This is a genomic window from Pseudomonas lundensis, from assembly GCF_001042985.1.
In the GTDB taxonomy this organism is placed as follows: Bacteria; Pseudomonadota; Gammaproteobacteria; order Pseudomonadales; family Pseudomonadaceae; genus Aquipseudomonas; species Aquipseudomonas lundensis.
In genome coordinates this window covers 1-92,489 of record NZ_JYKY01000022.1, presented here as the reverse complement: position 1 = coordinate 92,489, position 92,489 = coordinate 1, and the positions used below count along the sequence as shown (strand labels likewise).

General features: G+C 57.1%; 96 protein-coding genes, 4 tRNA genes and 1 rRNA gene. 86 read left to right on the top strand and 15 right to left on the bottom strand.

Annotation, left to right across the window (positions count from 1 at the left end; translation table 11 throughout):
• The 50 genes from rrf to bfr all read left to right on the top strand — a co-directional run.
• Nucleotides 1-93, top strand: a 5S ribosomal RNA gene (rrf, locus tag TU74_RS17055); the annotation flags it as partial.
• A 178-nt stretch (nt 94-271) separates the two neighbouring features.
• Nucleotides 272-1,219, top strand: a complete 948-nt coding sequence (gene birA, locus TU74_RS17050; RefSeq protein ID WP_047295795.1) for a bifunctional biotin--[acetyl-CoA-carboxylase] ligase/biotin operon repressor BirA — start codon at nt 272-274, stop codon at nt 1,217-1,219.
• Nucleotides 1,209-1,952, top strand: a complete 744-nt coding sequence (locus TU74_RS17045; RefSeq protein ID WP_047295794.1) for a pantothenate kinase — start codon at nt 1,209-1,211, stop codon at nt 1,950-1,952. Before birA ends, TU74_RS17045 begins: the two co-directional genes overlap by 11 nt.
• A 7-nt stretch (nt 1,953-1,959) precedes the next feature.
• Complete coding sequence (locus tag TU74_RS17040) at nt 1,960-2,337, top strand: hypothetical protein (RefSeq protein ID WP_047295792.1); 378 nt, start codon at nt 1,960-1,962, stop codon at nt 2,335-2,337.
• A 159-nt stretch (nt 2,338-2,496) separates the two neighbouring features.
• Nucleotides 2,497-2,581: transfer RNA gene (locus tag TU74_RS17035), tRNA-Tyr, on the top strand.
• Between the two features lie 24 nt (nt 2,582-2,605).
• Nucleotides 2,606-2,679, top strand: a tRNA-Gly gene (locus TU74_RS17030).
• A 24-nt stretch (nt 2,680-2,703) separates the two neighbouring features.
• Nucleotides 2,704-2,779 (top strand) — tRNA-Thr (locus tag TU74_RS17025).
• 245 nt (nt 2,780-3,024) lie between these two features.
• A tRNA-Trp gene (locus TU74_RS17020) sits at nt 3,025-3,100 on the top strand.
• Between the two features lie 46 nt (nt 3,101-3,146).
• The gene (gene secE, locus TU74_RS17015) at nt 3,147-3,515 is read left to right on the top strand and encodes a preprotein translocase subunit SecE (RefSeq protein ID WP_047277911.1); all 369 of its coding nucleotides are present in this window, start codon (nt 3,147-3,149) and stop codon (nt 3,513-3,515) included.
• Nucleotides 3,516-3,524: 9 nt separating this feature from the next.
• Nucleotides 3,525-4,058, top strand: coding sequence for a transcription termination/antitermination protein NusG (gene nusG, locus TU74_RS17010; RefSeq protein WP_047277909.1), 534 nt, complete (start codon nt 3,525-3,527; stop codon nt 4,056-4,058).
• A gap of 116 nt (nt 4,059-4,174) precedes the next feature.
• Entirely contained in the window at nt 4,175-4,606 is a 432-nt protein-coding gene (rplK, locus tag TU74_RS17005) for a 50S ribosomal protein L11 (RefSeq protein ID WP_008008888.1), read from the top strand.
• On the top strand, nt 4,606-5,301 hold the full coding sequence (gene rplA / locus TU74_RS17000; protein ID WP_016779167.1) for a 50S ribosomal protein L1: 696 nt from the start codon (nt 4,606-4,608) through the stop codon (nt 5,299-5,301). The genes rplK and rplA overlap by 1 nt, the downstream gene beginning before the upstream one ends.
• Nucleotides 5,302-5,497: 196 nt before the next feature.
• Entirely contained in the window at nt 5,498-5,998 is a 501-nt protein-coding gene (gene rplJ / locus TU74_RS16995) for a 50S ribosomal protein L10 (protein WP_003444392.1), read from the top strand.
• An 80-nt stretch (nt 5,999-6,078) separates the two neighbouring features.
• Nucleotides 6,079-6,444 carry a 50S ribosomal protein L7/L12 gene (gene rplL / locus TU74_RS16990; RefSeq protein WP_047277905.1) on the top strand — a complete coding sequence of 122 codons (366 nt, stop codon included), beginning with the start codon at nt 6,079-6,081 and terminating at the stop codon, nt 6,442-6,444.
• A 219-nt stretch (nt 6,445-6,663) separates the two neighbouring features.
• A complete protein-coding gene (rpoB, locus tag TU74_RS16985) occupies nt 6,664-10,737 on the top strand; it encodes a DNA-directed RNA polymerase subunit beta (RefSeq protein ID WP_047277902.1) in 4,074 nt (1,357 codons plus the stop codon).
• Nucleotides 10,738-10,801: 64 nt separating this feature from the next.
• A complete protein-coding gene (gene rpoC / locus TU74_RS16980) occupies nt 10,802-15,001 on the top strand; it encodes a DNA-directed RNA polymerase subunit beta' (protein ID WP_047277900.1) in 4,200 nt (1,399 codons plus the stop codon).
• A 216-nt stretch (nt 15,002-15,217) separates the two neighbouring features.
• Nucleotides 15,218-15,589, top strand: a complete 372-nt coding sequence (gene rpsL / locus TU74_RS16975; RefSeq protein ID WP_002555494.1) for a 30S ribosomal protein S12 — start codon at nt 15,218-15,220, stop codon at nt 15,587-15,589.
• Nucleotides 15,590-15,712: 123 nt separating this feature from the next.
• Nucleotides 15,713-16,183, top strand: coding sequence for a 30S ribosomal protein S7 (rpsG, locus tag TU74_RS16970; RefSeq protein ID WP_016779172.1), 471 nt, complete (start codon nt 15,713-15,715; stop codon nt 16,181-16,183).
• A 30-nt stretch (nt 16,184-16,213) separates the two neighbouring features.
• Nucleotides 16,214-18,316: an elongation factor G gene (fusA, locus tag TU74_RS16965; RefSeq protein ID WP_047279217.1), complete on the top strand. Its 2,103-nt coding sequence runs from the start codon at nt 16,214-16,216 to the stop codon at nt 18,314-18,316.
• A 35-nt stretch (nt 18,317-18,351) separates the two neighbouring features.
• On the top strand, nt 18,352-19,545 hold the full coding sequence (tuf, locus tag TU74_RS16960) for an elongation factor Tu (RefSeq protein ID WP_005791980.1): 1,194 nt from the start codon (nt 18,352-18,354) through the stop codon (nt 19,543-19,545).
• A gap of 143 nt (nt 19,546-19,688) precedes the next feature.
• Nucleotides 19,689-20,000, top strand: coding sequence for a 30S ribosomal protein S10 (gene rpsJ, locus TU74_RS16955; RefSeq protein WP_003186070.1), 312 nt, complete (start codon nt 19,689-19,691; stop codon nt 19,998-20,000).
• A gap of 81 nt (nt 20,001-20,081) precedes the next feature.
• The gene (gene rplC, locus TU74_RS16950) at nt 20,082-20,717 is read left to right on the top strand and encodes a 50S ribosomal protein L3 (protein WP_003444377.1); all 636 of its coding nucleotides are present in this window, start codon (nt 20,082-20,084) and stop codon (nt 20,715-20,717) included.
• A 12-nt stretch (nt 20,718-20,729) separates the two neighbouring features.
• Entirely contained in the window at nt 20,730-21,332 is a 603-nt protein-coding gene (gene rplD, locus TU74_RS16945) for a 50S ribosomal protein L4 (protein ID WP_047277894.1), read from the top strand.
• Nucleotides 21,329-21,628: a 50S ribosomal protein L23 gene (gene rplW / locus TU74_RS16940; protein ID WP_003444375.1), complete on the top strand. Its 300-nt coding sequence runs from the start codon at nt 21,329-21,331 to the stop codon at nt 21,626-21,628. The genes rplD and rplW overlap by 4 nt, the downstream gene beginning before the upstream one ends.
• Before the next feature lie 14 nt (nt 21,629-21,642).
• Nucleotides 21,643-22,467 carry a 50S ribosomal protein L2 gene (gene rplB, locus TU74_RS16935; RefSeq protein WP_047277892.1) on the top strand — a complete coding sequence of 275 codons (825 nt, stop codon included), beginning with the start codon at nt 21,643-21,645 and terminating at the stop codon, nt 22,465-22,467.
• 16 nt (nt 22,468-22,483) lie between these two features.
• Entirely contained in the window at nt 22,484-22,759 is a 276-nt protein-coding gene (gene rpsS, locus TU74_RS16930) for a 30S ribosomal protein S19 (RefSeq protein ID WP_003232420.1), read from the top strand.
• Nucleotides 22,760-22,772: 13 nt separating this feature from the next.
• On the top strand, nt 22,773-23,105 hold the full coding sequence (rplV, locus tag TU74_RS16925; protein WP_003444373.1) for a 50S ribosomal protein L22: 333 nt from the start codon (nt 22,773-22,775) through the stop codon (nt 23,103-23,105).
• Nucleotides 23,106-23,118: 13 nt separating this feature from the next.
• Nucleotides 23,119-23,805: a 30S ribosomal protein S3 gene (rpsC, locus tag TU74_RS16920; RefSeq protein ID WP_003176422.1), complete on the top strand. Its 687-nt coding sequence runs from the start codon at nt 23,119-23,121 to the stop codon at nt 23,803-23,805.
• Nucleotides 23,806-23,817: 12 nt separating this feature from the next.
• Nucleotides 23,818-24,231: a 50S ribosomal protein L16 gene (gene rplP / locus TU74_RS16915; protein ID WP_003186052.1), complete on the top strand. Its 414-nt coding sequence runs from the start codon at nt 23,818-23,820 to the stop codon at nt 24,229-24,231.
• On the top strand, nt 24,231-24,422 hold the full coding sequence (gene rpmC, locus TU74_RS16910; protein WP_003444371.1) for a 50S ribosomal protein L29: 192 nt from the start codon (nt 24,231-24,233) through the stop codon (nt 24,420-24,422). Before rplP ends, rpmC begins: the two co-directional genes overlap by 1 nt.
• Before the next feature lie 2 nt (nt 24,423-24,424).
• Nucleotides 24,425-24,691 carry a 30S ribosomal protein S17 gene (rpsQ, locus tag TU74_RS16905; RefSeq protein WP_003194644.1) on the top strand — a complete coding sequence of 89 codons (267 nt, stop codon included), beginning with the start codon at nt 24,425-24,427 and terminating at the stop codon, nt 24,689-24,691.
• 23 nt (nt 24,692-24,714) lie between these two features.
• Nucleotides 24,715-25,083, top strand: a complete 369-nt coding sequence (rplN, locus tag TU74_RS16900; protein WP_002555479.1) for a 50S ribosomal protein L14 — start codon at nt 24,715-24,717, stop codon at nt 25,081-25,083.
• An 11-nt stretch (nt 25,084-25,094) separates the two neighbouring features.
• A complete protein-coding gene (gene rplX / locus TU74_RS16895; protein WP_042561341.1) occupies nt 25,095-25,409 on the top strand; it encodes a 50S ribosomal protein L24 in 315 nt (104 codons plus the stop codon).
• A gap of 22 nt (nt 25,410-25,431) precedes the next feature.
• On the top strand, nt 25,432-25,971 hold the full coding sequence (gene rplE, locus TU74_RS16890; protein WP_003186044.1) for a 50S ribosomal protein L5: 540 nt from the start codon (nt 25,432-25,434) through the stop codon (nt 25,969-25,971).
• A gap of 13 nt (nt 25,972-25,984) precedes the next feature.
• Nucleotides 25,985-26,290, top strand: coding sequence for a 30S ribosomal protein S14 (gene rpsN / locus TU74_RS16885; RefSeq protein WP_047277885.1), 306 nt, complete (start codon nt 25,985-25,987; stop codon nt 26,288-26,290).
• Nucleotides 26,291-26,502: 212 nt separating this feature from the next.
• Nucleotides 26,503-26,895 carry a 30S ribosomal protein S8 gene (gene rpsH, locus TU74_RS16880; protein WP_047277884.1) on the top strand — a complete coding sequence of 131 codons (393 nt, stop codon included), beginning with the start codon at nt 26,503-26,505 and terminating at the stop codon, nt 26,893-26,895.
• A 12-nt stretch (nt 26,896-26,907) separates the two neighbouring features.
• Complete coding sequence (rplF, locus tag TU74_RS16875; RefSeq protein WP_003176412.1) at nt 26,908-27,441, top strand: 50S ribosomal protein L6; 534 nt, start codon at nt 26,908-26,910, stop codon at nt 27,439-27,441.
• Nucleotides 27,442-27,451: 10 nt separating this feature from the next.
• On the top strand, nt 27,452-27,802 hold the full coding sequence (rplR, locus tag TU74_RS16870; RefSeq protein ID WP_003444364.1) for a 50S ribosomal protein L18: 351 nt from the start codon (nt 27,452-27,454) through the stop codon (nt 27,800-27,802).
• Nucleotides 27,803-27,805: 3 nt separating this feature from the next.
• The gene (gene rpsE, locus TU74_RS16865) at nt 27,806-28,306 is read left to right on the top strand and encodes a 30S ribosomal protein S5 (protein WP_003186035.1); all 501 of its coding nucleotides are present in this window, start codon (nt 27,806-27,808) and stop codon (nt 28,304-28,306) included.
• A 2-nt stretch (nt 28,307-28,308) separates the two neighbouring features.
• A complete protein-coding gene (rpmD, locus tag TU74_RS16860) occupies nt 28,309-28,485 on the top strand; it encodes a 50S ribosomal protein L30 (protein WP_003186033.1) in 177 nt (58 codons plus the stop codon).
• A 3-nt stretch (nt 28,486-28,488) separates the two neighbouring features.
• Nucleotides 28,489-28,923, top strand: a complete 435-nt coding sequence (gene rplO / locus TU74_RS16855) for a 50S ribosomal protein L15 (RefSeq protein WP_047277881.1) — start codon at nt 28,489-28,491, stop codon at nt 28,921-28,923.
• Nucleotides 28,924-30,252, top strand: coding sequence for a preprotein translocase subunit SecY (gene secY / locus TU74_RS16850; RefSeq protein ID WP_003444361.1), 1,329 nt, complete (start codon nt 28,924-28,926; stop codon nt 30,250-30,252).
• A 28-nt stretch (nt 30,253-30,280) separates the two neighbouring features.
• Complete coding sequence (gene rpmJ, locus TU74_RS16845; RefSeq protein WP_002555468.1) at nt 30,281-30,397, top strand: 50S ribosomal protein L36; 117 nt, start codon at nt 30,281-30,283, stop codon at nt 30,395-30,397.
• Between the two features lie 129 nt (nt 30,398-30,526).
• Complete coding sequence (rpsM, locus tag TU74_RS16840; RefSeq protein ID WP_047295790.1) at nt 30,527-30,883, top strand: 30S ribosomal protein S13; 357 nt, start codon at nt 30,527-30,529, stop codon at nt 30,881-30,883.
• 30 nt (nt 30,884-30,913) lie between these two features.
• Entirely contained in the window at nt 30,914-31,303 is a 390-nt protein-coding gene (gene rpsK / locus TU74_RS16835; protein WP_007924177.1) for a 30S ribosomal protein S11, read from the top strand.
• Nucleotides 31,304-31,321: 18 nt separating this feature from the next.
• Nucleotides 31,322-31,942, top strand: coding sequence for a 30S ribosomal protein S4 (rpsD, locus tag TU74_RS16830; RefSeq protein WP_003444359.1), 621 nt, complete (start codon nt 31,322-31,324; stop codon nt 31,940-31,942).
• A gap of 22 nt (nt 31,943-31,964) precedes the next feature.
• Nucleotides 31,965-32,966, top strand: a complete 1,002-nt coding sequence (locus TU74_RS16825; protein WP_003176403.1) for a DNA-directed RNA polymerase subunit alpha — start codon at nt 31,965-31,967, stop codon at nt 32,964-32,966.
• A gap of 42 nt (nt 32,967-33,008) precedes the next feature.
• Nucleotides 33,009-33,395, top strand: a complete 387-nt coding sequence (gene rplQ, locus TU74_RS16820) for a 50S ribosomal protein L17 (RefSeq protein WP_047277870.1) — start codon at nt 33,009-33,011, stop codon at nt 33,393-33,395.
• A 173-nt stretch (nt 33,396-33,568) separates the two neighbouring features.
• The gene (locus TU74_RS16815) at nt 33,569-35,017 is read left to right on the top strand and encodes a catalase (RefSeq protein ID WP_048377145.1); all 1,449 of its coding nucleotides are present in this window, start codon (nt 33,569-33,571) and stop codon (nt 35,015-35,017) included.
• A gap of 155 nt (nt 35,018-35,172) precedes the next feature.
• Nucleotides 35,173-35,637 (top strand): bacterioferritin, encoded by a 465-nt coding sequence (bfr, locus tag TU74_RS16810; protein ID WP_047277866.1) that lies wholly within the window; start codon nt 35,173-35,175, stop codon nt 35,635-35,637.
• A gap of 94 nt (nt 35,638-35,731) precedes the next feature.
• On the opposite strand, the gene uvrA is transcribed toward bfr, so the two are convergent.
• Nucleotides 35,732-38,566 carry an excinuclease ABC subunit UvrA gene (gene uvrA, locus TU74_RS16805; protein ID WP_047277864.1) on the bottom strand — a complete coding sequence of 945 codons (2,835 nt, stop codon included), beginning with the start codon at nt 38,564-38,566 and terminating at the stop codon, nt 35,732-35,734.
• 196 nt (nt 38,567-38,762) lie between these two features.
• On the opposite strand from uvrA, the gene TU74_RS16800 reads away from it, so the two are divergent.
• Together TU74_RS16800 and TU74_RS16795 are read left to right on the top strand one after the other, a co-directional pair.
• The gene (locus tag TU74_RS16800; protein ID WP_047277862.1) at nt 38,763-40,154 is read left to right on the top strand and encodes an MFS transporter; all 1,392 of its coding nucleotides are present in this window, start codon (nt 38,763-38,765) and stop codon (nt 40,152-40,154) included.
• A gap of 9 nt (nt 40,155-40,163) precedes the next feature.
• Nucleotides 40,164-40,688: a single-stranded DNA-binding protein gene (locus TU74_RS16795; protein WP_047277860.1), complete on the top strand. Its 525-nt coding sequence runs from the start codon at nt 40,164-40,166 to the stop codon at nt 40,686-40,688.
• Between the two features lie 190 nt (nt 40,689-40,878).
• Here the strand turns inward: TU74_RS16795 and TU74_RS16790 are convergent, their stop codons facing one another.
• Nucleotides 40,879-41,769, bottom strand: a complete 891-nt coding sequence (locus TU74_RS16790; protein ID WP_047277858.1) for a LysR family transcriptional regulator — start codon at nt 41,767-41,769, stop codon at nt 40,879-40,881.
• 166 nt (nt 41,770-41,935) lie between these two features.
• On the opposite strand from TU74_RS16790, the gene TU74_RS16785 reads away from it, so the two are divergent.
• From TU74_RS16785 to TU74_RS16775, 3 genes are all read left to right on the top strand, one after another.
• Complete coding sequence (locus TU74_RS16785) at nt 41,936-43,021, top strand: 4-oxalomesaconate tautomerase (RefSeq protein ID WP_048377144.1); 1,086 nt, start codon at nt 41,936-41,938, stop codon at nt 43,019-43,021.
• 228 nt (nt 43,022-43,249) lie between these two features.
• The gene (locus TU74_RS16780; RefSeq protein ID WP_047295782.1) at nt 43,250-44,554 is read left to right on the top strand and encodes a CitMHS family transporter; all 1,305 of its coding nucleotides are present in this window, start codon (nt 43,250-43,252) and stop codon (nt 44,552-44,554) included.
• A gap of 68 nt (nt 44,555-44,622) precedes the next feature.
• The gene (locus TU74_RS16775; RefSeq protein WP_048377143.1) at nt 44,623-45,876 is read left to right on the top strand and encodes an OprD family porin; all 1,254 of its coding nucleotides are present in this window, start codon (nt 44,623-44,625) and stop codon (nt 45,874-45,876) included.
• A gap of 83 nt (nt 45,877-45,959) precedes the next feature.
• On the opposite strand, the gene TU74_RS16770 is transcribed toward TU74_RS16775, so the two are convergent.
• Entirely contained in the window at nt 45,960-47,150 is a 1,191-nt protein-coding gene (locus TU74_RS16770; protein ID WP_048377142.1) for an MFS transporter, read from the bottom strand.
• Between the two features lie 109 nt (nt 47,151-47,259).
• Here TU74_RS16770 and TU74_RS16765 point away from each other — a divergent pair, with 109 nt between their 5' ends.
• The 4 genes from TU74_RS16765 (at nt 47,260) to TU74_RS16750 (ending at nt 52,406) form a co-directional block, all read left to right on the top strand.
• The gene (locus tag TU74_RS16765) at nt 47,260-48,165 is read left to right on the top strand and encodes a LysR family transcriptional regulator (RefSeq protein WP_048377141.1); all 906 of its coding nucleotides are present in this window, start codon (nt 47,260-47,262) and stop codon (nt 48,163-48,165) included.
• Nucleotides 48,166-48,339: 174 nt separating this feature from the next.
• Nucleotides 48,340-50,454 carry a mechanosensitive ion channel family protein gene (locus TU74_RS16760; protein ID WP_047295775.1) on the top strand — a complete coding sequence of 705 codons (2,115 nt, stop codon included), beginning with the start codon at nt 48,340-48,342 and terminating at the stop codon, nt 50,452-50,454.
• A 145-nt stretch (nt 50,455-50,599) separates the two neighbouring features.
• Nucleotides 50,600-51,484, top strand: a complete 885-nt coding sequence (locus tag TU74_RS16755; RefSeq protein WP_162199720.1) for a sugar nucleotide-binding protein — start codon at nt 50,600-50,602, stop codon at nt 51,482-51,484.
• Nucleotides 51,477-52,406: an NAD-dependent epimerase/dehydratase family protein gene (locus tag TU74_RS16750; protein ID WP_047295772.1), complete on the top strand. Its 930-nt coding sequence runs from the start codon at nt 51,477-51,479 to the stop codon at nt 52,404-52,406. Before TU74_RS16755 ends, TU74_RS16750 begins: the two co-directional genes overlap by 8 nt.
• A gap of 58 nt (nt 52,407-52,464) precedes the next feature.
• Here TU74_RS16750 and TU74_RS16745 read toward each other — a convergent pair whose 3' ends face one another.
• From TU74_RS16745 to TU74_RS16725, 5 genes are all read right to left on the bottom strand, one after another.
• Nucleotides 52,465-53,163 carry an OmpW/AlkL family protein gene (locus TU74_RS16745; protein WP_047295770.1) on the bottom strand — a complete coding sequence of 233 codons (699 nt, stop codon included), beginning with the start codon at nt 53,161-53,163 and terminating at the stop codon, nt 52,465-52,467.
• Between the two features lie 204 nt (nt 53,164-53,367).
• A complete protein-coding gene (locus TU74_RS16740; protein WP_169838008.1) occupies nt 53,368-53,883 on the bottom strand; it encodes a DUF3299 domain-containing protein in 516 nt (171 codons plus the stop codon).
• A 23-nt stretch (nt 53,884-53,906) separates the two neighbouring features.
• Nucleotides 53,907-55,172: an ABC transporter permease gene (locus tag TU74_RS16735; RefSeq protein ID WP_048377139.1), complete on the bottom strand. Its 1,266-nt coding sequence runs from the start codon at nt 55,170-55,172 to the stop codon at nt 53,907-53,909.
• 1 nt (nt 55,173) lies between these two features.
• Nucleotides 55,174-55,884 carry an ABC transporter ATP-binding protein gene (locus TU74_RS16730; protein WP_048377138.1) on the bottom strand — a complete coding sequence of 237 codons (711 nt, stop codon included), beginning with the start codon at nt 55,882-55,884 and terminating at the stop codon, nt 55,174-55,176.
• A gap of 88 nt (nt 55,885-55,972) precedes the next feature.
• Entirely contained in the window at nt 55,973-56,536 is a 564-nt protein-coding gene (locus TU74_RS16725) for a DUF2796 domain-containing protein (RefSeq protein WP_047295768.1), read from the bottom strand.
• Between the two features lie 135 nt (nt 56,537-56,671).
• Between TU74_RS16725 and TU74_RS16720 the strand changes: the two genes are divergently transcribed.
• The gene (locus TU74_RS16720) at nt 56,672-57,013 is read left to right on the top strand and encodes a hypothetical protein (RefSeq protein WP_047279189.1); all 342 of its coding nucleotides are present in this window, start codon (nt 56,672-56,674) and stop codon (nt 57,011-57,013) included.
• 32 nt (nt 57,014-57,045) lie between these two features.
• Here TU74_RS16720 and trxA read toward each other — a convergent pair whose 3' ends face one another.
• The 3 genes from trxA to TU74_RS16705 all read right to left on the bottom strand — a co-directional run bounded on the left by trxA (nt 57,046) and on the right by TU74_RS16705 (nt 59,088).
• On the bottom strand, nt 57,046-57,921 hold the full coding sequence (gene trxA / locus TU74_RS16715; RefSeq protein WP_048377137.1) for a thioredoxin: 876 nt from the start codon (nt 57,919-57,921) through the stop codon (nt 57,046-57,048).
• Between the two features lie 67 nt (nt 57,922-57,988).
• Entirely contained in the window at nt 57,989-58,642 is a 654-nt protein-coding gene (locus tag TU74_RS16710) for a class I SAM-dependent methyltransferase (protein ID WP_047279185.1), read from the bottom strand.
• Nucleotides 58,639-59,088, bottom strand: coding sequence for a YbaY family lipoprotein (locus TU74_RS16705; RefSeq protein WP_048377136.1), 450 nt, complete (start codon nt 59,086-59,088; stop codon nt 58,639-58,641). Before TU74_RS16705 ends, TU74_RS16710 begins: the two co-directional genes overlap by 4 nt.
• A 140-nt stretch (nt 59,089-59,228) precedes the next feature.
• Between TU74_RS16705 and nrdR the strand changes: the two genes are divergently transcribed.
• From nrdR to TU74_RS16655, 10 genes are all read left to right on the top strand, one after another.
• The gene (gene nrdR / locus TU74_RS16700) at nt 59,229-59,693 is read left to right on the top strand and encodes a transcriptional regulator NrdR (RefSeq protein WP_162199719.1); all 465 of its coding nucleotides are present in this window, start codon (nt 59,229-59,231) and stop codon (nt 59,691-59,693) included.
• Between the two features lie 38 nt (nt 59,694-59,731).
• Entirely contained in the window at nt 59,732-60,823 is a 1,092-nt protein-coding gene (ribD, locus tag TU74_RS16695; RefSeq protein ID WP_047277935.1) for a bifunctional diaminohydroxyphosphoribosylaminopyrimidine deaminase/5-amino-6-(5-phosphoribosylamino)uracil reductase RibD, read from the top strand.
• A 46-nt stretch (nt 60,824-60,869) separates the two neighbouring features.
• A complete protein-coding gene (locus tag TU74_RS16690; RefSeq protein ID WP_047277823.1) occupies nt 60,870-61,535 on the top strand; it encodes a riboflavin synthase in 666 nt (221 codons plus the stop codon).
• Between the two features lie 16 nt (nt 61,536-61,551).
• Nucleotides 61,552-62,643 carry a bifunctional 3,4-dihydroxy-2-butanone-4-phosphate synthase/GTP cyclohydrolase II gene (gene ribBA / locus TU74_RS16685; protein ID WP_047279183.1) on the top strand — a complete coding sequence of 364 codons (1,092 nt, stop codon included), beginning with the start codon at nt 61,552-61,554 and terminating at the stop codon, nt 62,641-62,643.
• Nucleotides 62,644-62,735: 92 nt separating this feature from the next.
• Nucleotides 62,736-63,212, top strand: coding sequence for a 6,7-dimethyl-8-ribityllumazine synthase (gene ribH, locus TU74_RS16680; protein ID WP_047277819.1), 477 nt, complete (start codon nt 62,736-62,738; stop codon nt 63,210-63,212).
• The gene (gene nusB / locus TU74_RS16675; RefSeq protein ID WP_047277816.1) at nt 63,209-63,709 is read left to right on the top strand and encodes a transcription antitermination factor NusB; all 501 of its coding nucleotides are present in this window, start codon (nt 63,209-63,211) and stop codon (nt 63,707-63,709) included. Before ribH ends, nusB begins: the two co-directional genes overlap by 4 nt.
• 15 nt (nt 63,710-63,724) lie before the next feature.
• Complete coding sequence (gene thiL, locus TU74_RS16670) at nt 63,725-64,678, top strand: thiamine-phosphate kinase (RefSeq protein ID WP_048377135.1); 954 nt, start codon at nt 63,725-63,727, stop codon at nt 64,676-64,678.
• Nucleotides 64,679-64,831: 153 nt separating this feature from the next.
• Nucleotides 64,832-65,449: a GTP cyclohydrolase II gene (gene ribA, locus TU74_RS16665; protein WP_047277934.1), complete on the top strand. Its 618-nt coding sequence runs from the start codon at nt 64,832-64,834 to the stop codon at nt 65,447-65,449.
• Nucleotides 65,446-65,865, top strand: a complete 420-nt coding sequence (locus TU74_RS16660) for a hypothetical protein (RefSeq protein WP_047277812.1) — start codon at nt 65,446-65,448, stop codon at nt 65,863-65,865. The genes ribA and TU74_RS16660 overlap by 4 nt, the downstream gene beginning before the upstream one ends.
• Complete coding sequence (locus TU74_RS16655; RefSeq protein ID WP_048377134.1) at nt 65,865-66,665, top strand: cobalamin-binding protein; 801 nt, start codon at nt 65,865-65,867, stop codon at nt 66,663-66,665. The genes TU74_RS16660 and TU74_RS16655 overlap by 1 nt, the downstream gene beginning before the upstream one ends.
• A 34-nt stretch (nt 66,666-66,699) precedes the next feature.
• On the opposite strand, the gene TU74_RS16650 is transcribed toward TU74_RS16655, so the two are convergent.
• From TU74_RS16650 to TU74_RS16635, 4 genes are all read right to left on the bottom strand, one after another.
• Nucleotides 66,700-68,562, bottom strand: coding sequence for a TonB-dependent receptor plug domain-containing protein (locus TU74_RS16650; protein ID WP_048377133.1), 1,863 nt, complete (start codon nt 68,560-68,562; stop codon nt 66,700-66,702).
• A 98-nt stretch (nt 68,563-68,660) separates the two neighbouring features.
• On the bottom strand, nt 68,661-70,559 hold the full coding sequence (dxs, locus tag TU74_RS16645) for a 1-deoxy-D-xylulose-5-phosphate synthase (RefSeq protein ID WP_047295762.1): 1,899 nt from the start codon (nt 70,557-70,559) through the stop codon (nt 68,661-68,663).
• Between the two features lie 133 nt (nt 70,560-70,692).
• Nucleotides 70,693-71,580, bottom strand: coding sequence for a (2E,6E)-farnesyl diphosphate synthase (ispA, locus tag TU74_RS16640; RefSeq protein WP_047277803.1), 888 nt, complete (start codon nt 71,578-71,580; stop codon nt 70,693-70,695).
• Nucleotides 71,577-71,819, bottom strand: coding sequence for an exodeoxyribonuclease VII small subunit (locus tag TU74_RS16635; protein WP_047295759.1), 243 nt, complete (start codon nt 71,817-71,819; stop codon nt 71,577-71,579). The genes ispA and TU74_RS16635 overlap by 4 nt, the downstream gene beginning before the upstream one ends.
• A 413-nt stretch (nt 71,820-72,232) precedes the next feature.
• Here TU74_RS16635 and tssA point away from each other — a divergent pair, with 413 nt between their 5' ends.
• The 16 genes from tssA to TU74_RS16555 are packed head-to-tail and all read left to right on the top strand — an operon-like array spanning nt 72,233 to nt 92,377.
• Nucleotides 72,233-73,786: a type VI secretion system protein TssA gene (gene tssA / locus TU74_RS16630; protein ID WP_048377148.1), complete on the top strand. Its 1,554-nt coding sequence runs from the start codon at nt 72,233-72,235 to the stop codon at nt 73,784-73,786.
• Nucleotides 73,787-73,818: 32 nt separating this feature from the next.
• Nucleotides 73,819-74,325, top strand: coding sequence for a type VI secretion system contractile sheath small subunit (tssB, locus tag TU74_RS16625; RefSeq protein ID WP_047295757.1), 507 nt, complete (start codon nt 73,819-73,821; stop codon nt 74,323-74,325).
• Nucleotides 74,326-74,353: 28 nt separating this feature from the next.
• Complete coding sequence (gene tssC, locus TU74_RS16620) at nt 74,354-75,829, top strand: type VI secretion system contractile sheath large subunit (protein ID WP_048377132.1); 1,476 nt, start codon at nt 74,354-74,356, stop codon at nt 75,827-75,829.
• Nucleotides 75,830-75,842: 13 nt separating this feature from the next.
• Nucleotides 75,843-76,259 (top strand): type VI secretion system baseplate subunit TssE, encoded by a 417-nt coding sequence (gene tssE / locus TU74_RS16615; RefSeq protein WP_047295753.1) that lies wholly within the window; start codon nt 75,843-75,845, stop codon nt 76,257-76,259.
• Between the two features lie 46 nt (nt 76,260-76,305).
• Nucleotides 76,306-78,072: a type VI secretion system baseplate subunit TssF gene (gene tssF / locus TU74_RS16610; protein ID WP_048377131.1), complete on the top strand. Its 1,767-nt coding sequence runs from the start codon at nt 76,306-76,308 to the stop codon at nt 78,070-78,072.
• Nucleotides 78,036-79,043, top strand: coding sequence for a type VI secretion system baseplate subunit TssG (gene tssG, locus TU74_RS16605; RefSeq protein WP_048377130.1), 1,008 nt, complete (start codon nt 78,036-78,038; stop codon nt 79,041-79,043). The genes tssF and tssG overlap by 37 nt, the downstream gene beginning before the upstream one ends.
• A gap of 11 nt (nt 79,044-79,054) precedes the next feature.
• Entirely contained in the window at nt 79,055-81,643 is a 2,589-nt protein-coding gene (tssH, locus tag TU74_RS16600) for a type VI secretion system ATPase TssH (RefSeq protein ID WP_047295747.1), read from the top strand.
• Between the two features lie 10 nt (nt 81,644-81,653).
• On the top strand, nt 81,654-83,162 hold the full coding sequence (locus TU74_RS16595; RefSeq protein ID WP_048377129.1) for a sigma-54-dependent Fis family transcriptional regulator: 1,509 nt from the start codon (nt 81,654-81,656) through the stop codon (nt 83,160-83,162).
• Between the two features lie 52 nt (nt 83,163-83,214).
• Nucleotides 83,215-83,355, top strand: coding sequence for a hypothetical protein (locus TU74_RS16590; protein WP_047277780.1), 141 nt, complete (start codon nt 83,215-83,217; stop codon nt 83,353-83,355).
• A gap of 20 nt (nt 83,356-83,375) precedes the next feature.
• Nucleotides 83,376-84,554, top strand: coding sequence for a type VI secretion system-associated FHA domain protein TagH (tagH, locus tag TU74_RS16585; protein ID WP_048377147.1), 1,179 nt, complete (start codon nt 83,376-83,378; stop codon nt 84,552-84,554).
• A gap of 5 nt (nt 84,555-84,559) precedes the next feature.
• On the top strand, nt 84,560-85,063 hold the full coding sequence (tssJ, locus tag TU74_RS16580; RefSeq protein WP_047279156.1) for a type VI secretion system lipoprotein TssJ: 504 nt from the start codon (nt 84,560-84,562) through the stop codon (nt 85,061-85,063).
• Nucleotides 85,060-86,391, top strand: coding sequence for a type VI secretion system baseplate subunit TssK (tssK, locus tag TU74_RS16575; protein WP_048377128.1), 1,332 nt, complete (start codon nt 85,060-85,062; stop codon nt 86,389-86,391). The genes tssJ and tssK overlap by 4 nt, the downstream gene beginning before the upstream one ends.
• Before the next feature lie 5 nt (nt 86,392-86,396).
• The gene (gene icmH / locus TU74_RS16570; RefSeq protein ID WP_047295739.1) at nt 86,397-87,278 is read left to right on the top strand and encodes a type IVB secretion system protein IcmH/DotU; all 882 of its coding nucleotides are present in this window, start codon (nt 86,397-86,399) and stop codon (nt 87,276-87,278) included.
• A complete protein-coding gene (gene tssM, locus TU74_RS16565) occupies nt 87,278-90,775 on the top strand; it encodes a type VI secretion system membrane subunit TssM (RefSeq protein WP_048377127.1) in 3,498 nt (1,165 codons plus the stop codon). The genes icmH and tssM overlap by 1 nt, the downstream gene beginning before the upstream one ends.
• Before the next feature lie 11 nt (nt 90,776-90,786).
• Nucleotides 90,787-91,485, top strand: a complete 699-nt coding sequence (locus TU74_RS16560) for a PP2C family protein-serine/threonine phosphatase (RefSeq protein WP_048377146.1) — start codon at nt 90,787-90,789, stop codon at nt 91,483-91,485.
• 22 nt (nt 91,486-91,507) lie between these two features.
• The gene (locus TU74_RS16555) at nt 91,508-92,377 is read left to right on the top strand and encodes a serine/threonine-protein kinase (RefSeq protein WP_241485581.1); all 870 of its coding nucleotides are present in this window, start codon (nt 91,508-91,510) and stop codon (nt 92,375-92,377) included.
• The last annotated feature ends 112 nt before the right edge of the window (nt 92,378-92,489 follow it).

The window sequence follows — 92,489 nt, the reverse complement described above, 5'->3', positions numbered from 1 at the left end:
ACCACCTGATCCCATCCCGAACTCAGCAGTGAAACGATGCATCGCCGATGGTAGTGTGGGGTTTCCCCATGTGAGAGTAGGTCATCGTCAAGATTAAATTCCAAAATCCCTGTCTGCTCACGCAGACAGGGATTTTGTTTTTGTGCCTGAAAAAGAGCCTTCAGGTATTTCTGCTAGACACCCTTATCCCCAACTCCATGTGCTTTCTGGCTCCTATGCAATCCGTGAGCCCATCGTTATGATGCGTGCTTGATTGTGAGGCGATACTTGCATGCTGACGTTGTTGAAACTCCTTAAAGATGGTCGCTTCCACTCGGGGCAAGCCTTAGGTGCTCAATTGGGCATTAGTCGCAGTGCGGTTTGGAAGCAGTTGCAAAAACTGCAGGCAGAATTAAATCTGCCTATCCATAAGGTTCCTGGTCGGGGCTACAAATTAGCATCACCTGTTGATCTTCTCGATCAAGAGGTGCTCTCTGAAAGCTGCTATCCAGTCCATATCTACGAGATAGTAGATTCAACCAATGCAGAGGCATTTCGTCAGATCAATAAAGGAGTTTCGGCGCCTTTTGTAATTTCGGCTGAGCAGCAAAGTGCCGGGCGAGGGCGTAGAGGACGGCATTGGATAAGTCCATTTGGGCAAAATGTTTACTACAGCTTAGTGTTGCGGGTCGATGGTGGTCTACGCCAACTTGAGGCATTAAGTCTTGTGGTCGGTCTAGCGGTATTGAATACGCTAAAAGGTTTTGGCGTAATGACTGCGGGCCTGAAATGGCCAAACGACATATTGGTTTGTGATAAGAAAATTGCTGGAATATTGCTTGAGTTGATAGGTGACCCTGCAGATGTTTGTCATGTGGTAGTAGGTATTGGTATCAATGTAAACATGACAACGGCTGCGGATGTGGGGCAGCCTTGGACGTCGATGAGTCTGGAAACAGGCAAGATGTTTGCGCGTAATGAGGTTATAACTGCGCTGAGTATGCGGCTAAAGGAGTATTTGAAATCTCACGCTATCACCGGTTTCTCTTCGTTTCATGATGAATGGGAAAAGAATCACGTGTGGCAAGGTCGAGAGGTTTCATTGATGGCTGGGCTGCACCAAGTAGATGGAGTTGTCATAGGTGTTGATCAGCAAGGGGCATTGCGTTTGAGCGTCAATGATGAGTTAAAAACATACAGTGGTGGCGAGCTGAGTTTGAGATTGCGCCATGATTCTTGAGCTCGATTGCGGAAATAGTTTCATCAAATGGCGAGTTCTGGATGCTGAAGGGCCGGTAAGTGGTGGAGTGGCGGATTCCCCAGAAAGATTGATCGTTGAAATTCTGGCTTCTCCAGAATTGAGTATCACGCGCTGCCGTATGGTGAGTGTGCGCAGTGATGTCGAAACATCGAATCTGGTTGCTGCAATTGCCTCTGAGTTTTCCGTTGAGGTCGACTGTGTTGCCCCTGCATCAATGCTTGCGGGTGTAACAAATGGTTATAAAGACTTTGAGCGTTTAGGGTTGGATCGATGGCTTGCGATGGTGGGTGGGTACAAATTGTCCGGAGGGCCGTGCTTGGTTCTCGATTTAGGAACGGCGGTTACTGCGGATTTTGTGGATTCTGATGGGCAGCATAAGGGCGGATTTATATGCCCAGGTCTGTCACTTATGCGCAATCAATTGCAAACTCACACACGACGTATCAGGTATGACGCTGGATCGGCGAAAGGTGCATTGCAGTGTTTGGAGCCAGCTAATACGACAATTGAGGCGGTGGAACGGGGGTGCCTGCTAATGTTGCGAGGTTTTGTATCCGCCCAGGTTCAATTGGCACGCGAGTATTGGGGGGACGATTATATGGTTTTCCTTACCGGTGGCGATGCAGATCTGGTTGCAGATGTGGTCGCTGATGCCAGGGTAATTAAAGATCTGGTGTTCGTTGGTTTGGCAGTTGCTTGTCCATTTTCTTGAGGTGGCTATGCGTTGGCTGTTTCTATTGTTGGTGGTGCTAAATGCATTTTATTTTATCTGGCATCACCAAGCGGCGCCTCTGAGGGTCAAGGAGGTGGCCTCTTTGTCTGCATATAAAGGGAGCAAGCAAGGGATACAGCTTATCAATGAGGTCGTTACAGAAAAGCTGTCAGTGGATGATGAGTGCATTTATCTGAGTGGCCCAGAGGCAGAGGGTGTGGACAAGGAGACAGTTTTGAAATTGATGGAGAAGGAATTGCAGGTTGAGCAGGTAGGGGGGGGCTTTAAAATCATGGGGGCGCCCGCCGCGATGAAGGGTGAGCAAAAATTATTAAATCTTATGAATGAATTCAAGCACTTAAGATTTGAAAAAAAACCATGTTAGGGGTTGCGGCAGGCCGTTCGTTTGAATAGAATGGCGCCCGCTCCGCAGTGATAATCAGATTTGATTTTGTTGTGAAGTGAGTCAAAACGCTAAGCTTATGATTTTATTAAGAAAGTGGTTGACATAGAGTTGGGATGATGTATAATCCCGCTCAGCTCAGGAGGGGTTCCCGAGCGGCCAAAGGGATCAGACTGTAAATCTGACGTCTACGACTTCGAAGGTTCGAATCCTTCCCCCTCCACCATATTTATGTGAATCAGCATGATTTGCGGGTGTAGTTTAGTGGTAGAACCTCAGCCTTCCAAGCTGATGATGCGGGTTCGATTCCCGCCACCCGCTCCATACATGCTGGTTTAATGCGGTTTTGCTCTTGTAGCTCAGTTGGTAGAGCACACCCTTGGTAAGGGTGAGGTCAGCGGTTCAAATCCGCTCAAGAGCTCCATATTACGAAGGCAGATATGAAAGTATCTGCCTTTGTTTTAACAGGCTAGAAAGCCTGTTCGGAGTGTTTGCTGGTTGTGTGTTGGTTGCATGGCTGCTCCGATTTGCAATTGCTGTTTTGGGTGGCTCGCATTCTGCTGCTCGTGCTGTCACTAGGTGCTTAGGTAGCTTTTTGGCAAAGGCGGTTGCATTGGTTGTTGAAAAGTCTCTCTCGAGTCTGCATAATTAGCGGCTCGATAATGTTATAGGTCAGTAGCTCAATTGGCAGAGCGACGGTCTCCAAAACCGTAGGTTGGGGGTTCGATTCCCTCCTGACCTGCCAGATTCGCTCAATGCATCTGGCTTTCTTTTCACAGGATCCTTCTTTGATGACTCCCAAGGCTGAAGTTCAAGGCTCTCGCTTCGATCTCCTCAAGTGGCTGGCTGTGGTTGCCCTTGTCGTGGTTGGCGTTGTTGGGAATCAGTATTATTCTGGTTCGCCGATTCTGTATCGTGTCATTGCGCTTCTTGTTCTTGCTGCGGTCGCCGCCTATGTTGGGTTGCAGACAGCAAAAGGTAAGTCGTTCGCTGTCCTGGTAAAGGAAGCTCGCACTGAGATTCGTAAAGTCGTATGGCCAACCCGCCAAGAAACTACGCAGACCACTTTAATTGTTGTGGCTGTTGTTCTTGTTATGGCGTTGCTGTTGTGGGGGCTAGATTCCCTGCTCGGTTGGCTCGTTTCCTTGATTGTTGGCTAAGGGTGTCCCGTGGCTAAGCGTTGGTACGTTGTGCATGCTTATTCGGGTTACGAAAAGCATGTTATGCGCTCTTTGATTGAGCGCATCAAGCTGGCAGGCATGGAAGATGGCTTCGGCGAAATTCTGGTTCCCACTGAAGAAGTGGTTGAAATGCGTAATGGCCAGAAGCGCAAAAGTGAACGCAAATTCTTTCCAGGCTATGTCCTTGTCCAGATGGACATGAACGAAGGTACTTGGCATTTGGTCAAGGATACTCCTCGTGTCATGGGCTTTATTGGTGGCACTGCTGATAAGCCAGCACCGATCACTGATAAAGAGGCAGAATCCATTCTGCGTCGCGTTGCTGATGGCAGTGATAAGCCCAAGCCAAAGACTCTGTTTGAGCCGGGTGAGGTCGTTCGTGTTACTGACGGTCCTTTCGCTGATTTCAACGGCACAGTTGAAGAAGTTAACTACGAAAAGAGCCGCATCCAAGTCGCTGTGCTCATTTTCGGTCGCTCTACTCCGGTAGAGCTTGAATTCAGCCAGGTCGAAAAGGTCTAGCTGAATACGTATCCCAACCCCATGGCTTCGGCTGTGGGGTTTTGTCGTCACTGGGATAAACACGCAAGTAACCGGGGAGCCTTTATAGGCGTCTGAACCCGTAATTGGAGTGCCTCATGGCCAAGAAGATTACCGCTTACATCAAGCTGCAAGTAAAGGCCGCTCAGGCCAACCCAAGCCCACCTGTTGGTCCAGCTTTGGGTCAGCACGGCGTGAACATCATGGAGTTCTGCAAAGCTTTCAACGCCCGTACTCAGGGTATTGAGCCAGGCTTGCCGACCCCTGTGATCATCACCGTTTACAGCGACCGTAGCTTCACGTTCGAAACCAAATCGACTCCTGCTTCGGTTCTGCTGAAGAAAGCTGCCGGTTTGACTAGCGGTTCCGCTCGTCCAAACACCGTTAAGGTTGGCACCGTTACTCGTGCTCAGCTGGAAGAAATCGCGAAAACCAAAAACGCGGATCTGACTGCAGCTGATATGGAAGCAGCCGTGCGTACCATCGCCGGTTCTGCTCGTAGCATGGGCCTTAACGTGGAGGGTGTGTAATGGCTAAGCTGACTAAGCGTCAAAAGGCAATCGCCGGTAAAATTGAAGCTGGCAAGTCTTACAACTTTGTAGACGCTGCTGCTTTGCTGGCTGAGCTGTCGACTGTAAAATTCAGCGAGTCCTTTGATATCGCCGTAAACTTGGGCGTAGACCCGCGCAAATCTGACCAGGTTGTTCGTAGCGCAACTGTGTTGCCACACGGCACTGGCAAGACTGTACGCGTAGCTGTCTTTACTCAGGGCCCAGCTGCTGAAGCTGCTCTGGCTGCAGGTGCTGATCGCGTAGGCATGGACGATCTGGCTGCTGAAATGAAAGGCGGCGATCTGAACTATGACGTAGTTATTGCTTCTCCGGATGCAATGCGTGTTGTAGGTCAGTTGGGTCAAATCCTCGGTCCTCGTGGTCTGATGCCTAACCCTAAGGTTGGTACAGTAACTCCAGACGTAGCGACAGCAGTTAAAAACGCTAAAGCTGGTCAGGTTCGTTATCGCACTGACAAAAACGGTATCATCCACACTTCCGTTGGCAAGATCGGTTTTGACGCCGTTCAGCTGAAGGAAAACGTTGAGGCCCTGATCGCTGATCTGAAGCGTATCAAGCCAGCTTCTTCTAAAGGCATTTACGTCAAGCGCGTTACCCTGAGCACCACTATGGGCCCAGGCTTGGTCATCGACCAAGGTTCTCTGGACGCGTAAGACAAATCCGGTGCTTTAAATGCATTGGTTGAAAGATTGGGGTCCCTGCCTGGCGGGGGCTATCCAAGACCGTAGGCGACGCAAGTCTTAAACCTAAAGCCTACGCAGATGGTGCTCCCGGTTCCTTACCGAATCAGACACCAAAACGACATCCGGCTTCGGTTGGATGAAACGGTAACAAGCAGGAGTTAAACCCGTGGCAATTAAACTCGAAGACAAGAAGGCCATCGTCGCTGAAGTCAACGAGGCTGCCAAAGTTGCCCTGTCTGCTGTTGTGGCTGATGCCCGCGGCGTGACAGTTGGCGCTATGACCGGACTCCGTAAAGAGGCTCGTGAAGCTGGTGTTTACGTACGTGTTGTACGTAACACACTGCTGAAGCGCGCTGTTGCTGACACTGAATACAGTGTCCTCAACGACGTGTTCACTGGCCCGACCTTGATTGCATTCTCGAATGAACATCCTGGCGCTGCTGCCCGTTTGTTCAAAGAGTTCGCGAAAGGTCAGGATAAGTTCGAGATCAAGGCAGCTGCGTTCGAGGGCAAGTTCCTCGCAGCTAATCAGATCGACGTACTGGCAAGCCTGCCGACCCGTGACGAAGCAATTTCTCAGCTGATGAGCGTGATTCAAGGCGCAACCAGCAAATTGGCTCGTACACTGGCAGCACTTCGCGACCAGAAAGAAGCCGCTGCAGCTTAAAGCTAAGCGATTTCTTTCAGCGTTTATTGTTTATTTCGATGGCCACCTAGGCTGTCACCCCAATACAGGAATTTATAGTCATGTCTCTGACTAACGAGCAAATCATCGAAGCAATCGGCGAAAAATCCGTTCTGGAAATCGTTGAGCTGATCAAGGCAATGGAAGAGAAGTTCGGCGTTTCCGCTGCTGCTGCTTCTGCTGGTCCTGCTGCTGCCGCTGCTGTTGTTGAAGAGCAAACTGAATTCAACGTTATGCTGACTGAAGCTGGCGAGAAGAAAGTTAACGTGATCAAGGCTGTACGTGAGCTGACCGGTCTGGGCTTGAAAGAAGCCAAGGCAGTAGTTGACGGCGCTCCAGCTATGGTTCTGGAAGCTGTTGCTAAAGACGCAGCTGACAAAGCCAAGGCTACCTTGGAAGAAGCAGGCGCTAAAGTCGAGCTGAAGTAAGCATCGACCTTGCGTCTCCAGCCCAAGCGTTAAGCTGAGGCTGATGGCTGGTGGCTCTTGCCACCGGCCTTTTTCCGTTATTGGCTTCCGACTGGGTCGGTGCTTTTAACGTGCTGTAACCACCCTGTGCGGTGGAGCAAACCAAGGGGTTTGCACGATTTTCTGGCTGCTCCCGTCGGGAGGGGCCAAACAAGCAGGTGACCAAGCTGGGGAACGCTGATGGCTTACTCATATACTGAGAAAAAACGTATCCGCAAGGACTTTAGCAAGTTGCCGGACGTCATGGATGTGCCGTATCTCTTGGCAATCCAGCTGGATTCGTATCGTGAATTCTTGCAGGCGGGAGCGACTAAAGATCAGTTCCGCGACGTGGGCCTGCATGCGGCCTTCAAATCCGTTTTCCCGATCATCAGCTACTCCGGCAATGCTGCGCTGGAGTATGTGGGTTATCGTTTGGGTGAACCGGCATTTGATGTCAAAGAATGCGTGTTGCGCGGTGTAACTTACGCCGTACCTTTGCGGGTTAAAGTTCGCTTGATCATTTTCGACAAAGAATCGTCGAACAAAGCGATCAAGGACATCAAAGAGCAAGAAGTCTACATGGGCGAAATCCCATTGATGACTGAAAACGGTACCTTCGTTATTAACGGTACCGAGCGTGTAATTGTTTCCCAGCTGCACCGTTCCCCGGGCGTGTTCTTCGACCACGACCGCGGCAAGACGCACAGCTCCGGTAAGCTGCTGTATTCCGCGCGTATCATTCCTTACCGTGGTTCGTGGTTGGATTTCGAGTTCGACCCGAAAGACTGCGTATTCGTACGTATCGACCGTCGTCGCAAATTGCCTGCGTCCGTGCTTCTGCGCGCATTGGGTTACACCACTGAACAGGTGCTTGAAGCGTTCTACACCACGAACGTATTCCACGTTCAAGGTGAGAGCATCAGCCTGGAGCTGGTACCACAGCGCCTGCGCGGTGAAATCGCGGTCATCGATATTATGGATGACAAGGGCAAAGTGATTGTCGAGCAAGGCCGTCGTATTACTGCTCGCCATATCAACCAGCTGGAAAAAGCCGGTGTCAAAGAGCTCGTAATGCCTCTTGACTATGTCCTGGGTCGCACAACGGCCAAGGCAATCGTGCATCCGGCTACTGGCGAAATCATTGCTGAGTGCAACACAGAACTGACCACTGAAATTCTGGCAAAAGTTGCCAAGAGCCAGGTTGTCCGTATCGAAACGTTGTACACCAACGACATCGACTGTGGTCCGTTCGTTTCTGACACGCTGAAAATTGATTCCACCAGCAACCAATTGGAAGCGCTGGTCGAAATCTATCGCATGATGCGTCCAGGCGAGCCGCCAACCAAAGACGCTGCCGAGACCCTGTTCAACAACCTGTTCTTCAGCCCTGAGCGTTATGACCTGTCTGCGGTCGGCCGAATGAAGTTCAACCGTCGTATCGGTCGTACCGAAATCGAAGGTTCGGGTGTGCTGTGCAAGGAAGACATCGTTGCCGTGTTGAAGACTCTGGTCGACATCCGTAACGGTAAAGGCATCGTCGATGACATCGACCACTTGGGTAACCGTCGTGTTCGCTGCGTTGGCGAGATGGCTGAAAACCAGTTCCGTGTTGGTCTGGTGCGTGTTGAGCGTGCAGTTAAAGAGCGTCTGTCGATGGCAGAAAGCGAAGGCCTGATGCCGCAAGACCTCATCAACGCCAAGCCAGTTGCTGCGGCGGTGAAAGAGTTCTTTGGCTCCAGCCAGCTTTCGCAGTTCATGGACCAAAACAACCCGCTTTCCGAAATCACCCACAAGCGCCGTGTCTCTGCACTGGGCCCGGGTGGTTTGACACGTGAGCGTGCTGGCTTTGAAGTTCGTGACGTACACCCGACTCACTACGGTCGTGTATGCCCGATTGAAACACCGGAAGGTCCGAACATCGGTCTGATCAACTCATTGGCTGCTTACGCCCGCACCAACCAGTATGGTTTCCTTGAGAGCCCGTACCGTGTTGTGAAAGAAGGCGTAGTAACCGACGAGATCGTGTTCCTGTCTGCCATTGAAGAAGCAGATCACGTTATTGCTCAGGCTTCGGCCACCATGAACGATCAGAAAGTCCTGATCGATGAGCTGGTAGCTGTTCGTCACTTGAACGAATTCACCGTTAAGGCGCCGGAAGACGTCACCTTGATGGACGTGTCGCCGAAGCAGGTAGTTTCGGTTGCTGCGTCGCTGATTCCGTTCCTTGAGCATGACGATGCCAACCGTGCATTGATGGGTTCGAACATGCAGCGTCAAGCTGTACCGACACTGCGTGCTGACAAGCCGCTGGTGGGTACGGGCATGGAGCGCAACGTAGCGCGAGACTCGGGGGTTTGTGTTGTAGCCCGTCGTGGTGGCGTTATTGACTCCGTGGATGCAAGTCGTATCGTTGTTCGCGTTGCAGATGATGAAGTTGAAACCGGTGAAGCCGGTGTCGACATCTACAACCTGACCAAGTACACGCGCTCCAACCAGAACACCTGCATCAACCAGCGTCCGCTGGTTCGCAAAGGTGATCGGGTCCAGCGTAGTGACATCATGGCCGACGGTCCGTCCACCGACATGGGTGAACTGGCTCTGGGTCAGAACATGCGTATTGCCTTCATGGCATGGAACGGCTTCAACTTCGAAGACTCCATCTGCCTGTCGGAACGTGTCGTTCAGGAAGACCGTTTCACCACGATCCACATTCAGGAACTGACCTGTGTGGCTCGTGACACCAAGCTTGGTCCAGAGGAAATCACTGCAGACATCCCGAACGTCGGTGAAGCTGCTCTGAATAAACTGGATGAGGCCGGTATCGTTTATGTGGGTGCTGAAGTCGGCCCGGGCGACATTCTGGTTGGTAAAGTGACACCGAAAGGTGAGACGCAGCTAACGCCAGAAGAGAAGCTGTTGCGCGCAATCTTCGGTGAAAAAGCCAGTGACGTAAAAGACACTTCTCTGCGTGTGCCGACCGGCACCAAAGGTACTGTCATTGACGTTCAGGTTTTCACCCGTGACGGCGTTGAGCGTGACGCTCGTGCACTGTCGATCGAAAAAACCCAGCTGGACGAAATCCGCAAGGATCTGAACGAAGAGTTCCGTATCGTTGAAGGTGCAACTTTCGAACGTCTGCGCTCTGCATTGGTGGGTAACATTGCCGAAGGTGGTGCTGGTCTCAAGAAAGGCCAGGAAATCACTAATGAAGTCCTGGATGGTCTTGAGCATGGTCAGTGGTTCAAGCTGCGCATGGCTGAAGATGCTCTGAACGAGCAACTTGAAAAGGCTCAGGCTTACATCATCGACCGTCGTCGTCTGCTGGATGACAAGTTCGAAGATAAGAAACGCAAGCTGCAGCAAGGCGATGACCTGGCTCCAGGCGTGTTGAAAATCGTCAAGGTTTACCTGGCAATTCGCCGTCGCATCCAGCCGGGTGACAAGATGGCTGGTCGTCACGGTAACAAAGGTGTGGTCTCCGTGATCATGCCGGTTGAAGACATGCCGTACGATGCCAATGGTACCCCGGTTGATGTTGTCCTCAACCCGTTGGGCGTACCATCGCGTATGAACGTTGGTCAGATTCTTGAAACTCACTTGGGCCTCGCAGCCAAAGGGTTGGGCGAGAAGATCAACCTCATGATCGAGGAGCAGCGCAAGGTTGCAGACCTGCGTAAGTTCCTGCACGAGATCTACAACGAAATTGGCGGTCGTCAAGAAAGCCTGGATGACTTCTCTGATCAGGAAATTCTTGATCTGGCGAAGAACCTTCGCGGCGGTGTTCCTATGGCTACCCCGGTATTTGACGGTGCCAAGGAAAGCGAAATCAAGGCCATGCTGCGCTTGGCAGATCTGCCTGACAGCGGCCAGATGCAGCTGACTGACGGTCGTACCGGCAACAAGTTTGAGCGTCCGGTTACCGTTGGCTACATGTACATGCTGAAACTGAACCACTTGGTAGACGACAAGATGCATGCTCGTTCTACCGGTTCTTACAGCCTGGTTACTCAACAGCCGTTGGGTGGTAAGGCGCAGTTCGGTGGTCAGCGTTTCGGGGAGATGGAGGTCTGGGCGCTGGAAGCCTATGGCGCGGCATACACTCTGCAAGAAATGCTCACAGTGAAGTCGGACGATGTGAACGGTCGTACCAAGATGTACAAAAACATCGTGGACGGCGATCACCGTATGGAGCCGGGCATGCCCGAGTCTTTCAACGTGTTGATCAAAGAAATTCGTTCCCTCGGCATCGATATCGATCTGGAAACCGAATAACACGTGACGCGAATCGAGAGCGGGGCTGTACTGCCCGCTCTCTGCTCCGCCAGGAGGAAAGGCCTTGAAAGACCTACTGAATTTGCTGAAAAACCAGGGTCAAGTCGAAGAGTTCGACGCCATCCGTATTGGATTGGCATCGCCTGAGATGATCCGTTCGTGGTCGTTCGGTGAAGTTAAAAAGCCGGAAACCATTAACTACCGTACGTTCAAGCCTGAGCGTGACGGCCTGTTCTGCGCCAAAATCTTTGGCCCGGTAAAGGATTACGAGTGCCTGTGCGGTAAGTACAAGCGCTTGAAGCACCGCGGTGTGATCTGTGAGAAGTGCGGCGTTGAAGTTGCGCTGGCCAAGGTCCGTCGTGAGCGCATGGCCCACATTGAACTGGCTTCGCCAGTAGCCCACATCTGGTTCCTGAAGTCGCTACCGTCCCGTATCGGTTTGCTGATGGACATGACCCTGCGTGATATCGAGCGCGTTCTCTATTTCGAGAGCTACGTTGTTATCGATCCGGGCATGACCACGTTGGAAAAAGGTCAGCTGCTGAACGATGAGCAGTATTTCGAAGCGCTGGAAGAGTTTGGTGACGATTTCGATGCCCGTATGGGTGCCGAAGCTGTTCGCGAACTGTTGCACGCTATCGATCTGGAGCATGAGATTGGTCGTCTGCGCGAAGAGATTCCGCAAACCAACTCTGAAACCAAGATCAAAAAACTGTCCAAGCGTCTGAAGTTGATGGAAGCCTTCCAAGGCTCCGGCAACTTGCCAGAGTGGATGGTTCTGACTGTTTTGCCAGTTCTGCCGCCAGATCTGCGTCCTCTGGTTCCGTTGGATGGCGGTCGTTTTGCGACTTCCGACCTCAACGACCTGTATCGTCGCGTGATCAACCGTAACAACCGTTTGAAGCGCCTGCTTGATCTGTCCGCACCGGACATCATCGTGCGTAACGAAAAACGTATGTTGCAGGAAGCTGTCGATGCCCTGCTCGACAACGGTCGTCGCGGCCGTGCAATTACCGGTTCTAACAAGCGTCCTCTGAAATCCCTGGCTGACATGATCAAGGGTAAGCAAGGTCGTTTCCGTCAGAACTTGCTCGGTAAGCGCGTTGACTATTCGGGTCGTTCTGTAATTACCGTAGGTCCGACCTTGCGTCTGCACCAGTGCGGTCTGCCGAAGAAAATGGCACTTGAGCTGTTCAAACCGTTCATTTTTGGCAAGCTTGAAATGCGTGGTCTCGCTACCACTATTAAAGCCGCCAAGAAAATGGTTGAGCGCGAGCTGCCTGAAGTTTGGGACGTTCTTGCCGAAGTCATTCGCGAACACCCGGTACTTCTTAACCGTGCGCCAACCTTGCACCGTTTGGGTATCCAGGCATTTGAACCAGTACTGATCGAAGGTAAGGCTATTCAGCTTCACCCTCTGGTTTGTGCTGCGTACAACGCCGACTTCGACGGCGACCAAATGGCCGTGCACGTACCGCTGACGCTGGAAGCCCAGCTGGAAGCGCGTGCCTTGATGATGTCGACCAACAACATTCTGTCGCCAGCCAACGGTGAGCCAATCATCGTTCCGTCGCAGGACGTTGTACTGGGTCTGTACTACATGACCCGCGAAGCGATCAACGCCAAGGGCGAAGGTCGTGTATTCGCCGACTTGCAGGAAGTTGACCGTGTGTTCCGCGCCGGCGAAGCTGCGCTGCACGCTAAGGTCAAGGTGCGGATCAACGAAACCGTCAATGATCGTGATGGCGGCAGCGTGACCAACACCCGTATCGTCGACACGACTGTCGGCCGTGCGTTGTTGTTCCAGGTTGTTCCAAAAGGTCTTTCTTACGACGTCGTCAACCTGCCAATGAAGAAAAAGGCAATCTCCAAACTGATCAACCAGTGCTACCGCGTGGTTGGTTTGAAAGAGACTGTGATCTTTGCTGACCAGTTGATGTACACAGGTTTTGCTTACTCGACTATTTCCGGCGTTTCCATCGGTGTTAACGACTTCGTTATCCCGGATGAAAAAGCCCGCATCATCGGTGCTGCTACCGATGAAGTGAAAGAAATCGAAAGTCAGTACGCCTCCGGCCTGGTGACTCAGGGCGAGAAGTACAACAAGGTAATCGACCTTTGGTCGAAAGCTAACGATGAAGTTTCCAAGGCGATGATGTCGAACCTCTCGAAAGAGAAGGTTATCGATCGTCACGGCAATGAAGTTGAGCAAGAGTCGTTCAACTCGATGTACATGATGGCTGACTCCGGTGCTCGTGGTTCTGCTGCGCAGATCCGTCAGTTGGCCGGTATGCGTGGTCTGATGGCCAAGCCGGACGGCTCGATCATCGAAACGCCGATCACTGCGAACTTCCGTGAAGGTTTGAGCGTACTTCAGTACTTCATCTCGACTCACGGTGCTCGTAAGGGTCTCGCGGATACGGCCTTGAAAACGGCTAACTCCGGTTACCTGACTCGTCGTCTCGTGGACGTTGCACAAGACCTGGTTGTAACTGAAGTTGATTGCGGTACCGAGCACGGTCTGCTGATGACGCCGCACATTGAAGGTGGTGACGTTGTAGAGCCGTTGGGTGAGCGCGTATTGGGCCGAGTGATCGCCCGCGACGTATTCAAGCCGGGTACTGAGGAAGTTATCGTTCCTGCTGGCACTCTGGTTGACGAGAAATGGGTTGAGTTCATCGAGCTGAACAGCATCGACGAAGTTATCGTTCGCTCGCCAATCAGCTGCGAAACCCGTTTTGGTATCTGCGCCAAGTGCTACGGCCGCGATCTGGCCCGTGGTCACCAGGTGAACATTGGTGAAGCTGTCGGCGTAATCGCCGCTCAGTCGATCGGTGAGCCAGGTACACAGCTGACAATGCGTACGTTCCACATCGGTGGTGCGGCTAGCCGGACCTCGGCTGCTGACAGCGTTCAGGTGAAGAATGGCGGTACTGTCCGTCTGCACAACCTGAAGCACGTTGAGCGTGTAGATGGCTGCCTGGTCGCTGTTTCGCGTTCCGGTGAGCTGGCGATCGCTGATGACTTCGGTCGTGAGCGTGAGCGCTACAAGCTGCCGTACGGTGCTGTTATCTCGGTTAAAGAGGGTGACAAGGTCGATGCTGGCTCAATCGTAGCCAAGTGGGATCCGCACACTCACCCAATCGTTACCGAAATGAAAGGTACCGTGACCTACGTGGGCATGGAAGAAGGCATCACGATCAAGCGTCAGACTGACGAATTGACCGGTATGACCAACATTGAAGTGCTTGATGCCAAAGACCGTCCAGCTGCCGGTAAGGATATCCGTCCTGCTGTGAAGATGGTGGGTGTAGATGGCAAAGACTTGCTCTTGCCAGGTACTGACGTACCGGCACAGTACTTCTTGCCTGCAAACGCCTTGGTTGGTGTGGCGGATGGTGCGGAAATCGCGATCGGTGATGTTATCGCTCGTATTCCGCAAGAAACTTCGAAAACTCGAGACATTACCGGTGGTCTTCCACGGGTTGCTGACTTGTTCGAAGCACGTCGTCCAAAAGAAGCTTCGATTTTGGCTGAAGTCAGCGGCACAATCGCGTTCGGTAAAGAGACCAAGGGCAAGCGCCGTCTGGTCATTACCCCGAACGATGGTAGCGATCCGTATGAAGAGCTGATTCCGAAGTGGCGTCACCTGAACGTCTTCGAAGGCGAACAAGTGAACCGTGGCGAAGTTATCTCCGACGGTCCTAGCGATCCGCATGACATCCTGCGTCTGCTGGGTGTGAGTGCACTGGCCAAGTACATCGTTAACGAGATTCAAGATGTTTACCGTCTGCAAGGCGTGAAAATCAACGATAAGCACATCGAGACCATCCTGCGTCAGATGCTGCGTAAAGTTGAAATTTCCGAGTCTGGCGACTCCTCCTTCATCAAGGGTGACCAGATGGAGTTGACGCAGGTGTTGACCGAGAACGAGCGACTGAGCACTGAAGACAAGTTTGTCTCCAAGTTCACGCGTGTTCTGTTGGGTATCACCAAGGCATCGTTGTCGACTGAATCGTTCATCTCCGCGGCCTCTTTCCAAGAGACTACCCGCGTGCTGACCGAAGCAGCGGTAACGGGCAAGCGCGATTACCTGCGCGGCCTGAAAGAAAACGTTGTCGTGGGTCGTTTGATCCCGGCAGGTACTGGTTTGGCTTACCACAGCGAGCGCAAGCGCCGCCGTGATGCTGACAAGCCATTGCGCGTTAGCGCCAGTGAAGTGGAAGCTGCACTGACCGAAGCACTGAACTCTAGCGGTAACTGAGTTCGGTACTAAATGAAGGAAGGGCCCTGGCTGTTCCGTTCATCGAATCGAGACCAATAGTCTAGGTTTGATGATGCGGAAGGTCGGGGCCTTGCCTTGACTGGGGGCAAGATCCTCTTTAGACTCTTGTACCCCTAAATTTGGCGGGAATTCGTTCCTGCCATTTTGCTTTTCTTGCAAGACAATAGCGTCGCAAGACAACAGTGGAGCTAGTAGATGGCAACTATCAACCAGCTGGTACGTCAGCCGCGTAAGCGTATCGTCGAGAAATCCGACGTGCCTGCGCTGCAAAACTGCCCGCAACGTCGTGGTGTATGCACTCGTGTGTATACAACTACGCCGAAAAAACCTAACTCGGCACTGCGTAAAGTATGCCGTGTGCGTCTGACCAACGGTTTCGAGGTTTCCTCGTACATCGGCGGTGAAGGCCACAACCTGCAAGAGCACAGCGTGGTACTGATTCGTGGCGGTCGTGTAAAAGACTTGCCAGGTGTTCGTTATCACACCGTTCGCGGTTCTTTGGATACTTCCGGCGTTAAAGGTCGTAACCAGGGTCGCTCGAAGTACGGTACCAAGAAACCGAAGTAGTTTTCGGTAGCTGGTAAATAATGCAGATTTCTTTTTTTCTGAGTCGATAAGAGTAAGGTCGGACGTGCATCGTCAAGGTGCAAGGGTTCCGAGCTAACCTGAAGACCGTTTGAGGGCTTATCCATGCCAAGAAGACGCGTAGCAGCCAAGCGCGAAGTGCTTGACGATCCAAAATACGGAAGCCAAATCCTGGCCAAGTTCATGAACCACGTGATGGAAAGCGGCAAGAAAGCCGTTGCCGAGCGTATCGTTTATGGCGCGCTGGAGAAGGTTAAAGAGCGTAAGAACAGCGATCCCCTGGAACTCTTCGAGAAAGCACTCGACGCCATCGCTCCGCTGGTCGAAGTGAAGTCGCGCCGTGTAGGCGGCGCTACTTACCAGGTTCCGGTCGAAGTTCGTCCGTCCCGTCGTAACGCTCTGGCCATGCGCTGGTTGGTAGACTTCGCGCGCAAGCGTGGCGAAAAGTCTATGGCTTTGCGCTTGGCTGGCGAACTGTTGGACGCTGCTGAAGGCAAAGGCGCAGCAGTTAAGAAGCGTGAAGACGTGCACCGTATGGCTGAAGCTAACAAAGCTTTCTCGCACTACCGCTTCTAATTTCAGCGCTACTCACTTTGCGAGGGCTTTATGGCTCGTACTACACCGATTAACCGCTACCGTAACATTGGTATCTGTGCTCACGTGGACGCGGGTAAAACCACGACTACTGAGCGGGTACTTTTTTACACGGGCAAAAGTCACAAGATGGGCGAGGTGCATGATGGCGCCGCGACCACGGACTGGATGGTGCAGGAGCAGGAGCGTGGTATTACCATTACTTCTGCTGCGATCACTACCTTTTGGCAGGGTTCTGCCAAACAGTACGACAACTACCGTTTCAATGTAATTGATACCCCGGGCCACGTTGACTTCACGATTGAAGTTGAGCGTTCCCTGCGTGTACTCGATGGCGCGGTTGTTGTGTTCTGCGGCACCTCGGGTGTTGAGCCTCAGTCTGAAACCGTATGGCGTCAAGCCAACAAGTACGGGGTTCCGCGTCTTGTTTACGTAAACAAGATGGACCGTGCTGGTGCAGATTTCCTGCGCGTAGTAGGTCAGATCAAGAAGCGTCTGGGTCACACTCCAGTGCCTATCCAGTTGGCTATCGGTTCCGAAGACAACTTCCAGGGTCAGATCGATCTGATGACCATGGAAGCGGTTTACTGGAACGATGCTGACAAGGGCATGACGCCGCGTCGTGAAGCTATCCCTGCTGAAATGCAGGAATTGGCTGAAGAGTGGCGCAGCCACATGGTTGAGGCTGCGGCCGAAGCCAGTGAAGAGCTTATGAACAAGTACCTCGAAGGTGAAGAACTCACCGTCGCGGAAATCAAGGCGGCTCTGCGTCAGCGTACTATCGCTGGTGAGATCGTTCTGGCTGTTTGTGGTTCTTCCTTCAAGAACAAGGGTGTTCCACTGGTTCTCGATGCTGTGATCGATTACCTGCCAGCGCCTACCGATATTCCAGCCATCAAGGGTTCTGATCCGGATGACGAAAATATCGAGATGGAGCGTCACGCGGATGATGCTGAACCGTTCTCGTCTTTGGCGTTCAAGATTGCGACTGACCCATTCGTGGGTACTTTGACCTTTGTCCGTGTTTACTCGGGCGTGTTGAACTCCGGTGACGGCGTGATCAACTCGGTTAAAGGCAAGAAAGAGCGTGTGGGTCGTATGGTCCAAATGCACGCAAACGCCCGTGAAGAGATCAAGGAAGTGCGCGCTGGTGACATCGCGGCCTTGATCGGCATGAAGGATGTCACCACTGGTGATACCCTGTGCGCCGCTGACAAGCCAATCATTCTGGTTCGTATGGAATTCCCGGAGCCGGTTATTTCGGTTGCCGTTGAACCTAAAACCAAGGATGACCAGGAAAAAATGGGTATCGCACTGGGCAAGCTTGCTCAGGAAGATCCATCTTTCCGTGTAAAAACTGATGAAGAGACTGGTCAGACGATCATCTCTGGCATGGGCGAATTGCACCTCGACATCCTGGTAGATCGGATGAAGCGTGAGTTCAACGTCGAAGCCAACATCGGTAAGCCTCAGGTTTCTTATCGTGAGCGCATCACGAAGAGCTGTGAGATCGAAGGCAAGTTCGTTCGTCAGTCCGGCGGTCGTGGTCAGTTTGGCCATTGCTGGATCCGTTTTGCACCTGCTGACGAAGGTCAGGAAGGTCTGCAGTTCGTGAACGAAGTGGTAGGTGGTGTGGTTCCTAAGGAATACATCCCGGCTATCCAGAAGGGTATCGAAGAGCAGATGAAGAACGGTGTTGTTGCCGGCTATCCGCTGATCGGCCTGAAGGCTACCGTGTTTGATGGTTCTTACCACGACGTCGACTCCAACGAGATGGCGTTTAAGGTGGCTGCTTCCATGGCGACCAAGCAACTGGCTACCAAAGGTGGTGGTGAGCTGCTTGAGCCGATCATGGCGGTAGAGGTTGTTACACCAGAAGACTATATGGGTGACGTGATGGGCGACTTGAATCGTCGTCGCGGCATGATTCAGGGTATGGAAGATACGGTTTCTGGCAAGGTTATCCGCGCTGAGGTTCCGTTGGGTGAAATGTTCGGTTATGCAACCGACGTTCGTTCCATGTCCCAGGGTCGCGCAAGCTACTCTATGGAATTCAAAAAATACGATACAGCGCCGTCGCACATCGTCGAAGCTGTTACTAAAAAACAAGGCTGATTTAGTTCAGTCCTTTAGGCAAGGAGTTAATTGTCGTGGCTAAAGAAAAATTTGATCGTTCCCTACCGCACGTCAACGTTGGCACTATCGGTCACGTTGACCATGGTAAAACCACTCTGACTGCAGCTCTGACTCGTGTTTGCTCCGAAGTTTTCGGTTCTGCTCGTGTTGACTTCGACAAGATCGACAGCGCGCCAGAAGAAAAAGCTCGTGGTATCACCATCAACACTGCTCACGTTGAGTACAACTCGACAATTCGTCACTACGCTCACGTTGACTGCCCAGGTCACGCTGACTACGTGAAGAACATGATCACTGGTGCTGCCCAGATGGACGGCGCGATCCTGGTTTGTTCGGCCGCTGATGGTCCGATGCCACAAACCCGTGAGCACATCCTGCTGTCCCGTCAGGTAGGCGTTCCGTACATCGTGGTTTTCCTGAACAAGGCTGACCTGGTAGACGACGCTGAGCTGCTGGAACTGGTTGAGATGGAAGTGCGCGATCTGCTGAGCACTTACGACTTCCCAGGTGACGACACTCCGATCATCATCGGTTCTGCTCGTATGGCTCTGGAAGGCAACGACGAAAACGAAATGGGCACCACTGCCGTTCGTAAACTGGTTGAAACTCTGGACAGCTACATCCCAGAACCAGTTCGTCTGACCGACAAGCCGTTCCTGATGCCAATCGAAGACGTATTCTCGATCTCTGGTCGCGGTACTGTTGTGACTGGTCGTATCGAGCGCGGTATCGTTCGCGTTCAGGATCCGCTGGAAATCGTTGGTCTGCGTGACACGACTGTTACCACTTGCACCGGCGTTGAAATGTTCCGCAAGCTGCTTGACGAAGGTCGTGCAGGCGAGAACTGCGGCGTTCTGTTGCGTGGTACCAAGCGTGACGACGTTGAGCGTGGTCAGGTTCTGGTTAAGCCGGGTTCGGTTAAGCCGCACACCAAGTTCACTGCAGAAGTATATGTTCTGAGCAAGGAAGAAGGCGGCCGTCATACTCCGTTCTTCAAAGGCTACCGTCCACAGTTCTACTTCCGTACTACTGACGTGACTGGTAACTGCGAGCTGCCAGAAGGCGTTGAAATGGTAATGCCGGGTGATAACATTCAAATGACTGTTACCCTGATCAAAACCATCGCAATGGAAGATGGTCTGCGTTTCGCTATCCGTGAAGGCGGTCGTACCGTCGGCGCTGGCGTCGTAGCCAAAATCATCGAGTAATCGATGATTGCATGAAAAAGCCCCCGCCTAGCGGGGGCTTTTTTTATTGAGTTGACACCTACTGGGGTCGTCTATAGAATTGCGCCTCCTTTTAACGGGCGTATTGCGCTCGGTGGGAATAGCAATCTGGAGTCTGAAATCCAATGCAAAATCAGCAAATCCGTATCAGGTTGAAGGCTTTTGACCATCGCCTGATCGACCAATCAACCCAGGAAATCGTGGAAACCGCGAAACGTACTGGTGCTCAAGTGCGTGGTCCAATTCCACTGCCTACCCGTAAAGAGCGGTTCACCGTTCTGGTCTCCCCGCACGTCAACAAAGACGCGCGTGACCAGTACGAGATCCGTACTCATAAGCGTGTACTGGACATCGTCCAGCCAACGGATAAAACCGTTGATGCACTTATGAAGCTTGATCTTGCGGCCGGTGTGGAAGTGCAGATCAGCCTCGGCTAAGACTTGGGTCTTAGTCGTGTAACGCTCTGAAATGGGCGGCCATAGCGGGTGAAAGCCCCGTACACTCATGAGGTTTACAACATGACTATTGGTGTAGTCGGTCGTAAATGCGGTATGACCCGTATTTTCACCGAAGAAGGTGTCTCCATTCCGGTCACGGTCATTGAGATCGAGCCGAATCGCGTCACCCAGTTCAAAACTGAAGAAACCGATGGCTATCGTGCAGTGCAAGTCACTGTCGGCGAGCGTCGCGCTTCGCGTGTAACAGCTGCCCAGGCGGGTCACTTCGCCAAGGCAAACGTTGCAGCCGGTCGTACCGTAATGGAATTCCGCCTTGAAGAAGGCGAGTACCAGGCAGGCGATCTGATCAACGCTGAAATCTTCACCGCAGGTCAGATGGTCGATGTGACCGGTCAGTCCAAGGGTAAAGGCTTCCAGGGTACGATCAAGCGTTGGAATTTCCGTGGCCAAGATAACACTCACGGTAACTCCGTTTCCCACCGCGTCCCGGGCTCTATTGGCCAGTGCCAGACTCCTGGTCGTGTATTCAAGGGCAAAAAAATGTCCGGTCATATGGGCGCTGAGCGCGTGACCGTGCAGTCCCTCGAAGTAGTGCGCGTCGACGCTGAACGCAATCTGTTGTTGGTCAAGGGTGCTGTTCCTGGCGCTACTGGCGGCAACCTGGTTGTACGTCCGGCGGCCAAGGCTCGCGGTTAAGGGGAAGCTGACATGCAATTAAACGTAAATGACGCTCAAGCGATCGAAGTTTCCGAACTGACATTCGGCGGCGAGTTCAACGAGACGCTGGTTCACCAAGCAGTCGTGGCCTACATGGCTGGCGGCCGTCAAGGTAGCAAGCAGCAAAAGACCCGTTCCGACGTTCGTGGTGGCGGTAAGCGCCCTTGGCGTCAGAAAGGTACTGGCCGTGCTCGTGCCGGTACTATCCGTAGCCCAATCTGGCGTGGCGGTGGTACCACATTCGCAGCTCGTCCACAGGATCACTCTCAGAAGCTGAACAAGAAGATGTATCGCGCAGCAATGCGTTCCATCCTTGCTGAGCTGGTGCGTACTGATCGTCTGGTCGTGGTTCAGGACTTCGCTGTTGAAGCGCCGAAAACCAAAGATCTGCTGAACAAACTGAATGGCATGGGTCTGACTGATGTCCTGATCGTGTCTGAAGTTGTTGATCAGAACCTGTACCTGGCTGCTCGTAACCTGCCACACGTTGATGTCCGTGACGTGCAAGGTTCCGATCCAGTTAGTCTGATCGCATACGACAAGGTGTTGATCACCGTGTCGGCCGTGAAGAAATTCGAGGAGCTGCTGGGATGAACCAGGAACGCGTATTTAAAGTTCTGCTTGGCCCGCACGTTTCCGAGAAGGCTACGGTTCTGGCAGACAAGAAAGGCCAGTTCGTTTTCAAGGTTGCTACTGATGCAACCAAGCTGGAAATCAAGAAGGCCGTCGAAAGCCTGTTCAGCGTGAAAGTTGAGCGTGTTACTACCCTGAATGTACTGGGTAAGAGCAAGCGCACCGCTCGCGGCGTGGGCAAGCGTAATGACTGGAAGAAGGCGGTAATTTCCCTTCAGCCAGGCCAAGATCTCGATTTCAGCAGCAGTGCTGAGTAAGGAAGGGGTGCATCATGGCAATCGTTAAATGCAAACCGACTTCCCCTGGCCGCCGTCATGTGGTCAAGGTGGTCAACCAGGAGCTGCATAAAGGCGCTCCTCACGCACCGCTGCTCGAGAAAAAATCGAAGTCTGGTGGTCGTAACAACAATGGCCGCATTACCACGCGTCACATCGGTGGTGGTCATAAGCAGCATTACCGTATGGTCGACTTCCGTCGCAACGACAAAGATGGCATTCCTGCCACTGTTGAGCGTATCGAATACGATCCAAACCGTACTGCTCACATTGCTCTTATGCTGTACGCAGACGGCGAACGCCGTTACATCATCGCCCCAAAAGGCGTGAGCGCTGGTGACCAGCTGATTTCGGGTGCTTTGGCTCCGATCAAGCCGGGTAACTCGCTGCAGCTGCGTAGCATTCCAGTTGGTAGCACCGTACACGGCATCGAGTTGAAGCCGGGTAAAGGCGCGCAAATCGCTCGCTCCGCTGGTGCTTCTGCTCAGCTGGTAGCTCGTGAAGGTGTCTACGTGACCCTGCGTCTGCGCTCCGGTGAAATGCGTAAAGTTCTGGCTGAATGCCGTGCGACCCTGGGTGAAGTCTCGAACTCCGAGCACAGCCTGCGTTCGCTGGGTAAAGCTGGTGCCAAACGCTGGCGTGGCGTTCGCCCAACCGTTCGTGGTGTTGCCATGAACCCGGTTGACCACCCACATGGTGGTGGTGAAGGTCGTACCTCTGGTGGTCGTCATCCGGTATCGCCATGGGGCTTCCCGACTAAGGGCGCGAAGACTCGTGGTAATAAGCGTACCGACAAAATGATCGTCCGTCGTCGCAAGTAAATAGAGGGATACGACAGTGCCACGTTCTCTGAAAAAAGGTCCTTTTATTGATCTTCACCTACTGAAGAAGATCGAAGTGGCGGCGGAAAAGAATGATCGCAAGCCGGTGAAAACCTGGTCGCGTCGTTCGATGATCCTGCCACAAATGGTCGGTCTGACCATCGCTGTGCATAACGGTCGTCTGCATGTTCCAGTTCTCGTGAACGAAGACATGGTTGGCCATAAACTAGGCGAGTTTGCCGGTACCCGCACTTATCGTGGGCACGTGGCAGACAAGAAAGCCAAGCGTTAAGGGGTAAGGAACGATGGAAGTAGCCGCTAAGTTGTCGGGCGCTCGAATCTCCGCCCAGAAAGCCCGCTTGGTCGCCGACCAGATCCGCGGGAAGAAGGTGGGCGAAGCGCTCAACCTGTTGGCTTTCAGCAACAAGAAAGCCGCCGAGATCATCAAGAAAGTGCTGGAGTCGGCCGTAGCCAACGCCGAGCATAACGAAGGCGCAGACGTTGACGACTTGAAAGTCGCCACCGTTTTCGTCAACGAAGGGCGTTCGCTGAAGCGCATCATGCCGCGTGCCAAAGGCCGCGCTGATCGCATCGTCAAGCGGTCTTGCCATATCACTGTCAAGGTTGCTGACAAGTAACGGAGTCGAAGAGATGGGTCAGAAAGTACATCCCATTGGCATTCGCCTGGGAATCGTCAAGGAGCACACCTCCGTCTGGTACGCAGACGGCCGGACTTATGCGGACTACTTGTTCGCTGATCTGAAGGTGCGTGAATACCTCCAAGACAAACTAAAAAGCGCGTCCGTAAGCCGTATCGATATCCATCGTCCGGCCCAAACTGCACGCATCACCATCCACACCGCTCGTCCAGGTATTGTTATCGGGAAGAAAGGTGAAGATGTTGAGAAACTGCGTCAGGACCTGACCAAGCAAATGGGTGTGCCTGTGCACATCAATATCGAAGAGATCCGCAAGCCGGAGCTCGACGGTATGCTGGTTGCGCAGAGCGTAGCTCAGCAGCTGGAGCGTCGTGTAATGTTCCGTCGCGCTATGAAGCGCGCTGTACAGAACGCTATGCGCATTGGTGCCAAGGGCATCAAAATCCAAGTGAGCGGTCGTCTCGGCGGTGCTGAAATTGCACGTACTGAATGGTATCGCGAAGGTCGTGTGCCATTGCACACCCTGCGTGCCGACATCGACTATGCCAACTACGAAGCTCACACCACTTACGGTGTGATCGGTGTAAAGGTTTGGATCTTCAAAGGCGAAGTAATTGGTGGTCGCCAAGAAGAACTGAAACCACAAGCACCAGCGCCTCGTAAAAAAGCTGCTAAGTAAGGGGTACGCCAAATGTTACAACCTAAGCGTACGAAGTTCCGCAAGCAAATGACTGGCCACAACCGTGGCTTGGCATTGCGCGGTAGCAAAGTCAGCTTCGGCGAGTTCGCGCTGAAGTCTGTTGCTCGTGGTCGTCTCACCGCTCGTCAGATCGAGTCAGCGCGTCGTGCACTGACCCGTCACGTGAAACGTGGTGGCAAGATCTGGATCCGTGTATTCCCGGACAAGCCTGTAACCAAAAAGCCCCTCGAAGTTCGTATGGGTAAAGGTAAGGGTAACGTGGAGTATTGGGTTGCCCAGATTCAGCCAGGCAAAGTCCTGTATGAAATCGAGGGTGTTTCTGAAGAGCTGGCGCGTGAGGCTTTCGCCCTGGCTGCTGCAAAGCTGCCGCTCGCCACCTCCTTTGTTAAACGGACGGTGATGTGATGAAAGCGAATGAACTTCGTGAAAAATCCGCACAGCAGCTGAACGAGCAACTGCTCGGCTTGCTGCGCGACCAGTTCAATCTGCGTATGCAGAAAGCAACTGGCCAGTTGGGGCAGTCGCATCTGCTCTCGCAAGTTAAGCGTGACATCGCTCGCGTGAAGACTGTGCTCAAACAGCAGGCAGGTAAGTAATCATGGCTGAAGCCGAAAAAACTGTCCGTACGCTGACTGGCCGTGTTGTCAGCGACAAGATGGACAAAACCATCACCGTTCTGATTGAGCGTCGCGTTAAGCACCCGATCTACGGTAAATACGTTAAGCGTTCGACTAAGCTGCACGCGCACGACGAAACCAATCAGTGCCACATCGGCGACAAAGTCACTATTCGTGAAACTCGTCCGATGGCCAAGACCAAGTCTTGGGCGCTGGTTGATGTTCTCGAACGCGCTGTGGAAGTCTAAGGACTAGGGGTCGGAGAAATTATATGATTCAGACTCAATCCATGCTCGATGTGGCCGATAACAGCGGCGCACGCCGCGTTATGTGCATCAAGGTGCTGGGTGGCTCCCATCGTCGTTACGCTGGTATCGGTGACATCATCAAAGTAACCGTCAAGGAAGCAATTCCGCGCGGTAAAGTGAAAAAAGGCCAAGTGATGACTGCAGTAGTAGTCCGCACTCGTCACGGCGTACGCCGTGCTGATGGCTCCATTATCCGCTTTGATGGCAACGCTGCTGTTCTTCTGAACAACAAGCAAGAGCCTATCGGCACCCGTATCTTTGGGCCAGTGACCCGTGAACTTCGTACTGAGAAGTTCATGAAGATCGTCTCGCTCGCCCCAGAAGTGCTGTAAGGAGATCCGACATGCAAAAGATTCGTCGTGACGACGAGATCATCGTGATCGCCGGCAAAGACAAAGGTAAGCGCGGTAAGGTGCTTAAGGTTCTCGCTGACAACCGTCTGGTTGTTGGTGGTCTGAACCTGGTAAAGCGTCATACCAAGCCTAACCCGATGTCGGGCGTACAAGGCGGTATCGTCGAAAAAGAAGCGCCATTGCACGCTTCTAACGTCGCCATTTTCAACGGCGAAACCAACAAGGCTGACCGCGTTGGTTTCAAAGTAGAAGAAGGCAAAAAAATTCGTGTCTTCAAGTCGACCCAAAAAGCGGTTGATGCTTGAACACTGCTAGGTAGATAAGACCATGGCACGACTAAAAGAGATTTACCGGAAGGAAATCGCTCCGAAACTTAAGGAAGAACTTAAGCTTTCGAACGTGATGGAAGTTCCGCGCGTTACCAAAATCACCCTGAACATGGGTCTGGGCGAAGCGATCGGCGACAAAAAAGTCATCGAGCACGCTGTAGCTGATTTGGAAAAAATCACGGGTCAAAAAGTTGTTGTGACTTACGCTCGCAAGTCCATCGCAGGCTTTAAAGTTCGCGAAGGCTGGCCGATCGGCGTCAAAGTAACTCTGCGCCGTGAGCGTATGTATGAATTCCTGGATCGTCTGCTGTCGATCTCCCTGCCTCGGGTTCGCGACTTCCGCGGCCTGAATGCCAAGTCCTTCGATGGTCGTGGTAACTACAGCATGGGCGTTAAAGAGCAGATCATCTTCCCGGAAATCGACTACGACAAGATCGATGCACTCCGCGGTCTGGATATTACCCTGACCACCACTGCTCGGACGGATGATGAAGGTCGCGCATTGCTGCGTGCATTCAAATTCCCGTTCCGCAACTGATTGGAGTAGGACCATGGCTAAGATGAGCATGAAAAACCGCGAGCTGAAGCGTCAGCTCACGGTTGCCAAGTACGCCAAGAAGCGTGCCGAGCTGAAAGCGATCATCGTTGATCTGAACGCAAGTCCAGAAGCGCGTTGGGAAGCTACAGTAGCTCTGCAGAAGCAGCCACGTGACGCAAGCGCTTCGCGCATGCGTAACCGCTGCCGCCTGACTGGTCGTCCGCATGGTGTTTACCGCAAGTTCGGCCTTGGCCGTAACAAATTGCGTGAAGCAGCAATGCGCGGTGACGTACCAGGTCTGGTTAAAGCCAGCTGGTAAGCTGTACAGGCAAAGTTATCGTTGTCAGGTTCGTAAGATCCTGACAACCGGTGACCCTGAACATGAATCAAGCCCCTATTGGGGCTTGATTCATTTCTGGTGTGTGTCTAGAATGACCGGCTCGCCTGAGCCCGTGCTTTTTAAGCATTGAGTTACTCGGCGACAGTTGTAGCCGTAAGGCTAATTCTTTTTGTATCAGGAGCGTCTAGCCCATGAGTATGCAGGACCCGTTAGCGGACATGCTAACTCGAATCCGTAATGCCCAGATGGCTGAAAAGTCCGTCGTAAGCATGCCATCTTCCACGTTGAAGGTAGCTGTAGCCAAAGTTCTGAAGGACGAAGGTTACATCGCGGATTATCAGATCAGCAGCGAAATCAAGCCACTGCTGTCTATCGAGCTGAAGTACTTCGAAGGCCGTCCGGTTATCGAAGAAGTTAAGCGCGTTAGCCGTCCAGGCCTGCGTCAGTACAAGTCCTCCGAAGATCTGCCAAAAGTTCGTGGCGGTCTGGGTGTGTCTATCGTCTCCACCAACAAAGGTGTGATGACGGATCGTGCTGCGCGCGCTGCCGGTGTCGGCGGCGAAGTTCTTTGCACTGTGTTCTAAGGGGGGATAAGCATGTCACGCGTCGCTAAGAACCCCGTTAAGCTGCCAGCTGGTGTTGAAGTAAAATTCGCCGGCCAACAGCTTTCGGTGAAGGGTGCCAAGGGCACTCTAGAACTGAACATCCATTCGTCCGTTGAGATCGTTGAAGAAGCTGGTGAGCTGCGTTTCGCTGCTCGCAATGGCGATCAACAAACTCGCGCAATGGCTGGTACCACTCGTGCGTTGGTAAACAACATGGTCCAAGGCGTAAGCCAAGGCTTCGAGCGCAAGCTCCAGCTGGTCGGTGTTGGTTACAAAGCGCAAGCAAAAGGCACAGTGCTGAACCTGGCTCTTGGCTTCTCGCACCCAGTGGATTACGAACTGCCGGAAGGCATCACCGCTGAGACTCCTAGCCAGACCGATATCCTGATCAAGGGCATCGATAAGCAGCTAGTAGGTCAAGTGGCCGCTGAGATCCGCGACTTCCGTCCGCCAGAACCTTACAAAGGTAAAGGTGTGCGTTACGCGGACGAAGTCGTCCGCCGTAAAGAAGCCAAGAAGAAGTAGGGCCTAGCAAATGACCGACAAAAAAGTTACTCGACTGCGTCGCGCTCGCAAAGCACGTCTGAAAATGCACGAACTAGAAGTCGTGCGTCTCTGCGTGTTCCGCTCTTCGCAGCACATCTATGCCCAGGTCATCTCGGCCGACGGCAGCAAAGTCCTGGCAAGCGCCTCGACTTTGGACAAAGAACTGCGTGATGCTGCCACTGGCAACATCGACGCGGCCACAAAGGTTGGCCAGCTGGTCGCTACGCGTGCAAAAGCCGCTGGCGTCTCGCAGGTGGCTTTCGACCGCTCTGGCTTCAAGTACCACGGCCGCGTTAAAGCGCTGGCTGAGGCTGCTCGTGAAGCTGGGCTGGAGTTCTAAGTTATGTCAAATAACGACCAAAAGCGCGACGAAGGCTACATTGAGAAGCTGGTTCAAGTTAACCGCGTAGCCAAAACCGTTAAAGGCGGCCGTATCTTCACTTTCACCGCGTTGACCGTGGTTGGTGATGGTAAAGGGCGTGTTGGCTTCGGCCGTGGCAAGTCACGTGAAGTGCCTGCTGCGATCCAGAAGGCAATGGAAGCTGCTCGCCGCAACATGATCCAGGTTGATCTGAACGGCACCACCCTGCAGTACGCAATGAAGTCTGCCCATGGCGCTTCGAAGGTGTACATGCAGCCTGCTTCTGAAGGTACCGGTATCATCGCTGGCGGCGCTATGCGTGCTGTCCTCGAAGTTGCTGGCGTTCAGAACGTACTGGCTAAGTGCTACGGCTCGACTAACCCTGTAAACGTGGTTCACGCCACATTTAAAGGTTTGAAAGCTATGCAGTCTCCTGAATCTATTGCCGCTAAGCGTGGCAAAAGCGTTAAGGAGATCTTCTGATCATGGCTACCGTTAAAGTAACGTTGATCAAAAGCATGACCGGCCGTATCCCTAACCACAAACTGTGCGTTAAGGGTCTGGGTCTGCGTCGCATCGGTCACACTGTAGAAGTACTTGATACTCCCGAGAATCGCGGGATGATCAACAAGGCTTACTACATGCTGCGTGTAGAGGGTTAATCGATGAAGCTCAATGATCTGAGTCCAGCGCCGGGTTCCCGTCGCGAAAAGCATCGTCCGGGCCGTGGTATCGGTAGTGGTTTGGGTAAGACTGGTGGCCGTGGTCACAAAGGTCAGACTTCCCGCTCCGGTGGCACCATTGCTCCAGGCTTTGAAGGCGGCCAACAGCCGTTGCATCGCCGTCTGCCTAAGTTCGGTTTCGTTTCCCTGAAAGCTATGGATCGCGCAGAAGTGCGTTTGTCCGAGCTGGCTAAAGTGGAAGGCGACATCGTAACTGTGCAGACTCTGAAGGATGCCAACGTGATCAACGTCAACGTACAACGTGTGAAAATCATGTTGTCCGGTGAAGTGACTCGCGCTGTCACCATCAAAGGTATCGCAGCCACCAAAGGTGCGCGTGCGGCTATCGAAGCAGCTGGCGGCAAGTTCGAGGAATAAATGGCTAAGCAAGGTGCTCTCTCAGCGCTCAGCAAAGGCGGGTTGTCCGAGCTCTGGGCTCGTCTGCGTTTTCTATTCCTGGCGATCATCGTCTACCGGATAGGCGCACACATCCCAGTTCCTGGTATTAACCCGGACCGGCTGGCGGACCTGTTTCGACAGAATGAGGGGACCATTCTTAGCTTGTTCAACATGTTTTCCGGCGGCGCGCTGGAGCGGATGAGTATTTTTGCGCTGGGGATCATGCCGTACATTTCGGCATCGATCATCATGCAGCTTATGTCCGCTGTTAGCCCGCAGCTGGAGCAGTTGAAGAAGGAAGGTGAAGCTGGCCGTCGCAAGATTAGCCAGTACACCCGCTACCTCACTGTCGCTCTTGCTCTCGTCCAGGCTATTGGCATGTCCATTGGTCTGGCGGGGCAGGGCGTAGCGTTCACTGGTGACCTGGGCTTTCATTTCGTTGCAGTGACCACATTTGTGGCTGGTGCAATGTTCATGATGTGGCTGGGTGAGCAGATTACTGAACGTGGAGTTGGCAACGGTATCTCGATGTTGATTTTTTCGGGTATCGTCGCCGGTCTTCCGAGAGCAATTGGGCAGTCGTTCGAGTCTGCGCGTCAGGGTGATATCAATATTTTCGCCCTGGTTGCTATCGGTTTGCTGGCAGTAGCGATTATCGGTTTTGTGGTGTTCATTGAGCGTGGCCAGCGTCGTATTGCTGTTCACTACGCTAAGCGTCAGCAGGGCCGTAAGGTGTTTGCTGCTCAAACGAGCCACCTGCCGCTGAAAGTGAATATGGCCGGCGTAATCCCGGCTATTTTCGCGAGCAGCATTTTGCTGTTCCCGGCTTCGCTGGGTGCCTGGTTTGGTCAGTCTGAAGGTATGGGCTGGTTGCAGGACATCTCACAGTCGATCGCTCCTGGTCAGCCGTTGAATATTCTGCTGTTTAGTGCAGGGATTATTTTCTTCTGCTTCTTCTATACGGCGTTGATGTTCAATCCGAAAGACGTAGCGGAAAACCTGAAGAAGTCCGGTGCCTTTATTCCGGGTATCCGTCCAGGCGAGCAGTCGGCGCGCTATATTGATGGCGTTTTGACTCGTTTGACTCTGTTCGGTGCTCTTTATATGACGGCCGTGTGTCTGCTGCCCCAATTCCTGGTGGTTGCAGCCAACGTTCCGTTCTACCTTGGCGGGACCTCGTTGCTGATCGTTGTCGTGGTTGTTATGGACTTCATGTCGCAAGTACAATCGCACCTCGTTTCGCACCAGTACGAATCCCTGATGAAGAAAGCCAACCTGAAGGGCTACGGCAGCGGAATGCTTCGCTGAAGTACCCATAAGGTTAGAGGAGTTGGTGATGAAAGTTCGTGCATCGGTGAAAAAGCTGTGCCGTAACTGCAAGATTATTCGCCGCGAAGGTGTTGTTCGGGTAATTTGCAGCGCGGAACCACGTCACAAACAGCGCCAAGGCTGAGTGTGATCTGTTTGAAGCCCAGCAGCTAGTGCGCTGCTGGGTTGATTATTTGTTATTACAGCGATATTATCTCGCGCCCTATTTCTTGGCTTCCGGGGCGTAGGTAGCTGTCAATTGGAGTCCCACTGAATGGCCCGTATTGCAGGCGTTAACATTCCAGATAACAAGCACACTGTTATCTCGCTGACCTACATCTATGGTGTTGGTCGCACTACTGCACAGAAAATCTGTGCAGATGCTGGTGTAAACCCAGCCGCTAAGATCAAGGATCTGAGCGACGAGCAGATTGAACAGCTGCGTGGCGAAGTGGCAAAGTTCACCACTGAAGGTGACCTGCGTCGTGAAGTCAACATGAAAATCAAACGCTTGATGGACTTGGGCTGCTACCGCGGTCTGCGCCATCGTCGTGGTCTTCCAGTGCGCGGTCAGCGTACCAAGACCAACGCGCGTACTCGCAAAGGTCCGCGTAAGCCGATCCGCAAGTAATCGCACCAGCGAATCGACAGGAATTTAGTCATGGCAAAACCTGCTGCTCGTCCTCGTAAAAAAATTAAAAAGACAGTGGTTGATGGCATCGCCCACATCCACGCGTCTTTCAACAACACCATCGTGACCATCACCGACCGTCAGGGTAATGCGCTTTCTTGGGCAACCTCCGGTGGTTCGGGTTTCCGCGGTTCTCGCAAGTCCACCCCGTTCGCTGCTCAAGTAGCTGCTGAACGTGCTGGTCAAGCTGCGCTGGAATATGGCCTGAAAAACCTTGACGTTAACGTTAAGGGCCCAGGTCCAGGTCGTGAGTCCGCTGTCCGTGCTTTGAACGGCTGTGGCTATAAGATCGCCAGCATCACCGACGTGACGCCAATCCCGCACAACGGGTGCCGTCCGCCGAAGAAGCGCCGCGTGTAATCCAGGAGACTGTAAAGAATGGCTCGTTACATTGGTCCAAAATGCAAACTGGCACGTCGTGAAGGCACCGATCTCTTCCTGAAGAGTGGTGTGCGCGCTATCGAATCGAAGTGCAATATTGAAGCTGCTCCAGGCATCCACGGCCAGCGCCGCGGTCGCCAATCCGACTACGGCACCCAGCTGCGTGAAAAGCAGAAGGTCCGTCGTATCTACGGCGTTCTCGAGCGTCAGTTCAGCGGCTACTACAAACAAGCTGCTGGCAAGAAAGGTGCAACCGGTGAAAACCTGCTGCAACTGCTCGAATGCCGTCTGGATAACGTCGTATACCGTATGGGTTTCGGTTCTACTCGTGCCGAATCTCGTCAGTTGGTATCGCACAAGTCGATCAGCGTTAACGGTCAGACCGTAAACGTTCCGTCTTACCAGGTTCGTGCTGGTGACGTGGTCGCTATCCGCGAGAAAGCAAAGAACCAGCTTCGCATTGTCCAAGCTCTCGATCTGTGTGCCCAACGTGGCCGCGTAGAATGGGTAGAAGTAGACACTGAGAAGAAGTCGGGCGTTTTCAAGAACGTTCCAGCTCGCAGTGATCTGTCCGCCGACATCAACGAAAGCCTGATTGTCGAGCTCTACTCCAAGTAAGGGCTAGAAAATAGGTGCATCCATGCAGATTTCGGTAAATGAGTTCCTGACACCTCGCCATATTGATGTGCAAGTTGTCAGTCCAACCCGCGCTAAAATCACTCTCGAGCCTCTCGAGCGTGGTTTTGGCCACACCCTGGGCAACGCGCTGCGCCGCATCCTGTTGTCCTCAATGCCAGGCTGTGCAGTAGTCGAGGCCGAGATTGATGGTGTGCTCCACGAGTACAGCGCCATCGAAGGTGTACAGGAAGACGTAATTGAAATCCTGTTGAACCTTAAAGGTCTGGCTATCAAGCTGCACGGCCGTGACGAAGTTACGCTGACCTTGTCGAAGAAGGGTTCGGGGGTGGTTACCGCTGCCGATATTCAGCTGGATCATGATGTCGAGATCGTTAATCCCGATCACGTAATCGCCAACCTGGCGTCTAACGGCGCCTTGAACATGAAGCTCACCGTAGCTCGTGGTCGTGGTTATGAACCAGCAGACTCGCGTCAGAGCGATGAAGATGAAAGCCGCAGCATTGGTCGCTTGCAGCTTGATTCTTCGTTCAGCCCGGTTCGCCGTATCGCATACGTGGTGGAAAACGCCCGTGTCGAGCAGCGTACTAACCTGGACAAACTGGTTATTGATCTGGAGACCAACGGTACCCTGGATCCTGAAGAGGCCATTCGTCGTGCTGCAACCATCCTGCAACAGCAGTTGGCTGCATTCGTCGACCTCAAAGGTGACAGCGAGCCAGTGGTTATCGAACAGGAAGACGAGATCGATCCGATCCTGCTTCGTCCGGTTGACGATCTGGAACTGACCGTGCGTTCGGCCAACTGCCTTAAGGCGGAGAACATTTACTACATTGGTGACCTGATTCAGCGCACCGAAGTAGAACTGTTGAAGACTCCGAACCTGGGCAAGAAATCCTTGACTGAAATCAAGGACGTTCTGGCCTCCCGTGGTCTGTCCCTCGGCATGCGCCTCGACAACTGGCCGCCTGCAAGTCTTAAGAAGGACGACAAGGCGACTGCCTGATCGTCGTAATCACCGAACGTTGTGTTTGGTAAGGAATGAACCATGCGTCATCGTAAAAGTGGTCGTCACCTGAGCCGCACTAGCTCGCACCGCAAGGCTATGTTTCAAAACATGGCAGTGTCGCTGTTCGAGCACGAGCTGATCAAAACGACTCTGCCGAAAGCCAAAGAACTGCGTCGCGTTGCTGAGCCGCTGATTACTCTGGCCAAGAACGATTCTGTTGCTAACCGCCGTCTGGCTTTCGACCGTACTCGTTCGAAAGCAATCGTTGGTAAGCTGTTCAACGATCTGGGCAAGCGTTATGCAACTCGTGAGGGTGGCTACCTGCGCATCCTCAAGTGCGGTTTCCGCGCTGGCGACAACGCGCCTATGGCGTACGTCGAGTTGGTTGATCGTCCAGTTGGCGGTGAAGCTGTATCCGCTGAGTAAGACGTCAGTCTCTACAAAAAACCGGGCCTAGTGCCCGGTTTTTTGTGCGCGTTGTATTGTGGTTTTCTATTGATCTCCATCATTTAATGAATTTGCCCATGTGAAGTGCATGGTCAATACTCCTCGTCAGCCGATTACACGGCAGCATCAAGACTGACTGAGGAAGTAAACGCATGAGCCAGACCAAAACGCTTACCACTGCCAGCGGCGCCCCAGTCGCTGACAACCAGAATTCTCGTTCTGCCGGTCCTCGTGGCCCCTTGCTGCTTGATGACTTTCATTTGATCGAGAAACTCGCTCACTTCAACCGTGAAAACATTCCTGAACGTCGTGTACATGCCAAAGGTTCGGGGGCTCACGGTACGTTCACTGTGACGCGTGACATGTCGCAATACAGCAGCGCGAAGCTGTTCGACACGATCGGCAAGCAAACACCGACCTTTATGCGCTTCTCGACGGTCGGCGGTGAACGCGGTTCTGCCGACACCGAGCGCGACCCTCGCGGTTTTGCCATCAAGTTCTATACCGAAGAAGGCAATTGGGACATCGTGGGTAATAATACCCCCGTGTTCTTTATCCGGGACCCACTCAAGTTTCCGGACTTTATCCACACCCAAAAGCGTCTCCCGCAAAGCAACTTGAAAAGCGCGCAAATGATGTGGGATTTCTGGTCACATTCACCTGAATCTTTACATCAGGTGACCATCCTGTTTTCTGACCGCGGTGTCCCGGATGGCTATCGTCATATGCATGGCTTCGGCAGCCACACGTACAGCCTGATCAACGCCGCCGGCGAGCGCCATTGGGTCAAGTGGCATTACAAAACCAAGCAAGGAATTAAAAACTTGGCGCCTGCCGAGGCGGCGCGTTTGGCGGGTACAGACCCTGACTATGCGCAACGCGATTTGTTTGGTGCGATTGAACGGGGAGATTTCCCTAAATGGCGCGTTTGCATGCAAGTGATGACCGAAGCACAGGCGGCTGCGCATCACGAGAACCCGTTTGATGTCACCAAAACCTGGTCGCAGAAAGAGTTTCCATTGATTGAGATTGGCGAACTTGAGCTCAACCGCAACCCGCTTAATTATTTCGCCGAAGTTGAGCAGGCGGCCTTTGGCCCCAGCAATATGATTCCGGGTGTAGGCCTCTCGCCTGATCGCATGCTACAGGGCCGTGTATTCGCGTATGCGGATGCCCATCGCTATCGCGTAGGCACCAACCACCAACATTTGCCGATCAACTCGCCACGTGTACCTGTGCACAACTACCAGCGTGATGGCTCCATGGCTTATGGCAACAACGGCGGCGCGGCACCGAACTACGAGCCCAACAGTTACTCTGACGCCCCTAAGCAGGCGCCACAATATGCTGAGCCGCCATTGGCGTTGAATGGCGCGGCGGATCGTTACGATCATCGCGAAGATACTGATTACTACAGCCACGCAGGTGCTCTGTTCCGGTTGATGAGCCCGGAACAGAAAGCCCTGTTGATTAACAACATTGCCGGGGCAATGGCCGGGGTGTCTGACGACGTGGTGCAGCGTCAATTGCCTCACTTCTATAACGCTGATCCGGCGTACGGAGAAGGGGTGGCAAAAGCGTTGGGTGTACAGCGTAACTAACTCTAAGTGAGAAGCAGAACCGCCCTCAATTGGGCGGTTTTTGCGTTATTTAGGCTCGTTTTCTCAGATAAACAGCACATTTGTTGCGATTGAACCGTGACCTCTTGGTCAGCTTGGTTCAAACTACAGCCTTTCAAGCAGGGAGATGTGGGCCAATGCTAGGGCACCCGGAAGTAATCGATTATCTCAACACGTTGCTCACCGGTGAGCTGGCTGCACGTGATCAATATTTTGTCCATTCCCGTATGTACGAAGACTGGGGTTTCACCAAGCTCTACGAGCGTATCAATCACGAGATGGAAGAAGAGGCGCAGCACGCCGATGCGTTGATGCGTCGGATTCTGATGCTCGAAGGCACCCCTCGCATGCGTCCTGACGACCTGGATGTGGGGACCACCGTCCCGGAGATGTTCGCCGCAGACTTGCGTCTGGAATACAAAGTCCGGGCAGCGCTGTGCAAAGGTATTGAGCTGTGCGAATTGCACAAGGATTACGTCAGCCGCGACATGCTGCGCATCCAGCTCGCCGACACTGAAGAAGACCATACCTATTGGCTGGAGAAACAGCTCGGTCTGATTAAGTCGATTGGCTTGCAGAACTACCTTCAGTCGCAGTTCTGATTAGCGTTCTTACCTGTCGCTGCTTCAGGCAGCGATGACGCAGACTAAAAGGCCCTGCCATCTCACGATGACAGGGCCTTTTTCATACGCTGATTTAAGCTTTGTCGCGAATCAACAGCGGCTTCAGGTAGAAACCGGTGTGAGACTGCTTCATGTTTGCCACGTCTTCCGGCGTACCGGTTGCGATTATCTGCCCACCTTTGGAACCGCCTTCAGGGCCCAAGTCCACCAGCCAATCCGCGGTCTTGATCACGTCGAGGTTGTGCTCGATGACCACCACGGTATTGCCGTGGTCGCGTAATCGATGCAATACATCCAGCAATTGCTGGATATCGGCGAAGTGCAGGCCTGTTGTCGGTTCGTCGAGGATGTACAGCGTTTTGCCGGTATCGCGCTTGGACAGCTCGCGGGACAACTTGACCCGCTGAGCCTCGCCGCCTGACAGGGTCGTGGCGGATTGCCCCAGCTTGATATACGACAAACCTACGTCCATCAGCGTCTGTAGCTTACGCGCCAGCGCAGGGACGGCATCGAAGAACTCGCGGGCTTCTTCAATGGTCATCTCCAGCACTTCATGGATGCTCTTGCCCTTGTACTTGATCTCAAGGGTTTCGCGGTTATAGCGCTTGCTTTTGCACACGTCGCAAGGCACGTAGATGTCGGGCAGAAAGTGCATTTCTACCTTGATCAGGCCGTCACCCTGACACGCCTCGCAACGTCCACCCTTCACGTTGAAGGAGAAACGTCCCGGACCATAGCCTCGGGAGCGGGATTCCGGTACGCCGGAGAACAGCTCGCGAATAGGCGTAAACAACCCGGTATAGGTCGCAGGGTTAGAGCGCGGGGTGCGGCCGATCGGGCTTTGATCGATGTCGACGACCTTGTCCAGATGCTCAAGCCCTTTGATGCTGTCGTGAGCCGCCGCCTCCAGCGTGCTCGCGCCGTTCAAGGCTGTCGCGCTGAGCGGGTAGAGCGTGTTGTTGATCAGTGTGGACTTGCCCGAACCTGAAACCCCGGTCACGCAGGTCAGCAAGCCAATGGGGATTTCGAGGTCAACATTACGCAAGTTGTTGCCGCGCGCACCTTTGAGCGACAGCGTCAGCTTTTTGTTGCGCGGAGTGCGTTTGGCCGGAACTTCGATCTTCACCCGCCCCGACAGGTATTTGCCGGTCAGCGAATCAGGGTGCGCCATCACCTCGGCCGGTGTGCCTTCGGCCACGATGTGTCCGCCATGCACGCCTGCCCCCGGGCCGATATCCACGACATAGTCCGCCAGACGAATTGCATCTTCATCGTGCTCGACCACTATCACGGTATTGCCGATGTCGCGAAGGTGTTTGAGGGTGCCCAGCAAACGATCGTTATCGCGCTGATGCAGGCCGATAGACGGCTCATCAAGGATGTAAAGAACACCCACCAGGCCCGCGCCGATCTGGCTGGCCAGACGGATACGCTGCGCCTCGCCGCCGGACAGTGTGTCAGCACTGCGATCCAGCGACAGATAATCGAGGCCCACATTCACCAAAAACTGCAGGCGTTCGCGAATTTCTTTCAGAATTTTGTCTGCAATCTCGCCGCGACGCCCGGTCAGGCTCAGCGCGCTGAAATATTCAGTGGCATCGCCAATGGGCATGTTGGTCACGGCCGGCAGGTTTTTCTCACCGACCCATACGTGACGCGCTTCACGACGCAGGCGTGTGCCGCGGCAGTCGGGGCAAGCCTGGGTGCTGAGAAACTTGGCCAACTCCTCACGAACGGTCGCCGACTCGGTTTCGCGATAGCGCCGCTCAAGGTTAGGCACGATCCCTTCAAACGGGTGCGCCCGCTTGACGATGTCACCCCGATCATTGAGATAGCGGAAATCAACGTTCTGCGTGCCGCTGCCGTACAGAATGACTTTCTGTTTGTCGGCGGGCAGTTCGCTGAACGGCACTTCAAGGCTGAAATCGTAATGCTTGGCCAGCGCACCCAGCATCTGGAAGTAATAGACGTTACGCCTGTCCCAGCCGCGAATGGCGCCTTCAGCCAAGGTCAAATCACCATTGACCAGTCGCTTGATGTCGAAAAACTGCTTAACCCCGAGCCCGTCGCAGGTCGGGCATGCACCGGCCGGGTTGTTGAAGGAAAACAGTTTGGGTTCCAGCTCGCTGATAGCGTGCCCGCAAATGGGGCAAGCGAAGCGTGCCGAAAAAATTATCTCTTCGCCGGGCTCGTCGTCCATCGGCGCCACCAGCGCGATACCGTCAGCCAGCTTGAGCGCGGTCTCAAACGATTCGGCCAGGCGCTGTTGCAGATCCGCTCTGACCTTGAAGCGGTCAACGACCACGTCAATCGAGTGTTTCTTCTGCTTGTCGAGCTTTGGCAACTCATCCAGTTCGCACAGCTTGCCGTCTACGCGCGCGCGAACGAAGCCCTGAGCCCGTAGCTCTTCGAACACCGACAGGTGCTCGCCTTTACGTTCACGAATCACCGGCGCCAGCAGCATCAACTTGCTGCCTTCGGGTTGCGCCAGCACCAGGTCGACCATCTGGCTGACGGTCTGTGCTTCCAGTGGAATATCGTGATCCGGGCAGCGCGGAATGCCGACGCGTGCATACAGCAAACGCAGGTAATCGTAGATTTCAGTGATGGTGCCGACAGTGGAACGCGGGTTGTGTGACGTCGATTTTTGCTCGATGGAGATGGCTGGCGACAAACCTTCAATGGTGTCGACGTCAGGCTTTTCCATCATCGAAAGGAACTGCCGCGCATAGGCCGACAGCGACTCGACATACCGACGCTGGCCTTCGGCATACAACGTGTCAAACGCCAGGGATGATTTGCCGGAGCCAGACAGTCCGGTGATGACGATCAGTTTGTCCCGTGGCAGGGTCAGGTCGATGTTCTTCAGGTTGTGGGTTCGTGCCCCACGTATCAGGATCTTGTCCACTGCGGCCTCGCTTGGCGGGCATAACATAAACGAATGAGTATACGGATCTGTGTGAAAGCTGTGCAGGTCCTTAATGGCACGTTGTCATTAAGGGTCTTTATAACTTTTACGTGACAAAGCGTCGCGCATCGCTCGTGTGTGTGCTGTTACTCGATGGGACTGGTAGAATCGCCGCCGGTTCACACGAGGTTTTTCCATGCACGATCCCCACAGCGAACGCATGAGTGGTAGCGAGACCCGCGCAGCAAGCGGTCTGGCCCTTGTGTTTGCCTTCCGCATGCTTGGTATGTTCATGGTGTTGCCGGTACTGGCGACCTATGGGATGGACCTTGCAGGTGCAACGCCGGCCTTGATTGGTCTGGCGATTGGCGCTTATGGCTTGACCCAGGCCATCTTCCAGATCCCTTTTGGGGTCATTTCCGACCGCATTGGCCGTCGCCCCGTTATCTACCTGGGGCTGGTGGTGTTCGCAGTGGGCAGCGTAGTGGCTGCCTGTTCTGACTCAATCTGGGGCGTGATTGCCGGGCGCATCCTGCAAGGGGCGGGCGCGATTTCTGCGGCGGTGATGGCCTTGCTTTCAGACCTGACCCGCGAGCAGCACCGCACCAAGGCCATGGCCATGATTGGCATGACCATCGGCTTGTCGTTCGCAGTCGCGATGGTGGTGGGCCCACTGCTGACCCGCGCCTTTGGTTTGTCCGGGCTGTTTCTGGCTACCGGGGCCATGGCATTGGTGGGGATTGTCATCGTCATGTTCATGGTGCCGCGCTCAACCGGCACGCTGCAGCACCGTGAGTCAGGCGTGGCCAGGCAGGCGTTGCTGCCGACCTTGCGCCATCCCGACCTGCTGCGTCTGGACCTCGGCATTTTTGTGTTGCACGCCATGTTGATGTCCAGCTTCATTGCCTTGCCGCTGGCGCTGGTTGAAAAAGCCGGTTTGCCCAAGGAGCAGCATTGGTGGGTCTACCTGACCGCGTTGTTGATTTCTTTCTTCGCCATGATCCCGTTCATCATCTACGGCGAAAAGAAACGCAAAATGAAACGAGTTTTACTCGGTGCCGTCGCGACGTTAATGCTCACTGAGCTATTCTTCTGGCAGTTCGGCGACAGCTTGCGTGCGTTGGTGATCGGCACGGTGGTGTTCTTCACCGCGTTCAATCTGCTGGAGGCTTCGTTGCCTTCGCTGATCAGCAAGGTGTCACCGGCGGGCGGCAAGGGCACGGCGATGGGGGTCTACTCTACCAGCCAGTTCCTGGGGTCGGCATTGGGCGGCATACTCGGCGGCTGGATGTTTCAGCATGGCGGTCTGTCGGTTGTGTTCTTGGGATGCGCAGGTCTGGCTGCACTCTGGCTAGCCTTTGCTGTTACCATGCGCGAACCGCCGTATGTAACCAGCCTGCGCTTGCCGCTGTCGCCTGAGGCGCTTCGCGAAGCAGGTTTGACCGAGCGTTTAAAGGCCGTTGCAGGCGTAACGGATGCAGTGGTGGTAGCCGAAGAGGCTGCCATTTATATCAAATTGGACACCGAACTATTGGATCGCGCGACACTCGAGCAGCTGGTCAACCCGGCGCCGACGTGCGAAGCCTAGGAGAACGTTATGGCCCGTGGGGTTAACAAAGTTATATTGGTCGGCACATGCGGCCAGGATCCCGAAGTTCGCTACTTGCCTAACGGTAATGCCGTGACCAACCTGAGTCTGGCAACCAGCGAACAGTGGACTGACAAGCAAACCGGCCAGAAAGTTGAAAAGACGGAATGGCACCGTGTATCGATGTTCGGCAAAGTAGCCGAAATTGCTGGCGAATACCTGCGTAAGGGTTCGCAGGTGTACATCGAAGGCAAGCTGCAAACCCGCGAGTGGGAAAAAGACGGTATCAAGCGTTACACCACTGAAATCGTGGTCGACATGCAAGGCACCATGCAACTGCTCGGCGGCCGCCCACAAGGCGACCAGCAAAATCAGGGTGGCGGTAACAACTACCAGCAATCCGCGCCGCGTCAGCAGGCTCAACGCCCGGCACCGCAGCAGCAGCCACAGCGCGAGTCGCGTCCGGCGCCGCAACAGCAGGCTCAACAGCCAGCCCCTGATTTCGACAGCTTTGATGACGATATCCCGTTCTAGGACTTACCTAAGACAATTTTGTAAGGTTTAGACCAAAGCCCCGAAAACGCTGTTTTTGGGGCTTTTTCATTGGTGCGCGATGCCTTACAGGCATGTCGGCCGTGCATGGAAAACCAAGGGGTTGCAGAGCAATGCGGCGTTTTGAAACTGTGGTTTTGCCTAAGGTTTGCACTTGTAGAACGGCAGACACTTATTGAGGCCACTGCTCAAGCAAGATCGAGGCAAACTTTTCTGCCGCCGGAGACAGAGACGCACCTCTGCGATACACCAGACCCAATGAGCGATTTACCACGGGCTCAATCAAGGGGACGCTGACCAGTGTGGGATGATCGCCCGTTGGCATTGCCAGACTGGGCATCACCGATACGCCAAGTCCTGCTTCGACTAAACCCAATGAGGTTGAAAGGTGCTGAACCTCATAAAACCACTTCGGTCGCCAGCTTAAACTCGACAAAGCATGGTCTAAAAGCATGCGGTTTCCGCTTAAGCGGCCCACGCCAATCAACCGATACTCACTGAGTTGCGACCACTTTACAGACGCACAATTGGCCAGCTCATGGTCTCGTCTGCAGGCCAACACAAACGGCTCATTGACCAAGGTTACAAACTCGATATCCGGGTGTTGGCCACTCATCATGTTGATACCAAAATCGGCTTCGCCACGCAGTACGGCTTCCAGGCCGTCGTTTGCGCTCAGGTCTAACAATCGAATATGGATTTTAGGATAACGCTCGTTGTAGAGCCGGATCACTGAAGGCAAAAAATAGAAGGCTGCCGTGGGGATACAAGCCAGCGTGACACGACCGCTTCGTCGTTCAGCCAACTCCCGAATATTAAGAATCGAGTCATCAAAGTCATCGAGCAGTCTGCGCGCTTTGGGTAAAAAATCGCGCCCTACACTTGTCACACTCACTTTGCGCGTTGTTCGATCAAGCAGAGCAGTCCCCAACCCCTCTTCAAGTTTTTTTATCCGGCGACTTAGCGCAGGCTGAGAAAGATGAAGTGCATCAGCCGCTTCGTGAAAACTGCCGAGTTCTGCGATTTTAACGAAAGAGCGAATGTCTTGAAGTTCGTATTCCATAGTTTTTCTCGCCAGAAAGGTCAGCTTCATCGGAAGTGGCTTGGGATTATTATTTTGTGAAACGCAATAATGGTTGAAATCTTTGCATTGGAAACACTATTGCTTCCCTGTCACTCTCTTCGCAAGGAAATAATTCAATAAGTTAATTTAAAAAGAGTTACTAATTATGCAGCGTGTTCCATGCGTTCTAATGCGCGGTGGTACTTCAAAGGGAGCGTTTTTTCTCGCGCATGATCTACCCGATTCAATGACGGAACGAGATGAGTTATTGCTTGCGTTGATGGGGTCGGGTCACGAGTTGGAGATTGACGGGATCGGGGGTGGCAGTCCTCAAACAAGTAAAGTGGCCATCGTCAGTCCTTCGCGCCACCCTGATGCAGATGTCGATTATCTTTTTGTCCAGGTGATGGTCTCAACGCGCCGTGTTGATACGACGCCTAACTGCGGCAACATGCTCTGTGCAGTTGGCCCGTTTGCTATTGAACAAGGCCTGGTAAAACCCGACGGTCCTACAACCCGGGTGCGTATCCGTAACCTGAACACCCATACATTTGTCACCGCTCAAGTACAGACGCCACAAGGCAAGGTGACTTATGAAGGGCAGACAACCATTGATGGCGTGCCGGGGAGCGCGGCGGCTGTTCACCTTACCTTTCTGGATGCTGCCGGTAGCAAGACAGGCGCGCTGTTTCCGACGGGCAATGTTCAAGACGAATTTGACGGCATTCCTGTGACCTGCATCGACATGGCCATGCCGATGGTGATCGTTGAGGCTCGGCACCTGGGTAAGCAAGGTGATGAATCGCCGGTAGAACTCGATGCCGATACGACATTTCTGCACCGCCTGGAAGCCCTGCGCCTGCGTGCTGGCGCGGCAATGGGGTTGGGCGATGTGAGTGAACGGGTCATCCCCAAACCTGTGTTGATAGCACCCGCCAAAGCAGGTGGAACGCTTCTAGTCAGGTATTTCATGCCTCACGCCTGTCATCGTGCCTTGGCCATTACCGGTTCGATTGGCCTGGCGACCGCCTGTGTTAGCCAAGGAAGCGTCGCAGCACAGATGCTGGGTACGGCTTGCAAGCCACGTCAGCAACACGTGCGCATTGAACACCCAGGCGGCGGTATCGATGTCATGTTGTCTTACACCGGCGTGAGCGGCGGAATTATTTGCGCTTCTGTTGTACGAACAGCACGTCGATTGTTTTCCGGATACGTATATGCCTTTCCCTCACGAAAACGAACGAGTGAGTGACTTTAAGTAACGTCCGCTTTAAGCAGGTACCTCAAAATAATTCTAAAAAAGGTGATGTCATGAAAGTTATTAATTCGCTTTTTGACGTGTGCTGTAATTATGTACCGCTGCGCAGTGCCTATAAGGTTCATTGTAGGGGTGTAAGTTGTACCGAGTCTCTGTAACGGTTAAATGCCGCTTAACACGTGGTTGTCGATTACTTCATCTATAACAATAAGAGAATAATCTATGCTCGCCTTACTGGGGTTGGCCATGGTGGTCGTGTTCACGTTGCTGATCATGACCAAGCGCCTTTCGCCGATAGTTGCCTTGACACTAGTACCGATTGCATTTGCGCTGATCGGGGGGTTCGGCGGTACAACCGGAAAAATGATGTTGGATGGCGTGAAAATGGTCGCGCCTTCGGCAGCATTGTTGTTATTTGCCATTCTTTTCTTTGGCTTGATGATTGATGCGGGCCTGTTCGATCCGTTGATCCGCAAAATCCTGAAGCGGGTTAATGGGGACCCGATGAAGATTGCTATAGGTACTGCACTGTTGTCATTGACCGTTGCGCTGGATGGGGACGGCACGACCACGTACATGATCACCTGCGCTGCAATGTTGCCCTTATACAAGCGTATTGGCATGAACCCGATGATCTTGGGCATCATTGCGATGTTGTCACTGAGCATCATGAGCGGTATGACCCCGTGGGGCGGGCCGGCCACGCGAGCCATAGCGGCGCTGGGCCTTGATGCCGGGGAGTACTTCATCCCGTTATTGCCCACCATGATCGGTGGGGCGCTCTGGGTTGTTTTCACCGCCTTTCTATTGGGACGCAGAGAGCGCAAACGTATTGGCAATGTGCTTTTGTCCAGCGGTGGCAGCGATTGCTACATCAAAGCCATTCTGAACGATACCCCGCATAAGCGCCCCCGGCTGGCCTACATCAACTTGATGCTGGTTATCGCGGTGATGACGGCTTTGGTCATGGGATTGATGCACTCCGCCATCCTGTTTTTGATCGGGTTTGTGTGCGCATTGATGATCAATTACCCACAACTGGACATACAAAAAGAGCGCCTGCTCGCCCACTCCGGTAATGCCATGACCGTGGTGGTACTGGTATTTGGTGCCGGCATCTTTGCAGGGATATTCTCAGGCACCAAGATGGTAGATGCCCTGGCACACACATTAGTGGAGTGGATCCCCCCAGACTGGGGCCATCTGTTTCCTCTTATTGTGGCCCTCACCAGCATGCCACTGACCTTTGTACTGTCCAATGACGCGTATTACTTCGGCGTTGTCCCCATCCTTGCCAATGCGGCAGCTATCTACGGCATTAGCCCCCTGGAAATTGCACGGGCCTCTATTTTAGGGCAGCCCGTTCATTTGATGAGCCCTCTGGTCGCCTCTACGTTACTGCTGATGGGCATGATCGACTGCAATATCGGGGATTTTCAGAAAGCGGCTTGCAAGTGGGCGGTGCTCACCTCGCTCGTGGTGACCGCCATCGCGCTTTTAACAGGGGCTTTGACACTGTGGATCTGATGTTTTTTGCATAACACCTGCTTCGGGTGACAGGCCCATGCAGTTCCAATAATAAAAAGAGTCGTGTCATGAAAGAACTTCTACTGCGGGGTGTCCTTGTTACGTCCCTGAGTGCTTCACCGTTCATCAATTCCAACGCGACGGAGTTTATTGACGGCAGTCATTTGAAACTTCAGTTGCGAAACGTTTACTTCAATGAAAATTTTCGGGATGAGAACGGACTGAGCCCCCGCGCGGCTAAAAACGCGAAGAGTGAGCGAACAGAGTGGGCTCAAGGTTTTCTACTGGACTTCAAGTCCGGGTTTACACCGGGCACGGTTGGTTTTGGTGTAGATGCATTGGGGCTGACAGGCTTTAAGCTGGACTCTGGCAAAGGGCGCAGTGGCACTGGTTTGCTTGCTGTAGGCTCAGATGGACAAGCCGCCGATGAGTTCGCCAGTCTGGGCATCGCCGGTAAAGTCCGGTTTGCACACACCACCGTTCAACACGGATCTGTATTGCCCAAAACGCCGGTCTTGATCTACAACGATGCGCGCCTTTTACCTCAGACTTATCAGGGAACACTGTTCACCAGTACCGACATTGATAACTTGACACTTTCGGGCGGGCGCCTGAATCAATTCAAGTTAAGGGACTCCTCGGATAGCCGCTCGATAACACCCAACGGTTTTACGGGACAAGGGGCGCCCTTCTCATTTATAGGCGGTGAATACACACTGGGTGAACGTACCCGGTTAGGGTATTTCTACGCCCAGTTGGACAACTTTTACAGACAGCATTTCGCTTCGGTACAGCACGATCAGCAATGGGGAACAGGCCTGTTAACGACCGATGTTCGTTATTTTCGTAGTGTTGACGCTGGAATGCAGAAGGCCGATGCAATTGACAATACCTTGCTCAGTGGCCTGCTGAGCTATTCGATCGCAGGCCACCGGGTCGGCGCCGGTTATCAAGTGCTCAATGGCCAAGCCGGTTTACCGTACATCACGGGTGCGAGCGTGTACTCCTTTAGCAACGCCGGAATAGGCAAGTTCGTTCATGAAGACGAAAAGACCTGGATGCTCAGTTACGGCTATGACTTTTCAAGAGTGGGTTTACCTGGCTTGACGCTATCTGGCCGCTACTTGAGTGGGAGAAATGGCAAGACTGGGTCCGCGCAGTTGCACGAACATGAGCGCGACGCAGAGCTGGCTTATGTTGTGCAAAGCGGGGCGCTTAAAGGCGTGGGCTTAAAAATGCGTAATTATGTTTACCGCTCCGATGGGGCGCGGGGCAGGGACAGTAATCGTCTTTACCTGACTTACGATATCGCGCTGTGGTAAGCCCGAGGGCTCGCTCAGGTCAGGCAAGACACGTCAGTTGTGAACACGCTCGCCGCCGTTCAGGGGGGAGCGTGTTAATCGCACTACCGACGACGCATCAACAGCACAGCAAGCACAATGGCTACGCCAGCAATAGCCGTTGAAATAACCCCCAGAGACTCCAGCCCATAGTGACGAATCCCCAGGCCGCCGAAGATCGCACCTAACCCGATACCCGCGTTAGCGGCCGAAATGTTCATCGTCGCGGCCAATGCCTGAGCCTTGGCGCCTGCTCGCATGACCCGGACCTGGCAAATGGGGAACAGTGCCGTATACGCAATGCCCCACACAGCCAACGCGACCATCAAGCCTGTGTGCTGTGTCGCCAGTGGCGTGGCGGCCAGCATGCCGGCAGCGAGTAACGCGAGAAATACCACACTCGAACCCAATGGGCTGCGATCGACCAGGCGTCCGCCGATGTGATTGCCGAGCATGCCGACGGCCCCAAAGCCCATCAGCCACCAACCCACATGACCGGGCGAGATGCCCGCGAGGCTTTCGAGGGTATCTGCGAGGTAGGTGTAGGCCGTGAACATGGCCGTGAAGCTCAGGACAGACAGCGCGACATGGGCGATAAAGCGCGGGTCCTTGAAGATCAGCGTTTGTTTTTCACCCTGTTTGCGCTGGGGCGCGGCGGGTAAGGTCGGCATAGAGCTGCGCATCAGTGCGGCGATTAACAGGCACAGCGCGGCCAGCATCCAGAAGGTGCCACGCCAGCCAATGGCGTCCGCCGCCAGCGTGCCCAGCGGGATACCGAAAACCAGTGCCGCCGAAATACCCATGTACACGTTGGCCACCGCTTTCCCGGCATTCGCCGGACCGGCCAGTTGTCCGGCTGTTTCGCTCGCCGTGCCCCAGAAAACCGGTAAAAGCAGTGCGGGAATAAACCGTGCAATCGCCAAAATCCAGATGTTGGCGGACACCGCTGCCAGCGCATTCGACGCAGCGAACACCAGCAAAATACAGGTGAACAACTGCCTGCGATCAATGTGCGCCAGCCGTGCCGTCAGGATCGGGCCGAACAGCATCACCGTGAAAGCAAATAACGTCACCAACTGGCCAGCGAGCGTCACCGAGACATTCAAGTCGCGCGCCAGCGCAGGTAAGAGGCCGATGATCAGAAACTCAGTGGTCACAATCACAAAGGCGGCAATGGCCATGATGGCGATTTGAACTGCCGTGTGTGAATGCGTTGTGGGTGCGGCCGTGGAGGGGGCCTGAGAGGTAGAGGGCATGGTCAGAAGCTCAAAAAAAACAGGGCGTCAGCTTATTGGAGAAGTAAATTCTGATTGCGGCTATAAACTACGCAATCCGATGAATTGAATTCCCTAATAACGAGGCGCGATGTTTTCTTCAGAGCGGTTGAAAGGGCTGGATGTTTTTGTGTCTGTTGCACAAACCGGCAGTTTTACCGGTGCCGCTGAGCGTTTAAACCTCACGCGCTCGGCCATCAGCAAAGCCATCGCCCGACTGGAAGCGCGGCTGGATATCCGACTGTTCAATCGAACCACCCGCACGTTGTCACTGACGGAGGCCGGGGTGAGGTTTTACCGCACCTGCACCAACGTGCTGGGTGAGCTGGAAGAGGCTGAGTTGTCGCTGCACGCGCACAGTACCGAGCCCGTCGGGCAGGTGCGCATTGACCTGCCTGCTGCCTACGGTCGCCTGCATGCGTTGGGGGCTATTTTGGCTTGCGCGCGCGAGCATGGTTTGTTGCAGCCGCATATCTCGTTCTCGGACCGTTATGTGGACCCGGTCGAAGAAGACATCGACATTGTCGTGCGCATAGGTGGGCCGGATCTGCTGTCACAGGCGTTGGGTCGACGTTATCTGGGGGCCGAGCGCCTGGTGTTTTGCGCCTCGCCCGACTATTTGCACCGGCACGGTGTACCCCGGACGGAACAGGATTTGGAGCACCACCATTGCGTGATGTATGGCCGCGCGGATGGCAGCGTTAACCCGTGGTGGTTCGCCGGGCCGCACGGAGGGCGGGAGCGGCGGTTATTGCCGGCGCACATCGCGATAGGTGACGGCGAAGGGCAGGCCGCTGCGGTGCTGGCCGGGCACGGCATTGCCCAGTTGCCGACGTGGCTGGTGCAAGCGTCGCTGGACCAGGGAAAACTGGTGCAAGTGCTGGCGCATCTGGCGACGGACGGATCGCCCATCCACTTACTGTGGCTCAAGCGTCGCCAATCCCAGGCCAGGGTCGGCGTCGTGCTGGAGGCCTTAGGTACCGCGTTGACGGCCTAAAAGTACCTCGAAAGGTTTGTCTGAGTGCTCTGTAAGAAGGTTTTCTGGCGAAGGTGCGAAGTCTTCCTAGTGATTGACTACGCTGTAACCAGAAAACAGCGAGGCGACTGAAATCGAACTTCGCTGAGCTCTATCGATCAGTTGACTACAGACGCCCAGGAGGTCACCCCGGTTTTGTCCCATTTCAAAACGGTTTTTCTGCTGCTTATCCTGTTGCTGACAGGCAATGGAATCTTGCAGGCTGCGCCCACGCTGTCATCCGTCATCAAAGCTGAGGAAACCGACGGCAAGCCGCCGGTTTTGGTAGACGGTGGCTTGCTGGGCGCGCTGGGTGCCGGCATGGACGAGATGCAAGGTCAGCTCGGTCTGAGCATGCACTTACTGGACAGCTGGCGACTGCGCTCCGAGCGGGCCGCCGATGAAGTCGGCGTTTTGGTGGAGCAGGCTGCGACTCATCCTTCTTGGAGTGGTGTCGCCGATTTCGTGTGGTTATCCGTGGTATGGATCGGCATTTTTGCCGCTGCGTGGTTCGGCGGCCGTCTGGTGGCGCGGTATGCGAGCACAACCCGCCCCCTGCGAAATCGCCCGCGCTTGCAGACGTTGACGCAGTACTGCGCTTCGTATTTAGCCCCGGCCTTGATCGCCTTGCCGTTGACCCTCTACGCGAGTCGTTTTCTGCATGATTCCATGGGCCGCTCGCTGGCGCTGAGTCTTTCCTATGCCAGCAGCGCTGGCGTATTTTGCACGGCGTTGGTGTTGTCGCTGAGTTCGATGTTTTATGTCGGCCACAAGCGACGGGCAGTGGAGATTATTCGCCGCTATTCGCTGCGGCCTTTGTTCATCATCGGTTTTTTTGCAGCGTTCAGCGATGCCATGAACAGCCCGCAAATCGCTGGCCAATTGGGCGGCAACATCGCCAGTTGCCTGTCGGTACTGACCGGCCTGATCGCGTGCAGTGTGTTCGCTTTTTTGGCCATCAAGTTGCGGCGTCCGGTGGCGCACCTGATTCGTAACCGCGCACTGGCCCAGCGCCTGGGACAACCGGCGCTGCAAGAGTCGCTGCGCATTTTCTCCGCGCTCTGGTACTGGCCAATCCTGCTGATGCTGCTGGTCTCGATGCTGAATCTGATTGGCGTGGGTGAGGGCAGTGAACAGGCGTTACGCAACGCGTTACTGACCTCCGGGCTGTTAATCGGCACCGTGTTCCTGAGCACAATCCTGCATCACTGGTTCAGCACCCACGCCAACCGCAACGGCGCTTACAGAGAGCGTTTGATGACGGTGATGTACGCGCTGTTGCGCATTGCGCTGGCCGTAACGTTTATAGAACTGCTGGCGCAAATCTGGGGCTTTTCGCTGCTGGCGTTTGCGTCCGATAGCAGCACCGGCAAGGTCATCAGCGATTCTCTCGGGCATATCCTCTTGATCCTGTTGGTGACCTGGCTGACGTGGGTGGTGCTGGACACCTCGATTCAACAAGCCTTGCAACCCAATACCAACCGGCGTGGCACGCGCGAACCGAGTACCCGGATCAAAACCATCCTGCCGTTGCTGCGCAATGCCATCAAAGTGATTCTGGTGGTGGTGTGCACCATCACCACCATGGCCAATCTGGGCGTGAACGTTGCGCCGTTTCTGGCCGGGGCCGGGGTGATCGGTCTGGCGATCGGTTTTGGCTCACAGCAATTGGTTCAGGATGTCATCACTGGATTGTTCATCATTATTGAAGACACCATTTCGGTCGGTGACTGGGTGGTGGTGGACGCCAATCACGCGGGGACCGTCGAAGGCCTGACAATCCGCACCCTGCGCCTGCGCGACAGTCGCGGCTTCGTCCACTCGGTGCCGTTCGGCCAGATCAAGGCCGTGGTCAACCATTCCCGTCAGTTCGCCTATGCGTTCTTTTCCGTGCAGTTCACCTATGCCACGGACATTGACAAAGCCACTGACCTTATTCGCCAGGCCGGGCGCCAGATCAGCGATGACCCGCTGCTGAGCCTGAGTTTGCAAGGCTCGTTGACGGTGTTCGGGGTGGACAGCATGAACCTCGATGGCGTAACGGTTACCGCGCAATTTCGAACCATGTCCGGTGCGCAGAGCACGATCACACGGGCATTCAACGATCGCTTGAAAAAGCTTGTGGATAAGTCAGAAGACGTTCACTTCGCCCAAACCTATCCACAGGCGTTGCTGGCGCCAATCAGTACGCTGACGCCGCCACAGCCAGCGGAGGCGGCGGCCCATCGATCCACGCTGGTACTGACCGATGCACCGCCTTCATCGCAATAATCGGTGTAGGAAACTGATGCAGTTTGTCAGTGACGACACGCACAGAAACCCGCAAAATGCGGGGGTCTTGATCATGGCCAACGGCTTGTATGGTTGGTTTTCTGGTATACATCACCGTTCTGAATAGACTGAGCCTGCACACTCTATGCGAATGCGCCTTATGTTATTGGGCGGCGGAAATGCTCTCGGGCAGGCGCTGATTCGTCTGGGTGCCGAGGAAGGCATCAACTTCCTGGCCCCGCGTCCGCCGCAAGACGGCTGGGATGCTGCGAGTCTGACCCAACTGCTCGATGACACCCGACCGGACGCCGTCATCAACCTTGCGTACTACTTCGACTGGTTTCAGGCGCAGTCTGTCAGCGAGGCTCGCCTGTCTGCCCAGGAACGAGCTGTTGAGCGCCTGGCCGAACTGTGCCAGCACCACAGCATCACGCTGATCCAGCCTTCCAGTTACCGCGTCTTCGACGGCTCCCGGGCCACGGCCTACAGCGAGAAAGATGAACCTGTGCCGCTGGGTTTGCGCGGGCAGGCTTTGTGGCGGATCGAGCAAACCGTGCGTGCCATTTGCCCGCAACACGTGTTGCTGCGGTTTGGCTGGCTGCTCGATGACAGCCCGGACGGCACGTTGGGACGCTTTTTGGCACAGGCTGAAAAACCGGGCGAGTTGCTGATGGCCGATGACCGTCGCGGTAACCCGACGCCGGTCGATGATGCGGCCCGGGTGATCATTTCGGTACTCAAACAACTCGATTGCGCGGCGCCGCTGTGGGGCACCTACCACTATGCCGGGCACGAGGCCACTACGCCGTTGGCGCTGGGCCAGGCCATCCTGACCGAGGCGCGCAACCTGCACCCGCTGGCCATCGAAGCCCCGACCCCCCAAGCGCACGCCGCACGCCCCGATGCCGCTGAAGAACCGCAGCATGCGGTGCTGGCGTGCAAAAAAATTCTACACACCTTCGGGATCAAGCCCCGCGCCTGGCGCGCTGGCCTCCCGATCCTACTGGACAGGTTTTATCGTCATGGCTGATGCCCCCATTCTCGTCACCGGCGGTGCCGGTTTTATTGGTTCCAATCTGGTCGATGCATTGCTGGCTAAGGGTTACGCAGTGCGCATCCTGGATGATCTGTCCACCGGCAAGCGCAGCAACCTGCCGCTGGATAATCCCAAGGTCGAACTGATCGAAGGGGATGTGGCCGATGCCGCGCTGGTCGCCACAACCATGGCCGGCTGTCGTGCCGTGGTGCACCTGGCGGCAGTGGCGTCGGTGCAAGCCTCGGTGGATGACCCCGTACGCACCCACCAGAGTAATTTTGTTGGCACCTTGAACGTTTGCGAAGCCATGCGCGAAGCGGGCGTTAAACGTGTGGTCTTTGCCTCCAGCGCAGCGGTCTACGGTAACAACGGCGAAGGCGAGTCGATTGTCGAAGACACCCCCAAAGCGCCGCTCACCCCGTATGCCTCAGACAAACTGTCGAGCGAATACTACCTGGACTTCTACCGCCGCCAGCACGGTCTGGAGCCCGTGATTTTCCGCTTCTTCAACATTTTCGGGCCGCGTCAGGACCCGTCTTCCCCGTACTCGGGGGTGATCAGCATTTTCAGTGAGCGTGCTGAAAAAGGCCTGCCCATCACCATCTTTGGCGATGGCGAACAAACCCGCGACTTCGTGTATGTGGGCGATTTGGTGAAGATTCTGGTGCAGGCAGTCGAAGCCGAACACGTGGAAGAAGGCGCGGTCAACGTGGGCCTGAACCAAGCCACGACCCTCAAGCAAATGCTGGCCGCCCTGAGTGAAGTGGTCGGTGAGCTGCCACCGATCAGCTATGGCCCGGCGCGCTCCGGTGACATTCGGCATTCGCGTGCCGATAACAGCCGCCTGTTACAGCGTTTCACGCTGGGCGATACCACACCGATGAGTGAAGGCCTGGCGCGTTTGTTGGGTCGCTAGTAAACGCTGCACATGAAAAAGGCGCCTCGAAAGGCGCCTTTTTAGGTTCGGCTATTGCTTAGAACTTGTAACCCAAGCCCACCATGTAAACCCATGGATCGACGTCAACGTTGACCTTGGCACGAGTGCCAGGCGCAACACCGTTGTTTTCCACGGTCGCGCGGGTATCGATGTCGATGTAGCGCGCCTGGGCGTTGATCATGATGTTGTCGGTCAGCATGTAGTCGGCACCGATCTGCCAGGCCATGCCCCACGAGTTTTTCGCTTTGAAGTTATCGAAGCCCGCCGCGTTGGCGCGGCTGCCCACGTGCTCGTCGTAAATCCAGGTGTAGTTGATACCGGCACCCACGTACGGTTGGAACGCGGACTTGGAGTCCAGCGGGTAGTACACGACGCTCAGAGTGGGCGGCAAGTGTTTGAGCGAACCCAGTTTGCCATTGGCCGGATCAAGGGCAGTGCCTTTGATTTTGACGTCGTGTTCAAACGGGGTAGCGGCCAGCAACTCGATACCGATGTTGTTGGTGACCATGTAAGCAAAGTTGAGACCCAATTGGGTGTCGCTGCTCATAGTTGCCTTGCCGCCCAGATCGCGACCAGCCAGCGGACCCTGGTCCACTTTTACACTGGAGCTGTCGGCTTTCGGGTTAACCGTAATGGCACCGGCGCGGACGATGATGTCGCCTTCAGTGTGCGCGTGAGCAAGCGGGGCAACGACGGCAAGGGCAAGTGCCGCTGCGCTGAGCAAAGACTTGTGCATGGGAGCTCCAATTGGATATTTAAAATTTATATAACCAATGGTAATGAGCGCTCCGAGCCACTCTGTTGACCCAGCTCAATGAAACGGCGATGCGCTGAAAAATTGTGAAAATTTCGTGAACTAACCCGCAAACACGGACTCTTTACTCGCGGCCGTGGCCTGCCATCAGGCGGCTCAGACGCCGGGGCAGCGTGGCCCCGGCGGTTACTCCGGCAACTCGTAAACGTAGATTTTCTGCGCGTCCATCTGATACCCCGCATCGGCCAGCTCACTGCTGCTCGGCTTGACCTGCAATGCGCCTTCGATCCAGTACGGCTGGTACAGCTCGTCCAGTTTGACCCCGACGTGACTGGTCACGTGTACGATCTGATTCGAGGGCGGTGGCGGGACATGGATGCAGGCGCCGAAATACGGCACCAGCAAAAACTCCGTGGTGCGGCCTTCCTCGTTGACCTCAAGGGGCACGATGTAGCCCGGCAAGCGAATGTTTTGCCCGTCCAGCGCAGGCACAACCGGCGCATTGGGCATGCTCTGCTGCGCAGCGGGGGCCGCCTCGGGGTCAAGATTGCCCAACTGTGACAGGTCATGCATCGGCGCCGTGTCCGGCACTTCGGGCGCGGCGTCCGGCGGAATCATCTCCGACCACGTCAACTCCTTGGGTTCGGCGGCCCATACAGGGGTTGAAACCATCAGTAACAGGGCCAGCAGTGCGCGTGGCAAGACGGACATTTTCATACACAGGCTCATAAGCGAATGGACAGGCCATCGGCCAGCGATTGGCGGTAAGCGCGCCAGGCGGGCACGCAGCCCATCAACAGGGCGGCGGCCAGAATACCTGCCAGCAGCGTCCATTCATATTCACGGGGCCAGGCCAGCGGCAAGTAAAGGCCGTAGTTCGATTGCACATAACCTTGTGCCAGCGCGATACCCACATACAACAGGGCAACCCCCGCCACTACACCGATCAGCGCTAATGCCAACGCTTCGAACACCAGCAAAGTAGCGATGTGCCACGGCCGGGCGCCGACTGATCGCAGGATCGCCATTTCACGCCGTCGCTCATTGAGGCTGGTCAAAATCGCCGTCAGCATGCCGATCAAACCGGTCAGCACCACAAACAGCGAGACCACAAACAAGGCTTTTTCAGCGGTGCTCATCAAGCTCCACAATTCCTGCAAGGCGACGCCGGGCAAAATGGCCATCATCGGTTCGCCCCGGAAGTCGTTGATTTCACGTTGCAAGGCGAAGGTCGAAATCTTGCTGTTCAGCCCCAGCATGAACGCGGTAATGGCCTGTGGTGTGAGGTCCATGTTACGGGCCTGATCGGCTGTCACACGGCCTGCGCCGCGCGCTGGCACGCCGTTGTGCCAGTCGATGTGAATGGCCTCCATGCCGCCCAGGCTGATGTGCAGCGTGCGGTCCACGGGCGTGCCCGTGCGCTTGAGAATGCCGACCACGGTGAAGGGTTTGTCGTCGTGCTTGACCAGACTCACGGCAGCTACGCCGTGGGCCAGCACCAGTTTGTCCCCCAGTTTGTAGTGCAGCGCCTGTGCGACCTCGGCGCCGAGCACCACTTCAAATGGGTCGCTAGCAAAGGCGCGGCCATCGGCCAACTGCAGGTTTTGCCGATGACCGTACTGATAGTGCTCGAAATAGGCTTCGCTGGTGCCCATCACCCGGTAGCCGCGATGGGAATCACCCAGGGACATGGGGATCGCCCATTTCACCTTGGGGTTCGTGGCGAAGTGCTCAAAGCTGTCCCAGCGAATGTTATTGGTGGCATTGCCGATACGAAACACCGAATACAGCAGCAAATTCACCGAACCCGAACGGGCGCCGACGATCAGGTCAGTGCCGCTGATGGTGCTGGCAAAGCTGGCGCGGGCCTCGGTACGCACCCGCTCCACGGCCAACAACAAACACACGGACAAGGCAATCGCGAACGCGGTCAGCAGCGCGGTGAAGCGGCGGTTGGCCAGGCTGGCCAGCGCAAGACGGAACAAATACATCTCAGACCTCTGCCGGGGTGGCGGCACGATTGAGTTCAGACAACGACAAGTTGCGGTCAAACAGCGGGGCCAGGCTTTGATCGTGGCTGACGAATAACAGGCTGGCGCCTGCTTCGCGGCATTCGGCGAACAATAATTTGATGAAGGCTTCGCGTGCGTCGGCGTCCAGGGCCGAGGTGGGCTCGTCAGCGATCACCAGCGCCGGTTGGCCGATCAGGGCGCGGGCCGCCGCGACCCGTTGTTGCTGGCCGATGGACAACGAGTCGGCCCGTCGCTCCAGCAAAGCAAGGTCTTTAAGGCCCAAGTGCGCGAGCAAGGTGCGCGCGGCTGTGTCGACACTGCCATGACGTTGAACGGCGCGGCTGGCCCGCCGTTTGGAAAAATGGCAAGGCAGCTCGACGTTTTCACGCACGGACAAAAAAGGCAGCAAGTTAAATTGCTGGAAGATGTACCCCGTGTGGTCGACGCGAAAACGGTCGCGCGCACCGGAGCCCAACTCACTCAACTCCTGGCCCAGCAGGCGGATCGACCCGCAGTCAGCCTTTTGCACCCCCCCGAGCAAGCCCAGCAAGGTGGTTTTACCGCTGCCACTGGGCCCTTTGAGAAACAGGGTTTCGCCGGCCTGCAGGCTGAAGTGGGGGATGTCCAGCAGCACGGGATGGCCCGGCCAACTAAAACGCAGGTCGCTCAGTTCGATGAGTGCTTGGGTCATGGGAAATCAGGGTCGCCTGCAATGTCGGGAAAACGAGGGTGTCAGTGGCGACGTCTGCGTAAAGGGCGGCGCCAGCCACTGGCCGTGGTTAGAACGTCAGCGTCGGGGCTTTCGCTGACACGTTAACTGCTTGCTGACCGTTCGGGCCGATCAGTTGTACCTTGAATGAGTGGGTGCCGGGGAATGTCTTGAAAAACCTGCTGAGGTCGAGGGTTTTTAACGAGGCCGCATCGGCACAGGTAAACGCGTAGTGAGCTTCGATGTCGCTGTGGTGATGCTCGGCCTTGGCATTGCTGGCGCCTTCTTCGGGAGCCGGATCGAACAACGGGCTGCTCAGCTCCTGCGCCTCAACCACACACTTTGCCGCTGGCGGCAGGTTGAACAGGGCCAGCGGGTTTTCCAGTCGGGCCTTGGCGGCCGCCACGGTGGCTTTGTCGGCATCGGTGGTGGCCGCGTGTTCAAACCCCACCAGGTTCATCGCCGGGCCGTCGAGGTCCAGTTCCAGTGTTTTGTCGTCGAGTGCCACATTCAAGGTGCCTACGCCGTGTTCATGGGGGGCAAGGCTGCCATGTTCGTGATCATGCGCTTGAGCCGCATGCGCCACGGCCAGCGGTAATAAAGCGAACGGCAAAGCGAGCAGCAAACGACGCATAGCATGACTCCAGCAACAATGGGATGAATGTTTTGTTATGTAATCTTATAACGAAGTTGCGAGAGTTTGCCCGTGTGCTTGGCGTTACGCAAGACGCATGGGAGCATGCGCACATGAAACTTGAGGAGCCCTGTAATGGTGCGGATTCGCGGAACAATTGGCGATTGGCCCGTCGATCTGACGGTTGAGCTGGACGAGACGGAGTGGGCGCAGTTGGGCGGGACGTTAAAAACAGCGGCGCCCGCCAGCGTGGCGGTTGCCAGCACGCCGGTCAGTCAGGACGACGCGGTGTGGGAAATGACCAAGGCGTTACTGCGCAAGGCCGGACACATGACCGGGCCGCAGTTGCTGGCGCAATTAGAGGCCTTGACCGGCAGCACGGGAGCGGGCAAGCGGCTGTTGGTGCGCTTGCGTCATAGCCCGCAAGTGCAAGTGGCGAGCGGCGCGGACTCACCGGTTTACAGCTGGGTCGAATAAACCGGTGAGGGCGCGTTGTCGCCGCAGCGAGGTCAGTACAGCGCGGCAAACAGTTTGCGGCGATAGGTGGTGACCAGCGGGTGATCGTTGCCCAGCAGGTCAAACACTTGCAGCAGGGTTTTGTGGGTGATGCCTTCGTTGTAGCTGCGGTTGCGGATAAACAGTTTCAGCAAACCTTCCAGTGCGCCTTCGTATTGCTGGCGCGCCAACTGCTGCACGGCCAGGTGGTAGGCAGCTTCGTCGTCCTGCGGGTTCTGCGCCACACGGGTTTTGAGGTCTGCCACATCCGGCAGATCTTTGGCCTGGCTCAAGAAGGTCAACTGCGCCTTGGCGCCCGCCAGCTCGGCTTTATGTTCGTCGCTCTTGACCGCGTCCAGCACGGCCTGCGCCTCAGTCAGCTCACCTCGCTTTGCCAGGCAACGGCCATACAGAATCAATGCCCTGGCATTAGTGTTGTCTTCGGTCAGTACCTGCTTGAGCAACGCTTCTGCGTCGGCAAAGCGGCTTTCGGCAAACAGGGCCTGCGCTTGCACCATCGGGTCTTCAGCTGGCGGAGCGGGCATTTCGACATGAGGCTCAAGCATGGCGCGAATCGCGGATTCGGGTTGCGCCTCCTGAAAGCCATCAACCACCTTGCCGTCCTTGAACAACACCACCGTCGGCAGGGTGCGGATGCCGATGCGGCCCACGATGTCCTGTTCCACATCGCAGTTGACCTTGGCCAGCAGCAGCTCGCCCTGATAGTCCTCGGCAATCTGCTCCAGAATCGGCAGCATCACCTTGCACGGGGCGCACCACTCTGCCCAGAAATCCACCAGGACGGGTTGTTCAAAAGAGGCTTCAACAACCTGTTTGTCGAAGTCTGCCGACGTCACGTCAAAGCTATATGCAGTCGTAGGTTGAGTCATTGTGGGTCTCGAAACAGGTAAATGAAGGCAACTATAAAGGCTGCGCGGGCACGCTGAAAGTCGCGTGTCAGCGCTGCGCGTGATACAGGCTCACGTGACGGAACTCATGGGGCTCGGCCAGATCCGGCAAGGTGAGCGCCTTGAGGCTTTCCAACTGGCGGTACAGCGGATGCCTGAAGTCGCGCACCCGCGAATCGGCCACCAGCGTTTGCTGCCCGCGGGTCAGGAACTGGTCAAGCAGGGGCAGGTTTTCGCGGTCGTACAGCACATCAGCGACCAGGATCAGATCAAAGCGATCTGCCTCGGCGAAGAAATCGTCGGAGTAGCCCAACTGCACGTGATTGAGCGCCGCATTGGCCTGGCAGGCTGCCAGCGCCAGCGGGTCGAGATCGCACGCCAGCACTTCCAGCGCGCCAGCCTTGGCTGCTGCAATCGCGGCCACGCCTGAGCCAGCACCGAAGTCCAGCACGCGCTTGCCTTGGACCCAATGTGGCTGCTCGGCCAGGTAGCGCGCCAGGGCCAAACCGCTGGCCCAGCAAAACGCCCAGTACGGCGGCTCATGCAAAATGCGCCGGGTCTCGTCCGGGGTGAAGGCGCGGTCCATGTTCTGCGCGTCGATCAGCCACAGCTTGAGCGACGTGTCGGGCAGGTCGGTGACCACCAGTTGCGCATCCCCCAGCAGTTCACTCAGCGACTGTTGCAGGGCGAACGGCGGGTTCATGGTGCTTTGACAAAGGCCAGGGAGCCCAAGGCTTGCGTGGTCGGCTGCTGGATGATGCGCGACGGCAAGTGCAGGATCAATTGCCCGGACTGGCTGGCGCGCCCGCGCAGTTCGACCCGTGCACCGGCTGGAAACGCCTGCGGGTTAAAGCGCAGCTTGAATGGCAGTGGCTGGTTGTTGCCGACAATCTTGCTGCTGGCCATCAGCCCTTGAGGGCGACCGCGTTCATCCACGATCAACATCGCCAATTCAACTTCGGCGCCTGCGGGTGCGCCCGTCAATACGCCGCTCAGTTCACGTTGATAGGCAGGCAAGGGCCCCAAATCGGCAGGCGCATCGGTTTTAGGCTGGGTCAGCACTTGAGGTTGCGCCGACTTGGGCGGCTCGCTGCTACAGGCGACCAGCACACTGGCGAGGCACAGCAAAACAAGCGTTCGTAGCGACATAGAGGGCTCCAGCGGCAGGTCAGTCGACGTATCGGATTGTGTAAAACGTAGTAGGCGGACTGTATACCGTAAAGCCTATGGCTTGTCTTGCCAGTGGGATGCGCTACCATGGCGCTCCCCATTTTTTGTTGCCTGCCACCATGCACTGTCCCTTCTGCGGTGCCAACGACACTAAAGTCATCGACTCGCGTCTGGTCGCCGAGGGCGATCAGGTGCGTCGCCGGCGCGAATGCCTGGCCTGTGGTGAACGCTTCACCACCTTTGAAACAGCTGAGTTGGTCTTACCTCGCCTCATCAAGCAGGACGGCAGCCGTCAGCCGTTCGACGAAGAAAAACTGCGCGCCGGTATGCAGCGTGCGCTGGAAAAACGCCCGGTCAGTGTCGAGCGTCTTGAAGCGGCGCTGGCGCATATCAAAAGCAGGCTGCGCGCCACCGGCGAACGCGAAGTCAAATCGCTGGTGGTCGGTGAGCTGGTCATGACCGAGCTGCAAAAACTCGACGAAGTGGCCTACATCCGTTTTGCTTCTGTGTATCGACGCTTCCAGGACCTCAACGAGTTCCGCGAAGAGATCGACCGCCTTGCCCGTGAGCCTTCAAAGGAGTGATTGTGTCCACTGAGCAATCCGTACTGGACGCCCATTACATGGCGCGTGCCATCGAACTGGCCCGAAAGGGCCTGTACACCACCCATCCCAACCCGCGTGTCGGCTGCGTGATTGTGCGTGACGGTCAGGTCGTGGGTGAGGGCTGGCATGTGCGGGCCGGTGAACCCCATGCCGAGGTTCACGCATTGCGTGCCGCTGGCGAGCTGGCTCGCGGGGCGACCGCCTATGTCACCCTTGAGCCGTGCAGCCACCATGGCCGCACCCCGCCGTGCGCCGAAGGGCTGGTCACCGCCGGGGTCGCCCGTGTGGTGGCCGCCATGCAAGACCCTAACCCGGAAGTCGCCGGGCGTGGCCTCAAGCGTTTGACGGATGCCGGGATCGACGTGCGCTGCGGCGTGCTTGAAACCCAGGCCCGGGCCCTGAACCAGGGGTTTCTCAAACGCATGGAACACGGCTTGCCGTTTGTGCGGGTCAAATTGGCAATGAGCCTGGACGGGCGCACGGCGATGGCCAGTGGCGAGAGCCAATGGATCACCGGCCCTGCCGCGCGTTCGGCCGTGCAGCGTCTACGCGCCGAGGCCAGCGTCGTGATCACGGGCGCCGACACCGTGCTGGCCGACGGTGCGCGCCTGACCGTACGTGCCGACGAGCTGGGGCTGGATGCCGAGCAGACCGCGCTGGTCATGAGCCGCCCGCCGCTGCGCGTGTTGATCGATGGCCGCCTGCGCGTGCCGCTCGATGCGCCGTTTTTCAAGGCTGGCCCGGCGCTTGTCGCCACCTGCGTACCGCCTGCCGAGCAATACCGCACGGGGCCGGAGTGCCTGGTGATCCCTGGCGAGAACGGTCAGGTCGATCTGCGTCAATTGCTGGTGGCGCTGGCGGCGCGGGGCGTCAACGAGGTATTGGTTGAAGCCGGTCCACGTCTGGCGGGCGCATTTGCCGAGCAAGGGCTGGTGGACGAATATCAGATTTTCATCGCGGCCAAGTTTTTGGGTTCAACGGCACGTCCCTTGCTGGAATTGCCCTTGACCCGCATGAGCGAGGCAACCGAGCTCAAGATCATTGATATGCGCGCAGTTGGGGATGACTGGCGAGTCACTGCCATACCTGTGCCATCAGCCAGCGTATAATTCTCAGCCTCCGTTTTACGCAGGCTTGGTTCTCAAGGGGAACGCCATGTTTACCGGCATCATCGAATCCATCGGCAACATCCGTGCACTGACCCCAAAAGGTGGCGATGTACGGGTTTATGTAGAGACCGGCAAGCTCGACCTGAGCGACGTTAAACTCGGCGACAGCATTGCCATCAACGGCGTTTGCCTGACAGCCGTTGAGCTGCCGGGCAACGGCTTTATGGCCGACGTCAGTCGCGAGACGCTGGACTGCACGGCTTTCAATGACTTGAAATCGGGCAGCCGGGTCAACCTCGAAAAAGCCCTGACGCCGACCACGCGTCTGGGCGGTCATCTGGTGAGCGGTCACGTGGACGGCGTCGGGGAGGTGATCTCCCGCGAAGAGAACGCCCGCGCCATCGAATTCCGGATACGCGCGCCGAAAGAGCTGGCCAAGTACATCGCCCATAAAGGCTCGATCACGGTCGACGGCACCAGCCTGACCGTGAACGCGGTCAATGGCGCCGAATTCTCGTTGACCATCATCCCGCACACCCTGAGCGAAACCATCATGGACGACTACCGTCCGGGCCGCCGGGTGAACCTTGAGGTCGATCTGCTGGCGCGTTATCTGGAGCGCTTGCTGCTGGGCGACAAGGCCGCCGAGCCGACCAAGGGCAGCACCATCAGCGAAAGTTTTCTGGCCGCCAACGGCTACCTCAAATCCTGACTTAAGGGGGTGCCGCGTGGCGCTCAACAGCATCGAAGAACTGGTTGAAGACATCCGCCAAGGCAAGATGGTCATCCTCATGGATGACGAAGACCGCGAGAACGAAGGCGACCTGATCATGGCCGCCGAGTGCTGCAAGGCCGAGCACATCAACTTCATGGCGCGTTTCGCCCGTGGCCTGATTTGCATGCCGATGACCCGCGAGCGTTGCGAGCTGCTCAAGCTGCCGTTGATGGCACCGCGCAACGGCTCCGGGTTCGGCACCAAGTTCACCGTTTCCATCGAAGCCGCCACCGGCGTCACCACCGGCATCTCCGCCGCTGATCGCGCCCGCACCGTGCAAGCTGCTGCCGCCAAGGACGCCAAGGCTGAAGACATCGTCAGCCCGGGGCATATCTTCCCGCTGATGGCACAGGCTGGCGGCACGCTGGCCCGTGCCGGTCACACCGAAGCGGCCTGTGACCTGGCGCGCATGGCCGGTTTTGAGCCAAGCGGCGTGATCTGCGAAGTGATGAACGACGATGGCACCATGTCGCGTCGCGCCGAGCTGGAAAAATTCGCGGCTGAACACAACATCAAAATCGGCACCATCGCCGACCTGATCCACTACCGGATGATCCACGAACGTACCGTTCAGCGGATAGCCGAGCAGCCGCTGGACAGCGAACTGGGCCAATTCAACCTGGTGACCTATCGTGATTCAGTCGAAGGCGACGTGCACATGGCACTGACCCTGGGCAAGATCTGCGCAGATGAACCGACGCTGGTGCGGGTGCATAACATGGACCCGCTGCGTGACCTGCTGATGGTCAAACAGCCCGGCCGCTGGAGCCTGCGTGCCGCCATGAGCGCCGTCGCAGAGGCTGGCAGCGGTGTGGTGCTGTTGTTGGGGCACCCGCTGGATGGCGACGTGTTGCTGGCGCACATCCGCGAAACAGCCGACGCTTTGCCGGCCAAAAAACCGACGACCTACAGCATTGTGGGGGCCGGTTCGCAGATCCTGCGTGACCTCGGTGTGCGCAAAATGCGCCTGATGAGTTCACCGATGAAGTTCAACGCCATATCCGGTTTCGATCTGGAAGTTGTAGAATACGTGCCCTCCGAATAAAGACCGGGTGTTTCCCGCCTGAAATTCGTGGCCCAAACTCATTAAAGAACGCACGCGAGTGCGTTCTGGCTCTTTAATACGAGACATACCGAATGACCCTGAAGACCATCGAAGGTACCTTCATTGCCCCCAAAGGCCGCTACGCACTCGTGGTTGGCCGTTTCAACAGCTTCGTCGTCGAAAGCCTGGTGAGTGGTGCCGTTGATGCCCTGGTTCGCCACGGTGTGAACGAAAACGACATCACCATCATTCGTGCGCCTGGCGCGTTTGAGATCCCGCTGGTTGCGCAAAAAGTTGCCCAGCGCAATGAGTTCGCCGCCATTGTCGCCCTTGGCGCTGTGATTCGTGGCGGTACTCCGCACTTCGAATACGTGGCCGGCGAGTGCACCAAAGGTTTGGCTCAGGTGTCCATGCAGTTCGGCGTACCGGTTGCATTCGGCGTGCTGACCGTTGACTCCATCGAACAAGCCATCGAGCGTTCCGGCACCAAAGCCGGTAACAAAGGCGCTGAAGCCGCCTTGTCCGCCCTCGAAATGGTCAGCCTGTTGGCGCAGTTGGAGGCCAAGTGATTTCCGACGAAAGCGATCGTTTCAACCCGCGCGATCCAAAACCTGCGGACGCTGGCAAGCCCTCCAAAAGCGCTAAACGTCGTGAAGCACGTCAGCTCGCGACCCAAGCGCTGTACCAGTGGCACATGGCCAAGCATTCGCTGAACGAGATCGAAGCGCAGTTTCGCGTTGATAACGACTTCACCGACGTGGATGCCGCCTATTTCCGCGAAATCCTGCACGGCGTGCCTGCGCACAAAGCCGATATCGATGCTGCCCTGGCCCCGTGCCTGGACATCACCATCGAAGAGCTGGACCCGGTTGAACTGGCCGTCCTGCGCCTGTCCACCTGGGAGCTGATCAAGCGTGTGGACGTGCCTTACCGTGTGGTCATCAACGAAGGCATCGAGCTGGCCAAAGTGTACGGTTCCACTGACGGGCACAAGTTCGTCAACGGCGTACTGGACAAATTGGCACCGCGCCTGCGTGAAGCTGAAGTCAAGGCGTTCAAGCGCTAAACAGCGCTGTCGGCCATGGGCGAGTTCGAGCTGATCCGCACCGTTTTCGCTGCCGCGCCTTGTGCGCAGGGCGGCGAGGGCGTTGCGTTGGGCATTGGCGACGACTGCGCCCTGCTGGAGGTTCCCTTCGGGGAACAGCTGGCAATCTCCACTGACACGCTGGTGGCTGGCGTGCACTTCGCAGATCCTTGCGACCCCTTTTTGCTCGGTCAGCGTTCGCTGGCGGTGGCGGCCAGTGATCTGGCGGCCATGGGCGCAACTCCCCTCGCGTTTACCCTTGCCCTGACCCTGCCGACGGTTGCCGCCGATTGGCTGCACGCGTTTGCCCGGGGTTTGAACCAGATGGCGCAACGCTGCAACGTGCGCCTGATCGGTGGCGACACCACCCGTGGCCCGTTGTGCCTGACGTTGACCGTGTTCGGTCGCGTCCCGGCGGGCCAGGCCCTGACCCGCAGCGGCGCCCGGCCGGGCGATCTGCTGTGCGTGGGCGGTGAGCTGGGCAATGCCGCCGGGGCCTTGCCTCTGGTGCTGGGCCAGCGCAGCGCCGAATCCTTTATCGCCGAGCCGCTGCTGGCGCATTACTGGTCACCGCAGCCGCAACTGGCGTTGGGCCAGGCGCTGCGTGGCAAGGCGACCTCGACGCTGGATATCTCGGACGGTTTGCTGGCTGACTGCGGGCACATTGCGCAGGCGTCGCGCGTCCGGCTGCTGATTGAGCACGACCGCTTGCCCATCTCGCTGGCGCTGCAGGAGTTTCTGGGCGACGCGGCCGCACAGCAAGCGGCGTTAAGCGGCGGCGATGACTATGTGCTGGCGTTTACGCTACCGGCTGTTGAATTGCCCACATTGCTGGCCGATGGCTGGCCGGTTCATGTGATCGGCCGAGTGGTTGAAGGGCAGGGCGTTGGCGTGCTGGATGCGCACGGGCAGGACATCACCCCGGCAACCCGTGGCTATCAGCATTTTTAAGGCGAGCGTCTGTCACTGCCGCCGCCATGCCGCGTGTCCCATCAAACTTTTAGATATTTATCCTCGATAATTCAGCCTAAGCGTCTGTAGGAACGTCCTGTTACAATGCCGCCTCTGCGAATTTCCAGTCCTCAAATTGATCAGGAGCACACGGTGCCCGTCGCTTTTGTTGCCGCTTGCAAACTCCCTACCCCCTTTGCCGAATTCACCATGCATGGCTTCCTTGAGAAGGCCACGGGTCGTGAACACGTTGTGCTCAGTCTGGGCGACGTGGCGGACGGTGCGCCGGTTCTGGGCCGCGTGCATTCCGAGTGCTTGACCGGCGATGCCCTGTTCAGCCAGCGCTGCGATTGCGGCTCTCAACTCGAAGCCGCCTTGCAGGCCATCGCCCGTGAAGGCCGTGGCGTGTTGCTGTACTTGCGTCAGGAGGGCCGTGGGATTGGCCTGCTGAACAAGGTGCGTGCCTACCAATTGCAAGACGGTGGTGCCGATACCGTAGAAGCCAACGAACGTCTGGGCTTTGCCGCTGACCAGCGTGACTACGCCATCTGCCTGCCGATGCTGGAACACTTGGGCGTGACGTCGCTGCGCCTGATGACCAACAACCCGCGCAAGGTCAAAGCCTTGACCGACATGGGCATTACCGTGGCCGAGCGCGTGCCTTTGCACACCGGGCAAAACCCGCACAACAAACTGTACCTGGCGACCAAAGCCAACAAGCTCGGGCACATGATGGGCAATCAGCACCAGAACGAGGCAGACCCGGCGTGACGCGGGGCCAGCGTCGTCGGCGCCTGAGTTTCAGTTGGTGGCAACAGCTGGTGCTGACTTGCTTGCCGCTGGTACTGGTCAACGGTTTTTTCGGCAGCGCCGAACCGCTGTGGCCTGAATTGGCCATGCCCCTGTTTATTGCGGGCGTGTTGTCGATGTTCGTGACCCTGCGCACGTTCGGGCCGTATAAACATGGCCTGATTGACCTGCAAAAGTCCCTCGACACAGACCAGGAACCTGCCGCCTGGGATGCATTGGCGCACGTGCGGCGTCGTGCATTGCTGGCCGCCGGGTTGCCCGCCTGGATCGCCGCGCTGGGCGTGTTTGTCGGTCTTGAAGGCGTGCCGCTGTTGCTGCTGGCGTTGTCAACGCTGGTGCTGTTTTACCTCTATCGCATCCCCCGTCAGGTCGGCTGATGCGCCTGTGGCTGGCGGTTCTGCTGCTGGCCGTGGGCACTCAGGCCATGGCGGCCACGCGGGTGGTCAGCCTGGCGCCCTCACTCTCTGAAATCGTCGTGGAACTGGGCGCAACCGATCTGCTCGTCGGGCGGCTGGAGGCGGGCGAGACCTTGCCTGAGCTGGTGAATGTGGCCTCGGTCGGTGGCTATGGCCAATTGGATATGGAGCGCTTGCTCAGCCTGCGCCCGGACTTGATTCTGCTCTGGCCCGGCAGCGTTGGCGTGGCGCAGCGCGACCAGTTGAAGCGCTTGAACATTCCCACCTTTACCGCCGAACCGAAAAACCTGACGCAGTTGGTCGATCAGGTCGAAGGGGTGGCGACTGCGCTCAATCGCGCCGAACGCGGTCGTGAGTTGGCCGCCCGGTTGCGGGCACGTCTGGAGCAGCTACGCCAGCAATACGCCCGCGAACAACCGTTGCGCGTGTTTTATCAAGTGTGGGATCGGCCCCTGTATACCGTGGGCGGCGGTCAAATCATCAGCGATGCACTGGCCCTGTGCGGGGCGCGCAATGTGTTTGCGGACTTATCATTGCCTGCGCCGCAGGTCAGCGTGGAGTCGGTGTTGCAACGCAATCCCGACGTGATCATTGCAGGCACTCAGGCGCAGCTGAATGCCTGGAAAGCCTGGCCGCAGCTCGAAGCGGTGAAGCAAGGGCGGTTGCTGTTACTGGCTGACAAAGGTCTGGAGCGACCGAGCGGACAAATGATCGAAGCCACGGCCCGTTTATGCGAACAACTGGCCGAACCTGAACCGTAGCCGCTCCCCGTGCGAGCGTGAACCGACACGGCGTTTACAGGCGGGGTGTCCAGGTGACGGCCAGCTGCACGCTGCGCCGCTCTTCGCGATAGCCGTAATAGTCACCTTCATAGCTGTACAACGCGCGCGTGAAGGTCTTGTCCAGCAGGTTATCGACTTTCAGGTCCAGCCTGACCTCTGAGGTGGCGAGCCAATTGGCACGCACGCCTAGCAGGGCGTACCCGCCAAGCGGCTGCTGGTTTTGCTCATCGTTATAGCTGCTGCTGACCGCTTGCCAGCTGGCACCTACGCCGATGCGGTCGAACTGTCGATCCAGATCAAGGTTCAATGTACGACGCGCCCGGCGGCTCAGGGTTTTACCGGTGTCGCGGTCGCGCGGGTCGATGATGGCGACACCGAGGCTGCTCTGCCAGCCGAACCACTCCTGGTGCAGCGCGCTTTCAAAACCGGTGATGCGTGCAGCCCCTACGTTATGAGGGAAGGACTGTTCCCCTTTTTTTAAAAACTCAATCGCGTCGCGAATATCGGTGCGATACAGGGACGTCTCCAGCCGGCTGGTTTCACTCAGTTGGCTACGCCATTGAAACTCATAACTTTTTGAGTGTTCAGGTTTGAGCGTTGGGTTGCCGAAGCCCGTGTAATACAGATCGTTAAACGTAGGCGCCCTGAAGCCTTCGCTGTAGGACATCAGCACATTGTTATCGGCATTGAGCGGCACCGTCAGGCTGGCGCTCCAGGTGTTGTTGCTGCCAAATTGCTGGTTTTTGTCATGTCGCAGCCCCAGCTCCGTTGAAAACCCCTCGCCCTGAAAACGGTGCTGAATAAATACCGCGCGGTTCCAGCGGCTGTCTTTGTCGAAGTCGGTGCTGCTGCGAACCCGATCCTCATACGCGTCGAGGCCCAGCATCAGGCTGTTTTGATCGTCCAGCGCGAGGCTGTTTTGCCAGTTCAGGGAATCGCGATAGGTATTGAAGCTATAGAGGTCGGGGCTTAGTTTGTCGCGCGTCGTTTCACGGTTCTCGCTGTGGCCGAGTTCGAGGCGCGAATTCCAGCGTTCGGAGAACTGTGCGTCAACGAAACTGCCTACGCTGCTGATGTCGAAATCGCTATAGGCCTTTTGCCCGAACATCGCATCAAGTTCAGTTTTACCTTCACTCTTGACGGCACTGAGGCCGATCTCAAGGCGGTCGCTCAGGTGATGACTCAGGTTCAGACTGACCGATTGGTTGCGATAGGCATCGTGGTCGTTGTCGACCGGATAGGACACGGTCGTGCGGTCGATGCCGGCCGTGTTTTCCAGCGCACCGCTGAGGTTGAAGCGAGTCTGAGCGTCACCGCCTGAAATGCCCACACTGTTTTGTGAGCTGCCATAACTGCCCATGGCGCTGTGCAAGCGCAGTTGCGGGGGCTGTTCGGCGCCGCGTCGGGTAAAGATCTGAATCACCCCGCCAATCGCATCGCTGCCATACACCACTGAGCGCGAGCCGCGCAGCACTTCGACGCGCTCGATCTGGTCGATGTTCAGGTAGTGCAGGTTGCTGTCGGCCGAGGTGGCATTGGCCATGCGCTGGCCGTCAACCAGCACCAGGCTCTGCGCCGATTTGGTGCCACGAATGTAGATACCCGGCAATGCACCGCGTCCGCCACTGCGCGCCACTTGCACGCCCGGAACTCGGCCCAGCAGGTCGGTCAGGCTTGTGGGTTGCAGGCGGTCGATATCCTCACGGGTAAACACGCTGTTGGCGCTGGTGCTGTCCGAACGCGCTTGCACCTGGCGGTTACCGGTGATCAGTGTTTGCGGGAGTTTGAGGGCGTTTTCGCGATCCGCGGTGTCTGCCAGCAAGGGGCTGGCCGGGATGCTGCCGAGAATCAGGGCCGCTAGGCGAAGCGATTTCATGAGTTCCGAATTCTGTGGTCCCCCGTCGTGGTTCACGAGGGGCGAGGAGGTGATCGGGGGGAGCCCGATCACCTCGTTTTGCTAACAACTGAGCGGGTTTACAGCCCCAGCAGTTCCATGCGTTGACGCACCGATGCTTCGATCCCGGCCGCGTTCAGGCCGCACTCGGCCAGCATCTGGCTTGGCTTGGCGTGTTCCACGTACACGTCGGGCAAGCCCAGGTGCAGGATCGGCTTGAGCAGGTTTTCGCGGGCCATGAACTCGCTGACACCCGCCCCCGCCCCCCCCATGATGGCGTTTTCTTCGATCGTCACTAGCAGCTCGTGGCTGTTGGCCATCTCGCGCACCAGAGCTTCATCCATCGGCTTGACGAAGCGCATGTCGACCACGGTCGCGTCGAGGGTTTCGGCCACTTGCAGGGCTTGCGCCAGTTGCACGCCAAACACCAGCATCGCGACTTTTGAGCCGTGGCGACGAATCACGCCTTTGCCGATTTCCAGCGGCTCCAGGGTTTTTTCGATGGGCGCATTCGGCCCCGTGCCCCGCGGGTAGCGCACTGCTGCCGGGCCGTTGTACAGGTGGCCGGTGGTGAGCATTTTGCGCAATTCGTTTTCATCACTCGGGGTCATGATGACCATGCCCGGGATGCAACGCAGGTACGACAGGTCGAAACTGCCCGCGTGGGTCGGGCCGTCTTCACCCACCAGACCGGCACGGTCAATGGCAAACAGCACATCCAGATTTTGCACCGCGACGTCATGCACCAGTTGGTCATAGCCGCGTTGCAGGAATGTCGAGTAAATCGCCACGACCGGCTTGGCGCCTTCGCAGGCCATGCCGGCCGCGAGCGTTACCGCATGCTGTTCAGCGATGGCCACGTCGAAATAACGCAGCGCGAAGCGCTCGCTGAACTTGATCAGGTCCGAGCCTTCTTTCATCGCCGGGGTAATCCCCACCAGGCGCTGGTCCGCAGCGGCCATGTCGCACAACCAGTCGCCAAAGACCGCGGAGTATTTTGGCCCGCTGGCCACTTTGGGCGCTGCAACCGGTGCGTCTAGCGGTTCGAGCTTGGTGATGGCGTGGTAGCCAATCGGGTCTGCTTCCGCCGGGGCGAAGCCTTTGCCTTTTTTGGTGACAACGTGCAGGAACTGCGGACCTTTGAGGTCACGCATGTTGCGCAGCGTGGCGATCAGCGTCGGCAGATCATGGCCGTCAATCGGGCCGATGTAGTTCCAGCCGAGCTCTTCGAACAACGTACCGGGCACCAGCATGCCTTTGGCATATTCCTCGGTACGGCGCGCGATTTCCCACGCGCCCGGCAAGCGCGACAGCACTTTCTTGCTGCCTTCGCGCATGCTGGCGTACGTCCGGCTGGACAGGATTTTGGCCAGGTAGTTGGACAACCCGCCGACATTGCGCGAGATCGACATGTCGTTGTCGTTGAGGATCACCAACATGTTGGCGTCGACCTCGGGCGCATGGTTCAAGGCTTCAAACGCCATGCCGGCGGTAAGGGCGCCATCACCGATCACGGCAATTGCCTTGCGATCACTGTTTTGCAGGCGGGCGGCTATGGCCATGCCTAAAGCCGCACTGATTGAGGTGCTGGAGTGGCCGACGCCAAAGGTGTCGTACTCGCTCTCGGAGCGACGCGGGAACGCGGCCACGCCGTCCTTCTGACGCAAGGTCGCCATTTGTTCACGGCGTCCGGTCAGGATTTTATGCGGATACGCCTGATGACCCACGTCCCACACCAGACGGTCGTCCGGGGTGTCGAACACGTAGTGCAACGCGATGGTCAGTTCAATGACGCCCAGGCCGGCACCGAAATGCCCACCCGTCTGACCGACGGTGTAGAGCAGTTCCTGGCGCAATTCATCGGCCAAAGGTTCCAGCTCGGCTTCGGCTAACCGGCGCAGGCCCGCAGGCGTGCCGGCTCGGTCGAGCAGGGGCGTGGTCGGGCGTATGCGGGGAATCTCATGAAACGTCGTTGGCATCAGGCGAATCGTTATAGGTATAAGAAGAGGCGGCAGTTTACCTTATGCAACGGAAGCTGCCCACGGAGTCTGGAGCTCGTTAGTCAGACCTTGGCCGTAGAGCCGGTCAGAAAAAGAGGTGTTGCGCCGCTTTTTAGTGGCGGCGTTCCACGATGTAACGTGCAAGCTCACGCAAAGGCTCGGCAGCTGCATCAAATGGTCGCAGGGCGTTAATGGCCTGATCGCGTAATTCGAGCGCATAGGTTTTGGCCGCTGCCAGCCCCATCAAGGACGGGTAGGTCGGCTTGTCGCGGGCCGCATCGGCGCCTGACTGTTTGCCAAGCGTAGCCGTATCTCCCTCAACATCCAGGATGTCGTCCTGAACCTGGAACGCCAGACCAATGGCCCGCGCGTAGATGTTCAAAGCGTGCAGGTCTTCAGGGCGGGCGTGACCACTGGCCAGCGCGCCCAACTGGACGCTGGCTTCGATCAGGGCGCCGGTCTTGTGGCGGTGCATGTATTCAAGGGCAGTCCGGTCGAGCTTGACCCCGACCGAACCCAGGTCAATGGCTTGCCCGCCGACCATGCCCGCCGGGCCTGCGGCCATCGCCAGGTCAGAGACCATGCGCAGTCGGGTGTCAGCGTCCAGCGTGTTCATGTGCGGGTCGAGCAGGGCGGTAAATGCAAGGCTCTGCAAGCCGTCACCGGCCAGAATCGCGCAGGCTTCGTCAAAGGCTTTGTGGGTGGTGGGCTGGCCGCGGCGCAAATCGTCGTCGTCCATGGCCGGCAAATCATCGTGTACCAGCGAATAGGCGTGGATCAGCTCCACTGCGCACGCTGCACCGTTGGCCTGCTCAGGGGCAGCGCCCAAGGCTTGGCAAGCGGCGTAGGCCAACAGCGGCCGCACCCGTTTGCCGCCATTCATGACGCTGTAGCGCATCGCCTCGTACAGGCGGGCCAGCTCCGGTGCCGGAGCGACAAACAAGCGTTCAAGGGCCGCGTTGACACGGGCCTGGCTGCTGGCTTGATAAGCATCAATCATTCTGGTTGTTCCGCATCAAATGGCTCTTGGGCCAATTCACCATCACGTTCGAGCAGGATGTGCACTTTCTGTTCGGCCTGGGCCAGTGCGCCCTGGCATTCGCGGGTCAGGCGGATGCCTTGCTCGAATGCTGTCAGGGAGTCTTCCAGCGACAACTCGCCGTTTTCCAGACGCTCGACCAGTGTTTGCAGGTCAGCGAGGGACTGCTCGAAATCCAGGGAAGCTTTTTTGCGGGCCATGGCGGCATTCTCGGTAGGCGTTAAAACCGGCTGACACTAGCAGACGGCGGGTTTTGGGGCAAATCCGACGGTAGGTGGCCTGCCGTAGCGTCGGGCCTGTTCGCAGGTTTCACAACGTTTGTGTGGAACTACAGGAGCTGACTTTCGGAGCTTAGGCTGACGGTGAAAACGTCCAGATTTTTTGTAGGAAAAAGACACTTGGCGTTGGCGGCTTTTTAACCAATCGAGGATTTGTGAGTTTTTTTAAATCGCTAAGACGTTTCCTATAGAAATGCCGAAATTTCCTACTTTTTTTCGTCAGTCATTCACCTATCGTCGCGTCCCTTGAACGGACTCGGATAGTGGCCAATGGCAATCTTCATGAAAGCTCGGGCAGCGCTACGTTTTTCACCCTGCGTGAGGAGGGTTGGGGCGTGACGTATACCAGCAAGTCTCTGGCGCGCACTGTCGGACTGGTCAAGGACCCCGTGGCGACTGACAACTTTGCGGGCAACGACGTTCGTTTTTCCCCTGAGTTCGAGGCGTTGGAACGGGAGCTGGCCAAGGTCCACTCCTTGCACGAACACACGCCGGTTGACTGGTCGATGGTGCAACAACAGAGCGAAGTCTTGTTGCGCGATCAGTCCAGGGACCTGCGGGTGGCGGCGTGGCTGACCTGGGCTTTATATCAGCGTGAATCCTTTTCCGGGCTGTTGGCCGGTGTCGGGTTGCTGCATCACTTGTGTGTGCAGCATTGGGCACAGATCCACCCGCGCAAATTACGGACCCGGGCAGCGGCCGTCAGTTGGCTGGTGTCGCGCCTCAATGATGCCTTGAACGAAAACATCCCGGTCAAAGAGCAATTGCCGTTGTTTCAGCGTTTGCTCGACTTGCTGATGGCGCTCGAGTGCAGTCTGGCGTCGCACATGGGCGACGAGGTGCCATTGTTGCTCCCGCTCTGCAGACGTTTAAGCCGCATGGTCGAGCGGGCGGGGATCCAGCCGCCTGATGCCGGGCCCATTGCGGCGGCGGTGGCCCACGTCAAGCAGATGGCTGCCCAATTGGTTGACAGCCAAACCCCGATCGAAAATGAAAAAGACGCCCACAAAGCACTGCGTGCCCAACAGGACAGCGCCCGAGTGCTGTGTGCCTGGTGGCTCAAGCAAAACGCGACGGACGTGCGCGCATTGCGGCTGAATCGAACCCTGACCTGGATGGCCATTGACGCCGTGCCCGAACGCAACGGGGAACAGATCACGCCGGTGCGAGGGTTGGCAAAAGATCGACTGAACACCTTCAACGAGCGCTTTGAGCGCGGGCAATTCGCTGACGTGTTGGTGGAGCTGGAGTCCAGCCTGAGCAAGGCACCGTTCTGGTTTGACGGCCAACGTCTGGTCTGGAGGTGCCTTGAAGCATTGAACGCCGAACGTGCGATGCGTGAAGTCGAGCTGCACATGGCGCTGTTGCTGCAGCGCTTGCCCGGGCTGGAAACCCTGCGCTTCAGCGATGGCCAACCGTTTGCCGATGAGCAGACACGGGCCTGGTTCGTCACGCACGTCATGCCGCATGTGCAAGACGACGTCCCGCAAAGCGAGGCCCCCGGCGCTGAACAACCCGCGTGGGAGCTGGCCCTTGAGCACGCGCAAGAGGTGGCGCTTTCCCAGGGCTTCAAACCCGCCGTTCAATCACTCAAAAGTGGCCTGGCCCAAGCCCAGGGCGGGCGCGTGCGTTTTTTCTGGCAGTTGGCGCTGGCACGGCTGTGCTTAGCAAACCGCAAATACGAAATCGCTCAGACCCAGCTCGACATGCTCGACCAACTGCTTCAGCGCTCCGGTTTGCAGGCCTGGGAGCCCGATCTTGTGTTGGAGGTGCTCAGCCTTTGGCGCCGTTGTTGCGAGCTGTTGCCGCAGAGTCATGACGTGCGCGAACGCAAGGATGAGTTGTACCGCAGGTTGTGCCACCTCGACCTTGAAGTGGTACTTGAATAGGCCTTTGGGCCATACGCATAAGGGAAAACATCATGGCCAAAGAAGGCTCGGTTGCACCTAAAGAACGTATCAACATCACGTTCAAACCCGCGACGGGCGGGGCTCAGGAAGAAATTGAACTGCCCCTGAAATTACTGGTGCTGGGCGACTACGTTCAGCGGTTCGACGCGCGCAAGCTGGAAGACCGCAAACCCATCGCCATCGACAAAATGACGTTCGATGAAGTGCTGGCCAAACAAGGCCTGACCTTGAATCTGAGTGTGCCCAATCGTCTGCAGGACGAGGGTGGCCCTGATGAGCTGGGGATTGCGCTGCGGGTCAATGCGATGAAGGACTTCAACCCTGCAAGCCTCGTTGAGCAAGTGCCCGAGCTGAAAAAACTGATGGAGTTGCGCGAAGCCCTGGTTGCGCTCAAAGGCCCGCTCGGCAATGCGCCCAGTTTCCGCAAGGCAATTGAAGGGGTACTGGCCGATGACCAATCCCGTGCGCGGGTGTTGAGCGAGCTGGACCTGTCCGGTTCCCCCGCCTCGGACATTTGAGCCCCCATCAGCAAAGGAAGACCACGTCATGAGTACGCAAGCCGCATCGCAGCAACACGATCAGCAAGCCAATGCCAGCATCCTGGATGGCATCATCGCCCAGACCCGACTGACCCCCCAGGACGACGGCTACAGCGTTGCCAGGCGCGGGGTGGCGGCATTTATTGAAGAACTGCTCAAGCCACAGAACCAGGGCGAGCCGGTCAAGAAAGCCCTGGTTGACCGCATGATTGCCGAGATTGATGCCCGGCTCAGCCAGCAGATGGATGAAATTGTCCACCACCCGGACTTCCAGTCGCTGGAGTCTGCGTGGCGCGGCTTGCAGGTATTGGTGGAGCGCACCAACTTCCGCGAAAACATCAAGATCGAAATCCTCAACGTGTCCAGAGCCGACCTGCTGGACGACTTCGAAGATTCGCCCGAAGTCATGCAATCGGGTTTGTACAAGCACATTTACACCGCTGAATACGGTCAGTTCGGCGGGGAGCCGGTCGGGGCAATCATTGCCAACTACTACCTGTCCCCAAGCTCGCCAGACATCAAGCTGATGCAATACGTGTCCAGCGTCGCCTGTATGGCCCACGCGCCGTTTATTGCCTCGGCAGGGCCGCAGTTTTTCGGGCTGGAAAGTTTTACCGGGATGCCCAACCTCAAAGACCTGAAAGACCATTTCGGCGGGCCGCAATTCGCCAAATGGCAGAGTTTTCGGGAATCTGAAGACGCGCGATACATGGCGTTGACCGTGCCGCGCTTTTTGCTGCGCACCCCGTATGACCCGCTGGAAAACCCGGTCAAAACGTTTGTCTATAAAGAGACCGTCGCCAACAGCCACGAGCATTACTTGTGGGGCAATACCGCGTATGCCTTTGCCTCCCGGTTGGCAGACAGTTTTGCCAAGTTCCGTTGGTGCCCGAACATCATCGGCCCGCAGAGCGGTGGGGCTGTCGAAGATTTGCCACTGCATCACTTTGAAAGCATGGGCGAGATTGAAACCAAGATCCCGACCGAAGTGCTGGTCTCCGACCGCCGTGAATACGAGTTGGCGGAAGAAGGCTTCATCTCCCTGACCATGCGCAAGGGCAGTGACAACGCGGCTTTCTTCTCTGCCAGCTCAGCGCAGAAAGCCAAGTTGTTTGGCGCCAGCGAAGACGGCAAGCGTGCGGAGCTGAACTACAAACTGGGCACCCAACTGCCGTACATGATGATCGTTAACCGGCTGGCGCATTACCTCAAGGTGTTGCAACGCGAGCAACTGGGTTCCTGGAAAGAGCGCACCGACCTTGAGATCGAACTCAACAAATGGATACGTCAGTACGTCGCCGACCAGGAAAACCCCGGCGCTGAAGTGCGTGGTCGTCGGCCGCTGCGGGCGGCGCAAATCATCGTCAGTGATGTTGACGGCGAGCCGGGCTGGTATCGCATCAACCTGAACGTGCGCCCGCACTTCAAGTACATGGGCGCTGATTTCACCCTGTCGCTGGTCGGCAAGCTGGACAAAGAGTGACGCAGGGGCGGGCATGACGGGATACGGCAGCCTTTTCGAGCGCTTGAAAGGCGATGCACAGCGGCGTGTGGGGCTGAGCCGCGAGAGGGCTGTCATGGCCTCGGTGACTGCGCAGTTGACCCGGATGCTCAGTACCCGGGCGGGCAGCGTGCAAACGTTGCCCGACTACGGCCTGCCCGATCTCAACGACATGCGCGTCAGCCTGCACACGGCGTTGTCGCAGGCCCGTCAGTCCATTGAAACCTTCATCGAACAGTACGAGCCGCGCCTGACTCAGGTGCGGGTCGTCTCGTTGCCACACGACCGGCACCCCCTGCGCTTGAGTTTCGCCATTGAGGCGTTGCTGGAGGTTGAGGGATTACGTCGCCAGGTCAGCTTCTCGGCTCAGCTCGATGGCAGCGGGCAGGTTCGGGTCGAGTCACTGCTTTGAATCAGCGTTTTCACTTTTTGATGTCGCCAATGACCAGGTAACCCGCGTGTCTTTTAACCAGTATTACCAACGTGAGCTCACGGCATTACGCCAGTTGGGCAGTCGCTTCGCTGAGCGTAATCCGGCACTGGCCCCCTTTTTGGGGCAGGCGGGGCGTGATCCGGATGTGGAGCGGTTGCTCGAAGGGTTCGCGTTTCTGACCGGGCGCCTGCGCCAGAAGCTCGATGACGAACTGCCCGAGCTCAGTCACTCGCTGATGCATTTGCTGTGGCCCAACTACATGCGGCCGCTGCCGGCTTTTAGCCTGTTGCAATTTGACCCGTTGAAGCAGGCCGGACCTGCCCTGCGGGTGCCTCGCGATACGGGGGTGGCCAGCCTGCCGATCAAAGGCGTGAGCTGTCAGTTTCGCACCTGCTACGCCACCGACCTGTTGCCTTTGCAACTGACCGGGCTGACGCATTCAGTGACGGGCGACGGTGTGTTGTTGAGCCTGCAACTGGACATGACGTGCCCGGGGCATCTGGGTGAACTGGACGTGAGCCAATTGCGCCTGCACCTGGCGGGCGAGCGCTATATCAGCCAAACGCTTTACCTCGGTCTGCTGCGTCACGTGGATCACGTCACCGTGCTGGCCAAGGATGAACTCGGGGAGCAATTGGGCGTATTCACATTGCCCCCCGACTGCTTGCAGCCCGTGGGTTTTGCGGAGGATCAAGCACTGATTCCCTATCCGCTGAACACATTCCGCGGGTATCGCTACTTGCAGGAATACTTTGCGTTTCAAGACAAGTTTTTGTTCGTCGACCTGAGCGGGCTGGACGTTATCCACAGCCTGGCGCCCGATACCCTGAAACAAACCCGCAGCCTCGAACTGCGTTTTCTGATTCGCCAGCACAGCGCTCAACGCCTGCGGCCGACCCGTGACAACGTGAAGTTGTATTGCACGCCTGTGGTCAATTTGTTTGCCCACGATGCAATGCCGATTCGGCTGGACGGCAAGCAGGACGAGTATCTGTTGATGCCATCCAGGCTCGATAGCGCGCACTGCGCCGTGTTTTCTGTCGACCATGTCAGCGGGTGGCGGTCTGGCGGTGCGGGTGAACAGAGCTATGTGCCGTTCGAATCGTTTGAACACGATCCCAGTTTCGATGTGTCGCAAGCCCATGCCCATTACAGCATCCGCCAGCGTTCCTCGCAGGTGCATGAGGGGCTCGACACCTTTCTGAGCGTGGGTGTGCGTCGGCCCGAGCACAGCGAAACGCTGTCGGTGGAGATGACCTGCACCAACCAGAACCTTGCGCGCGGGCTGGCGCCCGGCGCGATTTGCCTGCCTGGCGAAGACATGCCCGAGGGGCTGACGTTTCGCAACATCACCCGCGTGACCTCCAGTTATGCGCCGCCGGTCAACCGCGACTTTCTCTGGAAGTTGATCAGCAACATGTCGCTCAACTATTTGTCGCTGGCCAATGTGGACGCCTTGAAGGTGATCCTCGAAACCTACGACCTGCCGCGCTACTACGACGAGCAGGCCGAGCGTGTCAGCAAGAACCTGCTGAACGGCCTCACGTCCATCCGCCACGAACACGTGGACCGACTGCACCGTGGTTTGCCGCTACGGGGCGTGCGTACCGAACTGACGATAGACCCCCAAGGCTATATCGGTGAGGGCGACGTGTTTGTTTTCGCCTCTGTGCTCAACGAGTTTTTTGCCCTTTACGCCAGCCTCAACTCTTACCACGAGCTGCGCGTCACCAGTACCCAGGGAGATCGCTACCAATGGACACCGCGCATGGGCTTGCAGCCCCTGCTTTGAGCGGGCTGTCCACACGCATACGAGAGTACTCGCTGTATCAGGCGGTGTTGCTGGTCATGGACCGATTGCGTGACGGCAATCCGGACATCAGCGATGACGCGCTGTACGAGCGTCTTGAATTCGTTGCCAACCCCAGTCTGGGGTTTCCGGGCTGTGATGTTGAGCACGTGACGTTTTTTACCGAACACGGCCAGCTTCGCGCGCGTTTGTGTTTCAACCTCATGGGGTTGGTGGGCTCGTCTTCTCCGCTGCCCGCGTTTTACGCCGAGCAAGCGCTGGAGGAGGGCGACGAGGCCAATGTCACGCGCGGGTTTCTGGATCTCTTTCACGATCGCTTACAGCGTTTGATGCTGCCGATCTGGCGCAAATACCGCTACGGCGCCCGCTTTCAACGAGGCGCGACAGACCCGTTTTCCAGCCAGTTATTCGCCCTGATCGGGTTGGGTGGCGAACAGATTCGTCAGGCGCAAGGGCTGAATTGGCGGCGCTTGCTGCCCTACCTCGGGCTCCTGAGTTTGCGGGCACATTCGGCGGCCCTGATTGAGTCAGTGCTGCGTTACTACTTCAAGCACGCGGCGCTGACGATTGAGCAATGCATCGAGCGCCGAGTCGTTATCGCGCCTGAGCAACGCAATGCCTTGGGCCTGGGCAATCACCAGCTCGGTGACAGCCTGGTGCTGGGGGAAAGGGTTCGCGACCGCAGCGGCAAATTCCGCATTCACATCCGCGACCTGGACTGGCAACGCTTTCACGAATTTCTGCCGATTGGCGAGGGCTATCAGCCGCTGTGCGCGCTGGTGCGATTCACCTTGCGTGACCCGCTGGACTACGACATCCGGCTGCAACTGCGCCACGAAGAAGTGCGCGAACTGCGTATTGGCGCGCACAACACCTGCCGTCTCGGCTGGACCAGCTGGCTGGGGCGCGAGCGGGCGGACGGCGTCGTGACCCTGAACAGCACACTTCATTAAGGACGGATGACATGATCAACGTTGACCTGCAAGACCTGATTCAAGCGCTGGACCCGGCAACCCGCCGTGACCTGGAAGCGTGCGCCGAGCGCTGCGTGGGGCGGGGTGCACACCTGGTGGTGGTGGAGGATCTGCTGCTGGGCCTGCTGGAGCGGCCCGACAGTTTACTGATGCGTGCCTTGCTCGATGCCGATATCGACGCCGGGCAGTTAAATGCAGCCTTACAGCCTCGCACTGAACAGGGCGCATCGCGCAATCCGGTGTTTGCTCCCGAACTGATTCAGTGGCTGCAAGATGCCTTGCTGGTCGCCCACCTTGAACTCAAGCAAGCGCACGTCGATCAGGCGGCCTTGCTGCTGGCGCTGCTGGGTAACCCTTTGCGTTATGCGGGCAGCCGGTATTACGCGCTGCTGTCCGCGCTCAGTACCGAACGATTGAAGTCCTTCGCTTTGTCACAACAGGTGTCAGGCAGCCCGGCGTCTGCGGTGATAGGCGGTGAATCCCTGTTGCAACGCTTTACCCATGACCTTACGGCGCAGGCCCGGGCCGGGCAGCTCGATCCGGTGTTGTGCCGTGACGACGCCATCCGGCAAATGATCGACATCCTGGCGCGGCGCCGTAAGAACAACCCGATTGTGGTAGGGGAAGCGGGCGTGGGCAAAACCGCGATCGTGGAAGGGCTGGCGTTGCGCATCGCGGCCAACGAAGTGCCGCCGGTGTTGCAGGGCGTTCAATTGCTGTCGCTGGACATGGGCTTGCTGCAGGCTGGCGCCAGCGTGAAAGGAGAATTCGAACGCCGTCTCAAGGGCGTCATCGACGAGGTCAAAGCCTCCCCCGTGCCGATCATTGTGTTTATCGACGAAGCCCATACCCTGATTGGCGCGGGGGGCAATGCCGGAGGCTCGGACGCCGCCAACTTGCTCAAGCCTGCATTGGCCCGTGGCGAACTGCGCACCATCGCGGCCACCACGTGGAGCGAATACAAAAAATACTTCGAAAAAGACCCCGCGCTGGCCCGGCGCTTTCAGCCGGTGCAGCTGCACGAACCGAGTGTCAGCGAGGCCGTGACCATTCTGCGCGGCCTGGCGCACGTGTATGAAAAAAGCCACGGGATTTACCTGCGCGATGATGCGGTGGTGGCGGCTGCCCACTTGTCGGCGCGTTATCTGGCCGGACGCCAACTGCCTGACAAAGCAGTGGATGTGCTCGACACCGCCTGTGCCCGCGTGCGCATCAGTCTGGCGGCGGCGCCGGAACAACTGGAACGCCTGCGGGCCGAGTTCGCAGAGGGTGAGCGTCAGGTTCATGCCTTGCGACGGGATGCCGAAGCGGGACTGGTGGTGGATAGCGCTGCACTGGAGGCGCTGGAGCAACGGCTGATACAGGTCGACGCTGAACAGGTCGCGCTCAATGACGCCTGGCTTGCGCAGCGCGCGTTGGCCGAGCGCTTGCTGGAACTGCGTCAGCGTCTGGCCAAGGCCCGTGAGGAAGATGAGCCGCAGGCGCTCGAACAGGTGGCGGTGCTGGAAGCGGAACTTCAGGCGACTCAGCACGCCTTGAGTCAGGCCCATCTGCGTGAGCGGCTGGTCAGTTTTGAGGTTTGCCCACGCCTGGTGGCCGAAGTGGTCAGTGCGTGGACGGGCGTGCCGCTGACGCAATTGGCCCGAGAGCACAGCGTCAAGGTCGCACATTTCGCACAAGATTTACGCGCCCGCATTCTCGGTCAGGAACAGGCGATTGGTCAGTTGGACCGCGCCATGCGGGCTGTAGCGGCGGGGGTCAACAAACCCGATGCGCCTGTCGGGGTTTTCCTGCTGGTGGGCCCCAGCGGTGTGGGCAAGACCGAAACCGCGCTGGCGCTTGCCGATCTGCTGTATGGCGCCGAGCGCTTTGTCACCACCATCAACATGTCGGAGTTCCAGGAGAAGCACACCGTTTCGCGCTTGATTGGCGCGCCGCCCGGTTATGTCGGCTACGGCGAGGGCGGCATGCTCACTGAAGCCGTGCGGCAAAAACCGTATTCCGTTGTGTTGCTGGACGAGGTTGAAAAGGCGGACCCCGACGTCCTGAATCTGTTCTATCAAATCTTCGACAAAGGGGTGGTCAACGACGGCGAAGGACGTGAGATCAACTTTCGCAATACGTTGATTCTGATGACCTCCAACCTGGGCAGTGAGCGTATTCAAGCGCTGTGCGCAAACGGTGCGCACCCTGACGCCGAGGAGCTTGAAGCGCACATCCGCCCGCTGCTCAGCCAGCACTTCAAACCGGCCCTGCTGGCGCGGATGCGGGTGGTGCCGTATTACCCGGTGAACGGCGCAGTGTTGCGCGAACTGGTTGAGCTCAAGCTGGTGCGGCTAGGCGAACGTCTGTCGCGGCGTCATCTGCGGTTCAGCCATTGCCAGCGTCTGGTGGACCATTTGGTCGAACGCTGCACGCGAAGTGACAGCGGCGCCCGATTGATCGATGACCTGCTGGACGCTCATGTCCTGCCGCTGGTCGCCGACCGGATACTGGACGCTCTCGCCTGCGGGCAAACCCTTACCTCTGTACATATCACGCTGGACGCCCAGTCCCGCGTGTTATGCGACTGTGAGTGAGGGGCGCGTGATGTTTACTCAAATCCCGCAGCCGCTGGAGTATGCCGAAGCCCTGCTGGCCCACTTCTCCCGCCTGTCACAGAGCACCGACAGCAGCACGCTGCTGAGCCAGAGTGCCCAGGCCATGGCACAACTCACCGGGTGCCAGTTGAGTCAGCTTTACCTGCTCGATGCCTCTCGCGAACGGCTGGAACTCAAGGCTCAGTGGCTGGAAGGAACGCTGCACCCGGCGTTGGGCTCCGGACGCTCTGCCGACCATGGCCAAGAGCCTTTGCTGCAATACGCGATTAGCCAGAACCGGGTCGTGGACCTGAGCAACCTCGACAGCCGCCTGCACAATATCGATTTCCTGCCCCGTGCTGGCGAGCCTTGGCGTTCGCTGTTGGCCGTGCCGATGCGCGATTCACGTCAGACCGTGGCCGGTGTATTGATGCTGGCCAGTTGCACGCACACGCCGCTGCAAGGGTATGCACCGTCATTAGGCGCCTTGGGCAGCGCCGCCTTGATGCAGATGAGCCTGTTGGAGTGCCGCCCGCAACAGGGCAAACCGTTGGGCCGCTGTGTGAGTGCCGGGACCCTGATCGGCTCCAGCCCGGTGATGCGCAAAACCTACCAATTGATCAATCGCGTGGTGCACAGCCCTTATACCGTGCTCCTGCTGGGAGAGACCGGCACGGGCAAGGAAGTCGTCGCACGGGCCATTCACGACAGTGGCCCCCGGCGTGCGCAGCCCTTCATCGTGCAGAACTGCGCCGCGTTCCCTGAGGACCTGCTCGAAAGCGAATTGTTCGGGTATCGCAAAGGGGCCTTTACCGGGGCGGACCGTGACCGCAAAGGGCTGTTCGATGCCGCCCACGGCGGCACCCTGTTGCTGGACGAAATCGGTGATATGCCCCTGGCGCTGCAAGCCAAGTTATTGCGCGTGCTGCAAGAAGGTGAAATCCGGCCTTTGGGCTGCAATGAAAGCCACACCATCGACGTTCGCATTATTGCGGCCACCCACTGTGACTTGAAGCTACGGGTCAGGCAGGGGCGTTTTCGTGAAGACCTCTATTACCGCCTCGCCCAGTTTCCGGTGGTCATGCCCGCTCTGCGCGAGCGCGGCAAGGATATCTTCGATCTGGCCACTCATTTCGCGGCCCAAACCTGCGCATTTCTACAGCGACGCCCGGTGGTGCTGGCAGACAGCGCCATGGCGCAACTGGCCTGTTACGCCTTTCCGGGCAATGTGCGCGAGCTCAAGGGGCTGGTCGAGCGTGCGGTCTTGCTGTGTGACGGGCATGAGCTGCTGGCCGAACATTTTGCCCTGCCCAGCGAGCTGAACGATGAGTCAGGGCGCCTGAATTTTCGCAAGCGCATGGACGCCATGGAGCGCGGTTTGCTGCTCGACTGTTTACGCCGCAACGCCGGCAACCAGACCTTGGCCGCCCAGGAACTGGGCCTTGCACGGCGCACGCTGCTGTACCGGCTGGGGCGTTTGAATATCAATTCCGATGAGATCCGCGCCTATGCCTCGTGATCCCCGCGCGGGCCATGGGTTCGAGGCCCGGCCACTAAATGGAGATGAGTTGATGACGGTTCGCCACCGACTGCACGTGGTGCTGACGCTGGCCTTGTTGTGCGCGCTGGGCGGCTGCAAGGGCAATTACACCTTCACTGACAGCGACTATCGCCCGCTGGGTGATCCGCACGCCATCAATCGCGGTAAATGACCCTCAGGAGCAGCATCATGATGGAACTGGTTTTTGACTTGCTGGCCACGTCGCCGACGGCGACGGGCCAACCCAGTCAGTACAGATTCACCCCGGCGGGCGGCGTCATTGGCCGCAGTCATCAATGCGACTGGGTGCTCGCGGACGCAACCGGAACGGTCTCCGGCCAGCATGCGCGGATCAGCCATGAACGCGGTGCGTACTTCATTCAGGACGTAAGTACCAACGGCATTTCGATCAGTGGCGGACAGGCCTATCTGCCTCCGGGCCAGTTGCAACTGATCAATCACGGCGATGTGTTCGGCCTTGCCGGCCTGTCTATTCGGGCCCGTCTGGAACCCCCGCTGGAGTTGCGTCTGGAACAGGTTGGCGTGCCGCAACCCGCAGACAGCCTGATCCCGGATGATGCGTTTATCGAGCCTGACGTGTTGCAAGTGCTTCGGGAAAACGCGTTTGCCTCACCGTTCGGGGAAGAGCCGGGGGGGCAGCACGACCATCACGTTGGTTTCACCCCTGTTGACCTTGAACACCTGATCGTCCCGCGCCTGGTTGCGCCCACGCAGCCCGACGAGGTTTCAGCGCAAGGCCCGGGAGCATCCCCGGCTGATTCGTTTTGGGAGGCGTTTGGCCAGGCGCTGGGCGTGGACGCGCGCGCCCTTGATCAGGCGGGCAGAGAGTCGCTGGCACTGAATGTCGCCGGGTTGCTCAAGCAGTGCGTCGCCGGGTTGCAACAGTGCATGTGGACGCGTGGCGAATTGAAAAATGAGTTGCGTCTGGCGCGTACCGTTGCGCCGGGAACGGCGCGAAACCCGCTCAAATCGTCCCACGATGCGCAGCATGCCTTGAGGCAGTTGCTGGGGCCTCGCGCGCCTCATCAGCCGACGCCAGAGCAATCGGTTACGGGCGCATTTCGTGATGTGCAGGCCCATCAAGTGGCCTTGCTCAGCGCCAGCCGTGCGGCGATGCGTGGCTGCCTTGAGCACTTTTCCCCACGCCAACTGACCTTGCGTTTCGAGCGTGATGGCCGCCCGCCGCTGCTGGCCACCGCAGGCAGTCGATGGCGTGCGTTTGGGCGCTACCACCAGGCGCTGCAACAGGACGATGACTGGACCGAGCGGTTGCTGGCCAGGGATTTTGCCAAGGCCTACGAAGAGCAAGTGCGTTTGATTTCCACCCTTCACCAGACCCCGCAAGGATGAGGCCGATGCCGCGTTGTACTGCTGTTCATTTCAAGGCACCGATGGTGCTGCTCACGCTGCTGTTGGCGGGTTGCAGCGCGCTGTCGCCGTATTCGAACGTCACCAAACTGGACCTGACCCTGAGCGCCAGTGATCAGGTCAACCCGGACGTACACGGGCGCGCTTCACCGGTTGTCATTCGGCTGCTCGAACTCAAGCATCCCGTGGCGTTTGAGAACGCTGATTTTTTTAGCGTGTATGAACGCGCCGACAGCGTCTTGGCTCAAGACCTGCTCATCAGCGAAGAACTCGAATTGCGTCCCGGCGAGACGGTTTCGCACAAGCTCAGTGTTGCCCCCGTCAGCCGCTATGTCGGTGTGCTGGCCGCGTATCGCGACTTGCCACAAACCCGATGGCGCTATGTGATCACCTTGAGCCCCGAGCAGATCACGCAAGCACACCTGGTGCTCGATCAAACAGGCATCCGTCGCGCCGATGACGTGAACCCTGATGCAGGTGATGACGCATGAATGTGCATAAAGTGATATGGGAGGAAGGCCTGCTGCTGCGCCCGCAACACTTCCAGCACAGCGACCGTTATTACGATCACCAGCTGAAAACCCGAACCCAAATGCTGGGTCGTTACCTCTGGGGTTTTTTCAGGCTGGAGATCGATGTGCAGTTTCTCAACATGAGCAAGCTGGTCATCAGCCATGCGTCCGGCGTGCTGCCGGATGGCAGCCTGTTCGAGCTGGGCGGCGATAATCAGCCCCTTGCGCTCGATATCCCGCCCAATACCGGGCAAACCCCTGTGTACCTGGCCTTGCCACTGGTCACAGGCAACCACATCGAGGCGCGTCGCACCGACCACGCCGATGTGTTGTCGCGCTACACTCGCTATGAAGCACAGGTTGCAGACTCCAACGCGGGTGAGAACGCCATCAGCCCGATCAGTTGCGGGCGGCCGGACTTTCGCTTGCTGCTGGGCGCGCAGCAGAGCGATCAGGCCTGGGTCAAATTGCAAGTGTGCGAGATCCAGGACACCACCCCCGACGGCGTCATCAGGCTCAATACGCAGTGTGTGCCCACCTATCTCCATACGCACTGCTCGGGATACGTGCAGTCGTGTCTCAAGGAAGTCATCAGCATGCTCGGCCACCGGGCCGAGAAGCTGGCCGAGCGGATTCGCTCGAACGGCAAAGTGGGAGGCGCCGAAGTCGGTGACTTCATGATGCTGCAACTGATTAACCGCAGCGAACTGGTGTTGCTGCACTACTTGCAGCTCGAACAAGTGCATCCCGAGGAGTTGTATTGCGTGCTGCTGGCGTTGCTGGGTGACCTGTCGACCTTTGCCAGCGAGACCAAGCGTCCCCGTTTGCACAGCCACTACCAGCACAGCAATCAGGGCGAAAGCTTCCGCGCGCTGATGCAAGCGTTGCGCGAGGCGCTGTCGATGGTGCTCGAACAACACGCGATTGAACTGGTGCTGCAGCCGCGTCAATACGGCGTGCATGTCGCGCAGTTTGATGACCTTTCGCAACTGGGCACGACGACGTTCGTGGTGGTGGCCAGGGCCGCGTGTGACAACGAAGCCTTGCGCCATCGGTTGCCCGCGCACTTGAAGATTGGCCCGTTGGAAAACATCCGCCATTTGGTCAACCTGCACCTGCCGGGTTTCAAGCTCAAGCCGCTGGCGGTCGCGCCCCGGCAATTGCCGTATCACGCCGACCAAACCTATTTCGTGCTCGAACTGACAGCCGATGACCTGGCGCAAATGGAGCGCTCGGGCGGTTTTGCGTTTCATGCGTCTGGCGAGTTTGCCCAGCTTGAACTGACTTTTTGGGCCATCAGGAACTGACTCCCATGAACACGCAGACGCCTTATTCGCACGATGCCAAAACCCTGTTGCTGGACCGTTACGGCAGAGCGCCGCGACACGTTGCCCTGACCGACAGCGAGCCTGTGCCGCGCATTGAAAACATCGATGAACGCATCGTCTACAACGCACAGCTCAAACCGACTGAGCACATCAGTGTCGGCCTTAATCCCCTGATCGCGGCAGCCAGCGATGTGCTGTCATTTGTGGTGGGGATCGACGACCACAGGGCGCAAAACGACCTGCTGGTCCTGCATGCCCTGCTCAGCACAGAAATAAAGGCTTTCGAAACCAACGCCCTGCATGCGGGGTGTGAAAGCGGGCAGGTCATCAACGCCCGGTACGTCCTGTGCACGGTGTTGGACGAAGCCATCTGCACCACGGTGTGGGGCAATGAGCTGGACTGGTCGCAAAAAAGTCTGCTGGGCAGTTTTCACAATGAAACCTTTGGCGGCGAGAAGGTGTTTCAACTGATTGAGCGGTTTTCCCGAGAGCCCGCGAAGAACCTGTATTTGCTTGAGTTGCTGTATGTCTGCCTGTCGCTGGGGTTCGAGGGACGCTTTCGCGTGGAGTCGCGCGGGACCCTCGAACTGGAGTCGATACGCGACAACCTCTATCGCCAGATCCGTCATTTGCGCGGCGATGTCATCCGCGAAGTCTCGCCTCACTGGCAAGGCCTGAACGCACCGCGCAGCAGTGCGGTACGTCTCGTGCCGCGCTGGTTATGGGTCACGTTCACCCTGAGCTGCCTGACGGTGATGTACACCGGGTTCGCCTGGGTGTTGAGCCAACAGCGTGAAGCCGTGATGCAACCTTACGAACAGCACGTTGCAGCGGACCAGCCTGCAGTTGCGAACAGGAAGTCATGATGAAAAGTGTGTTGAAAAAAGCCGCAGCGTTACTGACGCAAACATGGCTCTGGAGCCTCTTGCTGGTGCTGTCCGTTGCGTTGCTGGTGTGGTGGGGCGGGCCGTTGCTGGCCGTAAACGATCACAAGTTTTGGGCCGACCCCGTGGCGCGGCTGTTGAGCATCAGTGTCTTGATCCTCGTGTGGGGGCTGGCCATGGTGTTTGTCAGCTGGCGTGCAGGCCAGCATAAAAAAACCATGGCAGACAGCGAAGAAGGCCAGATTCAAGCGCGTGAGGCACTCGACGCCGAGGCCGCACGCAAAACCCTGCGCAAGCGTTTCAAGCAAGCGCTGCACACCCTGAAAAACACCAGCGTGTACAAAGGGCGCAGCGAGCGCTGGCGCGACGAACTGCCCTGGTACGTGGTGCTCGGGCCGCAAGGCGCCGGCAAGACCAGCCTGCTCGATTTTTCCGGGCTAGAGTTTCCACTGAATAAACTTGATCGCAGCCTCACCCGCGACCTGCGCGGTACGCGGGACTGTGAGTGGTACTTTGCCGAACACGGGGTGCTGATCGACACCGCCGGGGGCTATCTGACCCAGGGCAATGAACCGGTTAATGCCAGCGGCTGGAAGACCTTGCTGGGCCTGCTGCGTAAACGCAAACGCGAGCGACCGTTGAACGGGGTGCTGGTGACTGTCCCGGTGGACAGCCTGATGCAGGCCAGTCACGACAGGCTCTCCGGGCTGTCGGATCAGATCCGGGCACGGCTGCAAGACGTACATCAGGTATTACGCATCGAGTTGCCGGTGTACCTGGTGCTGACCAAGACCGACCTGATACCCGGCTTTACCGAGTTTTTCGAGGCTCTGACCCGTGAAGAGCGCGCTCAGGTATTCGGTGCCACCTTTGAGCCGGGGCAGGGCGGTGCAGCGCTCATGCGTAGCGAGTGCGAGGCGTTGTTGGTGCGGCTCAACAGCCAGGTCATCGCGCGGATGCATCAAGAACGCGATACCCGGCGGCGCGGGCGAATGCTGGACTTCCCTCGGCAATTGAGTGACGTCGCGACGCAGTTGTGTGTGTTTGCCGACATGACGTTCACCGGCAACCGCTATCAACGGGCCAGCCCGCTGCGGGGTTTTTATCTGACCAGCGCGCCTCATGTCCCGCAGCCTGATGAAACCGGGGCTGGCGTGGAGCACACCCGGGCGATGCCCGCGATGCTCTCGGGCCATGCTTACTTCATCCATCATCTGCTCAGCCGCGTGATGTTCCCCGAGGCGCAACTGGCCGAACTGGACAAACGCGAGCGCCGACGCCTGCATTGGGGGCAGCGTTTCCACTACATGGCGGCCATGGGTGTGCTGGCTGCTTTGGGCATGTTGTGGGCCGGCAGTTTTTCATCCAACCACGGGCGTCTTGAACAATTGCGACAGCTGGCCCAGCAATGGGGTCAACAACAGGGGCAGTTGAGCCCCCGTGATGATGCCAAGGCCGTTCTTCAGACCCTGGACACGCACTACGCCGCCACCCAGGTCTTTGCCTCGCCACTGGACACGGCCCTGTATGAACGCACGGGGCTGTATCAAGGCGCAGAGGTGCGCGAGCGGGTCGAACGTGCTTATCAACACACCTTGCAAACCGAGTTGATGCCACGGGTTATCCAACAGCTCGAACAACAGATTCGTGCCAACCTGAGCAACCGCGACTCCTTGCTCAACAGCCTGCGCGCCTACCTGATGTTCGACGTGAGTGACAAGCGCGACCCCGCCTGGCTCAAGGGTTGGGTGGCCAACGACTGGTCGATGCGCTATCGCGGCCTGACACAGGTGCAGAACGGCCTGAATCAGCACTTCGAACGGTTACTGAAAACCCCGATAAAGCCTGTGCTGGATTCGGCCCTGATTGCTCAAGCGCGTCAGGTGCTGCGCAGTGAGTCGTTGGCAACCGTGGTCTATCGCACGCTGCGCGAGCAGTCACGATCCTTGCCGCCTTACAGCCTTGCTCAGCACTTGGGGCCACAAGGTCATCTGTTCAGCGGCGCCGATTATGAGATTCCGGGGTTTTACACGCGCCAAGGTTATCAACAGTATTTTTCGATCCAGGGCGTAAGTCTGGTGAGCGGCATTCTGCGCGATAACTGGGTGCTGGGAGAGGGCAGCAGCATCAGCGCGATGGACATGCGCAAGCTCATGGTTGAACTGGAACAACTCTACTTCCACGATTACGCCGAACAGTGGACGGCGGCAGTCGGGCAACTGGGGCTGGAGCCGTTCGATGACGCACGCGACAGTGCCGAGCAACTGGCCGGGATGACCTCTGCCAACTCGCCGGTTGTGCGCATGCTGCTGGCGGTGCGGGAAAACACGCGCTTCAGCACGTTGGCAGACGCGTTACCGGCATTGCCCCCCGCCCCCGCTGCCGGGCCGCTGGCAGGAGCGGTTACGGTTGCCGCAGACGTGGCGGCCAAGGGGGCTGAGGCGGTGTCGGATCACGTGCCGGACACCGCCAAAAAAGCCTTACAGCGACAGTTCGAGCCGCTTCATCAGTTATTGGATGACAACAACGGCCCCGCTGGCAGCCTCTTGCCTCTGTTGGCCGGGCTTACCGATCTGCAGTCGCAAATGGCCGGACTGGCCAGCGCCAGTGCGCCGGATAACGCGGCCTATGAAATCGCCCGCCAGCGCATGAGCGGCCAGCGAGATGCCTTGAGCCACCTGCGCCAGAGCGCTCAACGTCTGCCGCGTCCGCTGGATCGCTGGTTCAACGGTGTGGCTGAAAACACCTGGAGACTGGTACTCAACGATGCCTATCAATTCGTGGATAAGCGCTACAAATACGAGCTGTACAGGTTTTATACGCGCGCCATCGACCGACGTTACCCCTTCAGTGCCCACAGCAGCAGTGATGTGGCGCTCAACGACTTTCGGGCGTTTTTCAAAGGCCAAGGGCTGGTTGAACAGTTCTTCGATAACTGGCTCAAACCGTTCGTCGCTGGCGAAGCGGGCAACTACCGCTTGCGCAGCATGGACGGCCAGCACTTGCCGATGTCGGCCGCCTTCTTTGAACAAATCGCCACAGCGCAGATCATTCGACAGGGCTTCTTCGCCCAGGACCCGTCGCAGCCGCAAGTGCAGTTCACCCTGGAACCCTACAGCCTGGACTCCAGCGTGAGCCGCGCGCAGTTGCGTTTCGGTGATCAAGTCATTGAATACCGGCATGGCCCTATTGTGACCACCACCCTGCAATGGCCGACGTCGATCAACAACGGGCGCACCAGCCTGGTGTTGGAGAAAGCGGCGGGTCGTCCGCTGGGCATCGAAAAAAGCACCGGCCCGTGGTCGTTTTTCAGGCTGCTGGACTTGATGCAGGTGGATTACCTGAGCGGTCGCGACGTCATGTTGCTGCAAGCGGAGGTGGGCGGTCTGCGGGCCAACTACCTGCTGACGAGCCAACGCACGCCCAACCCCTTTGACCTGCAAGTGCTGCGCAGTTTTCGCTTGCCGGCGCAACTGTGAAGCACACCGGGATGACTTGGCGAAGTGCTGCGCGCACGGACATGGGCAAGGTGCGCACACGTAACGAAGACGCCGTTCTCGACCGTCCGCAGCAGGGGCTCTGGGCGGTGGCGGACGGTATGGGAGGCCACTCGCGCGGTGATCTTGCCAGCCTGAGGCTGGTCAGCCGTTTGGGCGCGCTGCCTGTGCAAACGGATTTTGAGTCACGGCTGCAGGCCGTGCGCGAGTCCCTGCACGACACCCATCACCGCCTGATTGCTGACTCGGCGGGCACTGTCAGTGGTAGCACCGTGGTGGTCTTGATCCTCGAAGGGCAGCAGGGGGCGTGTGTCTGGGCCGGGGACAGTCGTTGTTATTTGTGGCGCGAACAGCGGCTGTACCAACTCTCTCGTGATCACTCCTTTGCACGGCAACTGATGGAGCAAGAACACATGAGCCCCGGGCAGGCCATGGCGCATCCCGATGCACGGGCCTTGACCCATGCGGTGGGGGCCGGGGAGCGGCTGACGCTGGATATTCTGTCGTTTGCTGTTCAGCCGGGGGATGTGTTCCTGTTGTGCAGCGACGGCCTTTATCAAGACTTGAGCCCGAAAATGTTGGGGCAGGCGATGAATGAAGACGCCCCGCACACCTGCCTGGCGCGTCTGTTTGACGCCGTGCTGGCGGGCGAGGCGCGGGATAACCTGAGTGCCGTGGTGATCGCTCAATGACTCAACCGCTTCTGACGGGGGCGTGGGAGGTGCCACGCTATGGGGTGGCCGCTACCGGTTGGAGCGTTTGCTGGGCGCCGGTGGCATGGGCGCGGTCTACTGCGCGCGCGACCTGTTGCAGGAGCAGTTAGGTGATCCGTACGCCGATGTGGCCCTGAAAATCCTCAATGACGAACTCGCCCACGCGCCCGACGCCAATGCCCTGCTGTTCAACGAATTTGCGCTGATGCGTCAGGTTCGCCATCCCAACCTCGTGCACCTGTATAGCTTTGGCATCGACCCCGAGCATGATCGGGGATTTATCGTGATGGAGCTGCTGCGCGGCCCGACCCTCGACCGCGTTTTGTGCGAGCGCCCCTTAGGCTTGCCCCTGCACCAGTTGCAGGAAATCGGCTTGCCCCTGCTCTCGGTGCTGGCGCACGCCCATCAACACGGCGTGCTGCATGGCGACATCAAACCCGGCAACGTACTGCTGAGCGAGCAGGGGGTACGCCTGTTTGACTTCGGGCTTGGGCAAAGCGAAGCGGGGCAACTGCAAGGGCTGGCGTCGCTGAGCCGTACCCGATTCAACGCCTGGACGCCCGGTTATGCGGCGCCCGAACTGCGGCACGGCGGCCCGCTAACGCGCCAGGCTGAACTCTACAGCGTGGGTTGCTTACTGCATGAACTGGCAACGGGCAAACCGCCCTTCAATCCGCGCATCCCCACACTGTCGGAGTATCCGCCTCAGCGCTCGCCGCACAAAAAGCCCCGGCACCTGCCAAGTCAATTCTGGTCGGCGCTGCAAAAGGCGATCAAGCAGGACCCTAAGCAGCGAACGGTGAGCATTGAGCAACTGAGTGAGGCGCTGAAACCCGCGAAAAAGCGCTGGTGCTTTGTAAGCGCTCCATAAACCCCACTTGGCTAAAGATGGGTAAAGCGTTTAGCTGTGAAGTCGAGGTTCGCAGTTCCACGGCAGCAAGGCTTCGTAATCCTCTACCGATGTCGCCGTTGGCAAACGTTCA

Coding starts and splice junctions, on each gene's coding strand:
- icmH (WP_047295739.1), top strand. CDS start 86,397: ATGAACACGCAGACGCCTTATTCGCACGATGCCAAAACCCTGTTGCTG.
- TU74_RS16690 (WP_047277823.1), top strand. CDS start 60,870: ATGTTTACCGGCATCATCGAATCCATCGGCAACATCCGTGCACTGACC.
- rplK (WP_008008888.1), top strand. CDS start 4,175: ATGGCCAAGAAGATTACCGCTTACATCAAGCTGCAAGTAAAGGCCGCT.
- TU74_RS16725 (WP_047295768.1), bottom strand. CDS start 56,536: ATGCGTCGTTTGCTGCTCGCTTTGCCGTTCGCTTTATTACCGCTGGCC.
- rpoB (WP_047277902.1), top strand. CDS start 6,664: ATGGCTTACTCATATACTGAGAAAAAACGTATCCGCAAGGACTTTAGC.
- tssJ (WP_047279156.1), top strand. CDS start 84,560: ATGCCGCGTTGTACTGCTGTTCATTTCAAGGCACCGATGGTGCTGCTC.
- TU74_RS16825 (WP_003176403.1), top strand. CDS start 31,965: ATGCAGATTTCGGTAAATGAGTTCCTGACACCTCGCCATATTGATGTG.
- rpsM (WP_047295790.1), top strand. CDS start 30,527: ATGGCCCGTATTGCAGGCGTTAACATTCCAGATAACAAGCACACTGTT.
- secY (WP_003444361.1), top strand. CDS start 28,924: ATGGCTAAGCAAGGTGCTCTCTCAGCGCTCAGCAAAGGCGGGTTGTCC.
- rpsG (WP_016779172.1), top strand. CDS start 15,713: ATGCCAAGAAGACGCGTAGCAGCCAAGCGCGAAGTGCTTGACGATCCA.
- TU74_RS16705 (WP_048377136.1), bottom strand. CDS start 59,088: ATGTCGCTACGAACGCTTGTTTTGCTGTGCCTCGCCAGTGTGCTGGTC.
- ispA (WP_047277803.1), bottom strand. CDS start 71,580: ATGATTGATGCTTATCAAGCCAGCAGCCAGGCCCGTGTCAACGCGGCC.
- rplW (WP_003444375.1), top strand. CDS start 21,329: ATGAACCAGGAACGCGTATTTAAAGTTCTGCTTGGCCCGCACGTTTCC.
- trxA (WP_048377137.1), bottom strand. CDS start 57,921: ATGACTCAACCTACGACTGCATATAGCTTTGACGTGACGTCGGCAGAC.
- TU74_RS16800 (WP_047277862.1), top strand. CDS start 38,763: ATGCACGATCCCCACAGCGAACGCATGAGTGGTAGCGAGACCCGCGCA.
- ribH (WP_047277819.1), top strand. CDS start 62,736: ATGACCCTGAAGACCATCGAAGGTACCTTCATTGCCCCCAAAGGCCGC.
- dxs (WP_047295762.1), bottom strand. CDS start 70,559: ATGCCAACGACGTTTCATGAGATTCCCCGCATACGCCCGACCACGCCC.
- tssE (WP_047295753.1), top strand. CDS start 75,843: ATGACGGGATACGGCAGCCTTTTCGAGCGCTTGAAAGGCGATGCACAG.
- rplL (WP_047277905.1), top strand. CDS start 6,079: ATGTCTCTGACTAACGAGCAAATCATCGAAGCAATCGGCGAAAAATCC.
- tssM (WP_048377127.1), top strand. CDS start 87,278: ATGAAAAGTGTGTTGAAAAAAGCCGCAGCGTTACTGACGCAAACATGG.
- tssB (WP_047295757.1), top strand. CDS start 73,819: ATGGCCAAAGAAGGCTCGGTTGCACCTAAAGAACGTATCAACATCACG.
- rpmD (WP_003186033.1), top strand. CDS start 28,309: ATGGCTACCGTTAAAGTAACGTTGATCAAAAGCATGACCGGCCGTATC.
- tssC (WP_048377132.1), top strand. CDS start 74,354: ATGAGTACGCAAGCCGCATCGCAGCAACACGATCAGCAAGCCAATGCC.
- rplX (WP_042561341.1), top strand. CDS start 25,095: ATGCAAAAGATTCGTCGTGACGACGAGATCATCGTGATCGCCGGCAAA.
- TU74_RS16590 (WP_047277780.1), top strand. CDS start 83,215: ATGACGGTTCGCCACCGACTGCACGTGGTGCTGACGCTGGCCTTGTTG.
- TU74_RS16655 (WP_048377134.1), top strand. CDS start 65,865: ATGCGCCTGTGGCTGGCGGTTCTGCTGCTGGCCGTGGGCACTCAGGCC.
- tssG (WP_048377130.1), top strand. CDS start 78,036: ATGGACACCGCGCATGGGCTTGCAGCCCCTGCTTTGAGCGGGCTGTCC.
- TU74_RS16745 (WP_047295770.1), bottom strand. CDS start 53,163: ATGCACAAGTCTTTGCTCAGCGCAGCGGCACTTGCCCTTGCCGTCGTT.
- rpsL (WP_002555494.1), top strand. CDS start 15,218: ATGGCAACTATCAACCAGCTGGTACGTCAGCCGCGTAAGCGTATCGTC.
- rplV (WP_003444373.1), top strand. CDS start 22,773: ATGGAAGTAGCCGCTAAGTTGTCGGGCGCTCGAATCTCCGCCCAGAAA.
- TU74_RS16755 (WP_162199720.1), top strand. CDS start 50,600: ATGCGAATGCGCCTTATGTTATTGGGCGGCGGAAATGCTCTCGGGCAG.
- TU74_RS16750 (WP_047295772.1), top strand. CDS start 51,477: ATGGCTGATGCCCCCATTCTCGTCACCGGCGGTGCCGGTTTTATTGGT.
- rpmC (WP_003444371.1), top strand. CDS start 24,231: ATGAAAGCGAATGAACTTCGTGAAAAATCCGCACAGCAGCTGAACGAG.
- TU74_RS16730 (WP_048377138.1), bottom strand. CDS start 55,884: ATGACCCAAGCACTCATCGAACTGAGCGACCTGCGTTTTAGTTGGCCG.
- TU74_RS16765 (WP_048377141.1), top strand. CDS start 47,260: ATGTTTTCTTCAGAGCGGTTGAAAGGGCTGGATGTTTTTGTGTCTGTT.
- TU74_RS16815 (WP_048377145.1), top strand. CDS start 33,569: ATGAGCCAGACCAAAACGCTTACCACTGCCAGCGGCGCCCCAGTCGCT.
- nrdR (WP_162199719.1), top strand. CDS start 59,229: ATGCACTGTCCCTTCTGCGGTGCCAACGACACTAAAGTCATCGACTCG.
- TU74_RS16770 (WP_048377142.1), bottom strand. CDS start 47,150: ATGCCCTCTACCTCTCAGGCCCCCTCCACGGCCGCACCCACAACGCAT.
- TU74_RS16710 (WP_047279185.1), bottom strand. CDS start 58,642: ATGAACCCGCCGTTCGCCCTGCAACAGTCGCTGAGTGAACTGCTGGGG.
- tagH (WP_048377147.1), top strand. CDS start 83,376: ATGGAACTGGTTTTTGACTTGCTGGCCACGTCGCCGACGGCGACGGGC.
- TU74_RS16720 (WP_047279189.1), top strand. CDS start 56,672: ATGGTGCGGATTCGCGGAACAATTGGCGATTGGCCCGTCGATCTGACG.
- TU74_RS16785 (WP_048377144.1), top strand. CDS start 41,936: ATGCAGCGTGTTCCATGCGTTCTAATGCGCGGTGGTACTTCAAAGGGA.
- rplD (WP_047277894.1), top strand. CDS start 20,730: ATGCAATTAAACGTAAATGACGCTCAAGCGATCGAAGTTTCCGAACTG.
- TU74_RS17045 (WP_047295794.1), top strand. CDS start 1,209: ATGATTCTTGAGCTCGATTGCGGAAATAGTTTCATCAAATGGCGAGTT.
- TU74_RS16560 (WP_048377146.1), top strand. CDS start 90,787: ATGACTTGGCGAAGTGCTGCGCGCACGGACATGGGCAAGGTGCGCACA.
- rplB (WP_047277892.1), top strand. CDS start 21,643: ATGGCAATCGTTAAATGCAAACCGACTTCCCCTGGCCGCCGTCATGTG.
- secE (WP_047277911.1), top strand. CDS start 3,147: ATGACTCCCAAGGCTGAAGTTCAAGGCTCTCGCTTCGATCTCCTCAAG.
- TU74_RS16780 (WP_047295782.1), top strand. CDS start 43,250: ATGCTCGCCTTACTGGGGTTGGCCATGGTGGTCGTGTTCACGTTGCTG.
- rpsC (WP_003176422.1), top strand. CDS start 23,119: ATGGGTCAGAAAGTACATCCCATTGGCATTCGCCTGGGAATCGTCAAG.
- rplQ (WP_047277870.1), top strand. CDS start 33,009: ATGCGTCATCGTAAAAGTGGTCGTCACCTGAGCCGCACTAGCTCGCAC.
- TU74_RS16735 (WP_048377139.1), bottom strand. CDS start 55,172: ATGTATTTGTTCCGTCTTGCGCTGGCCAGCCTGGCCAACCGCCGCTTC.
- rpsH (WP_047277884.1), top strand. CDS start 26,503: ATGAGTATGCAGGACCCGTTAGCGGACATGCTAACTCGAATCCGTAAT.
- TU74_RS16795 (WP_047277860.1), top strand. CDS start 40,164: ATGGCCCGTGGGGTTAACAAAGTTATATTGGTCGGCACATGCGGCCAG.
- rpsD (WP_003444359.1), top strand. CDS start 31,322: ATGGCTCGTTACATTGGTCCAAAATGCAAACTGGCACGTCGTGAAGGC.
- rplO (WP_047277881.1), top strand. CDS start 28,489: ATGAAGCTCAATGATCTGAGTCCAGCGCCGGGTTCCCGTCGCGAAAAG.
- TU74_RS16790 (WP_047277858.1), bottom strand. CDS start 41,769: ATGGAATACGAACTTCAAGACATTCGCTCTTTCGTTAAAATCGCAGAA.
- rpsQ (WP_003194644.1), top strand. CDS start 24,425: ATGGCTGAAGCCGAAAAAACTGTCCGTACGCTGACTGGCCGTGTTGTC.
- tssK (WP_048377128.1), top strand. CDS start 85,060: ATGAATGTGCATAAAGTGATATGGGAGGAAGGCCTGCTGCTGCGCCCG.
- rplP (WP_003186052.1), top strand. CDS start 23,818: ATGTTACAACCTAAGCGTACGAAGTTCCGCAAGCAAATGACTGGCCAC.
- rplC (WP_003444377.1), top strand. CDS start 20,082: ATGACTATTGGTGTAGTCGGTCGTAAATGCGGTATGACCCGTATTTTC.
- rplA (WP_016779167.1), top strand. CDS start 4,606: ATGGCTAAGCTGACTAAGCGTCAAAAGGCAATCGCCGGTAAAATTGAA.
- bfr (WP_047277866.1), top strand. CDS start 35,173: ATGCTAGGGCACCCGGAAGTAATCGATTATCTCAACACGTTGCTCACC.
- tssH (WP_047295747.1), top strand. CDS start 79,055: ATGATCAACGTTGACCTGCAAGACCTGATTCAAGCGCTGGACCCGGCA.
- fusA (WP_047279217.1), top strand. CDS start 16,214: ATGGCTCGTACTACACCGATTAACCGCTACCGTAACATTGGTATCTGT.
- rplE (WP_003186044.1), top strand. CDS start 25,432: ATGGCACGACTAAAAGAGATTTACCGGAAGGAAATCGCTCCGAAACTT.
- rpmJ (WP_002555468.1), top strand. CDS start 30,281: ATGAAAGTTCGTGCATCGGTGAAAAAGCTGTGCCGTAACTGCAAGATT.
- TU74_RS16595 (WP_048377129.1), top strand. CDS start 81,654: ATGTTTACTCAAATCCCGCAGCCGCTGGAGTATGCCGAAGCCCTGCTG.
- rpsJ (WP_003186070.1), top strand. CDS start 19,689: ATGCAAAATCAGCAAATCCGTATCAGGTTGAAGGCTTTTGACCATCGC.
- rpsK (WP_007924177.1), top strand. CDS start 30,914: ATGGCAAAACCTGCTGCTCGTCCTCGTAAAAAAATTAAAAAGACAGTG.
- TU74_RS17040 (WP_047295792.1), top strand. CDS start 1,960: ATGCGTTGGCTGTTTCTATTGTTGGTGGTGCTAAATGCATTTTATTTT.
- thiL (WP_048377135.1), top strand. CDS start 63,725: ATGGGCGAGTTCGAGCTGATCCGCACCGTTTTCGCTGCCGCGCCTTGT.
- birA (WP_047295795.1), top strand. CDS start 272: ATGCTGACGTTGTTGAAACTCCTTAAAGATGGTCGCTTCCACTCGGGG.
- rplR (WP_003444364.1), top strand. CDS start 27,452: ATGACCGACAAAAAAGTTACTCGACTGCGTCGCGCTCGCAAAGCACGT.
- rpsN (WP_047277885.1), top strand. CDS start 25,985: ATGGCTAAGATGAGCATGAAAAACCGCGAGCTGAAGCGTCAGCTCACG.
- ribD (WP_047277935.1), top strand. CDS start 59,732: ATGGCGCGTGCCATCGAACTGGCCCGAAAGGGCCTGTACACCACCCAT.
- TU74_RS16650 (WP_048377133.1), bottom strand. CDS start 68,562: ATGAAATCGCTTCGCCTAGCGGCCCTGATTCTCGGCAGCATCCCGGCC.
- rplN (WP_002555479.1), top strand. CDS start 24,715: ATGATTCAGACTCAATCCATGCTCGATGTGGCCGATAACAGCGGCGCA.
- TU74_RS16635 (WP_047295759.1), bottom strand. CDS start 71,819: ATGGCCCGCAAAAAAGCTTCCCTGGATTTCGAGCAGTCCCTCGCTGAC.
- rpsE (WP_003186035.1), top strand. CDS start 27,806: ATGTCAAATAACGACCAAAAGCGCGACGAAGGCTACATTGAGAAGCTG.
- TU74_RS16775 (WP_048377143.1), top strand. CDS start 44,623: ATGAAAGAACTTCTACTGCGGGGTGTCCTTGTTACGTCCCTGAGTGCT.
- rplF (WP_003176412.1), top strand. CDS start 26,908: ATGTCACGCGTCGCTAAGAACCCCGTTAAGCTGCCAGCTGGTGTTGAA.